At 76.6% G+C, this 111387-nt stretch carries 119 protein-coding genes, 1 tRNA gene and 1 pseudogene (2 of these 121 cut by a window edge); 77 read left to right on the forward strand and 44 right to left on the reverse strand.

Annotated elements, in window-relative coordinates:
* A protein-coding gene (locus tag D5H78_RS20515) for a hemerythrin domain-containing protein (protein ID WP_218566204.1) crosses the window boundary here: on the forward strand, positions 1 to 714 show its 3' portion. The gene continues 420 nt to the left of window position 1, outside the view; 714 of the gene's 1134 nt are visible here — the last part of the coding sequence; the start codon falls outside the window, past its left edge; its stop codon occupies positions 712 to 714.
* A gap of 44 nt (positions 715 to 758) precedes the next feature.
* Here the strand turns inward: D5H78_RS20515 and D5H78_RS04015 are convergent, their stop codons facing one another.
* Complete coding sequence (locus D5H78_RS04015) at positions 759 to 1979, reverse strand: ROK family protein (RefSeq protein WP_119949029.1); 1221 nt, start codon at positions 1977 to 1979, stop codon at positions 759 to 761.
* A gap of 89 nt (positions 1980 to 2068) precedes the next feature.
* On the opposite strand from D5H78_RS04015, the gene xylA reads away from it, so the two are divergent.
* Together xylA and D5H78_RS04025 are read left to right on the forward strand one after the other, a co-directional pair.
* Positions 2069 to 3256: a xylose isomerase gene (gene xylA, locus D5H78_RS04020; RefSeq protein WP_119949030.1), complete on the forward strand. Its 1188-nt coding sequence runs from the start codon at positions 2069 to 2071 to the stop codon at positions 3254 to 3256.
* Positions 3257 to 3372: 116 nt separating this feature from the next.
* Positions 3373 to 3771 (forward strand): PLD nuclease N-terminal domain-containing protein, encoded by a 399-nt coding sequence (locus tag D5H78_RS04025; RefSeq protein ID WP_119949031.1) that lies wholly within the window; start codon positions 3373 to 3375, stop codon positions 3769 to 3771.
* Positions 3772 to 3790: 19 nt separating this feature from the next.
* Here the strand turns inward: D5H78_RS04025 and D5H78_RS04030 are convergent, their stop codons facing one another.
* Positions 3791 to 4270, reverse strand: coding sequence for a DUF309 domain-containing protein (locus D5H78_RS04030; RefSeq protein ID WP_218566205.1), 480 nt, complete (start codon positions 4268 to 4270; stop codon positions 3791 to 3793).
* Positions 4271 to 4515: 245 nt separating this feature from the next.
* Between D5H78_RS04030 and ppgK the strand changes: the two genes are divergently transcribed.
* Positions 4516 to 5280, forward strand: coding sequence for a polyphosphate--glucose phosphotransferase (gene ppgK / locus D5H78_RS04035; RefSeq protein WP_119949033.1), 765 nt, complete (start codon positions 4516 to 4518; stop codon positions 5278 to 5280).
* A gap of 3 nt (positions 5281 to 5283) precedes the next feature.
* On the opposite strand, the gene D5H78_RS04040 is transcribed toward ppgK, so the two are convergent.
* Positions 5284 to 6069: an inositol monophosphatase family protein gene (locus tag D5H78_RS04040; protein ID WP_119949034.1), complete on the reverse strand. Its 786-nt coding sequence runs from the start codon at positions 6067 to 6069 to the stop codon at positions 5284 to 5286.
* A 49-nt stretch (positions 6070 to 6118) separates the two neighbouring features.
* On the opposite strand from D5H78_RS04040, the gene D5H78_RS04045 reads away from it, so the two are divergent.
* Together D5H78_RS04045 and D5H78_RS04050 are read left to right on the forward strand one after the other, a co-directional pair.
* Positions 6119 to 6799 (forward strand): HAD family hydrolase, encoded by a 681-nt coding sequence (locus D5H78_RS04045; RefSeq protein ID WP_119949035.1) that lies wholly within the window; start codon positions 6119 to 6121, stop codon positions 6797 to 6799.
* A gap of 48 nt (positions 6800 to 6847) precedes the next feature.
* On the forward strand, positions 6848 to 7321 hold the full coding sequence (locus D5H78_RS04050) for a DUF2231 domain-containing protein (RefSeq protein WP_119949036.1): 474 nt from the start codon (positions 6848 to 6850) through the stop codon (positions 7319 to 7321).
* A 15-nt stretch (positions 7322 to 7336) separates the two neighbouring features.
* Here D5H78_RS04050 and rsgA read toward each other — a convergent pair whose 3' ends face one another.
* Genes rsgA through D5H78_RS04065 form a run of 3 tightly spaced genes read right to left on the reverse strand, consistent with a single transcriptional unit; the run spans position 7337 to position 10276 of the window.
* Positions 7337 to 8344: a ribosome small subunit-dependent GTPase A gene (rsgA, locus tag D5H78_RS04055; protein ID WP_425472913.1), complete on the reverse strand. Its 1008-nt coding sequence runs from the start codon at positions 8342 to 8344 to the stop codon at positions 7337 to 7339.
* 32 nt (positions 8345 to 8376) lie between these two features.
* Positions 8377 to 9711, reverse strand: coding sequence for a 3-phosphoshikimate 1-carboxyvinyltransferase (gene aroA / locus D5H78_RS04060; RefSeq protein ID WP_218566207.1), 1335 nt, complete (start codon positions 9709 to 9711; stop codon positions 8377 to 8379).
* A 52-nt stretch (positions 9712 to 9763) separates the two neighbouring features.
* Entirely contained in the window at positions 9764 to 10276 is a 513-nt protein-coding gene (locus D5H78_RS04065) for a DoxX family protein (protein ID WP_119949037.1), read from the reverse strand.
* Positions 10277 to 10358: 82 nt separating this feature from the next.
* Here D5H78_RS04065 and D5H78_RS04070 point away from each other — a divergent pair, with 82 nt between their 5' ends.
* Both D5H78_RS04070 and D5H78_RS04075 read left to right on the forward strand, forming a co-directional pair.
* Positions 10359 to 11099, forward strand: coding sequence for an SOS response-associated peptidase (locus tag D5H78_RS04070; protein WP_119949038.1), 741 nt, complete (start codon positions 10359 to 10361; stop codon positions 11097 to 11099).
* An 87-nt stretch (positions 11100 to 11186) separates the two neighbouring features.
* Complete coding sequence (locus tag D5H78_RS04075) at positions 11187 to 13064, forward strand: family 43 glycosylhydrolase (protein WP_165865587.1); 1878 nt, start codon at positions 11187 to 11189, stop codon at positions 13062 to 13064.
* Between the two features lie 272 nt (positions 13065 to 13336).
* On the opposite strand, the gene D5H78_RS04080 is transcribed toward D5H78_RS04075, so the two are convergent.
* On the reverse strand, positions 13337 to 13993 hold the full coding sequence (locus D5H78_RS04080) for an alpha/beta hydrolase family protein (RefSeq protein WP_218566208.1): 657 nt from the start codon (positions 13991 to 13993) through the stop codon (positions 13337 to 13339).
* Between the two features lie 199 nt (positions 13994 to 14192).
* On the opposite strand from D5H78_RS04080, the gene D5H78_RS04085 reads away from it, so the two are divergent.
* Complete coding sequence (locus D5H78_RS04085; protein WP_119949039.1) at positions 14193 to 14813, forward strand: sigma-70 family RNA polymerase sigma factor; 621 nt, start codon at positions 14193 to 14195, stop codon at positions 14811 to 14813.
* Entirely contained in the window at positions 14810 to 15085 is a 276-nt protein-coding gene (gene rsrA, locus D5H78_RS04090) for a mycothiol system anti-sigma-R factor (RefSeq protein ID WP_119949040.1), read from the forward strand. Before D5H78_RS04085 ends, rsrA begins: the two co-directional genes overlap by 4 nt.
* A 73-nt stretch (positions 15086 to 15158) precedes the next feature.
* Here rsrA and D5H78_RS20520 read toward each other — a convergent pair whose 3' ends face one another.
* Both D5H78_RS20520 and D5H78_RS19210 read right to left on the reverse strand, forming a co-directional pair.
* A complete protein-coding gene (locus D5H78_RS20520; RefSeq protein WP_425472914.1) occupies positions 15159 to 15233 on the reverse strand; it encodes a 50S ribosomal protein bL37 in 75 nt (24 codons plus the stop codon).
* 88 nt (positions 15234 to 15321) lie between these two features.
* Positions 15322 to 15987 (reverse strand): annotated as a pseudogene (locus tag D5H78_RS19210) (DUF5317 family protein); the annotation flags it as partial.
* On the opposite strand from D5H78_RS19210, the gene D5H78_RS04100 reads away from it, so the two are divergent.
* Both D5H78_RS04100 and D5H78_RS04105 read left to right on the forward strand, forming a co-directional pair.
* Positions 15893 to 16108, forward strand: a complete 216-nt coding sequence (locus D5H78_RS04100) for a biotin/lipoyl-binding carrier protein (RefSeq protein ID WP_119949042.1) — start codon at positions 15893 to 15895, stop codon at positions 16106 to 16108. The pseudogene D5H78_RS19210 and the gene D5H78_RS04100 overlap by 95 nt on opposite strands.
* Before the next feature lie 146 nt (positions 16109 to 16254).
* A complete protein-coding gene (locus D5H78_RS04105; RefSeq protein ID WP_119949358.1) occupies positions 16255 to 17301 on the forward strand; it encodes a type IV pilus twitching motility protein PilT in 1047 nt (348 codons plus the stop codon).
* Positions 17302 to 17326: 25 nt separating this feature from the next.
* Here D5H78_RS04105 and D5H78_RS04110 read toward each other — a convergent pair whose 3' ends face one another.
* From D5H78_RS04110 to D5H78_RS04120, 3 genes are all read right to left on the reverse strand, one after another.
* Positions 17327 to 17884, reverse strand: a complete 558-nt coding sequence (locus D5H78_RS04110) for a GNAT family N-acetyltransferase (protein ID WP_119949043.1) — start codon at positions 17882 to 17884, stop codon at positions 17327 to 17329.
* An 11-nt stretch (positions 17885 to 17895) separates the two neighbouring features.
* Positions 17896 to 18894, reverse strand: coding sequence for a helix-turn-helix transcriptional regulator (locus tag D5H78_RS19560; RefSeq protein WP_218566211.1), 999 nt, complete (start codon positions 18892 to 18894; stop codon positions 17896 to 17898).
* 267 nt (positions 18895 to 19161) lie between these two features.
* Complete coding sequence (locus D5H78_RS04120) at positions 19162 to 19359, reverse strand: hypothetical protein (protein WP_119949044.1); 198 nt, start codon at positions 19357 to 19359, stop codon at positions 19162 to 19164.
* A 93-nt stretch (positions 19360 to 19452) separates the two neighbouring features.
* Between D5H78_RS04120 and D5H78_RS04125 the strand changes: the two genes are divergently transcribed.
* Both D5H78_RS04125 and D5H78_RS04130 read left to right on the forward strand, forming a co-directional pair.
* Positions 19453 to 20406, forward strand: a complete 954-nt coding sequence (locus D5H78_RS04125) for a GlxA family transcriptional regulator (RefSeq protein WP_119949045.1) — start codon at positions 19453 to 19455, stop codon at positions 20404 to 20406.
* On the forward strand, positions 20403 to 21293 hold the full coding sequence (locus D5H78_RS04130; RefSeq protein WP_218566212.1) for a YihY/virulence factor BrkB family protein: 891 nt from the start codon (positions 20403 to 20405) through the stop codon (positions 21291 to 21293). The genes D5H78_RS04125 and D5H78_RS04130 overlap by 4 nt, the downstream gene beginning before the upstream one ends.
* On the opposite strand, the gene D5H78_RS04135 is transcribed toward D5H78_RS04130, so the two are convergent.
* Both D5H78_RS04135 and sodN read right to left on the reverse strand, forming a co-directional pair.
* The gene (locus D5H78_RS04135; RefSeq protein WP_119949046.1) at positions 21290 to 21892 is read right to left on the reverse strand and encodes an isochorismatase family protein; all 603 of its coding nucleotides are present in this window, start codon (positions 21890 to 21892) and stop codon (positions 21290 to 21292) included. The genes D5H78_RS04130 and D5H78_RS04135 overlap by 4 nt on opposite strands.
* 89 nt (positions 21893 to 21981) lie before the next feature.
* A complete protein-coding gene (gene sodN, locus D5H78_RS04140) occupies positions 21982 to 22392 on the reverse strand; it encodes a superoxide dismutase, Ni (protein ID WP_119949047.1) in 411 nt (136 codons plus the stop codon).
* A 134-nt stretch (positions 22393 to 22526) separates the two neighbouring features.
* On the opposite strand from sodN, the gene sodX reads away from it, so the two are divergent.
* Positions 22527 to 22874 (forward strand): nickel-type superoxide dismutase maturation protease, encoded by a 348-nt coding sequence (sodX, locus tag D5H78_RS04145; RefSeq protein ID WP_218566214.1) that lies wholly within the window; start codon positions 22527 to 22529, stop codon positions 22872 to 22874.
* Here sodX and D5H78_RS04150 read toward each other — a convergent pair.
* The gene (locus D5H78_RS04150) at positions 22844 to 23392 is read right to left on the reverse strand and encodes a CGNR zinc finger domain-containing protein (protein WP_119949048.1); all 549 of its coding nucleotides are present in this window, start codon (positions 23390 to 23392) and stop codon (positions 22844 to 22846) included. The genes sodX and D5H78_RS04150 overlap by 31 nt on opposite strands.
* A gap of 67 nt (positions 23393 to 23459) precedes the next feature.
* On the opposite strand from D5H78_RS04150, the gene D5H78_RS04155 reads away from it, so the two are divergent.
* Positions 23460 to 24425, forward strand: coding sequence for a zinc-binding dehydrogenase (locus D5H78_RS04155; RefSeq protein ID WP_119949049.1), 966 nt, complete (start codon positions 23460 to 23462; stop codon positions 24423 to 24425).
* 301 nt (positions 24426 to 24726) lie between these two features.
* Positions 24727 to 24903 (forward strand): hypothetical protein, encoded by a 177-nt coding sequence (locus tag D5H78_RS19215; protein ID WP_165865588.1) that lies wholly within the window; start codon positions 24727 to 24729, stop codon positions 24901 to 24903.
* Between the two features lie 84 nt (positions 24904 to 24987).
* Here the strand turns inward: D5H78_RS19215 and D5H78_RS04160 are convergent, their stop codons facing one another.
* From D5H78_RS04160 to D5H78_RS19705, 6 genes are all read right to left on the reverse strand, one after another.
* Positions 24988 to 25314: a DUF202 domain-containing protein gene (locus D5H78_RS04160; RefSeq protein ID WP_119949050.1), complete on the reverse strand. Its 327-nt coding sequence runs from the start codon at positions 25312 to 25314 to the stop codon at positions 24988 to 24990.
* Positions 25311 to 25670 carry a YidH family protein gene (locus D5H78_RS04165; RefSeq protein WP_119949051.1) on the reverse strand — a complete coding sequence of 120 codons (360 nt, stop codon included), beginning with the start codon at positions 25668 to 25670 and terminating at the stop codon, positions 25311 to 25313. The genes D5H78_RS04160 and D5H78_RS04165 overlap by 4 nt, the downstream gene beginning before the upstream one ends.
* On the reverse strand, positions 25667 to 26401 hold the full coding sequence (locus D5H78_RS04170; protein ID WP_425472915.1) for an AAA family ATPase: 735 nt from the start codon (positions 26399 to 26401) through the stop codon (positions 25667 to 25669). Before D5H78_RS04170 ends, D5H78_RS04165 begins: the two co-directional genes overlap by 4 nt.
* Positions 26402 to 26405: 4 nt before the next feature.
* Positions 26406 to 26591 (reverse strand): DUF6104 family protein, encoded by a 186-nt coding sequence (locus D5H78_RS04175; protein WP_119949052.1) that lies wholly within the window; start codon positions 26589 to 26591, stop codon positions 26406 to 26408.
* A 10-nt stretch (positions 26592 to 26601) separates the two neighbouring features.
* Positions 26602 to 30405, reverse strand: a complete 3804-nt coding sequence (locus D5H78_RS04180; RefSeq protein ID WP_119949053.1) for a multifunctional oxoglutarate decarboxylase/oxoglutarate dehydrogenase thiamine pyrophosphate-binding subunit/dihydrolipoyllysine-residue succinyltransferase subunit — start codon at positions 30403 to 30405, stop codon at positions 26602 to 26604.
* A gap of 101 nt (positions 30406 to 30506) precedes the next feature.
* Positions 30507 to 31229, reverse strand: a complete 723-nt coding sequence (locus tag D5H78_RS19705; RefSeq protein WP_218566216.1) for an SDR family NAD(P)-dependent oxidoreductase — start codon at positions 31227 to 31229, stop codon at positions 30507 to 30509.
* 77 nt (positions 31230 to 31306) lie between these two features.
* Here D5H78_RS19705 and D5H78_RS19710 point away from each other — a divergent pair, with 77 nt between their 5' ends.
* The 3 genes from D5H78_RS19710 to D5H78_RS04195 all read left to right on the forward strand — a co-directional run bounded on the left by D5H78_RS19710 (position 31307) and on the right by D5H78_RS04195 (position 33603).
* Positions 31307 to 31984, forward strand: coding sequence for a hypothetical protein (locus tag D5H78_RS19710; protein WP_218566217.1), 678 nt, complete (start codon positions 31307 to 31309; stop codon positions 31982 to 31984).
* Complete coding sequence (locus tag D5H78_RS04190; protein ID WP_119949054.1) at positions 31981 to 32220, forward strand: DUF6480 family protein; 240 nt, start codon at positions 31981 to 31983, stop codon at positions 32218 to 32220. Before D5H78_RS19710 ends, D5H78_RS04190 begins: the two co-directional genes overlap by 4 nt.
* A gap of 111 nt (positions 32221 to 32331) precedes the next feature.
* Positions 32332 to 33603 (forward strand): M23 family metallopeptidase, encoded by a 1272-nt coding sequence (locus D5H78_RS04195; protein ID WP_119949055.1) that lies wholly within the window; start codon positions 32332 to 32334, stop codon positions 33601 to 33603.
* A gap of 87 nt (positions 33604 to 33690) precedes the next feature.
* Here D5H78_RS04195 and D5H78_RS04200 read toward each other — a convergent pair whose 3' ends face one another.
* The gene (locus tag D5H78_RS04200) at positions 33691 to 34677 is read right to left on the reverse strand and encodes a glucosyl-3-phosphoglycerate synthase (RefSeq protein ID WP_119949056.1); all 987 of its coding nucleotides are present in this window, start codon (positions 34675 to 34677) and stop codon (positions 33691 to 33693) included.
* Positions 34678 to 34745: 68 nt separating this feature from the next.
* Here D5H78_RS04200 and folP point away from each other — a divergent pair, with 68 nt between their 5' ends.
* Positions 34746 to 35606, forward strand: coding sequence for a dihydropteroate synthase (folP, locus tag D5H78_RS04205; protein ID WP_218566218.1), 861 nt, complete (start codon positions 34746 to 34748; stop codon positions 35604 to 35606).
* A gap of 79 nt (positions 35607 to 35685) precedes the next feature.
* Complete coding sequence (locus tag D5H78_RS04210; protein ID WP_119949057.1) at positions 35686 to 36522, forward strand: acyl-CoA thioesterase; 837 nt, start codon at positions 35686 to 35688, stop codon at positions 36520 to 36522.
* A 10-nt stretch (positions 36523 to 36532) separates the two neighbouring features.
* Here D5H78_RS04210 and D5H78_RS04215 read toward each other — a convergent pair.
* Positions 36533 to 36604, reverse strand: a tRNA-Arg gene (locus D5H78_RS04215).
* Between the two features lie 39 nt (positions 36605 to 36643).
* On the opposite strand from D5H78_RS04215, the gene D5H78_RS04220 reads away from it, so the two are divergent.
* Both D5H78_RS04220 and D5H78_RS19220 read left to right on the forward strand, forming a co-directional pair.
* Positions 36644 to 37030 carry a response regulator gene (locus D5H78_RS04220; RefSeq protein WP_119949058.1) on the forward strand — a complete coding sequence of 129 codons (387 nt, stop codon included), beginning with the start codon at positions 36644 to 36646 and terminating at the stop codon, positions 37028 to 37030.
* A gap of 97 nt (positions 37031 to 37127) precedes the next feature.
* Positions 37128 to 37280, forward strand: a complete 153-nt coding sequence (locus D5H78_RS19220) for a hypothetical protein (protein ID WP_165865589.1) — start codon at positions 37128 to 37130, stop codon at positions 37278 to 37280.
* A gap of 32 nt (positions 37281 to 37312) precedes the next feature.
* On the opposite strand, the gene D5H78_RS04225 is transcribed toward D5H78_RS19220, so the two are convergent.
* Both D5H78_RS04225 and D5H78_RS04230 read right to left on the reverse strand, forming a co-directional pair.
* On the reverse strand, positions 37313 to 38929 hold the full coding sequence (locus D5H78_RS04225; protein WP_119949059.1) for a GTPase: 1617 nt from the start codon (positions 38927 to 38929) through the stop codon (positions 37313 to 37315).
* Complete coding sequence (locus D5H78_RS04230; protein ID WP_218566219.1) at positions 38926 to 40632, reverse strand: ABC transporter; 1707 nt, start codon at positions 40630 to 40632, stop codon at positions 38926 to 38928. The genes D5H78_RS04225 and D5H78_RS04230 overlap by 4 nt, the downstream gene beginning before the upstream one ends.
* Positions 40633 to 40704: 72 nt before the next feature.
* Here D5H78_RS04230 and argS point away from each other — a divergent pair, with 72 nt between their 5' ends.
* The 13 genes from argS (at position 40705) to D5H78_RS04295 (ending at position 55743) form a co-directional block, all read left to right on the forward strand.
* Positions 40705 to 42366: an arginine--tRNA ligase gene (gene argS / locus D5H78_RS04235; protein ID WP_119949061.1), complete on the forward strand. Its 1662-nt coding sequence runs from the start codon at positions 40705 to 40707 to the stop codon at positions 42364 to 42366.
* A complete protein-coding gene (gene lysA / locus D5H78_RS04240; RefSeq protein WP_218566220.1) occupies positions 42366 to 43778 on the forward strand; it encodes a diaminopimelate decarboxylase in 1413 nt (470 codons plus the stop codon). Before argS ends, lysA begins: the two co-directional genes overlap by 1 nt.
* An 85-nt stretch (positions 43779 to 43863) precedes the next feature.
* A complete protein-coding gene (locus tag D5H78_RS04245) occupies positions 43864 to 45165 on the forward strand; it encodes a homoserine dehydrogenase (RefSeq protein WP_119949063.1) in 1302 nt (433 codons plus the stop codon).
* A complete protein-coding gene (thrC, locus tag D5H78_RS04250; RefSeq protein ID WP_218566221.1) occupies positions 45162 to 46244 on the forward strand; it encodes a threonine synthase in 1083 nt (360 codons plus the stop codon). Before D5H78_RS04245 ends, thrC begins: the two co-directional genes overlap by 4 nt.
* 10 nt (positions 46245 to 46254) lie before the next feature.
* Positions 46255 to 47160 (forward strand): homoserine kinase, encoded by a 906-nt coding sequence (gene thrB, locus D5H78_RS04255; RefSeq protein WP_119949064.1) that lies wholly within the window; start codon positions 46255 to 46257, stop codon positions 47158 to 47160.
* Between the two features lie 420 nt (positions 47161 to 47580).
* On the forward strand, positions 47581 to 49773 hold the full coding sequence (gene rho, locus D5H78_RS04260; protein WP_119949065.1) for a transcription termination factor Rho: 2193 nt from the start codon (positions 47581 to 47583) through the stop codon (positions 49771 to 49773).
* Positions 49774 to 49893: 120 nt separating this feature from the next.
* The gene (locus D5H78_RS04265; RefSeq protein ID WP_119949066.1) at positions 49894 to 50313 is read left to right on the forward strand and encodes a response regulator; all 420 of its coding nucleotides are present in this window, start codon (positions 49894 to 49896) and stop codon (positions 50311 to 50313) included.
* Positions 50310 to 50684 (forward strand): response regulator, encoded by a 375-nt coding sequence (locus D5H78_RS04270; protein WP_119949067.1) that lies wholly within the window; start codon positions 50310 to 50312, stop codon positions 50682 to 50684. The genes D5H78_RS04265 and D5H78_RS04270 overlap by 4 nt, the downstream gene beginning before the upstream one ends.
* A gap of 134 nt (positions 50685 to 50818) precedes the next feature.
* On the forward strand, positions 50819 to 52780 hold the full coding sequence (locus D5H78_RS04275) for an ATP-binding protein (RefSeq protein WP_119949068.1): 1962 nt from the start codon (positions 50819 to 50821) through the stop codon (positions 52778 to 52780).
* A 74-nt stretch (positions 52781 to 52854) separates the two neighbouring features.
* The gene (gene rpmE, locus D5H78_RS04280; RefSeq protein ID WP_119949069.1) at positions 52855 to 53061 is read left to right on the forward strand and encodes a 50S ribosomal protein L31; all 207 of its coding nucleotides are present in this window, start codon (positions 52855 to 52857) and stop codon (positions 53059 to 53061) included.
* Between the two features lie 90 nt (positions 53062 to 53151).
* A complete protein-coding gene (gene prfA, locus D5H78_RS04285; protein WP_119949070.1) occupies positions 53152 to 54240 on the forward strand; it encodes a peptide chain release factor 1 in 1089 nt (362 codons plus the stop codon).
* Positions 54237 to 55079, forward strand: a complete 843-nt coding sequence (gene prmC / locus D5H78_RS04290; protein WP_119949071.1) for a peptide chain release factor N(5)-glutamine methyltransferase — start codon at positions 54237 to 54239, stop codon at positions 55077 to 55079. The genes prfA and prmC overlap by 4 nt, the downstream gene beginning before the upstream one ends.
* 28 nt (positions 55080 to 55107) lie before the next feature.
* Complete coding sequence (locus D5H78_RS04295) at positions 55108 to 55743, forward strand: L-threonylcarbamoyladenylate synthase (RefSeq protein WP_119949366.1); 636 nt, start codon at positions 55108 to 55110, stop codon at positions 55741 to 55743.
* A gap of 18 nt (positions 55744 to 55761) precedes the next feature.
* Here D5H78_RS04295 and rpsD read toward each other — a convergent pair whose 3' ends face one another.
* On the reverse strand, positions 55762 to 56379 hold the full coding sequence (gene rpsD / locus D5H78_RS04300) for a 30S ribosomal protein S4 (RefSeq protein WP_119949072.1): 618 nt from the start codon (positions 56377 to 56379) through the stop codon (positions 55762 to 55764).
* A gap of 85 nt (positions 56380 to 56464) precedes the next feature.
* On the opposite strand from rpsD, the gene D5H78_RS04305 reads away from it, so the two are divergent.
* The 14 genes from D5H78_RS04305 (at position 56465) to D5H78_RS04370 (ending at position 68636) form a co-directional block, all read left to right on the forward strand.
* Positions 56465 to 57313, forward strand: coding sequence for a hypothetical protein (locus D5H78_RS04305; protein WP_119949073.1), 849 nt, complete (start codon positions 56465 to 56467; stop codon positions 57311 to 57313).
* A gap of 56 nt (positions 57314 to 57369) precedes the next feature.
* On the forward strand, positions 57370 to 58638 hold the full coding sequence (locus D5H78_RS04310; RefSeq protein WP_119949074.1) for a serine hydroxymethyltransferase: 1269 nt from the start codon (positions 57370 to 57372) through the stop codon (positions 58636 to 58638).
* A 48-nt stretch (positions 58639 to 58686) separates the two neighbouring features.
* A complete protein-coding gene (locus tag D5H78_RS04315) occupies positions 58687 to 59817 on the forward strand; it encodes a glycosyltransferase family 4 protein (RefSeq protein ID WP_119949075.1) in 1131 nt (376 codons plus the stop codon).
* A gap of 189 nt (positions 59818 to 60006) precedes the next feature.
* Positions 60007 to 60417: a Cg1360 family ATP-synthase-associated protein gene (locus D5H78_RS19225; protein ID WP_165865591.1), complete on the forward strand. Its 411-nt coding sequence runs from the start codon at positions 60007 to 60009 to the stop codon at positions 60415 to 60417.
* Positions 60418 to 60486: 69 nt separating this feature from the next.
* On the forward strand, positions 60487 to 60732 hold the full coding sequence (locus D5H78_RS04325; RefSeq protein WP_119949076.1) for a hypothetical protein: 246 nt from the start codon (positions 60487 to 60489) through the stop codon (positions 60730 to 60732).
* Positions 60733 to 60796: 64 nt separating this feature from the next.
* Entirely contained in the window at positions 60797 to 61582 is a 786-nt protein-coding gene (gene atpB, locus D5H78_RS04330; RefSeq protein ID WP_119949077.1) for a F0F1 ATP synthase subunit A, read from the forward strand.
* Positions 61583 to 61664: 82 nt separating this feature from the next.
* On the forward strand, positions 61665 to 61868 hold the full coding sequence (locus D5H78_RS04335) for an ATP synthase F0 subunit C (protein WP_119949078.1): 204 nt from the start codon (positions 61665 to 61667) through the stop codon (positions 61866 to 61868).
* A gap of 28 nt (positions 61869 to 61896) precedes the next feature.
* Positions 61897 to 62496, forward strand: coding sequence for a F0F1 ATP synthase subunit B (locus D5H78_RS04340; RefSeq protein ID WP_245941585.1), 600 nt, complete (start codon positions 61897 to 61899; stop codon positions 62494 to 62496).
* A 2-nt stretch (positions 62497 to 62498) separates the two neighbouring features.
* Complete coding sequence (locus D5H78_RS04345) at positions 62499 to 63326, forward strand: F0F1 ATP synthase subunit delta (protein WP_218566222.1); 828 nt, start codon at positions 62499 to 62501, stop codon at positions 63324 to 63326.
* A gap of 151 nt (positions 63327 to 63477) precedes the next feature.
* The gene (atpA, locus tag D5H78_RS04350; RefSeq protein WP_119949079.1) at positions 63478 to 65136 is read left to right on the forward strand and encodes a F0F1 ATP synthase subunit alpha; all 1659 of its coding nucleotides are present in this window, start codon (positions 63478 to 63480) and stop codon (positions 65134 to 65136) included.
* A 17-nt stretch (positions 65137 to 65153) separates the two neighbouring features.
* Complete coding sequence (locus D5H78_RS04355) at positions 65154 to 66137, forward strand: F0F1 ATP synthase subunit gamma (RefSeq protein WP_119949080.1); 984 nt, start codon at positions 65154 to 65156, stop codon at positions 66135 to 66137.
* Positions 66138 to 66141: 4 nt separating this feature from the next.
* On the forward strand, positions 66142 to 67593 hold the full coding sequence (atpD, locus tag D5H78_RS04360; RefSeq protein ID WP_119949081.1) for a F0F1 ATP synthase subunit beta: 1452 nt from the start codon (positions 66142 to 66144) through the stop codon (positions 67591 to 67593).
* A 187-nt stretch (positions 67594 to 67780) separates the two neighbouring features.
* Entirely contained in the window at positions 67781 to 68143 is a 363-nt protein-coding gene (locus D5H78_RS04365; RefSeq protein WP_119949369.1) for a F0F1 ATP synthase subunit epsilon, read from the forward strand.
* 37 nt (positions 68144 to 68180) lie between these two features.
* The gene (locus tag D5H78_RS04370) at positions 68181 to 68636 is read left to right on the forward strand and encodes a DUF2550 domain-containing protein (protein WP_218566224.1); all 456 of its coding nucleotides are present in this window, start codon (positions 68181 to 68183) and stop codon (positions 68634 to 68636) included.
* Positions 68637 to 68651: 15 nt separating this feature from the next.
* Here D5H78_RS04370 and D5H78_RS04375 read toward each other — a convergent pair whose 3' ends face one another.
* Entirely contained in the window at positions 68652 to 69230 is a 579-nt protein-coding gene (locus tag D5H78_RS04375) for a cob(I)yrinic acid a,c-diamide adenosyltransferase (protein WP_119949082.1), read from the reverse strand.
* 76 nt (positions 69231 to 69306) lie between these two features.
* On the opposite strand from D5H78_RS04375, the gene murA reads away from it, so the two are divergent.
* Positions 69307 to 70590, forward strand: a complete 1284-nt coding sequence (murA, locus tag D5H78_RS04380) for a UDP-N-acetylglucosamine 1-carboxyvinyltransferase (protein ID WP_119949083.1) — start codon at positions 69307 to 69309, stop codon at positions 70588 to 70590.
* 538 nt (positions 70591 to 71128) lie between these two features.
* Here the strand turns inward: murA and D5H78_RS04385 are convergent.
* On the reverse strand, positions 71129 to 71443 hold the full coding sequence (locus D5H78_RS04385) for a hypothetical protein (RefSeq protein WP_119949084.1): 315 nt from the start codon (positions 71441 to 71443) through the stop codon (positions 71129 to 71131).
* A gap of 212 nt (positions 71444 to 71655) precedes the next feature.
* Between D5H78_RS04385 and D5H78_RS04390 the strand changes: the two genes are divergently transcribed.
* The gene (locus D5H78_RS04390; protein ID WP_119949371.1) at positions 71656 to 72003 is read left to right on the forward strand and encodes an STAS domain-containing protein; all 348 of its coding nucleotides are present in this window, start codon (positions 71656 to 71658) and stop codon (positions 72001 to 72003) included.
* 12 nt (positions 72004 to 72015) lie between these two features.
* Here the strand turns inward: D5H78_RS04390 and D5H78_RS04395 are convergent, their stop codons facing one another.
* Together D5H78_RS04395 and D5H78_RS04400 are read right to left on the reverse strand one after the other, a co-directional pair.
* Positions 72016 to 72645 carry an NAD(P)-dependent oxidoreductase gene (locus D5H78_RS04395; RefSeq protein ID WP_165865592.1) on the reverse strand — a complete coding sequence of 210 codons (630 nt, stop codon included), beginning with the start codon at positions 72643 to 72645 and terminating at the stop codon, positions 72016 to 72018.
* On the reverse strand, positions 72642 to 73505 hold the full coding sequence (locus D5H78_RS04400) for an NmrA family NAD(P)-binding protein (protein WP_119949085.1): 864 nt from the start codon (positions 73503 to 73505) through the stop codon (positions 72642 to 72644). Before D5H78_RS04400 ends, D5H78_RS04395 begins: the two co-directional genes overlap by 4 nt.
* A gap of 17 nt (positions 73506 to 73522) precedes the next feature.
* Here D5H78_RS04400 and D5H78_RS04405 point away from each other — a divergent pair, with 17 nt between their 5' ends.
* The gene (locus D5H78_RS04405; protein ID WP_165865593.1) at positions 73523 to 73978 is read left to right on the forward strand and encodes a MarR family winged helix-turn-helix transcriptional regulator; all 456 of its coding nucleotides are present in this window, start codon (positions 73523 to 73525) and stop codon (positions 73976 to 73978) included.
* On the opposite strand, the gene D5H78_RS04410 is transcribed toward D5H78_RS04405, so the two are convergent.
* Genes D5H78_RS04410 through D5H78_RS04420 form a run of 3 tightly spaced genes read right to left on the reverse strand, consistent with a single transcriptional unit; the run spans position 73971 to position 79248 of the window.
* Positions 73971 to 75413, reverse strand: coding sequence for an ATP-binding protein (locus D5H78_RS04410; RefSeq protein WP_218566225.1), 1443 nt, complete (start codon positions 75411 to 75413; stop codon positions 73971 to 73973). The genes D5H78_RS04405 and D5H78_RS04410 overlap by 8 nt on opposite strands.
* Positions 75410 to 77101: an NAD(P)/FAD-dependent oxidoreductase gene (locus D5H78_RS04415; protein WP_218566226.1), complete on the reverse strand. Its 1692-nt coding sequence runs from the start codon at positions 77099 to 77101 to the stop codon at positions 75410 to 75412. Before D5H78_RS04415 ends, D5H78_RS04410 begins: the two co-directional genes overlap by 4 nt.
* Positions 77098 to 79248, reverse strand: coding sequence for a cation:proton antiporter domain-containing protein (locus tag D5H78_RS04420; protein WP_218566227.1), 2151 nt, complete (start codon positions 79246 to 79248; stop codon positions 77098 to 77100). Before D5H78_RS04420 ends, D5H78_RS04415 begins: the two co-directional genes overlap by 4 nt.
* Before the next feature lie 157 nt (positions 79249 to 79405).
* Between D5H78_RS04420 and D5H78_RS04425 the strand changes: the two genes are divergently transcribed.
* Complete coding sequence (locus tag D5H78_RS04425; protein ID WP_119949087.1) at positions 79406 to 79669, forward strand: UBP-type zinc finger domain-containing protein; 264 nt, start codon at positions 79406 to 79408, stop codon at positions 79667 to 79669.
* 87 nt (positions 79670 to 79756) lie between these two features.
* Here D5H78_RS04425 and D5H78_RS04430 read toward each other — a convergent pair whose 3' ends face one another.
* The 4 genes from D5H78_RS04430 to nucS all read right to left on the reverse strand — a co-directional run bounded on the left by D5H78_RS04430 (position 79757) and on the right by nucS (position 83193).
* Entirely contained in the window at positions 79757 to 80437 is a 681-nt protein-coding gene (locus D5H78_RS04430) for a YqjF family protein (RefSeq protein WP_119949376.1), read from the reverse strand.
* Positions 80438 to 80499: 62 nt separating this feature from the next.
* Entirely contained in the window at positions 80500 to 81522 is a 1023-nt protein-coding gene (locus D5H78_RS04435; protein ID WP_119949377.1) for an NADPH:quinone reductase, read from the reverse strand.
* Between the two features lie 48 nt (positions 81523 to 81570).
* Positions 81571 to 82482, reverse strand: coding sequence for an FAD-dependent oxidoreductase (locus tag D5H78_RS04440; protein WP_119949088.1), 912 nt, complete (start codon positions 82480 to 82482; stop codon positions 81571 to 81573).
* A gap of 36 nt (positions 82483 to 82518) precedes the next feature.
* Positions 82519 to 83193: an endonuclease NucS gene (nucS, locus tag D5H78_RS04445; RefSeq protein WP_119949089.1), complete on the reverse strand. Its 675-nt coding sequence runs from the start codon at positions 83191 to 83193 to the stop codon at positions 82519 to 82521.
* 140 nt (positions 83194 to 83333) lie between these two features.
* Between nucS and D5H78_RS04450 the strand changes: the two genes are divergently transcribed.
* The 4 genes from D5H78_RS04450 (at position 83334) to D5H78_RS04465 (ending at position 86650) form a co-directional block, all read left to right on the forward strand.
* Complete coding sequence (locus D5H78_RS04450; protein ID WP_218566229.1) at positions 83334 to 83630, forward strand: hypothetical protein; 297 nt, start codon at positions 83334 to 83336, stop codon at positions 83628 to 83630.
* The gene (locus tag D5H78_RS04455; protein WP_119949090.1) at positions 83627 to 84115 is read left to right on the forward strand and encodes a hypothetical protein; all 489 of its coding nucleotides are present in this window, start codon (positions 83627 to 83629) and stop codon (positions 84113 to 84115) included. The genes D5H78_RS04450 and D5H78_RS04455 overlap by 4 nt, the downstream gene beginning before the upstream one ends.
* Positions 84116 to 84231: 116 nt before the next feature.
* Complete coding sequence (locus tag D5H78_RS04460; protein ID WP_119949091.1) at positions 84232 to 85824, forward strand: M20/M25/M40 family metallo-hydrolase; 1593 nt, start codon at positions 84232 to 84234, stop codon at positions 85822 to 85824.
* A 70-nt stretch (positions 85825 to 85894) separates the two neighbouring features.
* Positions 85895 to 86650, forward strand: a complete 756-nt coding sequence (locus D5H78_RS04465) for an alpha/beta hydrolase (RefSeq protein ID WP_119949092.1) — start codon at positions 85895 to 85897, stop codon at positions 86648 to 86650.
* Positions 86651 to 86653: 3 nt separating this feature from the next.
* Here the strand turns inward: D5H78_RS04465 and D5H78_RS04470 are convergent, their stop codons facing one another.
* Positions 86654 to 87967: an AI-2E family transporter gene (locus D5H78_RS04470; protein WP_119949093.1), complete on the reverse strand. Its 1314-nt coding sequence runs from the start codon at positions 87965 to 87967 to the stop codon at positions 86654 to 86656.
* Positions 87968 to 88018: 51 nt separating this feature from the next.
* Positions 88019 to 88441, reverse strand: a complete 423-nt coding sequence (gene mce / locus D5H78_RS04475; protein ID WP_119949094.1) for a methylmalonyl-CoA epimerase — start codon at positions 88439 to 88441, stop codon at positions 88019 to 88021.
* A gap of 99 nt (positions 88442 to 88540) precedes the next feature.
* Between mce and D5H78_RS04480 the strand changes: the two genes are divergently transcribed.
* The 4 genes from D5H78_RS04480 to ligD all read left to right on the forward strand — a co-directional run bounded on the left by D5H78_RS04480 (position 88541) and on the right by ligD (position 91829).
* Positions 88541 to 89689 (forward strand): acetyl-CoA C-acetyltransferase, encoded by a 1149-nt coding sequence (locus D5H78_RS04480; protein ID WP_218566266.1) that lies wholly within the window; start codon positions 88541 to 88543, stop codon positions 89687 to 89689.
* Positions 89690 to 89701: 12 nt separating this feature from the next.
* The gene (meaB, locus tag D5H78_RS04485; RefSeq protein WP_119949096.1) at positions 89702 to 90658 is read left to right on the forward strand and encodes a methylmalonyl Co-A mutase-associated GTPase MeaB; all 957 of its coding nucleotides are present in this window, start codon (positions 89702 to 89704) and stop codon (positions 90656 to 90658) included.
* Positions 90659 to 90726: 68 nt separating this feature from the next.
* Positions 90727 to 90876 carry a hypothetical protein gene (locus D5H78_RS19230; protein WP_165865594.1) on the forward strand — a complete coding sequence of 50 codons (150 nt, stop codon included), beginning with the start codon at positions 90727 to 90729 and terminating at the stop codon, positions 90874 to 90876.
* A complete protein-coding gene (gene ligD / locus D5H78_RS04490; protein WP_119949097.1) occupies positions 90873 to 91829 on the forward strand; it encodes a non-homologous end-joining DNA ligase LigD in 957 nt (318 codons plus the stop codon). The genes D5H78_RS19230 and ligD overlap by 4 nt, the downstream gene beginning before the upstream one ends.
* On the opposite strand, the gene D5H78_RS04495 is transcribed toward ligD, so the two are convergent.
* Together D5H78_RS04495 and D5H78_RS04500 are read right to left on the reverse strand one after the other, a co-directional pair.
* Positions 91822 to 92490: a GOLPH3/VPS74 family protein gene (locus D5H78_RS04495; protein WP_119949098.1), complete on the reverse strand. Its 669-nt coding sequence runs from the start codon at positions 92488 to 92490 to the stop codon at positions 91822 to 91824. The genes ligD and D5H78_RS04495 overlap by 8 nt on opposite strands.
* Positions 92491 to 92499: 9 nt before the next feature.
* Positions 92500 to 92997: a mismatch-specific DNA-glycosylase gene (locus D5H78_RS04500; protein ID WP_119949099.1), complete on the reverse strand. Its 498-nt coding sequence runs from the start codon at positions 92995 to 92997 to the stop codon at positions 92500 to 92502.
* An 84-nt stretch (positions 92998 to 93081) separates the two neighbouring features.
* Between D5H78_RS04500 and D5H78_RS04505 the strand changes: the two genes are divergently transcribed.
* From D5H78_RS04505 to D5H78_RS04565, 14 genes are all read left to right on the forward strand, one after another.
* Positions 93082 to 93411 carry a DUF3817 domain-containing protein gene (locus D5H78_RS04505; RefSeq protein WP_119949379.1) on the forward strand — a complete coding sequence of 110 codons (330 nt, stop codon included), beginning with the start codon at positions 93082 to 93084 and terminating at the stop codon, positions 93409 to 93411.
* Between the two features lie 66 nt (positions 93412 to 93477).
* Entirely contained in the window at positions 93478 to 93660 is a 183-nt protein-coding gene (locus tag D5H78_RS19065; protein WP_133411998.1) for a hypothetical protein, read from the forward strand.
* Between the two features lies 1 nt (position 93661).
* Positions 93662 to 94333, forward strand: a complete 672-nt coding sequence (locus D5H78_RS04510; protein ID WP_119949100.1) for a PH domain-containing protein — start codon at positions 93662 to 93664, stop codon at positions 94331 to 94333.
* 122 nt (positions 94334 to 94455) lie between these two features.
* Positions 94456 to 94830, forward strand: coding sequence for a hypothetical protein (locus tag D5H78_RS04515; RefSeq protein ID WP_119949101.1), 375 nt, complete (start codon positions 94456 to 94458; stop codon positions 94828 to 94830).
* 52 nt (positions 94831 to 94882) lie between these two features.
* On the forward strand, positions 94883 to 95833 hold the full coding sequence (locus D5H78_RS04520; RefSeq protein WP_119949102.1) for a tetratricopeptide repeat protein: 951 nt from the start codon (positions 94883 to 94885) through the stop codon (positions 95831 to 95833).
* A gap of 476 nt (positions 95834 to 96309) precedes the next feature.
* Entirely contained in the window at positions 96310 to 97314 is a 1005-nt protein-coding gene (locus tag D5H78_RS04525) for a glycosyltransferase family 4 protein (protein ID WP_165865595.1), read from the forward strand.
* The gene (locus D5H78_RS04530; protein ID WP_119949104.1) at positions 97311 to 98375 is read left to right on the forward strand and encodes a glycosyltransferase; all 1065 of its coding nucleotides are present in this window, start codon (positions 97311 to 97313) and stop codon (positions 98373 to 98375) included. Before D5H78_RS04525 ends, D5H78_RS04530 begins: the two co-directional genes overlap by 4 nt.
* A complete protein-coding gene (locus D5H78_RS19235) occupies positions 98372 to 99178 on the forward strand; it encodes a hypothetical protein (protein WP_165865596.1) in 807 nt (268 codons plus the stop codon). The genes D5H78_RS04530 and D5H78_RS19235 overlap by 4 nt, the downstream gene beginning before the upstream one ends.
* 125 nt (positions 99179 to 99303) lie before the next feature.
* The gene (locus D5H78_RS04540; RefSeq protein ID WP_119949105.1) at positions 99304 to 100632 is read left to right on the forward strand and encodes an O-antigen ligase family protein; all 1329 of its coding nucleotides are present in this window, start codon (positions 99304 to 99306) and stop codon (positions 100630 to 100632) included.
* Positions 100622 to 102175 carry a lipopolysaccharide biosynthesis protein gene (locus tag D5H78_RS04545; RefSeq protein WP_119949106.1) on the forward strand — a complete coding sequence of 518 codons (1554 nt, stop codon included), beginning with the start codon at positions 100622 to 100624 and terminating at the stop codon, positions 102173 to 102175. Before D5H78_RS04540 ends, D5H78_RS04545 begins: the two co-directional genes overlap by 11 nt.
* The gene (locus D5H78_RS04550; protein ID WP_119949107.1) at positions 102172 to 103089 is read left to right on the forward strand and encodes a glycosyltransferase family 2 protein; all 918 of its coding nucleotides are present in this window, start codon (positions 102172 to 102174) and stop codon (positions 103087 to 103089) included. The genes D5H78_RS04545 and D5H78_RS04550 overlap by 4 nt, the downstream gene beginning before the upstream one ends.
* Positions 103089 to 103871, forward strand: coding sequence for a glycosyltransferase family 2 protein (locus D5H78_RS04555; RefSeq protein ID WP_119949108.1), 783 nt, complete (start codon positions 103089 to 103091; stop codon positions 103869 to 103871). The genes D5H78_RS04550 and D5H78_RS04555 overlap by 1 nt, the downstream gene beginning before the upstream one ends.
* A 151-nt stretch (positions 103872 to 104022) precedes the next feature.
* Positions 104023 to 105195 carry a hypothetical protein gene (locus D5H78_RS04560; RefSeq protein ID WP_119949109.1) on the forward strand — a complete coding sequence of 391 codons (1173 nt, stop codon included), beginning with the start codon at positions 104023 to 104025 and terminating at the stop codon, positions 105193 to 105195.
* A gap of 137 nt (positions 105196 to 105332) precedes the next feature.
* Positions 105333 to 107420, forward strand: a complete 2088-nt coding sequence (locus tag D5H78_RS04565) for a LamG domain-containing protein (RefSeq protein WP_119949110.1) — start codon at positions 105333 to 105335, stop codon at positions 107418 to 107420.
* Positions 107421 to 107444: 24 nt separating this feature from the next.
* Here the strand turns inward: D5H78_RS04565 and D5H78_RS04570 are convergent, their stop codons facing one another.
* The 3 genes from D5H78_RS04570 to glgB all read right to left on the reverse strand — a co-directional run.
* A complete protein-coding gene (locus D5H78_RS04570) occupies positions 107445 to 108968 on the reverse strand; it encodes a sugar transferase (RefSeq protein ID WP_218566231.1) in 1524 nt (507 codons plus the stop codon).
* Complete coding sequence (locus tag D5H78_RS04575; RefSeq protein WP_119949111.1) at positions 108965 to 109399, reverse strand: phosphomannose isomerase type II C-terminal cupin domain; 435 nt, start codon at positions 109397 to 109399, stop codon at positions 108965 to 108967. Before D5H78_RS04575 ends, D5H78_RS04570 begins: the two co-directional genes overlap by 4 nt.
* 247 nt (positions 109400 to 109646) lie before the next feature.
* On the reverse strand, positions 109647 to 111387 hold the 3' portion of the coding sequence (glgB, locus tag D5H78_RS04580; RefSeq protein WP_119949112.1) for a 1,4-alpha-glucan branching protein GlgB. 623 nt of this gene lie beyond the right edge of the window; 1741 of the gene's 2364 nt are visible here — the last part of the coding sequence; its start codon lies off the right edge, out of view; it ends in the stop codon at positions 109647 to 109649.

Here is a 111387-nt window from a genome sequence, read left to right on the forward strand (position 1 = left end):
CCCCGGCTGCAGCAGGTGGCGTCCGAGGACGAGCTGCGCGCGATCGGGGCGGCCTGGGAGGCGGCGCGCACGGCGTCGCCGACCCGCCCGCACCCGGGGATCCCCCGCCGCCCGCCCGGCAACGCGCTGGCCGGCGTCGCGCTGGCGGCCAGCGACCGGGTCGAGGACCTGCTCGAGGGGTCGTCCCGCCGGCAGGGCACGGGGCTGCTGGGGTCCGCGCTCGCGGGCGTCGTCGCGGGAGCGGCGGGGGTCGCGGTCATGACGCTCGGCGAGAAGGTGGAGCAGGCCCTGACCGGGCGGGCGAGCTCGGAGGTGCCGGGCAGGACGCTGTCGGCGCTGCTGGGCCGGCGGTTCCCCGAGGACGACGAGCGCCGCTTCCTCGTCAACCACGCGATGCACTGGGGGCAGGGGGCCCTGCTGGGGGCGGTGCGGGGGCTCATGGCGCGCTCCGGGCACCGCGGCGCCGGCGCGTCGGCCGTCTTCACCGTGCTGCGCCTCAGCGCGGACCAGACCCTGGAGAACGGCACCGGCGTGGGCGCGCCACCGTGGACCTGGCCCCGGGGGGAGCAGGTGGTCGACGTGCTGCACAAGGTCGTGTACGCGGTCGTCACCGGTGCCGTCGCCGACCGGCTCGTCCGCCCGCCGGCCCCCGTGCTGCGCGGGCGCCCGGTCCCGCCGCGGGTGGTGCGCGGGCGCCGTCGCGGCCCCGCGTAGGCCCGCGCGGGCGCCGTCGCGGCCCCGCGGAGCCCCCCGTGGTCTCAGGCGCTCGAGGCGGTGGAACGCGCTATCCAGGCCGCGGGGTCGTCGACGACGGAGCGCACGACCGTGCGCGCCGCGCCCACGACGGCCGCCTCGGGGCCGAGCGCGGAGGCGACGACCCGCGGGGCGGCCCACGGCGCGGCCAGCAGGCGCACCGCGAGCTCGTCGCACAGCCCGGGCGCGAGCCAGCGCGACAGCGGCGCGTAGATGCCGCCGAGGACCACCTGCGGCACGTCGAGGAGGTTGAGCGCGGCCGAGACCGCCACCCCCAGCGCGTGGCCGGCCGCGTCGAGGCCCGCCAGCAGCCCGGCGTCGCCGGCCTCGGCGAGCGCCACGAGCTCGTCGAGGGTCCGCACGCCGCCGAGCGACGTGCCGGCCGGTGCGACGAGGCCGGCCGAGGCGAGCAGGGCGTCCTGGCCCGCGTACCGCTCGAGGCAGCCGCGCGCGCCGCACCGGCAGACCGGTCCGGCCGGGTCGACGCTGACGTGGCCGAGCTCGCCCGCCCAGCCGTGCGCCCCCCGGAAGAGCCGGCCCTCGACGACGACGCCGGCGCCGATGCCCACCTCGCCGGAGACCAGCAGGAAGCTCGCGCCGGGGCCGCGCTCGGTGAGCTCGGCGACCGCGGCGAGGTCCGCCTCGTTGCCGGCGCTCAGCGCCAGCCCGGCGAAGGGCTCGAGCGCGCCGGCCAGCTCGAGCACGTCGACGTCGCGCCAGCCCAGGTTCGGGGCGAGCTGCAGGGGTCCGGACGGCCCGCGCACGAGGCCGGGCAGCGCCAGCGCCGCCCCGCTGGGCTCGAGCCCGTCGCCCGCCGCGGCCGCGACGGCCCGCCGGGCGGTGCGCGCGGCGCGGGCCAGCGCCCGGCGCGGGGGGACGCCGCGCAGGTCGACGCCCTCGACCTCGCGGTGCCGGACCCGCCCGGCGAGGTCGACGACGCAGGCGGCCACGTGGTCGACGTTGACCTCGACGCCGAGGCCGGCCGCCCCGCGGTCCGCGAGCACCAGGCCGGTGCCGGGGCGCCCGCCGCCGGCGCGGCGCAGGGGCGCCGTCTCGGCGAGCAGGCCCGCGGCCACGAGCTCGTCGACCAGGCTGGAGGCCGTCGCGCGCGTGAACCCGGTGGCGGCGGCGATGCCCGCGCGCGAGGGCGGTTCCGCGCAGGCCGCGACGTGGCGCAGCGCCGCCGCGAGGTTGGCGGCGCGCACGGCGGGACCGGGGGCGGGCACGCGTTGACACTGCCAGACCTGCCACCTATGTTCAAGACGTGAACAAACGGGGGCACGCCCCGTGGACGACACCGACGGAGGTGCGGCGCATGACGGTCCAGCCCACGCGCGAGGACAGGTTCTCGTTCGGTCTGTGGACGGTGGGGTGGCAGGGGCGCGACCCCTTCGGCGACGCCTCCCGCGGCGCCATCGACCCGGTGGAGACCGTCCACCGCCTGTCCGACCTCGGCGCGTACGGCGTCACGTACCACGACGACGACCTCGTGCCCTTCGGCGCGGACGAGGCCGAGCGCGACCGGATCGTGCAGGGCTTCAAGAAGGCCCTCGACGAGACCGGCCTCGTCGTACCCATGGCGACCACGAACACCTTCACCCACCCGGTGTTCAAGGAGGGCGCGTTCACGACGAACGACCGCTCCGTGCGGCGCTACGCGCTGCGCAAGATCATGCGGAACATCGACCTCGCCGCCGAGCTCGGCGCGAAGACGTACGTCTTCTGGGGCGGGCGCGAGGGCTCGGAGAGCGACTTCGGCAAGGACATCGGCGCGGCGCTCGAGCGCTACCGCGAGGGCATCGACCTGCTCGCGCAGTACGTCATCGACAAGGGCTACGGCATGCGCTTCGCGATCGAGCCGAAGCCGAACGAGCCCCGCGGCGACATCCTCCTGCCGACCGTCGGGCACGCGCTCGCGTGGATCTCGACGCTCGAGCACGCCGACATGGTCGGCGTGAACCCGGAGACCGGGCACGAGCAGATGGCCGGGCTCAACTACACGCACGGCATCGCGCAGGCGCTGTGGCAGGGCAAGCTCTTCCACATCGACCTCAACGGCCAGAGCGGCGTGAAGTACGACCAGGACTTCGTCTTCGGCCACGGCAACGTGCTCAACGCCTTCTCGACGGTCGACCTCATCGAGAACGGCCTGCCGGGCAGCGGCCAGAAGTACGACGGCCCGCGCCACTTCGACTACAAGCCGCTGCGCACCGAGGACCTCGACGGGGTCTGGGCCTCGGCCGAGGCGAACATGCGCACGTACCTCCTGCTCAAGGAGCGCGCCCTCGCCTTCCGCGCGGACCCGGAGGTGCAGGAGGCGCTCGCCGTCGCCGGCGTCGCCGACCTCGCCCAGCCGACCCTGTCCGAGGGCGAGTCGTACGACGACCTCCTCGCCGACCGCTCGGCGTTCGAGGACTTCGACCCGGAGGCCGCGGCGCAGCGCGGCTTCGGGATGGTGCGCCTGAACCAGCTCGCCGTCGAGCACCTGCTCGGCGCGCGCTGACGCACCGCTGCTCCGTCCGGGCGGACCGGCGCCGGCACCTGGCGCCGGTCCGCCCCGCGGGCCTACGGTGCTCCCACGTCCCGGCCGTCGGCCGGTCCAGCCCGCGGGGGAGTGCCGTGCTCCGCTACCTGCCGGTCCTCGTCGAGCTCGTGCTGCTCGTGTACTGCCTCGTCGACTGCATCCAGACCCGCCCGGACGAGGTGCGCGGCCTGCCCCGCTGGGCGTGGATCGTGCTGATCCTGCTCTTCCCGATCGTCGGCGGGATCGCCTGGCTCGTGGCCGGCCGCCCGCGCCGCCCCGCCGGGCAGGTGCCCTGGCCCGCCACCGGGACCGCCGGCTACCCGGAGCACGAGCGCCCCTCCCGCCCCCTCGCCCCCGACGACGACCCCGCCTTCCTGGACTCCCTGCGCCGCGCGGACCGCGAGCACGAGGACGTCCTGCGCCGGTGGGAGGAGGACCTCCGTCGCCGCGAGCGCGCCGCCCGGGGCGAGGACGAGGAGCCCGAGGCCCGCTGAGCCCCGTGCCGCGCCCCCGCTAGCCCCGCAGGCGGGGCGGTGGCGGCACCGGGGTGGCCGGGTCGGCGGCGACCCGCGCCGCGAGGCCCCTCGCGAAGGCGGCGAGCCCGGCGGCGTCGACGCCGTGCGGCGGGTCGGCCGCGTACGCCCCCACCCGCGCGCCCCCGCGCTCGAGGAGCGCGACCGCGCCCGCGGAGTTGCCCCGCGCCAGGTGCGTGAGGCCCACCGCGACCTGCGCCAGCCCCCGCCACAGCTCGCGCTCGGGCTCCGGCGCCGCCTTCCACGTGCCCTCGAGCACCTCGTGCGCCTGGAACGGCTCGCCGAGGTCGAGCCGGCGCTGCGCCTCGACGAGGGACTCCGCCGGCGGCAGGACCAGGTCGTCGGGCACCCGCTCCACGCCCGGCGCGCCGTGCGGCAGGGGGCGCCCGAGCCCGTCGCGCGGGCGCGCGTTGCGCGCCCGGCCCTGCTCGTCGCGGTCGCGGTCCGGAGGGGCGTCCACGGGCACGACCCTACGGCGCGCGGCGGCCGGGCCGCGGCGCCGACGAGGGCCGACGAGGGCCGCCGAGGGCCGGTGAGGGCCGACGAGGGCCGGCGAGGGCCGGCGAGGGCCGGCGAGGGCCGGCGAGGGCCGGCGAGGGCCGGCGAGGGCCGGCGAGGTCCGGCGAGGTCCGGCGAGGGGCCGACCGCCGACCCGCCGGCGGGGCAGGGTGTGGAGCCGCGCGGGGAGCGGGCAGGATGGCGCGCATGCAGGGATCGAGCGCGCAGGGCTTCGGCATCGACATCGGCGGCAGCGGCATCAAGGGCGCGCCCGTGGACCTCGCGGGCGGGGCGCTCGCGGCCGAGCGGCACCGCATCCCCACGCCGCAGCCGTCCACCCCCGAGGCGGTGGCGCAGACCGTCCGCGAGGTCGTCGAGCACTTCGGCTGGTCCGGCCCGCTCGGCTGCACCTTCCCCGCGGTCGTCACGCACGGCGTGACGCGCACCGCGGCCAACGTGGACAAGCGGTGGGTCGACGCCGACGCCGGCGCCCTGCTCGGCGAGGCGACCGGGCAGGACGTGCTCGTCGTCAACGACGCCGACGCGGCGGGCTACGCCGAGCTGCGCTTCGGTGCGGCGAAGGACCGCGAGGGGGTCGTGCTCGTCTGCACGCTCGGCACGGGCATCGGCAGCGCCCTCATCTCCGACGGGCGCCTGGTGCCCAACACCGAGCTGGGGCACCTCGAGCTCGACGGCCACGACGCGGAGACCCGCGCGTCCGACGCCGCCCGCGAGCGCGACGACCTGTCCTGGGAGAAGTGGGCCAAGCGGCTGCAGCGGTACTTCCGGCACGTCGAGGACCTGTTCTGGCCGGACCTCATCGTCGTCGGCGGCGGGGTGAGCAAGAAGGCAGAGAAGTGGCTGCCGCTGCTCGACCTGCGCACCGAGGTCGTGCCCGCCGCCCTGCGCAACGAGGCGGGGATCATCGGCGCCGCGGTGCTGGCGCAGGAGCGGGCGGCCGCGCGGGGCTGAGCCTCAGCGCGGCGCCAGCGCCGCCAGCACGTCCTCGTGCAGGTGCCCGTTGGTGCCGACGGCGCTGCCGCCCGCGGGCCCCGGCGCGCCGTCGAGGGAGGTGAAGCGCCCCCCGGCCTCCTCGACGACCACGGCGACGGCCGCGAGGTCGTGCAGCGAGACCTCGGGCTCGCAGGCCACGTCGACGGCGCCCTCGGCCACGAGCATGTACGACCAGAAGTCCCCGAACGCCCGCTGGCGCCAGACGCCGCGGTAGAGGTCGAGGAACGGCCCGAGCAGGCCGCGCTCGTCCCACCCGGTGAGGCTGGAGTACGACAGCGAGGCGTGCTGGAGGCGCCGGACGTCCGACACCCGCAGCCGGGTGGCGGCGGACAGGCTGCGCCCGCTCCACGCCCCGGTGCCGCGCGCGGCCCACCAGCGCCGCCCGAGCGCCGGTGCCGACACGACGCCGGCGACGACCTGCGGGCCGTCCATGAGCGCGATGAGGCTGGCCCACACCGGCACCCCGCGCACGTAGTTCTTCGTCCCGTCGATCGGGTCGACCACCCAGCGCCGCGGCCCGTACCCGGTGTCGGCCATCTCCTCGCCGTGCACCGCGTCGCGGGGGCGGGCCCGCTGCAGCATCGAGCGGACCGCCTCCTCGGCGGCGCGGTCGGCGTCGCTCACGGGCGTGAGGTCGGGCTTCTGCTCGACCCGCAGGTCCAGGGCGCGGAAGCGGTCCATGGTCACGCCGTCGGCCTGGTCGGCCAGCAGGTGCGCCAGGCGCAGGTCGTCGTCGTAGGCCGGCACGGGGGCGACCGTACCGAGCGGGCGGGCGGGGTGGTGGGACCATCGCCGCGTGACCTCGACCCGCCGCTCGCCCGCGTTCCTCTTCGACCTCGACGGCACGCTCGTGGACAGCGTGTACCAGCACGTCCTCAGCTGGCGCGAGGCGCTCGTCGAGCACGGCATCGACCTGTCGGTGTGGCGCATCCACCGCCGGATCGGCATGAGCGGCGGCCTCTTCGTGCAGGCGCTGCTCGCCGAGACCGGCATCGAGCTGTCCGAGGCGGACACCGAGGCGCTGCAGGCGGCGCACGCGCGGCACTACCTGCGCCACCACGAGGCCGTACGGCCCCTGCCGGGCGCCCGCGCCCTGCTCGAGCACCTCACCGCCACCGGCACGCCCTGGGCGGTCGCCACGAGCGGGCGGGCCGAGACGGCGCTGCCGACCCTGCGCGAGCTCGGGGTCCCGGAGGGCGTGCCGGTCGTCACCCGCGACCGCGTGCGCTACGCCAAGCCCGACCCGGACCTCTTCCTCGCCGCCGCCGACGAGCTGGGCGTCGACGTGCGCGACGCCCTCGTCGTCGGCGACAGCGTCTGGGACCTGCTCGCGGCGCGGCGCGCCGGCGCGCTCGGGGTCGGGCTGCAGAGCGGCGGGTACGGCCGCGACGAGCTCGAGCGGGCGGGCGCGTTCCGCGTCTACGCGGACCCCGCGGACGTGCTGCGGCGCCTGCACGAGCTCGGGGTGCGGCGGTAGCGCGCGTCCCTGCTTGAACCCGCAAGGACCGCGGGGGAGGATCGGCGGGTGTTCGACCTCGTCGCAGGCCTCCCGGTGCACGTCCTCGTCGTCCACCTCGTCGTCGTCGGCGTCCCGGCGGCCGTCCTGGTGAGCCTCGCCGCCGCCGGCGCCGTGCTCGCCCGCCCCGGGGCGTGGCGGTGGCTCGTGCCGGCCGCGCTGGCGGTCGACGCCGCCGTGCTGGTGCTCGCGTGGGTCGCCGCCGAGAGCGGCGAGGCCCTGCAGGTGCGCCTCGCGGCGCTCGGCAACACGCTGCCGGAGATCCAGGCCCACGCCGACCTCGGCGAGACGCTGCAGTGGTACGTCCTCGCCCTGCTCGCCGCCGTGGCCCTGCTGGCGGTGCTGCGCGGGAGGGCGGCGCGCCCGGCGGTGCTCGCCGCGGCCGCGCTGGTGCTCGTCGCCGGGGTCGCGTCGGGGGTGCAGGTCGTCCGGGTGGGGCACAGCGGCGCCACGGCGACCTGGAGCTACGTCGCGGAGGGCTGACGCGGCGCCCCGCCGTCAGGGCCCGGGCGGCTCGTCGGCGGCGTCGCGGTGCGGGTCCTCGCCGCCCTCCCGGCTGCGCAGCAGCCGGCGCAGCGACAGCAGCCGCGCCGGGTCGGCGTGCCCCTCGGCCACCCACGCGTCGAGCGCGCACTCCGGCTCGTCGTGCGAGCAGGAGCGCGGGCACCCCCCGGTCCCGGCCTCGAGGTCGGGGAAGGCGCCGATGACCCGCTGCGGGTCCACGTGCGCCAGGCCGAAGGAGCGCACGCCGGGCGTGTCGATGACGGTCCCCGCGCCGTCCGGGAGCTGCAGGGCCCGTACGGACGTGGAGGTGTGCCGCCCGCGCCCGGTCACCTCGTTGACGTGCCCCGTCGCGCGCAGCGCGCCGGGCACGAGGGCGTTGACGAGCGTGGACTTGCCGACGCCCGAGGAGCCGACGAGCACGGTCGTGCGCCCCGCGAGGCGCGCGCGCAGCTCGACCGGGTCCTCGTCGCGTCGGGTGACGACGTGGGGCACGTCGAGCGCGCGGTACGTCGCGAGCAGCTCCGCCGGGTCGGCGAGGTCGGCCTTGGTGAGGACGAGCAGCGGGTCGAGCCCGGCGTCGTACGCGGCCACGAGGCAGCGGTCGAGCAGGCGCGGCTGCGGCTCCGGGTCGGCGAGGGCGGTGACCACGGCGAGCTGCTCGGCGTTGGCGACGACCACCCGCTCGACGGGGTCGGTGTCGTCGGCGGTGCGGCGCAGCACCGACGCGCGCGGCTCGAGCCGCACGATGCGCGCGAGCGCGTCGGGCCCGCCGGACAGGTCGCCGACGAGGCCCACGCGGTCCCCGACGACGACCCCCTTGCGGCCGAGCTCCCGCGCGCGCATCGCGGTGACGAGGCGGTCGTCGGGCAGGCGGCAGGTCCAGCGCCCGCGGTCGACGGCGACGACGAGCGCCGGCGCGGCGTCCTCGTGCCCGGGGCGCTCCTTGGTGCGCGGGCGCGACTTGCCGCGGCCCGGGCGCACCCGGACGTCGTCCTCGTCCAGGTCGCGGCGGGACGAGCGGCGCGCGGGCGGGCTCAGCCCGGCCCCTCGGGGAGCCCGGCCCCGCGGTCCTCGACGCCCAGCATCCGGGCCCACAGGCCGGTGAAGCCCGGGAGGGTCTTGCCGGTCGTGCCGACGTCCTCCACCTCGACGCCGTCGACGAGCAGGCCCAGCACGGCGCCGGCGGTGGCCATGCGGTGGTCGGCGTACGAGCGCCAGGTGCCGCCGGAGAGCGGGCGGGGGCGCACCACGAGCCCGTCCCCGGTCTCCTCGACGTCGCCGCCGAGGCGGCCCACCTCGGCGGCGAGGGCGGCGAGCCGGTCGGTCTCGTGCCCGCGCAGGTGGGCGATGCCGCGCAGCCGGCTGGGGCCCTCGGCGAGCGCGGCGACCGCGGCGACGGTGGGGGTGAGCTCGCCGACGTCGTGCAGGTCCACGTCGACGCCGTGCACGCGCCCGGTGCCCGTCACCGTCAGCCCCTCGTCGGTGAGGGCGACGTCGGCGCCCATCGCGAGCAGCAGGCCGCGCAGGGCGTCGCCGGCCTGCGTCGTGCTGCGCGGCCAGCCGGGGACGGTGACCCGCCCGCCGGTGACGAGCGCGGCGGCGAGGAACGGCGCGGCGTTGGAGAGGTCGGGCTCGACCGCGACGGTGCCGCCGGCGAGCGGACCGGGGGCGACCCGCCAGCGGTCCGGGCCCTCGTCGTCGACGTCCGCGCCGGCGGCGCGCAGCATGTGCACGGTCATGGCGATGTGCGGCAGCGACGGGACGGGCGGGCCCTCGTGCCGCACGACGACGCCCTCGTCGTAGCGGGGGGCGGCGAGCAGCAGCGCGCTGACGAACTGGCTGGACGCGCTCGCGTCGACGACGACCTCGCCGCCCGGGAGCCGGCCGCGCCCGTGCAGGGCGAAGGGCAGGGTGCCGCGCCCGCCGTCGTCGACCTCGGCCCCGAGGTCGCGCAGCGCCCGCAGGACGGGGCCCATGGGGCGCGTGCGGGCGTGCGGGTCGCCGTCGAAGCGGACGGTGCCCTCGGCCAGCGCCGCCACGGGGGGCACGAAGCGCATCACGGTGCCGGCGAGGCCGCAGTCGACGTCCGCGGGGCCGCGCAGCCGGGCGGGCACGACCCGCCAGTCGCCGCCGCCCGCGCCCGCGTCCTCGACGCCCGCGCCGAGGGAGCGCAGGGCCGCCGCCATGAGCGCGGTGTCGCGCGCCCGCAGCGGGCGCTCGAGGACCGTGGGCGCGTCGGCCAGCGCGGCGAGCAGCAGCGCCCGGTTGGTGATCGACTTGGAGCCGGGCAGCGCCACGACCGCGTCGACCGGCCCCGCGGCGCGCGGGGCCGGCCAGAGGGGCAGCGGTGCGCGGGTCGCGGCGGTCACGCGCCCGACCCTACCGACCGGCGCCGGCCGGCCCCGCGGCGAGCGGCGCCGCTCAGGTGAGGCGGGCCCGCCCGAGCGCGGCCTCGCGGCGCGCGCTCCTCGCGGCCACCTTCGCGGCCTTGCGGGTGCCGCGCGCGGCGTGCTGGGCGCGCCACGCCAGGCCGGGGCGGCCCTCGGTGTCGACCGCGGCGAGGAGCAGGCCGCCGAACATGCCGAGGTTCTTGAGGAAGTGCGAGCGCGCCTGCACGCGCGAGCCCTCGTCCTCGGCGTCCCAGAAGGCGTGCCCGGCGAGCGTGGTCGGCACGAGGGTGGCGGCGAGCACCAGCGCCGAGACGCGGGGGAGCTTGCCGAGGGCGAGCAGCGTGCCGGCGGTGGCCATGGTCGCGCCGTTGATCTTGACGAGCACCTCGGGGTCCTGCGGCAGGCCCGGGATCCTCGCGGCGAGGGTCGGCGCCACCGGGTCGGCGCGCACCGACTTGTTCCCGGGGTTGCGGATCTGGTCGATCCCGCCGTCGATGAAGGTGGCGGCGAGCATGGGGCGCGCGAGGCGGCGTACGAGGATCATGCCCGCCTCCCTTCCCCGTCCGTGGGACGGGAACCGTCCGGCGGGGTGCCCCGCGGGCGCGCCCGGGTGTAGGACGGTGCCCGTGTGTGGCAGGTACGCCGCGAGCCGGCGCCCGGAGGACCTCGTCGAGGAGTTCGAGGTCGAGGACCCGCCCGAGGGGCCGGCGGCGGAGCTGCCGCCGCGGTGGAACGTGGCGCCCACGGACCCCGTACGGGTCGTGCTGCAGCGCCGCCCGCGCGGCGAGCCGGAGGCGCCGGCGCGCCGGCAGCTGCGCGTGGCGCGCTGGGGGCTGGTGCCCTCCTGGGCCAAGGACCCGTCCGTCGGCTCGCGCATGATCAACGCCCGGGTCGAGACCGTCGCGGAGAAGCCGGCGTTCGCGAAGGCCTTCGCGTCCCGGCGCTGCCTCGTCCCCGCCGACGGCTACTACGAGTGGTACAAGACCGAGGACCCGGCGGGGAAGCCGCGCAAGCAGCCGTTCTTCATCCACTCCCGCGACGGCCGGTCGCTCGCGATGGCCGGGCTGTACGAGTGGTGGCGCGACCCCGCGGGGGAGGGCGAGGACGCCTGGCTGCTCAGCTGCACCGTCATCACCACCACGGCGACCGACGACCTCGGGCACCTCCACGACCGCAGCCCGATGCTCGTGGACCGCGAGCGCTGGGGGCCGTGGCTCGACCCCGGCACCGGCGACGCGGAGGCCCTCCGCGGCCTGCTCGTGCCCGCCGCGCCGGGGCTGCTCGAGGCGCACCCGGTCTCGCCGGCGGTCGGGAACGTGCGCAACGACGGGCCGCAGCTCGTCGAGCCGCTGCCGGCGCCGGCGTAGGCCGTCGACGGCCCCCTTGACCGGCGCGCGTGGCGTGCGTCACCCTGCCCCGGTTTGAGCGCTCACACCGACCGAGGGGTCACGCCGATGTCACCCGCCTCCCGCCTGCGCCGCACCGGCGCGGGCCTCCTGCTCGCCCTGGGGCTCGTCCTGCCGGGCGCCGCGCCCGTCGCGGCCTCGCCCGCGCCGCCCTCGGGCGGCCCCGTCGCCGTCGACGCCGGGCCGCGCACCGCGGTCCGCCCGGTGGTCGACGCCAACGTCCCCGACCCCGACGTCCTCGAGGTCGACGGCACGTACCACGCGTACACCACGAACTCCGACGGCACGAACGTCCAGCACCTCACCTCGCGCGACCTGCGCCGCTGGACCCGCCAGCCCGACGCGCTGCCCGAGCTCGGCCCCTGGGTCGGTGCCTGCAGCTTCGCCCCCGGCGGCGCCACCGACAACTGCGTCTGGGCCCCCGAGGTCGCCGCCGTCGACGGCGGCTACGCGCTCTACTACACCGCGCGCGACACCGCGGCGCCGTTTCAGTGCATCGGCGTCGCGCTCGCCGAGACCCCGTACGGCCCCTTCGAGCCGGTCGGCGACGACCCGCTGGTGTGCCCGGACGGGGCGCGCGGGACGCAGGACCTCGGCGGCGCCATCGACGCGGGCACCTACGTCGAGGACGGCCGGCGCTACCTGCTGTGGAAGGCCGACGGCAACTGCTGCGCGGGCAAGACGGCGATCATCTACCTGCAGGAGCTCTCGGGCGACGGCACGGCGCTCGTCGGCCCGCCGGTCGAGCTCATCCGCCGGGACACGCCCTTCGAGGGCAACGTCGTCGAGGCGCCGACGCTGGTCCGGCGGGACGGCACCTACTACCTCTTCTACTCGGCGAACGACTTCGGCGGCGGCGGCTACCGGACCGCGTACGCCACCGCCCCGAGCCTCACCGGGCCGTGGACCAAGGCCGACACCGAGCTCATGACCACCGACCGGTTCGGCGGCGCGGTCCGCGGGCCGGGCGGGCAGGACGTCGTCGTGCACGACGACGGCTCGACGTCGATCGTCTACCACGGCTGGGACCCCACCTACGCGTACCGCGCGATGTACGTCAGCGACCTCGAGTGGCGCGACGGCGTGCCCCACGTCGCCGGGACGTCGTACCGCTACCAGGCCGAGGACGGCGTCGTGACCGCCGCGCGCGCCCTCGAGGACGGCACCGCCTCCGGCGGGGGCAAGGTCGGCGGGATGGACTTCCCGGACAGCTCGGTGAGCGTGCGGGTGCGCGCCGACCGCGCCGGCTGGGCCACGCTCTCGGTGCGCTTCTCCAACGGCTCCCTCGACGCGACCGGGCAGCGGGTCAGCGCCACCGACCTCGTCACGGTCGACGGCAGGCCCGCCGGCACGCTGGTGCTCCCGCACACCACCTGGGGCAACTGGCAGCTCGCCGACCTGCGGGTGCGCCTGCGCGCCGGCTGGAACACGGTGACGCTCACCCGCGGCACGTACTTCGCCGAGGTCGACGCCGTCGACGTCTCCGCCCGCACCCCGGTCCCGGCGCCCCCGGCGCCGCCCGCCGGCACGCCCGTCCGGTACGAGGCCGAGGACGGCGTCGTCGTCGGCGGCGCGGTCGGCCCCAACGCCGGCGCGTCCGGCGGCGAGAAGGTCGGCGGGCTCGACTTCGCCGACAGCTCGGTGACCCTGCAGGTGACCGCGGACCGCGCCGGCCCCGCGGTGCTCGGCATCCGCTTCGCCAACGGCTCCGAGCGCGGCGGGTGGCCGATCGAGGCGACCGACCGGGTGCTCGTGGACGGCAAGGGCTACGGCACGGTCGTGTTCCCGCACACCCGCTGGGACAACTGGCAGACCGTGCTGCACCAGGTGCGCCTGCGCAAGGGCGTCAACACGGTGACCATCGCCCGCGGCACCTGGTACACCGAGCTCGACGCCGTCGACGTCTGGACCGGCACGAGGCTCTGACCGCCCTGCCGCTGCTCCGACCCCGACGGTCACCCGGGCCCGTCCCGGTGCCCACCCGCCCGACCGCCCCGGCCGGCGGCGCCCCGTGCGCCGCCGGCCGGGGTGCGTACGGGGGGTGCCGCGGCACCCGTGAGGGGCACCCACAGGCGCGCGGATGAGGGGCACCCCCAGGCGCGCGGATGAGGGGCACCCCCAGGCCGCCGGACGAGGCGTACGGGTGCCTGACGAGGCCTGCGCGCCTCGCGGGGCACCCGTACGGGTGCCTCGCGTGGTCACCGCGGGAGGGGCTCCAGCAGCGAGGCGACCGCCTCGACGACGCCCGCGAGCACGGCGGCCTGGTCGGGGGCGGCGCCGCGGGGGACGCGGAAGGCGTGGTCCGCGGCGGGGGCGGGGCGCACGTCGTACCCGGGCGGGAACTCGGCCGGGGCGCCGAAGGGGTCGCGCTCGCCCTGCACGACGAGCAGGCGGACCCCCGCCGCGGGCGGGAGGGCGAGCTCGGGCAGGCGCGAGCGCTCGGGCCGCCCCGGCGGGTGCAGCGGGAACGCGAGCGCCGCGACGGCCGCCGCGCCGAGCTCCGCGGCCGTGCGGCAGGCGACGCGGGCGCCGGCGGAGCGCCCGCCGAGCCACAGCGGGGCCGGCGCGACGCGCTCGAGCACCTGGGGCACCGCGGCGCGCCAGGCGCGGTCGAGCACCGGGGGCGGGGCCGCCACCCGGCGCCCGGCCACCCGCCACGGCTGGTCGACGAGCACGACGCTCACGCCGCGGGAGGGCAGCGCGGCGGCGAGGGCGAGGACCTCGCGCCCGTCCGAGCGCCCGCCGGCGCCGTGCCCGAGCAGCAGCACGGCGCGGGGCTCGGGGGCCGGGTGGACCCGCGCCGCGGCCTCGCCCACGGGCGTCGGGAGCTCCCAGCGGTCCGGCGCGGGCGTCATGCTCGCGACCGTAGCGAGCAGGGGAATCCCCGCGCGGCGGGCCCGGTTGTGGCGGGTGACCGTACGGGAGGTGCGCGAGTACATGAGAGCAGCGAGTCCCACCGCTCCCCGGAGCGACCTGAACCCCCTGGCCTGGCCCGAGTGGCCCGCCGGCGGCCAGGTCGTGCGGGGCTCCAGCGGGGCACTACGCTCGGGGGCGATGACCGACAAGCGCGCTCCCGAGGGGGAGACCGACCTCGAGCGCACCCAGCGCTTCGAGCGCGACGCCCTGCAGTACCTCGACCAGCTCTACTCGGCCGCGCTGCGCATGACGCGCAACCCCGCCGACGCCGAGGACCTCGTGCAGGAGACGTTCGCCAAGGCGTACGGCTCCTTCCACCAGTTCGAGCAGGGCACCAACCTCAAGGCCTGGCTCTACCGGATCCTCACCAACACGTTCATCAACACCTACCGCAAGCGCCAGCGCGAGCCGCAGCAGAGCGCCACGGAGGAGATCGAGGACTGGCAGCTCGCCCGGGCCGAGTCGCACCAGTCGACCGGCCTGCGCTCGGCCGAGGCCGAGGCCCTCGACCACCTGCCGGACTCCGACGTCAAGGAGGCGCTGCAGCGCATCCCCGAGGACTTCCGCATCGCGGTCTACCTGGCCGACGTGGAGGGCTTCGCGTACAAGGAGATCGCGGAGATCATGGGCACGCCCATCGGCACCGTGATGAGCCGCCTGCACCGCGGGCGGCGCCAGCTGCGGGGCATGCTCGAGGACTACGCGCGCGACCGCGGCCTGTCCGCGGCCCGCGCCAGCGGTGGGGAGGGTCCCCGATGAGCTGCGGCAAGCCCCACGCCACCCCGTGCGCCGAGGTGATGGACCACCTCTACGAGCTGATCGACAACGAGCTCCCGCCGCGCGACGTCGGCCGGCTCAAGGAGCACCTCGACGAGTGCGGCCCGTGCCTCAAGGAGTACGGGCTCGAGGAGGCCGTCAAGGCCCTCGTCAAGCGCTCGTGCCGCGAGCCGGCGCCCGAGGAGCTGCGCGCCCGCGTGCTGGTGCGCATCCAGGAGGTCCGGGTCGAGATCCACGAGGTCCAGCAGCCCTGACCGCGTGAGCCCGTACGTGCCGAGGGGCCCCGACCGTCACCGGTCGGGGCCCCTCGGCGTCACGGTCGCCGTCTCAGGCGTTCGGGCGCTTGCCGTGGTTGGCCTTGCTCTTGGCGCGCGCGCGACGGCGCCGGGCCTTCTTCGCCATGGGGTGCTCCTCCCAGCCGGTTGCTCGTGGCTCGCGGGCGCGCGGGGCGCCCGTCCGCGCCCATGGTCGCACGCGCGCACAGCAGCGCCGCACCCGCGGCGACCAGGACGTCCCCCGGGCTCACGACCTCCGGGCGCAGGGGGAGGGGCACGGCGAGCACGTCCGCCAGCCAGGGCAGGCGGGTGGCGGCGGTCAGCGGCTCGTGGCGCGGGTCCGGGCCCAGCGCCAGCGCCGCCGGGTCCAGGCCGGCCCGGCGGACCGCGTCCAGCGCCACGGGCATGCTGCCGTTGGCGAGCACGACGGCCGCGTTGAGCAGCAGCCCGAGCCCGAGGGGCACGCTCGCCGCCCGGCGGTCCAGCGCCACCCCCGCCGCGGCGAGCAGCAGGGTGCCGGCGAGCGCCGCGGTGGGCAGCGGCCCCTGCGCCGGCAGGAGCACCAGGGCGGCGGCCTGCACGAGCAGCGCCCCGACGAGCACCGGCAGCCCGCGCAGCCGGTAGGCCGCCCAGCCGGCCAGGCTGCCGCCGCGCAGCAGGCCCGCGAGGGTGCCGGCGAGGGCGCAGAGCACGACGAGTCCCATCGCGCCCATCCTCGCCCAGTAGGGTCCTGGCGGGCCGGACGAGGCCCGGCGACGCGCGCGAGCGCCGAGGAGAGGAGCCGTCGTGGCCGAGGAGGTCCGGGCCGAGATGGTGGCCAACGTGTTCAAGGTGGTGGCCGCCGAGGGCGACGCCGTGGCGGCGGGCGACACGCTCGTCATCCTCGAGTCGATGAAGATGGAGATCCCGGTGGTCGCCGAGGCCGGCGGCACGGTCGCCCGGCTGGCGGTCCACGAGGGCGACGTGGTCCAGGAGGGCGACGTCCTGGCCGTGCTGGCCTGAGGCGGGCGGGCGGGCGGGCGGGCCCCGGGACCCGGCTCAAGGCCCGGGCCGTCCCTGCCGATGGGGCGGGGGTGACCCCCGAGCCGCAGGCCGCGCCCGACGCCCCCGCTGCGCCGCAGTCGGTGCAGCCGTACCTGCGCACCCTCATGGAGGTCGCGGGCGGCTCGGACCTGCACTGCAAGGTCGGCTCGCCCCCGCGGATCCGGGTCGACGGGCGCCTGCGCCGGCTCCAGGCGGCCACCCTGACGCCGGCGGACACCGAGAACATGCTCACGGAGGTCCTGCGCGAGGACCTGCGCGCGGGGTTCCGGGCCACGAACGAGGCCGACTTCGCCTACTCGGTGCCGGGGCTGGGCCGCTTCCGGGTCAACGCGTTCCGCTCGCGCGGGTCGGTGGGGCTCGTGTTCCGCCGAGTCAGCGTCGGCGCCGTGCCCCTCACCGACCTCGGCCTGCCCGCCGTCATCTCCGCGCTGGCGCTGGAGCCGCGCGGCCTCGTGCTCGTCACCGGCCCGACGGGCTCGGGCAAGACCACGACGCTCGCCGGGATGATCGACCACGTCAACGCCTCGCGCGAGGCCCACATCGTGACCATCGAGGACCCCATCGAGGTCCTGCACTTCGACAAGCTCGGCATGGTCAACCAGCGCGAGGTGCGCCTGGACACCGGCGACTTCGCGACGGCGCTGCGCGCGGCGATGCGCCAGGACCCCGACGTCATCCTCGTCGGCGAGATGCGCGACCACGAGACCGTCAAGGCCGCGCTCGCCGCCGCCGAGACCGGGCACTTCGTCATGTCGACGCTGCACACGACGAACGCGCAGGAGACCATCACGCGCATCGTCGACTTCTTCCCGCCGTACGAGCAGCAGCAGGTGCGCCTCGCGCTCGCCGGTGCCCTGCGGGGGGTCGTCTGCCAGCGGCTCGTGCCCCGCGCGGACGGCGCCGGCCGCTGCGTCGTCATGGAGGTGCTCGTGGGCACCGGCCGCGTCGCGGACGCGATCGCCGACCCCGAGAAGAGCTCGACCATCGGCCAGCTCATCGCCGAGGGCGGCTACTACGGCATGCAGACGTTCGACCAGCACCTCGTGCAGCTCTTCCGCGAGGGCGTGGTGACGCTGGACGCCGCGATGGCCGCGGCCACGAGCCCGCACGACCTGGCGGTCGAGCTGCGCCGGCAGGGCCTCGTCGCCTGACCCGGGGGCCGGGCGGTCCCGCTGCTCAGGCGCGCAGGTCGAGCCGCCACACCTCGAGCACCAGCCCCGGCACGGGGGACCAGTCGCGCTCGGGCACCCGCCGGAAGCCGCTGCGGGCGTAGAGCCGGTGCGCCGCCGCCATGCTGCGCTGGGTGCTGAGCACGAGCGCCGCGCAGCCGAGCGCCCGCGCCCGCGACGCCGCCTCGGCGACGAGGGCGCTGCCGGTCCCGGCGCCGCGCGCGGCGGGGTCGACGGCGAGCATGCGCAGCTCCGCCTCGCCGGGCCGCGCGACCTCGGCCCACGGCGAGCCGTGCACGCCGAGGGTCACGGAGCCCGCGAGCCGTCGCGGCGGCCCGGGCAGCTCCGCGACGAGCAGCTGCGCCTGCGCCGCCCGGCGCGCACCGCTCGCCAGCTCGGCGACGTACGGGCTGTCCGGCGGCGTGAAGCCCTCGTCGAGGTAGGTGCGCGTGGTGACCGCGTCGACGGCGGCGAGGTCGTCCGCGCGCGCCGGCCGGACGAGGACCGGGCCGGGGTGCGGGGCGTCCCCGTGCGGGGAGGCGGGCGGGGCGTGCTCGGCGCTCACGGCGGGCGAGCCTAGGGCCCCGGGGGGAGCACCCCGAGCTCGCGGGCCCGCAGCACCGCCTCGAGCCGGTCGCCGACCCCCAGGGCGCGGTACGCCACCTGCAGGTGCTTCTGCACCGTCCGCGGGCTCAGGCCGAGCCGGTGGGCGGCGGCCTGCGCCGTCGCGCCGCCGGCGACGAGCGCCAGCACCTGGGCCTGCCGGGCGCTGAGCCCGGCCGCGGCGGCCGCCCGGACCCGCTGCGCGTCGTCGGCGAGGACGAGGACCCGCCGCCCGTCACCGGACCCGGGCCGGGCGCGCACGTGCACGTCGCCGCGCGGCCCGTGCAGCACGCCCACCCCGCCCGTGCCGGCCGCGCCGGCGACGGCGCGGGCGTCGAGGCGGTGCCGCTCGAGGACCGCGCCGGCGGCGGCGTCGGCGTGCACGACGCGGTCACCGGCGAGCACGAGGACGCCGGCGCCGCCGGCGAGGGCGGCACCCAGGTCGGCGAGGAGCTCCTCGCGCTCGCGCTGCGCGGCCGCGAGGCGCAGGAACGGCTCGAGCGCGGCCAGCGCGGCCAGGTCGTCGTCGTCGAACTCGCGGGCCCGGTTCACGCCCCAGCCGCGGACCGTCGCCGGGTCCGGGCTGTGGGCGACGAGGAGGGCGTACGGGACGCCGAGCGGGTCGAGCAGCTCGCGGCGCATCGGGTTGCGGCCCCAGGCCCTGCCCGCGAGGTCGGCCGCGCGCACCGGGGCGAGCTCCACCCCCGGGCGCAGGACCGGCAGGACCGGGTGGCTCCCGAGGAGGGCCCGCATGTCCGGTCCGCCGTCGTCGCGCAGCAGCAGCGCGGGCGCCTCGCCCCGTACGCGCCCGGACCGGGCGCCGAGGTCGAACTCGACCTCGCCGGCGACCTCGCCCGGCACGACGCGCAGCAGCGCGTCGAGCGCGGCCCCGGTGAGCCGCGCGGGGTCGCGCTCCTCGAGCAGCTCGAGCCCGGCGGCCACGGCGGCACGGCGGCGCGCGTCAGCGCCCACGCCGCACCCCCCGGTCCCGCACGCCGGGCCCCTCCCGCTGCCGCCGGCCGGTCCGGGCGCCGCCCGTCCGGTACGTCCGGCCCATGGTGCCCGACGGCGGCTACGCAGTCCTGCGTAGTCGGGGGGCGGACAAGGCGCCGGCGCCGTTGGCTGGGTCCGCCCGCGGGGGGAGGGGCAGCGGACGCACGGGGGGTCCGCTGCCCCTCCCGTGCGGCCGCACGCGCCGCCCGGGCGGATGGGCGCTGCGGCGTCCGGCGCTCGCGCGCGTCACGCGGCGAACCGCGACGTGCGGTCGAGCGGGCGCTCCAGGGTCGAGCCGCGGGACCAGTCGTCGACCGGGCGCCGCGGGGACCGGGTGCCGTAGCCGTCACCGGCGAGGGTGCGGGCGAGGGCCCGCAGCAGGGCCGCGCTCAGGGCGAGGCCGAGGAGGAGGGTCGTGAGGGCGAGGGCGGTTCCTGTCGTCATGGCAGTGACTCTGCGCCCGTCGAGATCCCGCCACGAGTGGCAGGACTGCCGCTCTGCGTCGACTTCCTGCCAACCCTGTGGGACCCTTCCGGTGTGCTGAGGGACGTCGCCGTGATCGCGCTGCCGGGGGTGGCGCCCTTCGAGCTGGGCACGGTCTGCGAGGTGTTCGGCATCGACCGCAGCGAGCACGGCGTGCAGCGCTTCGACTTCGCGGTCTGCGCGGTCGAGCCGGGGCGGGTGCCGACGAGCATGGGGTTCGCCCTCGACGTCGCGACCGGCCTGGAGCGGGTCGCCAGCGCCGACCTCGTCGCCGTGCCCGCGTACCCGTTCGACGGGGGGCTGCCCGAGGCGGCCGCGCAGGCCCTGCGCGCGGCCGTCGACCGCGGCGCGCGCGTGCTGTCGGTCTGCTCCGGCGCCTTCGCCCTGGGCGAGGCCGGCCTGCTCGACGGGCGGCGCTGCACCACGCACTGGGCGCACGCGGACGAGCTCGCCCGGCGCTTCCCGGCCGCGGACGTCGACCCGGCGGTGCTCTACGTCGAGGACGGCCCGGTCGTCACCAGCGCCGGCACCGCGGCCGGCATCGACGCCTGCCTGCACGTGGTGCGCAGCGAGCTCGGCGCCTCGGCGGCGCGCGTCATCGCCCGGCGGATGGTCGTGCCGCCGCACCGCGACGGCGGGCAGGCGCAGTACGTCGAGACGCCCGTCGCCCCCACCGCCGCCGAGACCCTCGAGGACGTCCTGACCTTCATGGCCGAGAACCTCCACCTCGACCTGAGCGTCGACGACCTCGCCCGCCGGGCGCACATGTCCCCGCGGACCTTCGCCCGGCGCTTCCGGGCCGAGACCGGCACCACCCCGCTGCACTGGCTCGTCGGCCAGCGCCTCCTGCTCGCCCAGCGGCTCCTCGAGGACGGCGAGGACCCCGTCGAGGTGGTCGCCTCCCGCACGGGCTTCGGCACCGCCGCCGTGCTGCGGCACCACTTCGTCAAGCGGCTCGGCACGACGCCGCAGGCGTACCGCCGCACCTTCTGCCGGCGCCCCGCTTGAGGCGCCTGCACTGGGTCGGCCCGCTGCTGCGCAGCTCCTGGCGCGGCCTGCACCGCCAGGACCTCGCGCTCACCTCGGCCGGGGTCACCTTCTACGCCGGCATCGCCGTCGTCCCGAGCCTGCTCGTGGCGCTCTGGGCCGCGTCGCTCATGGTGGGCCGCGACCGGCTGCTCGAGCTGGCCGACTCGCTGGCCGCCGCGCTGCCCGGGGGGCTCGGCGCGCCGGCGGCCGCGCAGCGCCTCGTCGAGGCGGCCGTCGGGCTGCACCCGCTCACCGCCGTGGTCGCGGCGGTGCCCGCCACGCTCTACGGCGAGGGGCTGCGCCGCGCGTTCGTCACCGTCTCCGGCGTGCAGGACGCGATGACGGGCTGGCGCGGGCGGCTGCGGGTCGCGCCGCTCTTCGCGGTCACCCCGCTGCTGGCGCTCGCCGTCCTGCTCGCGACGCCGACGCTCGCCGAGCTGTTCTCCGACGACTCGCTGCTGACGGCCGCCCTCGGGGTGTACGTCGCCCTCAACGTCGACTGGGTCGTCCTCAGCCTCACCCTCACGTACGTCTACCTCGTCGTCGGGCCGCGCCGGCCGTCGCTGCGGGCGGCGCTCTGGGGCGGGTGGGTGACCGGCGCGTTCGTCTCCGGCTTCGTCCAGGGGTTCGTGCTCTTCCTCGCCCTGCCGGTCGACCTCGGGGCGCCGTTCGGCGGGCTGACCGTGGTGGGGGCCGTCGTCGCCCTGGGCTTCTGGCTGTGGCTGCTGCACGGGGTGACGCTGCTGGGCTACTCGCTGACCTGGCGGGTGCAGGAGCGCGGCGGCGTCCCGTGGGGCGTGCCCCGGCTCGAGCCGCGCCCGGCCCCCGCGCCGGGCGCCAGCGCCCTGCAGCCGCGCGGGGGCTAGGCGACCTCGTCGGACGTGCCGAGCCGGGCGCCGGCGCGCACGAGCTCGGTGAGCGCCAGGGCGGTGCTGCGGGTGGCGACACCCGCCGTGAGGTCCACGAGCACCGTGGTCGCCAGCCCGGCGCGCACCGCGTCGAGCGCGCTGGCGCGCACGCAGTGGTCCGTGGCGATGCCCACGACGTCGACCCGGTCCACCCCCGCGTCCGCGAGCACCTCGGCCACGGCGCGCCCGTCGTCCGTGGCGCCCTCGAAGAGCGAGTACGCGGGCCGCCCCTCGCCCTTGCGCACGTGGTGGGTGACGAGCGACAGGTCCAGCCCCGGCGCGTACTCGACCCCGTCGGTGCCCTGCACGCAGTGCGGCGGCCACGTCGTGGCGAAGTCCGGGGCCGCGCCCGGCGGCGGGAAGTGCCCGCCGTTGTCCGAGTGCGCCTCGTGGTGGTCCCGCGAGGCGACCACGGCGGCGTACCGGCCCTGGGTGCGGCGCACGAAGGCGCTGACCGCCTCGGCCACCGCCTCCCCGCCGGCCACGCCGAGGGACCCGCCCTCGACGAAATCGCGCTGCACGTCGACGACGAGCAGCGCGCGGCGTCCCTCCTGCACGTCCCCTCCCCGGGGTCCGCGCCCGCCGGTGGGGCAGCGGCGAGGGGCCGGCCCCGTGCGGGACCGGCCCCTCGTCGCTGCCCGCCCGCTCAGGCGGCCTGCTTGGTCTCCCAGAAGATCGTCGCGATCTCGTCGATCTTGTCGAGCAGCTTCTGCGCCTCGGCCGGGTCCACGGTGCCCTTGCCGCCGGCCGCGCCGGCGAGCTTCGTGGCCTCGTTGAACAGCTGGTGCAGGTGCGGGTACTTCTCGAAGTGCGGCGGCTTGAAGTAGTCGGTCCACAGCACCCACAGGTGGTGCTTGACCAGGTCCGAGCGCTGCTCCTTGATGATGAGGCAGCGCGTCCGGAAGACCGGGTCGTCGTTGGCCTGGTACTTCTCGCAGATGGCCTTGACCGACTCGGCCTCGAAGCGCGCCTGCGACGGGTCGTAGACGCCGCACGGCAGGTCGCAGTGGGCGTGGGCGGTCGTACGGGGTGCGAGGAGTCGCGAGAGCACGGGCATCCGTCCTTCCGGTGGCGTGCGTGGGGCGTTCGCCAGGGACACTACCCCCGCGCCCCACGACCGCAATCGCCGCGGCGACGACCCGGCGACCGCCCCGGCGACCGCCCCCGAGACCGACCGGAGGTCGACCCGCCGTGCCCCTGCCGCTGGGCCTCGCCGACGTGTCCGGCCCCTCGATGGTCCCCGCGCTGCGGCACGGGGACGTGGTGCTCGTGCGGTACGGCGCGCGGGTCCGCCCCGGCGACGTGGTCCTCGCCCGGCGCCCGGACCGCCCCGGGCTGGTGCTCGTCAAGCGGGCGGTGCGCCGCGCCGGGCCGGGCTGGTGGCTCGAGGGCGACAGCCCGGTGGCGAGCACGGACAGCCGCGACTTCGGGCCCGTGCCGGACGCGCTCGTGCTGGGGCGGGTGGTCCTGCGGCTGCGCCCGCCGGGGCGGGTGCGCCGGCGCGGCGCTCAGCCCGCCGCGCGGCGGCGGGCGCGGTAGGCGGCGACGTTGGCCCGGGTCGCGCAGCGCTCGGAGCAGTAGCGGCGCGAGCGGTTGGTCGAGGTGTCGACGAAGACGTGCCGGCAGCCGCTCGCCGCGCAGACGCCGAAGCGGTCCGGGCCGAGCTCGGTGAGCTGCACGGCCAGGCCCATCACCGCGGCCGCCGTGTACGCCTCCACCACGTCGTGCGCGCCCTCGGAGACGTGCAGGTGCCAGGGCTGGCGGTCGTGCGCGGTGACCTGCGGGCTGATCGGGGCGGCCGCGAGGAGCACGTTGAGCTCGCGCACCGCGCGCGCGGCGTTGCCGGAGGCCGCGTCCTCGACGATGCGCCGCAGCCGCTCGCGCAGCGCCCGCAGGCGCGGGAGCGCGTCGGTGCGCGGGAGCCGCCGCCACGCCGCCCGGTCGCCGAGCAGGGCCTCGAGGCCCGCCGCGTCGACGAGGGCGTCCTGCTCGGGGCGCCCCGGGTCGGCGGTGTTGACCAGCCGGACCGCGAGGTCGCCGTAGGACGCCAGGTCCACCGCAGCCGCTCCCGTCCCGGGCGTCGCCGGGCGCCCTCCGGCGAGCGTACGTGGCTAGGCTCGCGCCGTGCTCGCCGCGTACGCCGCCCGGACCGACCCCGACGACCCGCTCGCCGGGCTCGAGGTGGGGGAGCGCCCCGAGCCGGTCGCGCGCGAGGGCTGGACGACGGTGCGGCTGCGCGCGGCCTCGCTCAACCACCACGACCTGTGGAGCCTGCGCGGCGTCGGCCTACCGGCCGACCGGCTCCCGATGGTGCTCGGGTGCGACGGCGCCGGGACCACCGAGGACGGGCGCGAGGTCGTCGTGCACGCTGTGGTCGCCGACCCGGCCTGGAGCGGCGACGAGACCCTCGACCCGCGGCGCACGCTGCTCTCCGAGCGCTACGACGGCACCCTCGCCGAGGCCGTGGCCGTGCCCACCCGCAACCTCGTCGACAAGCCGGCGGAGCTGTCCTTCGAGGAGGCGGCGTGCCTGCCGACGGCGTGGTTGACGGCGTACCGGATGCTCTTCACCCAGGCGCGGGCCGTGCCGGGCCAGACCGTCCTGGTGCAGGGCGCCGGCGGCGGCGTCGCCTCCGCGCTCGTCGCGCTCGGCGCGGCGGCCGGGCTGCGCGTGTGGGTGACGAGCCGGGACGGGGCCCGCGGCGAGCGCGCGGTGGGCCTCGGCGCCGAGCGCTGGTTCCCGTCCGGGGCGCGCCTGCCCGAGCGCGTCGACGCGGTGATGGAGAGCGTCGGCGAGGCCACGTGGTCGCACTCGCTCAAGGCGCTGCGCCCCGGCGGCGCGGTCGTCGTGTGCGGCGCGACGAGCGGCGGTGCGCCCCCGGCGGACCTCGGCCGGGTGTTCTTCCTGCAGCTGCGGGTGCTCGGCTCGACCATGGGCACCCGCGCCGAGCTCGAGCGCCTGCTCCGCCTCCTCGCCGCCTCCGGCGCGCGCCCGCAGGTCGACACCGTGCTGCCGCTCGCCGAGGCCCGCGCCGGCCTGGCCCGCCTCGAGCGCGGCGAGCAGTTCGGCAAGGTCGTCCTCGTCCCCTGACGCGCGGTCCGTGTCGACCACGTGAGGCACCCGTACGGGTGCCTCACGTGGCGTGCAGGCCTCGTCCGGCACCCGTACGCCTCGTCCGGCGGCCTGAGGGTGCCCCTCATGCGTGCGTGAGGGTGCCCCTCAGCGGTACGGCGCGCGCCCCCGCGGCGTAGGGCGGGCGCCCGCGGCGCCTGAGGCCCCCGCCCCGGCCGCCTGAGGCCCCGCGCTCGCCCGGGTGCGGCGCACGCCCGATGCGGCGGTCCCGGCCTCAGGGCGAACGTCGAGGTGTCGGGAACGAGCCTCGGAGGACGAGATGCACGAGCACTTCTGGCTGGCCATCGCCGAGCAGCGCGGCGCGGACCTGCGGGCGGAGGCGGCGCTGGGGCGCCGCGTGCGCGACGCCGGGGCCGGGCGGCGCCGCGGCGCGCCCCCGGCGGCGCCGGCCGCCCGCCGGCAGCGCCCGCCGCGGCTGCGCCTGCGCGGCGCCTGAGCGGCTGCGCCTGCGCGAGGCTGAGCGACGGCGCCTGCGCGACGGCGCCTGCGCGACGGCTGCGCGCAGCGGCGGCCGGCGGGCCTACCGCTCCAGGACGTACGCGACCTCGACGAGCCCCAGCAGCACGGTGAGGGCCGCGACGGCGGCCGGCAGGCGCCCGTCGGCGAGCACGACCCGCCCGCGCATCGCGAGCCGGGCTGCGGCGTAGCGCCGGCGGGCCGCGACGAGCACCCAGACCGCGGCGGGCAGGCCGACGAGCAGGAGCACGAGCGACCAGGCGCCGAGCACGGGCAGGGTGAGGCGCAGGGCGACGACGACGGCGACGTCGAGCGCGAGGGCCGTACGGGTCCAGGCCAGCGCCGTCCGCTCGGGCTGGGCGCCGTCCGGCGGCGCCGCCGCCGCGCTCACGACGCCGCGACGCCCACGAGCACGGCGACCCCCACGACGACGAGCCCGACCGCGAGCAGCGGCGCGATCGCCGGCGCCGGCAGCGGCCGCCCGGTGCGCATCGCCCGCTCGGCGGCGGCCCAGCGCCAGTACGACACGCCGCCGCAGAGCGTGCCGAGGGCGACGACCACGACGACGAGCACCCGCCGGGCCGCCTCGTGCTCGGGGACCTCGAGCGCCTCGAGGGCGACCCCGGCGGCCAGCAGCGCGAGCGCGGTGCGGATCCAGGCCAGGAAGGTGCGCTCGTTGGCGAAGGTGAAGCGCGGGTCGGGCTCGGTGCCCTCGCCGTACACGCGGCGCGGCCAGCGGCGGGTCATGCGGCGCCCTCCGGCAGCAGGTGGCGCAGGTACGCCCGCGGGTCGGCGAGGTAGCGCCGCCAGTGGTCGACGAGGGCGAGGTCCTGCCAGGCGACCTCGGCGAAGCCGTCCTCGGACAGCTCGAGCACCCGAGCCCCCGGCAGCGCCGTGAGCAGCGGGGAGTGCGTCGCGCAGAGCACCTGCGACCCCGCCGCCGCGTGCTCGGCGAGCTGCCCGGCGAGCGCGAGGCACGAGGTGAAGGACAGCGCCGACTCCGGCTCGTCGAGGACGTAGAAGCCGCGGGTGTCCATCCGGCTGCCGAACAGCGCGAGGAACCCCTCGCCGTGGGAGAGCTCGTGGAACCGCGGGTCCCGCACCCCCGGGTTCTCCTCGAGGTAGGTGTAGAGCCCGTGCGCGGTCTCCGCGCGCACGAAGTACCCCCAGCGGGCGGCCCCCGGCTCGCGCACGAGGCGCAGCACCCGGTGCAGCGGCGACTCGCTGGGGCGGGTGGCGTGCAGCGAGCCCGACGAGCCCCCCTCGGCACCGAGCCCGTACGCCATCGCGACGGCCTCGACGAGCGTGGACTTGCCCGAGCCGTTCTCCCCGACGAGGAAGGTCACGCCCGGGCCGAGGTCGAGCCCGTCGCGCAGCAGCTGGCGCACGGGCGCGAGGGTGAACGGCCAGCCCTCCTCGACGACGTCCTGGCTGGGGCGGTGCTCGACGCGCCGGACCGGCAGCGCGCCGGGCACCACCACCTCAGTCCTCGTCGGGGTCGTCGTCGTCGAGGCGGGCCAGCCAGGTGGCGAGCCGCTCGACGGGCACCTCGAAGTCGGGGTTCAGGTCGACGAAGGTGCGCAGGCGCTCGGCGAGCCACGCGAGCGTGACCTCCTCCTCGCCCCGGCGCCCCTCGAGCTCCTCGATCCCGCGGTCGGTGAAGTACATCGGCCCCCCGTCAGCGCGCGAAGGCCTGCTCGACGAGCGCGCGCTGCTCGGCGTCGTGCGCCTTGTGCGAGCCGACGGCCGGGGAGGCCGACGCCGGGCGCGAGACCCGCCGCAGCGGCCGGCCGAGCGCCTCGGGCAGGTTCAGCGCCATGAACGGGTACGCGCCCTGGTTGGCCGGCTCCTCCTGCACCCAGACCAGCTCGGCGTCGCCGTACGGCGCGACGGCCTCAGCGATCTCGTCCGCCGGCAGCGGCGCGAGCTGCTCGACCCGCACGAGCGCCGTCGTCGCGTCGCCGCGCCGGGTCCGCTCCGCGAGCAGGTCCCAGTAGACCTTGCCGGCGCAGAGCACGACCCGCTGCACGCCGGCCGCGTCGACCTGCTCGTCGCGGATGACCGGGCGGAAGCAGCCCGAGGTGAGCTCGTCGACCGACGAGGCGGCCGCGCGCAGGCGCAGCATCGACTTCGGCGTGAAGACCACCAGCGGGCGCCGCTCGCGGCGGTGCGCCTGCCAGCGCAGCAGGTGGAAGTAGCTCGCCGGCGTCGAGGGGTGCGCGACGGTCATGTTGTCCTCGGCGCACATCTGCAGGAAGCGCTCGATGCGGCCCGAGGAGTGGTCCGGCCCCTGGCCCTCGTAGCCGTGGGGGAGCAGCAGCACGACCGACGAGCGCTGCCCCCACTTCTGCTCGGACGTGGAGATGAACTCGTCGATGATCGTCTGGCCGCCGTTGACGAAGTCGCCGAACTGCGCCTCCCACAGCACGAGCGCGTCGGGGCGGGCCACCGAGTAGCCGTACTCGAAGCCGAGCGCGGCGAACTCGGACAGCAGCGAGTCGTAGATCCAGAACCGGGCCTGGTCCTCGGTGAGGTTGCGCAGCGGGGTCCACTCCGCGCCGGTGGCCCGGTCGGTGAGCACCGCGTGGCGCTGCACGAACGTGCCGCGGCGGCTGTCCTGGCCGGCCAGGCGCACCGGGACGCCCTCGACGAGCAGCGAGCCGAACGCGTACAGCTCGCCCATCGCCCAGTCGATGCCGCCCTCGCCCGCCATGGCGGCGCGCTTCTGCAGCAGCGGCTGGAGCTTGGGGTGCACGGTGAAGCCCTCGGGCACCGACACGTGCGCGTCGCTCACCCGCTTGACGACCTCGAGCGGGACCGCGCTGGCCACGGCCGTCGGGCCGGACTCGAGCCCGCGCTGCTCGCTCGGCGGCTCCAGGCCGGTGCCGTCGCCGGCGTCGCCCTGGTCGCCGCGGGTCTCGACGAAGACCCGCTCGAGCTGGCCCTGGTAGTCGCGCAGCGCCTGCTCGGCCTCCTCGACGGTGATGTCGCCGCGGCCGATGAGGCCCTCGGTGTAGAGCTTGCGGACCGAGCGCTTGGCCTCGATGAGCGCGTACATCAGCGGCTGGGTCATCGACGGGTCGTCGCCCTCGTTGTGCCCGCGGCGGCGGTAGCACACCATGTCGATGACGACGTCCTTCTTGAACGCCTGGCGGTACTCGAACGCCAGCCGCGCGACGCGCACGCACGCCTCGGGGTCGTCGCCGTTGACGTGGAAGATCGGCGCCTGGATCATCCGGGCGACGTCGGTGGAGTAGTGCGACGAGCGCGAGGACGTCGGCGAGGTCGTGAAGCCGACCTGGTTGTTGACGACCACGTGGATCGTGCCGCCGGTGCGGTAGCCCCGCAGCTGCGAGAGGTTGAGCGTCTCGGCGACCACGCCCTGCCCGGCGAACGCGGCGTCGCCGTGGAGCAGGACCGGCAGCACGGTGTAGCCGCCGTCGCCGCCGCCCTTGTTGAGCTTGTCCTGCTTGGCGCGCACGATGCCCTCGAGCACCGGGTCGACCGCCTCGAGGTGGCTCGGGTTCGCGGCGAGGTAGACCTTGACGTCCTCGCCGGAGGGCGCGGTGAAGGTGCCCTCGGTGCCGAGGTGGTACTTCACGTCGCCGGAGCCCTGCACCGAGCGCGGGTCCTGGTTGCCCTCGAACTCGCGGAAGATCTGCCCGTACGACTTGCCGGCGATGTTCGCCAGGACGTTGAGCCGGCCGCGGTGCGGCATGCCGATGCAGGCCTCGTCGAGCCCGGCGCGCGCGGCCTCGGAGAGCACCGCGTCGAGGAGCGGGATGACGCTCTCCCCGCCCTCGAGCGAGAAGCGCTTCTGCCCGACGTACTTGGTCTGCAGGAACGTCTCGAACGCCTCGGCGGCGTTGAGCCGGCGCAGGATGCGCAGCTGCTCCTCGCGCGAGGCCTTGGCGTAGCCGACCTCGATGCGGTCCTGCACCCAGCGCCGCTCGTCCGGCTCCTGGATGTGCATGTACTCCACGCCGATGGTGCGGCAGTAGGAGTCGCGCAGGACCCCGAGGATGTCGCGCAGCTTCATGAGCGGCCTGCCGCCGAAGCCCCCGGTCGGGAACTCGCGGTCGAGGTCCCACAGCGTCAGCCCGTGCGACACGACGTCGAGGTCGGGGTGGCTGCGCTGCTGGAACTCCAGCGGGTCGGTGTCGGCCATGAGGTGCCCGCGCACGCGGTACGCGTGGATGAGCTCCTGCACGCGCGCGGTCTTGTTGACGTCGTCCTCGTGGCTGAACGAGAGGTCCTGCACCCAGCGCACCGGCTCGTAGGGGATGCGCAGCGCGTGGAACACGTCGTCGTAGAAGCCGTCCTCGCCGAGGAGCAGCTGGTGGACCCGGCGCAGGAAGTCGCCGGACTGCGCGCCCTGGATGATCCGGTGGTCGTACGTCGAGGTGAGCGTGAGGATCTTGCTCACGGCCAGCCGCGCCAGGGTCTCCGGGGAGGCGCCCTGGTACTCCGCCGGGTACTCCATCGCACCGACGCCGATGATCGTGCCCTGGCCCTTGACCAGGCGCGGCACCGAGTGGTTGGTGCCGATGGTGCCGGGGTTGGTGAGGCTGATCGTCGTGCCGGCGAAGTCGTCGGCCGTCAGCTTGCCGCCGCGGGCGCGGCGGACCACGTCCTCGTACGCCGCCCAGAACTGGGCGAAGTCCATCGTCTCGGCGGCCTTGATGCTCGGCACGAGCAGCTGGCGGGTGCCGTCGGGCTTGGCCAGGTCGATGGCCAGGCCGAAGTTGACGTGCGCGGGGCGCACGACCGCGGGCTTGCCGTCGACCTCGGTGAAGCCGTCGTTCATCTCCGGCATCGCCTGCAGCGCGCGGACGACGGCGAAGCCGATGAGGTGGGTGAAGGAGACCTTGCCGCCGCGCCCGCGCTTGAGGTGGTTGTTGATGACGACGCGGTTGTCGACGAGCAGCTTCGCCGGGACCGCGCGCACGCTCGTCGCGGTCGGGACGGAGAGGCTCGCCTCCATGTTCGTGACCACGCGCGCCGCCGGGCCGCGCAGCACGCGCGTCGTGGGCTCGGCGCCGTCCGCCGCGGGGGCGGGTGCCGGGCGGCGCGCGGGCGCGGCGGGCACCGGCGAGGTCGCGGTGGGCGCGGGCTGGGCGCCCAGGCGCGCCGCCGGCTGCTGGGCCTGCGGCTGCTGCGGGGCCTGCGGCTGCTGCGGGGCCTGCGGCTGCTGCTGGGCCTGCGGCGCGGGGGCCGGCTGCGCCTGCTGCGGCTGCTGCGGCTGCGGCGGCGCGGGCTGCGGCGGCGCGGGCTGCTGCGGCGCGGCCTGCTGCGCCTGCTGGGGGGCCTGCGGCGCGCGGCCGTTGCCCTCGCCCTGCGCCCCCGCGTAGTCCGCGAAGAAGTCCCACCAGGCGCGGTCCACGCTCTCGGGGTCCTCGAGGTACTTCTGGTAGAGGTCGTCGACCAGCCACTCGTTGGGCCCGAAGGCCGCCAACGGGTTGCTCTGGGAGGACTCGGACACGGTGGTATCGCCCTCTTCACTGCCCGCGCTGTCGGATACGGCTCCGTCCACCCTACGGGCAGCCGCCGACCGCGAGGAGGTCGGCTCGCCCGCCCCCGCCGTCACCAGGGGACGACGCGGCGGTCCTCCCACAGCAGCCCCGTGCCCTCCCCGGCGTCCGGGCGCGTCGCCAGCCACACGGCGGTCGCCGCGCCCTCGGCGGCCGAGCGCGGGGCCTCCGGCCCGCCCATGTCCGTGCGGCAGTGCCCCGGGCACGTGGCGTCGACGAGGACGCCGCGCCGGCCGAGGGCCGTCTCGTGGGCGAGGTTGCGCACGAGCGCGTTGAGGCCGGCCTTCGACACCCGGTACGGGGCGAGCCCGCCCGCCGTCCCCGGCCCGCTCATCCGCCCCAGGCAGGCGCTGAGCGCGACGACCCGCCCCCACCGCCGCTCCACCATCCCCGGCACGAAGGTCGAGACCGCCGTGAACGCGCCGTCGAGGTTGACCGCCATGACCCGCCGCCACTCCGCGTCGCTCGTGCGCAGCGTCTTCGCGGTGCGCTCGCTCATGACGCCGGCGGCCAGGACGAGCACGTCGACCGCGCCCAGCGGGCCGAGGACGCCGGGCAGGGCGCGCACGGCCGCCGGCTGGGCGACGTCGCAGGCGACGGCGGCCACCGACAGGCCCTCGCCGGTCAGCTCCTCGGCCGCGGAGCGCAGGCGCCCCGCGTCGCGGGCCACGAGCACCACCGAGGCGCCCTCGCGGCCGAGCCCGCGCGCGACCTCCAGGCCGATGCCGCGGCTCCCGCCGGTCACGAGGGCGGTCCGCCCGTCGAGCGCTCCCACGGGGCCACCCTGGCCCGGCCGGGGCCCGCGCGCGAGCGATGGGCGTACGACGCGCCGGTGCCGGGCACCGTCCGCCGGTGCCCGTGCTGCCCAACGCCCTCTACGCCGACGACCCGCTGCGCCGCGGCCGCCAGCTCGCCGGCGACGCCGCCGTCCTGGCCTGGTGCCTCGCGTGGGCGTGGGCGGGCAGCGCGCTGCACGACCTCGTCCAGCGCCTCGGGGGGCCGGGGGAGCGGGTCGAGCGGGCCGGGCGCGACCTGCAGGACCGGCTGGGGGACGCGGCCCGCACGGCCGAGGACGTCCCGCTCGTCGGGGACCGGCTGGCCGAGCCGCTGCGCGACGCCGGCGGCGCCGGGCAGCGGCTCGTCGACGCGGGGCGCGCGCAGCAGGAGGTGGTGGGCGACCTCGCGACGGCCGTCGGGCTGCTGTGCCTCGTCCCGGCGCTGCTCGTGCTCGCCGCGCACCTGCTCCTGCGGTGGCGCTGGGTGCGTGCCTCGTCGGCGGTGCGCCGGCTGGCCGCCGACGGCGACGCCGTGCCGCTGCTCGCGGCGCGGGCGGTGGCCGGGCAGCCGGTCGCCCGCCTGGCCCGGCTGCCCGCCGGGACGGTCGGCGCGTGGTCGCGGGGGGACCCGGCTGCGGCCGCCGTGCTGGCGTCGCTGGAGCTGCGGGGGCTGGGCCTCGCGGCCCGCGGGGTTGCGGGCGGCCCCCCGCGGGGCAGAGGGGGCTCCGACGACGACGAGGGAGAGCGCACGTGACCGAGCCCGACCGACCCACCAACCCGGACCCCGCGGACACGCCGGGGCTGGAGCCGGGCGGGGGCGTGCCGCCGGGCGAGACGCCGCCCATCGCGTCCAGCATGTCCGAGTCCTCCGGGCGCTCCCCGGCCCCCCGTGAGCGGCAGACCCCCACCGCGCTGGTGGTGACGATCGGGCTCGGCGTGCTCGTCGCGCTGCTCTTCCTGGCCTTCGCCTTCACCAGGCTCGACCTCTAGGCCTCCGGGCGCGGGCGCTCCGCCGCACCGGGTCAAGGCGGCGCCCGTCCCTGCCGAGGCACGGGAGGAGGCGCCGCCCGGCGCCGCCAGGCCCGGCGAGGAGGGGTGCCCGTGCGCGCACCGGACCGCAGCACCCGCGCCCGCCTCGCCGCGCCGCTCCTCGCGGCGGCGCTGCTGCCCGCGCTGCTCGCGCCGGGCGCCCCCGCCCACGCCGCGCCCACGCAGGAGCAGGTCGACGCGGCCGCGCAGGCGCTGTCGGAGTCGTCCGCGGCGATGGTGCAGGCCGTCGCCGCCCTCGGCGCCGCCGAGGCCGAGCTCGGGCCGGCCCGCGACGCCGCCACGACCGCCACCGCGGCGGCGGGGGCCGCCCGCGGGACCGCCGCGGCCGCGACGGCGGCGCACCGCGCCGCCGAGGCCGCCGTGCTGCGCGCCGCCGCCGCGCTCGACGCGGCCCGCGAGGGCGCGCGCCACGAGGACGACGAGCTGGCGCGCCTGGCGCGCGCCGCGTACATCGAGGGCCCCGCGCCCGTCGGCTGGCTGCTCGCCAGCGGCACCCCGGCCGAGCTGCGCGGGCGGGTCGAGGTCGTGCGCCGGGCGGTCGCGGCCCAGCGCGCCGCGGCCGACGCCGCGCGGGCCGACGCCGACGTGCTCGCCGCCGGTGAGGGCGACCTGGCCGCGCGGCGCGACGCGGCCGTCGCCGCCGCGGACGCGGCGCGCACGGCCCTGGCCGACCTGCAGGCGCGCGAGGCCGAGGCCGCCGCCGCGCTGGCCCGGGTCGACCGCGTCGTGCGCGAGCGGGAGGCGGCCCTGGCCGCGGCCCGGGCCGCGCAGGAGGAGGACGCCGTCCGCTGGGCCCGGCTGCAGGCCGAGGCCGAGGCGACGCGCACCCGCCTGGCGCGGGCCGCCGTGCCGGCGGGCCCCGCCGCGGTGCCGCTCGTGCAGGGCGCCGCCGACGGCGACACCTCCGCCGTGCCCGGCGCGCTGGCGCTGCCGGTCGACGCGCCGGTGACCTCGCCGTACGGCATGCGGACCCACCCGATCACCGGCGTCCACAAGCTGCACACCGGCACCGACCTCGGCGCGCCCTGCGGCACGCCGGTCGTCGTGGCCGCCCCCGGCACGGTGGTCGAGGCGGGGACCGTCGGCGGGTACGGCCAGCGCGTCGTCGTCGCCCACGCGCCCGTCGGCCCCGACGGGGTGCGGCTGTCGACGACCTACAGCCACCTGTCGCGGACCGACGTGCGCGAGGGCGACGCGCTCCCCGCGGGACGGGTGGTGGGCCTCGTCGGCAGCACCGGCTTCTCGACCGGCTGCCACCTGCACCTCGAGGTCCTCGCGGGCGACGACTACGTGGACCCGGCGCCCTGGTTCGGGCTGGGCTGACGCGCCGGGCCGGGTCGACGCGCCGGGCGGCCCTGGGCCACCCGGGGCCACCCGGGGCCAGCCGGGGCCAGCCGGGGCCACCCGGGACTACCCGGCGGCGTCCAGGGCGAGGCCGCGGGCCTGGCCGTACTCCGGCACGACCACCGCCGGCGGGCGCTCCTCGACGTCCACGTCGTGCGGGTCGGGGACGACCTGCCCGTCCCGGCGCACGAACTGCGTGAGGGTGCTCCGCGCGACGTCGGCCGCGGCGGGGGCGTGGCGCAGCGACGCGGCGTGCAGCACCTGCAGCGCCATCCGCCCGAGGCCCGCCTGGTCCTGGTGGCGGTGGTCGCGGCGGCCGAGGTCGGCCTGGGCGACCGCGTCGACGCCGTAGCGCAGCGCGGTGTCGAGCAGGACGGCGACCTCGACGCCGTACCCGCAGGGGAAGGACAGCTCCTCGAGCAGCGCCCGCCGGGCCGCCCACTCGCCCGCCAGCGGCTGCACGACGCCGCCGACCTCGGGGAACCAGTGGGCGAGGACGGGGCGGGTGAGCAGCTCGGTGACCCGCCCGCCGCCCGCCGAGCCGTCCGGCTCGCCCGGGGCGGGGCGGTCGTAGAAGCCCTTGACGAGCAGCACGTCCGGGTCGTCGAGCAGCGGGGCGAGCAGCCCGGTGACGTAGAGCGGGTCGGGGTCGACGAGGTCGGCGTCGGCGAACACGACGACGTCGCCGCTGGTCACGAACAGCGACTTCCACATCGCCTCGCCCTTGCCGCGGCGGGTGCCCGCCGAGGGCGCCACGTCCGCGGCGGCGTGCACGACGGCCCCGGCCGCGCGGGCGCGCTCGGCGGTCGCGTCGGTGGAGTCGGAGTCGAGGACGACGAGCTCGTCGACCAGGGGGACGTCGTCGGGGGACGCGGGCACGGTGAGGGGGAGCAGGGCGGCGACGACGCGGCCCACGGAGGCCTCCTCGTCGCGGGCCGGGACCACGACGCTGACCGTCGTGCCGAGGGCGCGCTTGCGCTCGGCGAGCGCGGCGTCGTCGGGGCGGGAGCGGTAGGTTCGGCGGTCGAACCAGGCGCGGGCTACGGGGTGCATGAGCCTCCTCGAGTCCGGTCGGGGCCGGTGATCGTCGCACGCTTCTGTGAACGGGGGGAGTCCTGCCGGTGCTGCAGCTGGGTCCGGCCCGCTACCCGCGCGGGCGCACCCTGGTCATGGCCATCGTCAACCGCACGCCCGACTCCTTCTTCGACGGCGGAGCGACGTACGCCGACGCGGCCGCGCTGGAGCGGGTCGACCGGGCCGTCGAGGAGGGCGCGGACCTCGTCGACGTCGGCGGCGTGAAGGCGGGGCCGGGCCAGGTGGTCGACGTCGCGGAGGAGCTGCGGCGCACCGTGCCGTTCGTCGCCGCCGTCCGCGAGCGGCACCCCGGCCTCGTCGTCAGCGTCGACACCTGGCGCCACGAGGTGGCCCGGGAGGTGGTGCCCGCCGGCGCGGACCTGCTCAACGACGCCTGGGGCGGCGCGGACCCGCGCCTGGCCGAGGTGGCCGCCGAGCTCGGCGCCGGCCTGGTCTGCACCCACACCGGCGGCGCGGCGCCGCGCACCCGCCCGCACCGGGTCGCGTACGACGACGTGGTGGCCGACGTGCTCGGGCAGGTCGTCGGGCTCGCGGAGCGGGCCGTGGCCCTCGGGGTGCCGCGCGAGCGCGTCGTCATCGACCCCGCGCACGACTTCGGCAAGAACACCTGGCAGTCGCTCGAGGTCACCCGGCGCCTCGACGAGCTCGTCGCCACCGGCTGGCCGGTCCTCGTCTCGCTGAGCAACAAGGACTTCGTCGGGGAGGTGCTCGACCTGCCGGTCGGCGAGCGGCTCACCGGCACGCTGGCGGCCACCGCGCTCTGCGCCTGGATGGGCGCGCAGGTCTTCCGCGTGCACCAGGTCCGGGAGACCCGCCAGGTGCTCGACCTGGTCGCCGCGGTCAAGGGCGACCTGCCGCCGCGGCGGGCGGTCCGCGGGCTCGCCTGAGCCGGCACCCGGCGGACCCCACCGGCCCCCGCGGGTCCGGCGGGTCCGGAGGCCTGGCGCGTCTGGGAGCATCGCGGGCGTGCCACGCTCCGTCGACGCCCTGCTCGAGGTGCTCGACCTCGAGGACCTCGAGGTCGACCTGTTCCGCGGACGCTCGCCCGAGACCAGCCTGCAGCGGGTCTTCGGCGGGCAGGTCGCCGCCCAGGCGCTCGTCGCCGCCGGGCGCACCGTCGTCCCGGAGCGGTCGGTCCACTCCCTGCACGCGTACTTCCTGCGCCTTGGCGACCCCGGGCGGCCCATCGTCTACGACGTCGACCGCATCCGCGACGGGCGCTCCTTCACCACCCGCCGGGTCGTCGCCCGCCAGCACGGCCGGCCGATCTTCCACATGTCCGCCTCGTTCCAGGCGGCGGAGGAGGGGCTCGAGCACGCCGACCCCATGCCGGTCGTGCCGCGCGCCGAGGACCTGCCCGACGCGCGGGCGGCGATGGGCCCGGGGACCGGGCCGTGGGTCGACTGGTGGCGCGACTGGCTGCCGCTCGACGTGCGCCTCGTCGCGCCGGTCGGCGAGGGGGACGAGGGCCGCACGCGGGTGTGGCTGCGCCCGCTCGGCGCCCTGCCCGACGACCCGCTGCTGCACGTCTGCGTGCTGGCGTACGCCAGCGACCTCACCCTGCTCACCTCGACCCTGGCGATGCACCCCGGGGTGCCGCGCCCGCAGGTGCAGCTCGCCTCGCTCGACCACGCGATGTGGTTCCACCGGCCGGTGCGGGCCGACGGGTGGCTGCTGTTCGACCAGCGCTCGCCGTCCGCCTCGGGCGGGCGCGGGCTGGGGACGGGCCGGGTCTTCACGGCCGACGGCACCCTGGTCGCCAACGTGGTGCAGGAGGGGCTCGTACGGCCGCCGCGCGGCTGACGTGCAGAAGTGCCCCCGGCAGGATTCGAACCTGCGCACCCGCCTCCGGAGGGCGGTGCTCTATCCCCTGAGCTACGGGGGCTCGAGGCGGGACGACAGTACCAGCGTCTAGCCTGGGCGGGTGCGCAGCCCCCTCGGCCGTGTGCTCGTCGTCGACGACACCGAGTCCATCCGCGAGCTCATCAGCGTCAACCTCGAGCTCGAGGGCTTCGAGGTGGAGCGCGCGGTCGACGGGCAGGACGCGCTGGACCGGCTCGCCGCCGCCGAGGTGCTGCCCGACGTCGTCACCCTCGACGTGGTCATGCCCCGCCTGGACGGCATCGCGGCCGCCGCCGCCCTGCGCAGCGACCCGCGCACCGCCGGGCTGCGCATCGCGATGGTGACGGCGAGCGTGCAGGAGCTCGACGCCAGCCGGGTGGCCCGCGTGGACGCCTTCCTGCCCAAGCCCTTCGACCCCTCCGAGCTCGTCGCCCTCGTGCGCCGCCTCGCCGGGGTGCCCGGGGCCTGACGGGCCCGACGGGCCCGACCGGCCCGACCGGCCCGACCGGCCCGACCGGCCCGACCGGCCCGACCGGCCCGACCGGCCCGACCGGCCGGGAGGCCGGTTGCGGCGGCCCCGCCGCGGGCAGGGGACGGCCCCGGCCGGACCGCGGCCCCGAGGGAGGGACGCCCCCGTGAAGTTCATCCTCGTCGCGCTCGTCATCGCCGCGGTCGTGCTCTTCCTGCTGCCGCGGCTGCGGGGCGGCTCCCGGCTCTGACCGCGGCCGTCCGGCGGCCCGTCGGCGGGCCGTCACCCCCCGGCGCGCTCCAGCAGGCGGCGCACCTCGCGCCACCGGGCGAGCTCGGCCCCGACGGGCTCGAGCACGTGCCGGTCCGCGACCCCGGCCACCGCGCCCTCGAGGCGCTGCACGGCGCGGCGGGACGCGCGCCGTGCCGACGCCCGCGCGGCCAGCCGCGCGCCCAGCGCCAGCAGGAGCCCTGCGACGACGCCGCCGAGGAGCAGGGCGGTGGGCCAGGGCAGGGCGCCGAGCGAGGGGGTGGACGGCTCGGGCAGCTGCAGGTACGCCATGGCGGCCAGCGCCGCGAGCCAGCCCAGCCCGGCCGCCGCCACCGCCAGCAGGAGCCACTGCAGGACCGCCACCGCGCGCCACCACCGCGGAGGGCGGGCGACGCCGAGGTCGGTCCCGGCGACCGCCCGGTCGAGCGCGTCGGCGAGGTCGCCGTCGCCCCCGGCGGCGGCCCGCCGGACCCCCCCGGCCCACGGCGGGGCGAGCGAGCCGGCGGCGGCGTCGGCGGTGCGCCGCACCGCCAGGTCCACCCGGGCGCGGGACGCGGGCGCCGGCGCGGGCAGCGACGAGCGGCCCTGGCGGTCCAGGCCGAGGCGGCGCAGGGGGTCCGGGCGCAGCCGGCGCAGCCAGCGGGTGGGCGGCCACCCGGTCGTCGCGGCGGCCCGGTGCCGCACCGCGGCGCCGACCGCGTCGGCGACCACGGGCACGCCGGCGGCGGCGGCGAGGGCCCGGACGAGGTCGTCGCGGCGCCCCGGCTCGCCCGGCTCCCCGCCCAGCGAGCCCGCCAGGGGCGGCACGACCGCGTCGAGGTCGGCGGCCACGCGCTCGACGCGGGCGGCGTGCCCCCGCACGGCCGCCGCGAGGTCCTCGCGCAGCGCGGCGACGCCGGCGCCGGTGCGCGCGCTGGCCACGAGCACCTCCGGGGCCTCGAGGCCGTCCTCGCCGAGGAGCCGGCGCAGGTCGGCGGCGCACGCCCCGGCGTCGGCGGGGGAGAGGCGGTCCGCCTGGTTGAGCACGACCCGCAGGACGGCGCCGTGCCGGGCGAGCGGGCGCAGGTAGCGCTCGTGCAGCGCCGCGTCGGCGTACTTCTGCGGGTCGACGACCCAGACGAGGAGGTCGACCTGCTCGACGAGCCGGTCCACCTGGAGCCGGTGCGCGAGCTCGGTCGAGTCGTGGTCGGGCAGGTCGAGCAGGACGAGCCCGCGCAGGCCGGCCTCCCGGTCGCCGTCCAGCGCGCTCTCGCGGGCCACCTGGTGCCGCTGCGGCACCCCGAGCCACTCCAGCAGCGGGCCGGCGCCCTCCGGGCCCCAGACGCACGCCATCGGCTCGGCCGTGGTGGGCCGGCGCACCCCGGTGCGGGCGAGGTCCAGCCCGGCGAGGGCGTTGAACAGCGACGACTTGCCGCTGCCGGTCGCCCCCGCGAGGGCGACGACGGTGTGGGCGCTGGACAGGGCCAGGCGCTCCCCGGCCCGGCGCACCAGGGCGTGCGCCGGTGCCGCGAGGGCGGGGTCGAGCCGCTCCTCGCCGAGGTCGAGGGCGCCGGCGAGCGCGTCGAGCCGGCCGGAGACGTCGGGCGGGGCGAGCCGGTCCGCGCCGCGCGCGCGGCGCAGCAGGCTCACGGGGCGCCCGTCCGCGCTGCGACGGCGTGCAGGGCCGCCCGCAGCGCCTCCGCGGACGTCGGGGGCCCCTCCTGGGCCAGCAGGGCGTCGTAGCGCTCCCGCTCCTGGCCCAGCAGCGCCGCGACGCGCTCCTCGAGGTCCTCGCGGGCGCGCGCCGCGAGCGAGCGGACGGCCTGGTCGCCGAGCAGCGCCTCGAGCAGCTTCTGCGAGAGCGCGGACGCCCCGCCGGCGACCGCCACCTCGCCCCCGGTGAGGGGCCCCACGCTGGCGAGCACGAGCACCATGACCGCGAGGGCCACGCCGTTGACGCCGTACGCCACCGCCCGGGCCGTGCGCCGCCTGTCCGCCCCCTCGCGGCGCACGAGGTCCAGCACCGCGCCCTGCCAGTCGCGCACCGCCCGCGCGGTGCGCTCGGCGAGGTCGGGCGAGGGCCGGTCGAGCCCGGGCGCGGCGGCGAGCAGCGCGCGCCCCGCGGGGTCGCGCCGCCAGGCCCCCGCCGCGCGCTCCGCGGCGGACGCCGCCTGCGCGAGCACGAGGGCCTCGACACCGGACTCCAGCGCCTCGGCGAGGCGCTCCTCCGGCGCCGGGCGCCCGGTCGCGGCGGCGGTGACCCGGTCGCGCAGGTGCCCGACCCGGCGCTGCAGGCCGCGCAGCAGGTCGCCCGTGCCGACGACGTCCTGCCAGCGCGCCAGCACCTCCCCGCGCAGCAGGCTCCCGTCGCGGACCGCGTCGTCGACGGCGCGCACCGCGTCGGCGTACGCGCCCGCGGCGGCCGCCCCCAGGTCGCGGCCGGTCGCCTCCTGCGCGGCGAGGGCCTCGACGAGGGGGGCGGCCCGCCGCCCGTACGAGCGCAGCACCCCGTCGAGGGTCGCCCGGGCGACGGCGGCCCGCGCCGGCGCGTCGGCGGCCAGGCCGTGCAGCCAGCCGCGCAGCGGCGCCACGGCGTCCTCCGGCAGGCGCCCGGACGCGAGCCCTCCCTCGGGCACGACGAAGAGCGGGGCCCGGCCCAGCCCCTCCTCGCGGAGCATCCCGGCGAGGTGGGCCCGCACCTCGGTGGCGGCCTCGGGGGGCACGCGGTCCAGGACCACGGCGACGACCGCGCTGCGGGCGGCGGCCTCGCGCAGCAGCGCCCAGGGCACCGCGTCGGCGTAGCGGGCCGCGGTGGTGAGGAACAGCCAGAGGTCCGCGGCGGCGAGCAGCTGGCCGGCGAGGCGCCGGTTCTCCGCGACGACGGAGTCGACGTCGGGGGCGTCGAGCAGGGCGAGCCCCCGCGGCGCGGCGGGGGTGGGGACCAGCTGCAGGCTGCCGGGGTCGCCCGTGGCGCCCGTGGTGCGCGCGAGGCCGGGCAGCAGCCGGCCGGGCGCGAACCACGGCGCGTCGTCGGGGTGGTGCACGAGGACGGGCTCCCGGGTCGTGGGCCGCAGGACGCCGGGGCGGGTGACGTCGGCGCGCACCAGCGCGTTGACGAGCGTCGACTTCCCCGCGCCGGTCGAGCCGCCGACGACGACGAGCAGCGGCGCGTCGAGCCGGGCCAGGCGCGGCAGCACGTAGTCGTCGAGCTGGTCGGCCAGCTCGCGGCGCAGCGCGAGGGCCGCCTCGGCGCCGGGCACCGCCAGCGGCAGGCGCACCGCGCCGAGCGCCTCCCGCAGCCCGCGCAGGGCCTGCTCGAGCGGGTCCTCCCGCACCTGACCCCCGGCCGTCACGGCGCCAGCCTGCCGCACCGGCGCCCCGCGCACGCGTCCGGTCCCGCGGTGCGCAGTCGATACCCTGGGACGGTGACCCCCGCCCAGCTCGCCGCCGCCGTCCGCTCCGCCCTGCTCGCCGCCGTCGAGGCCGGGGAGCTGCGGGTCGAGGTCCCGGCGGAGGTCCGCGTGGAGCGCCCCAAGCAGAAGGGCCACGGCGACTGGGCGACCAACGTCGCGCTGCAGCTGGCGAAGGCCGCCGGGCGCCCGCCGCGGGAGGTCGCGCAGCTGCTCGCCGCGCGGCTCGGGGCCGTGGAGGGCGTCGCCGGCGTCGAGGTCGCCGGGCCCGGCTTCCTCAACGTCACGCTGGAGGCCGGCGCCCAGGGCCTGCTGGCCCGGCAGGTCGTCGAGGCCGGCGCGGCGTACGGGCGGGGCGACCGCCTCGCCGGCACCCGGGTCGACCTCGAGTTCATCTCGGCCAACCCCACGGGGCCCCTGCACCTGGGCCACACCCGCTGGGCGGCCGTCGGCGACGCGCTCGGGCGGGTCCTGGCCGCCGCCGGCGCCGAGGTCACCCGCGAGTTCTACGTCAACGACCGCGGCGTGCAGATGGACCGGTTCGGCGCCTCGCTCATGGCGGCGGCGCACGGGCGCGAGGTGCCCGCCGACGGCTACCACGGCGACTACGTGCCCGAACTCGCCAAGCAGGTCGTCGCCGAGGTGCCCGGCATCCTCGACCTGCCCGAGGACGAGCAGCTGGTGCGCTTCCGCGAGGAGGGCTACCGCCTGCAGCTCGCGCAGCAGCAGGACGTCCTCGCCCGGTTCCGCACCTCCTTCGACGTCTGGTACTCCGAGCGCACGCTGCACGAGAGCGGCGCCGTCGAGCGCGCGTTCGCGCGGCTGCGCGAGCAGGGCCACGTCTTCGAGCAGGACGGCGCCACGTGGCTGCGCACGACGGACTCCGGCGACGACAAGGACCGCGTCCTCGTCAAGGCCGACGGCGAGCTGACGTACTTCGCCTCGGACACGGCCTACTACGTGGACAAGCGCGCGCGCGGCTTCGACGTGTGCCTCTACATGCTCGGCGCCGACCACCACGGCTACGTCGGGCGCCTCAAGGCCATCGCGGCGTGCGCGGGCGACGACCCGGAGCGGAACATCGAGGTGCTCATCGGGCAGCTCGTGAAGATCCTCAAGGACGGCGAGGAGCTGCGGCTGTCCAAGCGGGCGGGCAACATCGTCACGCTGGAGGACTTCGTCGACCTCGCGGGCGTCGACGCCGTGCGCTACTCGCTGTGCCGCTACCCGACCGACTCGCCGCTGACGCTGGACATCGACGTCATCACCCGGCAGGCGAACGAGAACCCGGTCTACTACGTGCAGTACGTCGCCGCCCGCACGGCCTCGGTGTCGCGCAACGCCCGCGACCTGGGCGTCGAGCGCGGCCCGGCGGAGGCGTTCCGCCCGGAGCTGCTGTCCCACGAGCGCGAGGGCGACCTGCTGCTGGCGCTGGCCGAGTTCCCGCGCGTCGTCGCGACGGCCGCCGAGCTGCGTGAGCCGCACCGCGTGGCGCGCTACCTCGAGGAGCTCGCGGGCACCTACCACCGCTTCTACGACGCCTGCCGGATCCTGCCCCGCGGCGACGAGGGGGCCACGGACACCACGCGGGCCCGGCTCTGGCTCAACGACGCCGCCCGCACCGTCATCGCCAACGGGCTCGACCTGCTCGGCGTCGGCGCCCCGGAGCAGATGTGATGCGCGCGCACCCCGCCGGCCCCCGGCACGCCGACCTGCTGACCGAGCACGGCCACCAGCCCGCGCCGGCCGACCTCAGCGCCCTCGACGCGCGGGTGTGGCCCCGCGGCGCCGAGCGCCGCGACGGCGTGCTGCGGGTGGGCGGGCTCGACGTCCGCGAGCTCGCCGACACGTACGGCACCCCGCTGTTCGTCCTCGACGAGGACGACTTCCGCTCCCGGTGCCGCGACTACCGCCGCGCCTTCGGCGACGAGGCCGACGTCTACTACGCCGGCAAGGCGTTCCTCTGCACCGCGGTCTGCCGCTGGGTGCAGGAGGAAGGGCTTTCCCTCGACGTGTCGACGGGTGGCGAGCTCGCGGTGGCGCTGGCGGCCGACTTCCCCGCCGAGCGCATCGTCTTCCACGGCAACAACAAGTCCACCCGCGAGCTCGAGCGCGCGGTCCGCGCCGGCGTCGGGCGGGTGGTGGTCGACTCGTACGAGGAGATCGACCGGCTCGCGCTCGTCGCCGACCGGGCGCGGGTGCGCCAGCGGGTGCTCGTGCGCGTGACCGTGGGCGTCGAGGCCCACACCCACGAGTTCATCGCCACCGCCCACGAGGACCAGAAGTTCGGCTTCTCCCTCGCCGGCGGCGCCGCGGCCGAGGCGGTGCGCCGGGTCCTCGACGCGTCCTCGCTCGAGCTCGTCGGCCTGCACTCGCACATCGGCTCGCAGATCTTCGACACCGCCGGGTTCGAGGTGGCCGCCCACCGCGTCGTCGGCCTGCTCGGGCAGGTCCGCGACGAGCACGGCGTCGAGCTGCCCGAGCTCGACCTCGGTGGCGGCCTTGGGATCGCGTACACCGACGCCGACGACCCGCTGGACGTCAAGGTCATCGCCGACGCGCTGCGCACCATCGTGGAGCGCGAGTGCCGGGCCCTCGGCCTGCCCGTGCCGCGCCTGGCCGTCGAGCCGGGACGGGCCATCGCCGGGCCGGGGACCGTGACGCTGTACGAGGTCGGCACGGTCAAGGAGGTCGCCACCGGCACCGCGGGGCTGTCCCGGCGGTACGTCTCGGTCGACGGCGGCATGAGCGACAACATCCGCACCGCGCTCTACGGCGCGGACTACTCGGTCTCGCTGGCGAACCGCGCGTCCGGCGCCGAGCCGGTGCTCTCGCGGGTCGTCGGCAAGCACTGCGAGTCCGGCGACGTCGTCGTGCGCGACGCCTGGCTGCCGGCGGACACCGCCTCGCCGGACCTGCTGGCGGTGCCGGCGACGGGGGCGTACTGCCGCTCGATGGCCAGCAACTACAACCACGTGCCGCGCCCGCCGGTGGTGGCCGTGCGCGACGGGCGGGCGCGCGTGGTCGTCCACGGGGAGACCGAGGACGACCTGCTGCGCCTCGACGCGGGGGTCCGCGGCACCGACTAGCCTGCGTCTCGCATCGCGGACGAACCGTCCACGGGATGGGCGGTGCCGCGACACTCCCTACCGAGGACTGGCAGGAGGAGGACAGATGGGCGAGCCGGCGCTGCGCGTCGCGCTGCTCGGCTGCGGCGTGGTGGGCACCGAGGTGGCGCGCCTGCTCACGACGCAGGCCGACGACCTCGCCGCCCGGGTGGGCCGGCCCCTCGAGCTGGCGGGCATCGCCGTACGGCGCCCCGGGCGCCCCCGCCCCGACCTGCCGGTCGACCCCGCCCTGTTCACCGACGACGCCACCGGGCTCGTCGAGCGCGAGGACGTCGACCTCGTCGTCGAGGTCATCGGCGGCATCGAGCCCGCCCGCTCCCTGGTGCTCGCGGCGATGGCCGGCGGCGCGTCGGTGGTCTCCGCCAACAAGGCGCTGCTCGCCGAGGACGGCGCGACGCTCTTCGCCGCGGCGGAGAAGCACGGCGTCGACCTCTACTACGAGGCGGCCGTCGCGGGGGCCATCCCCATCCTGCGGCCGATGCGCGAGTCGCTCGCCGGCGACCGCGTGCGCCGGGTCCTCGGCATCGTCAACGGCACGACCAACTACGTGCTGACGAAGATGGACGAGACGGGCGCCGGCTTCGGCGAGGCGCTGGAGGAGGCGCAGGCGCTCGGCTACGCCGAGGCCGACCCCACCGCCGACGTCGAGGGCTTCGACGCCGCCGCGAAGGCGGCGATCCTCGCCGGGCTCGCGTTCCACACGCGGGTCACCGCGATGGACGTGCACCGCGAGGGCATCACCGAGGTCAGCGCCGCCGACGTGGCGAGCGCGCGGGCCATGGGCAGCGTCGTCAAGCTCCTCGCGATCTGCGAGCTGTCCGAGGACGGGCAGTCGGTGGGCGCGCGCGTCCACCCGGCGATGATCCCGCGCAGCCACCCGCTGGCCAGCGTCCGCGACGCCTTCAACGCGGTGTTCGTCGACGCCGAGGCGGCGGGCGAGCTCATGTTCTACGGCCGCGGCGCCGGCGGCGCGCCCACGGCCAGCGCCGTGCTCGGGGACCTGGTCGCCGTGGCCCGGCACCGGGTCGGCGGCGGGCGCGGGCCGGGCGAGTCGTCGTACGCCGACCTCCTCGTGCGCCCCATGGGCGAGACGGTCACCCGCTACCACGTGAGCCTCGACGTCGCGGACCGCGCCGGCGTGCTCGCGGCGGTCGCGCAGGTGTTCGCCGAGCACGGGGTGTCGATCGACACCGTCCGCCAGCGCCCGCTCGGCGACGGGGACGACGCCGAGCTCGTCGTCGTCACGCACCGCGCGACGGACGCGGCGCTGCAGGCGACCGTCGAGGGGCTGCGCGGGCTCGACGCGGTGCAGGGCGTGACCAGCGTGATGCGGGTGGAGGGGGAGTGAGCGTGGTGCAGGCTGCGACGGGCCGGGCGTGGCGCGGCGTCATCGAGGAGTACCGCGACCGGCTGCCGGTGTCGGCGTCCACCCCGGTCGTCACGCTGCGCGAGGGCGGCACGCCGCTCGTGCCGGCGGAGCACCTCTCCGCGCTGACCGGCTGCGAGGTGCACCTGAAGGTCGAGGGCGCCAACCCGACCGGCTCGTTCAAGGACCGCGGCATGACCGTGGCGATGAGCCGGGCCGCCGAGGAGGGCGCCAAGGCCGTCATCTGCGCGTCCACCGGCAACACGAGCGCCTCCGCCGCCGCGTACGCCGTGCGCGCGGGCCTGACCTGCGTCGTCGCCATCCCCACCGGCAAGATCGCGGCGGGCAAGCTCGCCCAGGCCGTGGTGCACGGCGCGACGCTGCTGCAGGTCGAGGGCGGGTTCGACGACTGCCTCACCGTCGTGCGCGGGCTCGCCGAGCGCTACCCGGTCACCCTCGTCAACTCGGTCAACCCGGTGCGCCTGCAGGGGCAGAAGACCGCGGCGTTCGAGGTGGTCGACGCGCTCGGCGGCGCGCCCGACGTGCACTGCCTGCCGGTCGGCAACGCGGGCAACGTGTCCGCGTACTGGCTCGGCTACCAGGAGTACCTCGCCGACGGGCTCGTGGACCGCGCCCCGCGGATGTGGGGGTTCCAGGCGGCCGGGGCCGCCCCGCTGGTCAGCGGCGTGCCGGTGCCCGACCCCGAGACGGTGGCCACGGCGATCCGGGTCGGCAACCCCGCCTCGTGGGGGCTGGCGGTGAAGGCCCGCGACGAGTCGCGCGGCTGCGTCGAGGCCGTCACCGACGAGCAGATCCTCGCCGCGCAGCGCCTGCTCGCCGAGCGCGAGGGCGTCTTCGTCGAGCCGGCGTCGGCGGCCGGCGTCGCCGGGCTGCTCCAGGTGCACGCCCGCGGCGGGCTCGAGCGGGGCCTGCGGGTCGTCGTCACGGTCACCGGGCACGGCCTCAAGGACACGGCCACCGCGCTCGCGGGCCGCGAGGTCTCCACGGTGACCGTCCCCGCGACGGTGGAGGCGGCCGCGGAGGCCGTCGGCCTCGCGTGAGCGCGCGGCGGTGAGCGCCCTGACGGGGCGCCCGGTGCGCGTGCACGTGCCGGCGACCAGCGCCAACCTCGGCCCGGGCTTCGACGCGCTCGGCCTCGCGCTCGGCCTCGGCGACGACGTCGTCGTGACGCCCCGCGGCGAGGGGCTGCGCATCGACGTCGAGGGCGAGGGCGCCGCCGACGTGCCGCGCGACGAGCGGCACCTCGTGGCCCGCGTCCTCCTCGCGACCCTGGGCCGCCTCGGCGTCGCACCGGGCGGCCTGCACCTCGCCTGCACCAACCGCATCCCGCACGCGCGCGGGCTCGGCTCCTCGGCCGCTGCGATCGTCGCGGGCCTGCTCGCCGCCCGCGCGCTCGTCGACGACGGCGCGTCCCGGCTCGGCGACGCGGAGGTGCTCGACCTCGCGACCGCCGAGGAGGGGCACCCGGACAACGTCGCGGCGTGCCTGCTCGGCGGCCTCACCCTCGCGTGGGACGACGGCGGGCGCACCGGCGTCCTGCGCCACGACCCCGACCCCGGCACCGCCGCGGTCGCGTACGTCCCCCCGGGCGGCGTCTCCACCCACGAGGTCCGGCGGCTGCTGCCGGCGACCGTCCCGCACGCCGACGCCGCCGCCAACGCCGGGCGCGCGGCGCTGCTCGTGCAGGCGCTGACCCGGCGCCCGGACCTGCTGCTGCCCGCGACGCAGGACCGCCTGCACCAGGCGTACCGCGCCCCCGCGATGCCCGGCTCCGCCGCGCTCGTCGAGCGCCTGCGCGCCGACGGCGTGCCGGCCGTCGTCTCCGGGGCCGGGCCGACGGTCCTCGCCCTGGTCCCCGCCGCCGACGCCCCCGGTCTCGCGGCGGCCGCGCCGGAGGGGTTCGCCGCGCACGTGCTCGCGCTGCGCGCCGAAGGCGCCACCGCCGCCCCTGCCTGAGGGGCACCCCCGGGCTGCTGGGCACGGTCCGTGCGCGCGGGGGAGCGCTGCGTCGGCCGCAGGTCGCGGAACGGTCACGGCGCGCGGAACCTGCGCGGAGGGGAAGGACAGCGGGGGCCGTGGTGTTACGGTGGTCGTGCACCAGAGCCCTTCGGGCAGGTGCTCCGCCACGACCCCCCGGGGCCCTTCCCCCGGCGGCCGCTCCCGCAGCAGGCCGTGGCCCGCCGAACCCCCCGCCTCCGTGCGCAGGACGTCGGCGCCGGGGTCCGCCGCACAGAGCCCCCCCGTCCCGCTCCGGTAGCCCCCGCGCCCCCGGCCGTCCGCGGCCCCGGGACGGGTGAGCACGACCGGCACCCCGCCGGCAGCACGACCGGTCGGCCGCCGTCCAGGCCGTCGACCTCCCTCACGGAAGGACCCAGCGTGTCCGACACCACCGGTCTCACGGACGCCCCCGCGGCCGTCGAGCCCACCGCGACCGGTGCCGCCGGGAGCGGCGCCGGCGTCGAGGGCGCCACGAACGGCGCCCCCGCCCGCACGACCCGCCGCCGCGGCAGCGGCCTCGCCGCCATGGTGCTCCCGGAGCTGCAGGCGCTCGCCGCCCAGCTCGGCATCAGCGGCACCGGGCGCATGCGCAAGAGCCAGCTCATCGAGCTCATCAGCGAGCGCCAGGCCGGCGGCGGCGCCGCGGCCCCGAGCGCCGCGCCCAGCACGCCGGCTCCCGCCCCGAGCGCCGCCCCCGCCGCGGGGGCCGCGCCGAGCGCCCCCGCGACGGCCGAGCAGCCCGCCGCACCCACCACCACCAGCGCTGAGCAGCAGCCCGCCCCGGCGCCGCAGCCCACCCTCGACCCGGAGCTGGACCGCGCCCTCGAGCGCGCCGCCGCCCGCGCCGACCGCGGGGAGCAGGGCGACGACCTCCGCGCCGACCGGGCCGACCGCGCGGAGCGGGGCGACCGGGCCGACCGGGCCGACCGCGGCGAGCGCGACGAGCGCGACGACCAGGACGGCGACGACCGCCGCGAGCGCCGCCCCTCGCGGCGTGAGCGCCAGGCCCGCCGCGACGCCGAGCGCGACGGCCGCGAGCCGCGCGACGGCGAGCAGGACGGCCGCGACCGCCAGGACCGGGGCCGCGGCGACCGCCAGGACCGCGACCGCCAGGACGGGCGCCAGGACGGGCGCCAGGACGCCGACCGCCAGGACGGCGACCGCCAGGACGGCCGCGAGCGCACCGAGCGCCAGGACGGCCGCGGCGAGCGGCAGGACCGGGACCGCGGCGAGCGCCAGGACCGGGACCGCGGCGAGCGCCAGGACGGCCGCGACCGCCAGGACGGGCGCCAGGGCGCCGGCCCCGAGGACGACGACGACGAGTTCGGCGGGCGCCGCGGGCGCCGCGGGCGCTACCGGGACCGGGGCCGTCGCCGCGGCCGCGAGCAGGGCGACGCCGAGCCGGAGGTCGCCGAGGACGACGTGCTCGTCCCGGTGGCGGGCATCGTCGACATCCACGACAGCTACGCGTTCGTGCGCACGTCCGGCTACCTGCCGGGCCCGAACGACGTGTACGTCTCGCTGCAGCAGGTGCGCCGCCACGGCCTGCGCAAGGGCGACGCGGTGACCGGCGCGGTGCGCCAGCCGCGCGAGGGCGAGCAGCGCCGCGACAAGTTCAACGCGCTCGTGCGGCTGGACACGGTCAACGGCGCGGAGCCCGAGCGGGCCCGCCAGCGGGTCGAGTTCGGCAAGCTCACCCCGCTCTACCCGCAGGAGCGGCTGCGCCTGGAGACCGAGCCCGGCATCCACACGACGCGGATCATCGACCTCGTCGCCCCCATCGGCAAGGGGCAGCGCGGGCTCATCGTCAGCCCGCCCAAGGCCGGCAAGACGATGGTGCTGCAGTCGATCGCCAACGCGATCACCCAGAACAACCCGGAGTGCCACCTCATGGTCGTCCTCGTGGACGAGCGCCCCGAGGAGGTCACGGACATGCAGCGCACGGTCAAGGGCGAGGTCATCGCCTCGACCTTCGACCGGCCGGCGAGCGACCACACGACGGTCGCCGAGCTCGCCATCGAGCGGGCGAAGCGCCTCGTCGAGCTCGGGCACGACGTCGTCGTGCTGCTCGACTCGATCACCCGCCTCGGGCGCGCGTACAACCTCGCCGCCCCGGCGAGCGGGCGCATCCTGTCCGGCGGTGTCGACTCGAGCGCGCTCTACCCGCCGAAGCGGTTCTTCGGCGCGGCGCGCAACATCGAGCACGGCGGCTCGCTGACCATCCTCGCCACCGCGCTGGTGGACACCGGCTCGAAGATGGACGAGGTGATCTTCGAGGAGTTCAAGGGCACCGGCAACATGGAGCTGCGCTTGGACCGCAAGCTGGCGGACAAGCGCATCTTCCCGGCGGTCGACGTCGACGCCTCCGGCACGCGGCGCGAGGAGATCCTCATGTCGCGCGAGGAGCAGCAGGTCGTCTGGAAGCTCCGCCGGGTCATCGCCGCGCTCGACAGCCAGCAGGCCATCGAGCTGCTCCTGGGCAAGCTCAAGGAGACCCGCAGCAACGTGGAGTTCCTCATGCAGGTCCAGAAGACGACGCCGATGGTGCCGCAGCGCCAGGTCGAGGACTGACCGGCAGCACAGCACCAGCGACCAGCAGCACCCCGACGGGGCCGGGCCGCAGCAGCGGGCCGGCCCCGTCGGCGTACGGCCCCCGCTCAAGCCCCCGGCCCGCCGCGCCGAGGGGAGGGGGTGACCACCGACGCCGCCGCTGCCGCCCCCGCCCGGCGGGCCCTCGTCGTCGAGGACGACGCCGACGTCCGGGGCCTGCTCACCACGCACCTGCGCCGGCTCGGCTGGAGCGTCGACGGCGCCGCGACCGGCGAGGAGGCGGTGGAGCGCGCGCTCGCCGCCCCGCCGCAGCTCGTGGTCGTCGACGTCGTCCTGCCGGGGATCAGCGGCTACGACGTCGTACAGTCGTTGCGTCAGCACCCGACCACGCGCGGTTGCGAGGTCGTCATGACGTCGATGCTCGACCTCGACGACGTGCGCGGGCCCCGGCTCCAGCAGCTCGGGGTGCGCGGCGTGCTGGCCAAGCCGTTCACCCGCCGGGACGTCGTGCGCGCCGTGGCGGGGCTGGACACGCCGACGCCGCTGGGGGAGCGCCCGTGACGACCGTCCTCGTCGCCGACGACGACGCCGACATCCGCGAGCTCGTGGGCTTCAAGCTGACGCAGGCGGGCTACCACGTCGTCGCCGTCGAGGACGGCGTCGCGGCCCTCGCCGCGGCCCGCGAGCAGGCCCCGGACCTCGTCGTGCTCGACCACATGATGCCGGGCCTGACCGGCCTCGAGGTGTGCGCGGCCCTGCGCGCCGAGGACGCCACCGCCGACCTGCCGATCATCATGCTCACCGCCAAGGCGCAGGAGGCCGACGTCGCGCACGGCTTCGCGACCGGCGTGGACGACTACGTCGTCAAGCCCTTCAGCCCCCGCGAGCTCGTGGGGCGGGTGCAGTCGGTGCTGTCGCGGGTGCGGCCCTGAGCGCGCCCCCGCCCCCCGCGCCCGGCCGTCCCGCGGCGCCGGGCGCCCCCGCGCTGCGCCACGGCCTGGCGGCCGCGCTCGCGCTGCTGCTCGCCCTGCTCCTGCTCGTCGCCGGGGCGGGCGTCGCGGGCCTCGTGCTGACCGAGCGCAGCCGCGACCGGGCCGCGCGCGCCGACCTCGTCCGCGCGAGCACGACCGCCATGCTGCTGGCCGTCGTGGACATGGAGACGGGGGTGCGCGGCTACCGGCTGGCGCGCGACCGGGAGTTCCTCGAGCCGTACGAGCGGGGCCGGGAGGCCTTCGCCGCGGCGGCGCGCGACGCCCGCGGGCGCGCGGGCGACCCGTCCGAGCGCGCCCTCGTGGACGAGCAGGTGCGCCTCGAGCAGGAGTGGCGCCGCACGTACGGCGACGTCGTCGCCGCCCTGGCACCGGCGCAGGTGGACGTCGACGAGGGAGCCACCCGCCGCAACAAGGCGCTGGTCGACGCGTTCCGCGACGTGAACGGCCGGCTCGACGCGCGGCTCACCGCGACGGCCCTGGACGCGGAGGAGGCCGAGGAGGCCGTGCGGCGCCTCGCCGTCGCCCTCGTCCTCGGCGCGCTCGCCGTCGCGCTCGCGGGGATGCTCGTCGTCGCGCGGCAGGCCCGTACGGCGCTCGTGGCGCCGCTCGTGGCGCTCGCCGGCGTCGTGCAGCGGCTGGCCGCGGGCGAGGGGACGGCCCGCACGGGGCGCGCCACGGGGCCGCGCGAGGTGCGGGCGGTGGCCGGCGCCGTGGACGCGCTCGCCGAGGAGGCCGAGCGGCTGCGCGCCGAGGCCGCCGAGACCGAGCGGCTGCGCGGGGTCGCCCACGCGCTCGGGCGGCGCCTGCGCGACGAGACGGTCCCCGAGCGGGTCCTCGAGGAGGCGGTGGCGCTGCTGGGGGAGGCCCTCGGGGCCGACGCGGCGCTCGTACGGCTCCTCGACGGCGCCGCGCTGGCCCCCGCGGCGGCCGCCTGGCCCCCGGGCCCGCCGGGCCCCGGCGACCCCGTGCCCGCCCCCTGGCTGGCGCCCCTGCACGAGGACGGCGCGGCGCTGGCCGTCCCCGACGCCGCGCACCCGGACGGCGACGCCGCCCGCGCGGCGCTCGCCGCCGTGGCCGGCACCGGAGCGACGGCCCTGCTCGCGGTTCCCCTGGGCTCGGGCGAGGAGGCGCTGGGAGCGCTGCTGCTCGTCACCACCGGCGGGCCGCGCGCGTGGCACCGGCGGGAGGTCGAGGCGGCGCTGCTGGTGGCCGCCGACGTCGGCCGCGCGCTCGTGCGGGCCCGGCTCTACCGCGACCAGCAGGACCTCGTCGAGCGCCTGCAGGAGCTCGACCGCACGAAGACCGACTTCCTGTCGACCGTGTCCCACGAGCTGCGCACGCCGCTGACGAGCATCTCCGGCTACCTGGAGCTGCTGCGCGACGGCGACGCGGGCCCGCTCGGCGACGAGCAGGCGGCGATGCTCGACGTCCTCGAGCGCAACGCGCGCCGGCTGCGGCTGCTCATCGAGGACCTGCTCACGCTGTCCCGGATCGAGGCGCGGGCGTACTCCTCCGAGCGGGTCCCCGTCGCCGTCGAGGACCTCGTCGCCCATGCCGCGGCGACGGTGCGCCCCGCCGCTCAGACCGGCGGCGTCGAGCTCGAGCCGGCGGCGGTGCCGCCCGGCGCCCTCGTCCTGGGCGACGCGGGGCAGCTGGAGCGGGTGCTGCTCAACCTGCTGAGCAACGCGGTGAAGTTCACGCCCGCGGGGGGCCGCGTCGCGCTGCGCTGCGCCGTCGCGGACGGGCGGGTGCGCCTGGAGGTCGAGGACACCGGCATCGGCATCCCCGCCGCGGAGCAGGACCGCCTGTTCACCCGGTTCTTCCGGGCGAGCAACGCCACGGCCGCCGCGGTGCAGGGGACGGGGCTGGGGCTGACCATCGTGCGCAGCATCGTCGAGCAGCACGGCGGGGCCCTCGAGGTGGCCTCCGAGCAGGGCCGCGGCACCCGCGTGGTCGTGGACCTGCCGGGCGCGGGCGGAGGAACAGGCGGGGCACCCGTCGCGTTGTCGCCCACGGTCGTGCCTCTGGCACACTGACCGAGGTCCCGGTTCACGGGCGGCGCACCCGAGCGCTCCCGACCCGGCGGCCGCACCACCAGCGAGGAGCCTCCATGCGACCCGACATCCACCCGACCTACGTGGACACCCAGGTCACCTGCACCTGCGGCAACACGTTCACCACGCGCAGCACGTCCGGCAGCGGCCAGATCCGCGCCGAGGTGTGCTCCGCGTGCCACCCGTTCTACACGGGCAAGCAGAAGATCCTCGACACCGGCGGCCGCGTCGCCCGCTTCGAGAAGCGGTTCGGCAAGCGCTAGTCGCCGCCACGGCGCCGGACCCCCGCGCGGGGGTCCGGCGCCGTTCGCGTGCCAGGGGCGTACGGGGCGGGTCGAGGAGCGGGAGGCAGGGTGTTCGAGGCGGTCGCCGAGCTGGTGGGCGAGCACGCGGAGCTGGAGCGGCGGCTCGCCGACCCCGCGGTGCACGCGGACCAGCGGGCCGCGCGCACCCTCAGCCGCCGCTACGCGGAGCTGACCCCGCTCGTGGAGACGTACGCCGCGTGGCGCCGCGCCGGCGACGACGCCCAGGCCGCCCGCGAGCTGGCGGGCGAGGACCCGTCGTTCGCGGCCGAGGCCGCGGAGCAGGACGCCCGGCGCGAGGAGCTCGCCGAGCGGCTGCGCCGCCTGCTCGTGCCCCGCGACCCCGACGACGGCAAGGACGTCATCCTGGAGGTCAAGGCCGGCGAGGGCGGCGAGGAGTCCGCGCTGTTCGCCGCCGACCTCGTGCGGATGTACACCCGCTACGCCGAGCGCCGCGGCTGGCGCACCGAGCTGCTCGACGCCACCGGGTCCGACCTCGGCGGCTACAAGGACGTGGCGCTGGCGGTGAAGTCGCGCGGGGGCACCGACGAGCCCGGCGAGGGCATCTGGGCGCGGCTGAAGTTCGAGGGCGGCGTGCACCGCGTGCAGCGCGTGCCGGTCACCGAGTCGCAGGGGCGCATCCACACCAGCGCCGCCGGCGTCCTCGTGCTGCCGGAGGCCGAGGACGTCGACGTCGACATCGACCCGGGCGACCTGCGCATCGACGTCTACCGCTCCTCGGGCCCCGGGGGGCAGAGCGTCAACACCACCGACTCCGCGGTGCGCATCACGCACCTGCCGACGGGCGTCGTGGCCACCTGCCAGAACGAGAAGAGCCAGCTGCAGAACCGCGAGCAGGCGATGCGCATCCTGCGCGCCCGCCTGCTCGCCGCCGCGCAGGAGACCGCCGACGCCGAGGCCTCGGCGCTGCGCGCCTCGCAGGTGCGCACCGTCGACCGCTCCGAGCGCGTGCGCACCTACAACTTCCCGGAGAACCGGATCTCGGACCACCGGGTGGGCTACAAGGCGCACAACCTCGACCAGGTGCTCGACGGCGACCTCGACGGCGTCGTGCAGGCGCTCCTCGACGCCGACGCCGCGGCGCGGCTCGCCGCGTCCGAGGCCGGCGGCGCCGGGTGACCGGTCCGCTGGACCGGGGCGTGCGGGCCGAGCTCGAGCGCGCCGCCGCGCTCCTGGCCGGGGCCGGGGTCCCGTCGCCGCGGCACGACGCGGAGGAGCTGCTGGCCCACGCCCACGGCGTCGAGCGGCGCGACCTGTGGCGCCTCACCGCGGTGGGCGACGCGTACGGCCCCCTCGTCGAGCGCCGCCGACGGCGCGAGCCCCTGCAGCACATCACCGGCATGGCCTGGTTCCGCCACGTCGGCCTCGCGGTCGGCCCCGGCGTCTTCACCCCGCGCCCGGAGACCGAGCTCGTGGCCGGCGCGGCCGTCGAGGAGGCGCTGCGCCTCGCGGCACCCGTCGTCGTCGACCTGTGCACCGGCTCCGGCGCGATCGCGCTGAGCGTCGCGACCGAGGTGCCGGCCGCGCGGGTGCACGCCGTCGAGCTGTCCGAGCAGGCCCACGCCTGGGCCGCGCGCAACCTCGCCGGCTCCGGCGTCGACCTGCGCCTGGGCGACATGGACGGGGCGTTCCCCGAGCTCGACGGGGCGGTCGACGTCGTGGTGACCAACCCGCCGTACATCCCGGTCGGCGCCCTCGTGCGCGACCCGGAGGTCGTCGAGCACGACCCCGCCCTCGCGCTGTGGTCCGGCGACGACGGGCTCGACGCGCTGCGGGTCGTCGAGCGCACCGCCGCGCGCCTGCTGCGCCCCGGGGGGCTCCTGCTCTCCGAGCACGCCGACCTGCAGGGCGAGGCCGCGCCGGCCGTGCTGACCGCCACGGGCCGGTGGGACGACGTGGCCGACCACGACGACCTCGCCGGGCGCCCCCGCTGGGTCAGCGCCCGCCGGCGCCCCTAGGCTGCGGCGCGTGCTGCGACGCTTCGCCATGGACGACCCGGTCGAGCGCCGGCGCGGGCTCGAGCGGGCGGCCTCCGCCGTGCGCCGCGGGGACCTCGTCGTGCTGCCGACCGACACCGTGTACGGCATCGGCGCCGACGCCTTCCGCGAGGAGGCCGTCGGCGACCTGCTCGAGGCCAAGGGCCGCGGGCGCGACATGCCGGTGCCGGTCCTCGTGGGCTCGCCGAAGACGCTCGACGGCATCACGACCGACGTCAGCCAGGCGGCGCGCAAGCTCGTCGAGGCGTTCTGGCCCGGCTCGCTGACCCTCGTGCTGCGGGCGCAGCCGAGCCTGCAGTGGGACCTCGGCGACGCCGGCGGCACGGTCGCGGTGCGGATGCCGCTGCACCCGGTGGCCATCGAGCTGCTGCAGGAGACCGGCCCGATGGCGGTGAGCAGCGCCAACCGCACCGGCATGCCGCCGGCGGTGACCTGCGACGAGGCGGTCGAGCAGCTCGGAGACTCCGTCGCCGTCTACCTCGACGGCGGGCCGGCGGGGGAGCCGGTGCCCTCCACCATCGTGGACGCGACGTCGCGCCCGCCGCGGGTGCTGCGGCTGGGCGCGACGCCGCTGGAGCGGCTGCGCGAGGTCGTCCCCGACGTCGTGGACGAGGACGAGGACTAGCCCCGCGCCGGGGGCGCGTCAGCGCGCGTAGTGCTCCACCACGAGCTGCTCGTCGCACACGACGGGCACCTCGGGGCGCTCGGGGCGCCGCACGAGCCGCGCCGTGAGCGCCGGCAGGTCCACCTTGAGGTACGCCGGCGCCCCGCCCTCGCCGGCGTGCGCGCCGGCGGCCGCGACGACGAAGGGGTCCTTGGCGCGGCTGCGCTCGGCGACCTGCACGACCTGCCCCGGGCGCACCCGGTACGACGGGCGGTCCACCCGCTCCCCGTCGACCACGACGTGCCGGTGCACGACCGCCTGGCGGGCCTGGTAGATCGTGCGGGCGAAGCCCGAGCGCAGGACCAGCGCGTCCAGGCGCGTCTCGAGGTCGCTGATGAGCACCTCGCCCGTGCGCCCCGCGGCGCGGTGCGCGGCGTCGTACGCCCGCTGCAGCTGCTTCTCGCTGACGTCGTACTGCGCGCGCAGGCGCTGCTTCTCCAGCAGCCGCACGGCGTAGTCGCTCTGCCCGCGGCGCACCCGGCGCCCGTGCTGGCCGGGCGGGTACGGCCGCTCGTCGAGGTGGCGCGCGCACTTCGGGGTCAGGGCGATGCCCAGGGCCCGGCTGCGCCGGACCTTCGGGCGGGGGGCGTTGGCCACGGGGTGGTGTCCTTCCGGTCGTACTCAGGTTAGGCTCACCTTACAAGCATGTCGCCGAGGACCGACCCCACCCAGAGGAGCCGCCGTGTCCACCACCGCCGGGGAGCTGCGCACCGCCGCCGGGCCGACGCCGGGCGAGCGCGCCAGGACCGTGCTGCGCGCCGCGCCGACCCTCGTCCTGCGCCTGCTCGACGGCGGCAGCGGCCCGCACCCGCCGGAGGCCCTCGTCGCCGGGCACCGGCTCGACCCGCGCGGCGCGCCGCTGCTCGTGCTCGCCGACGACGACCCCGTGGTGGAGGCGCTGCGCGCGGCCGCCGCGCACGGGCTGCCCGACGTGGCCGCGGTCGTCGAGGGCTGGGCGCTGGTCCCGGTCCCGGTGGCGGACCGGGTGCGCGGCACCGTGCGGCTCGACGGCTGGGCCGAGGAGCTCGACGGGGCCGAGCGGGCGCGGCTCGCGCCGTCCCTGGGCCTCGGGACCGCGCCGGAGGACCTCGAGGGGTGGACCCTCGTGCGGCTCGACGTCGCCGACGTGACCCTCGCCGACGGCCGGGGGCGGGCGCGGGTCGCGGTGGAGGACTACGCGGCCGCGGTGCCCGACCCGCTCGTCGACGACGAGCCGCAGCTGCTCGAGCACGTCGCGGGCCGCCACCCGCGCGAGGTCGCGCTGCTGGCCGCGCTCGCCGGGGCCGTGGTCGGGGGACCGGTGCACGACCCGGTCGTCGTGGGCGTCGACCGCTTCGGGCTGCGGCTGCGCGTCGCACCGGGCGGCGCCCTCCCGGACGGGCGGGCGGACCGGCTGGTGGACGGACGGGCGGGCGGGCGGGTCGACGAGCGGGTCGACGTGCACCTGCCCTTCGCCGCGCCGCTGCGCCACCCCGGCGAGCTCGCCGTCGCCGTCGCCGTCCTGCTGGAGCGGGCGCGCCGCTGCTGCTGAGCGCGGGCCCTAGAGTGGGGGCGTCCCCCCGAGCACCACCCGCGAGGAGCAGGCGCATGGCCGACGACACCTTCTGGGGGCCCGACTTCGGGGCCCTGCAGGCCGAGGACCCCGAGATCGCCGGCGTCGTGCTCGACGAGCTCGAGCGCCTGCGCGGCGGCCTGCAGCTCATCGCCAGCGAGAACTTCACCTCCCCGGCCGTCCTCGCCGCGCTCGGCTCGACGCTGTCGAACAAGTACGCCGAGGGCTACCCCGGCCGGCGCTACTACGGCGGCTGCGGCGTCGTGGACCAGGCCGAGGAGATCGGCATCGCGCGGGCCAAGGAGCTCTTCGGGGCCGACCACGCCAACCTGCAGCCGCACTCCGGCGCGAGCGCCAACTTCGCCGCGTACGCCGCCCTGCTCCAGCCGGGCGACAAGGTGCTGGCCATGTCGCTGCCGCACGGCGGGCACCTGACCCACGGGTCGAAGGTGAACTTCTCCGGCACGTGGTTCGAGCCGGTGCCCTACACCGTGCGCAAGGACGACGAGCTCATCGACTACGACGAGGTCCGCGACCTCGCGCTGCAGCGCCGGCCGAAGATGATCATCGCCGGGGCGACGGCGTACCCGCGCCTCATCGACTTCGCGCGGTTCCGCGAGATCGCCGACGAGGTCGGCGCCTGGTTCATGGTCGACGCCGCCCACTTCATCGGCCTCGTCGCGGGCGGGGCGATCCCGTCCCCGGTGCCCTACGCCGACGTCGTCTGCTTCACCACGCACAAGGTCCTGCGCGGCCCGCGCGGCGGCATGGTGCTGTGCCGGGAGGAGCTCGCCAAGCGCATCGACAAGGCGGTCTTCCCGTTCGCGCAGGGCGGGCCGCTCATGCACGCGGTGGCCGCCAAGGCGGTCGCGCTGCGCGAGTGCCTGCAGCCCTCCTACCGGGAGTACGCGCACCAGGTCGTCGCCAACGCCAAGGCGCTCGCCGACGGCCTCGCCGCCGAGGGGATGCGCCCGGTCTCGGGCGGCACCGACACGCACCTGGCGCTCATCGACCTCACGGCGACCGGCGTCACCGGGGCCGACGCCGAGCGCCGCTGCGACGCCGCGCGGATCACGCTCAACAAGAACGCGATCCCGTACGACCCCCAGAAGCCGATGGTCGCCTCCGGCATCCGGGTCGGCACGCCGGCGGTCACGACCCAGGGGATGGGGGAGGGCGACATGAAGGAGGTCGCCTCGCTCATCGCCCGCGCGGTCAAGGCCGAGGACGAGGCCACGACCCGCGAGGTCGCCGGCGCCGTCGGCGCGCTCGTCGCCCGCCACCCGGCCTACCCGCGGCCCTGAGCCGGCGGCGGGGGCCGGGCACCGCCGCGGCGGCGGGGGGCTGAGGCCGTGCGCAACTACGCGCTGGTGCTCCTCGTCGCCATGGCGGTCACCTACCTCACCACGGCCCCGGTGCGCCGGCTCGCGCTGCGCTGGGGCGTCATGACGCCGGTGCGCGACCGGGACGTGCACGACACCCCGATCCCGCGCATGGGCGGGGTCGCCATCCTCGCCGGGCTCTGCGCCGGGGTGCTCGTGGCGAGCAAGCTGCCGCTGCTGCGGACCGTCTTCGAGTCGGGCCAGACCGACTGGCGGGGGCTGCTGTCCGGGGCGGTGGTGATCTGCCTGCTCGGCGCCGTCGACGACCGGTGGGGGATCGACGCGGTCACCAAGCTCGCGGGCCAGGTCCTCGCGGGCGGCGTCATGGCCCTGCAGGGGGTGCAGCTGTTCTGGCTGCCCTTCGGCTCGACCACGCAGTACCTCCCGCAGTCCCTGGGCGTGCTGCTCTCCGTCCTCGTCGTCGTCGTGACCATCAACGCCGTCAACTTCGTCGACGGGCTCGACGGGCTCGCCGCGGGCATCGTGCTCATCGCGGCCGGCTCGCTGTTCGTCTACTCCTACATCCTGTCGGTCGTCGAGCGGATCGAGTACGCCGACACCCCCACGATGATCACGGCCGTGACGGCCGGCTGCTGCCTGGGCTTCCTGCCGCACAACCTGCACCCGGCGCGGGTGTTCATGGGCGACTCCGGGTCGATGCTGCTCGGCCTGCTGCTCGCGGCCTCGACGATCACGCTCACCGGCAAGGTGGAGCCGAGCGGGGTCACCTCGCTCGGCCTCGGCCCGGCGCTGCTGCCCCTGCTGCTGCCGGTGCTCGTCATCCTCGTGCCGCTCGCGGACCTGCTGCTGGCCGTGGTGCGGCGCACCGCCGCCGGGCGCTCGCCCTTCGCCCCCGACAAGCAGCACCTGCACCACCGGCTCCTGGAGATCGGGCACTCCCACCGGCGGGCGGTCGGGCTCATGCACCTGTGGGCCGCCCTGCTGGCCCTGGGGACCCTGCTCGTCGCGATCGTCGACGGGCCCTGGCCCGAGCGCGGCGTGGCGGCGGCGGCGGTCGTGGCGCTCGCCCTCACCGCGGGTCTGGACCGGGCGGTGGCCCGCCCCGGCCGCCCGCCGCGGCGCCCCCGGCACCCGGCGTAGCGCGGCCCGGCGCGCGGGCGCGGGCGCGCCGGCCGACCCCCCCGCCCCGCACCCGCCCCGGGCCCGCCGCATGCCCTGTGACCTGCGCGACTGCCGCGCTGCACGGCGGTGCGCGCCCGCCGGGGGGCCGCGAGCGCTGTGCTAGGTTCCTCCGGAGCCCGCCGCCCCCGACCAGTGAAGGCCGAGGACATGCCCAGGCACGACGCCGCGGCGCTGCGCAGCGCAGCAGCGCCCTCCGCCGCAGCGCTCGCCGTGGTCGCCGTCGTCGCGACGGTGGCCGCCGGCGCGCCGGGCCTCGTGGGCACCCTCGCGGGCGGCGCCCTGGTCGCGGCCTTCTTCGGGGTGGACCACCTCGTCGCCGCGCGCACCGCCGGCCTCGAGCCGCGGCTCGCGATGACCATGGTCATGGCGCTCTACCCGCTCAAGCTCGGCCTGCTCGCGCTGGTGCTCCTGGGCGCCGCCGACGCGCCCGGCCTGTCCGCGCCGGCCTTCGCCGCCGCCGTCGTCCTGGGCTCGCTCGCCTGGCTCGCCGGGCACGTGCGCCTCGTCGCCCGCCGCCGCACCCTCGTGGTCGAGCCGGACGGCCTGTCGTGGCGGTGAGCGCGGCCCCCGGGGCCGCGGCCCGCCCGTCCGGGCGCACCGGCGCCGGCTGCTACGCTCCCGGCGGCGATGAGCAGCGGGGACGGCAGCGGCGCGCGGCGCGGCGGGACGGGGCACGAGCCCCCCGACGGTCCCCAGCGCGACCCGTTCCAGGTCATCGCCTACCTGCTGTCGGGGATGCTGCTCTACGGCGGCGCCGGGCTGCTGCTGGACCGCTGGCTCGGGACCTCGTTCCTCGTCGCGGTCGGCATGATCCTCGGCACCGGCCTCTCGCTGTGGCTGGTGCACCTCCGCTTCGGCCCGCCCCGACCCTGACCGCCACCGCAGGACCGCCCCGCCGCCCGCCCGGGCCGGCCGCGGCCGTCCGAGAGGAGAACCCGTGAGCCAGCTGCTCGCCGCCGACGGTGAGAGCTTCGAAGCGCCGGGGGTCGCCGACTTCTGGCAGCCGCTCGTCGGCGACGGCGCGTTCGCCATCACGCGCCCGATGGTGGTCATGGCCCTGTCCGTGGTCCTCATCGGCGGCCTCCTGCTGCTCGTCGCCCGGCGGCTGAGCACGGTGCCCGGCAAGGCCCAGTTCATCGTCGAGGGCGGCTACGGCTTCGTGCGCAACGGCATCGCGCGCGACGTCATCGGCAGCCACGACTTCCGCCGCTTCGTGCCCCTGCTGTTCACCCTGTTCGTGCTGATCCTGGTGAACAACCTGTTCGGCGTCGTGCCGTTCGTGCAGTACCCCACCTTCAGCCGCATCGGCTTCGCCGCGGCGCTCACGGCGGTGGTCCTCGTGACGTTCCACGTCGTGGGCATCCGCCGCAAGGGCGTGGGGGCGTACTTCCGCGGGCTCGTCCCCGGGGGCCTGCCCGGCTGGATCGTGCCGTTCATGTTCTTCCTCGAGCTCGTGACGGTCTTCATCACCCGTCCGCTGACGCTCGGCATGCGGCTCTTCGCGAACATGTTCGCGGGCCACCTGCTCCTGCTCGTCTTCATCCTCGGCGGCGAGTACCTCCTGCTGCACGGCGAGGGCCTCACCCGCCTGGCGAGCATCCCTGCCTTCGGCCTCGGGATCGTCATGACGTTCTTCGAGATCCTCGTGCAGTTCCTGCAGGCGTACGTCTTCGTCCTGCTCAGCGCGTTCTACATCGCCGGCGCCCTCGCCGACGAGCACTGAGCCGCACCGCCCACCGCTCCACCCCCACGACTCCGGGGGCGCGCCCCGCGCCACCGGGCCCTGAGAAGGAAGAGGAACACCTGTGGAAGGCAACCTGAACGTCCTCGGCTACGGCGTCGCGGCCATCGGCCCGGCCATCGCCGTCGGCCTCATCTTCGCCGCCTACATCAACGGCGTCGCCCGCCAGCCCGAGTCGCGCGGCCTGCTGCAGCCGATCGCCATCCTGGGCTTCGCCCTGGCCGAGGCCCTCGCGCTGTTCGGCCTCGTGCTCGCCTTCATCCTCTGAGCAGCAGCCCCACCACCGAGGAGCACTCGTGACCGGAGCAGCGCCCGTCCTCGCGGTGAGCGGGGAGGACGGCGGCTTCTGGGCCGACGCGTACCCGATCATCCCGCACCCGGCGGAGATCATCGTCGGCCTCGTCGCCTTCGCGATCCTCTACTGGATCGTGCGCAGCAAGGTGGCACCCGCCTTCGAGCGGGTGCTGGCCGAGCGGCAGGACGCCATCGAGGGCGGCATGTCGCGCGCCGAGGAGGCGCAGGCCGAGGCCCAGCGCGCCCTCGAGGAGTACCGCGCCCAGCTCGCGGCCTCGCGGGCCGAGGCCGCGAGCCAGCGCGAGGCGGCGCGCCAGGAGGGCGCCGTCATCGTCGCCCAGATGCGCGAGCAGGCGCAGGCCGAGGCGCAGCGCATCACCGCGGCCGCCCGCCAGCAGATCGAGGCGGACCGGCAGCAGGCGTTCAACGAGCTGCGCACGCAGGTCGGGCGCATGGCGACCGACCTCGCCGAGCGGATCGTGGGCGAGTCGCTGCAGGACGACGAGCGCCAGCGGCGCGTCGTCGACCGGTTCCTCGCCGACCTCGAGCAGGGCCGCACCGACGGCGCGGGCGCCGGCGCCACCGCCGCCCGGGAGGTCTGAGCATGGCCGACGGGCTGCAGGGCGCGAGCCGGGCGGCGCTGGCCGCGGCCCGCGAGCGCCTCGACGCGCTCGCGGACAGCGGGCAGGCCGACCTCGGGCGCCTCGCCGAGGAGCTCTTCGCGGTCGCGGACCTGCTCGACGGCAACGTCGGGCTGCGCCGCGCCCTCGCGGACGCCTCGCGCGGGGAGCAGGCGCGCGCCGGGCTCGCCGAGGCGGTGCTGCGCGGGCAGGTCTCCGAGCCGACCGTCGAGGTGCTCGCCGCGGCCGCGCGCTCGCGCTGGTCCGCGCCGAGCGAGCTCGTCGCGGGCGTCGAGGTGCTGGCCGGGCAGGCCAACGCCGCGGCGGCCGAGCGCGAGGGGCGCCTCGACGCGTACGAGGACGAGCTGTTCCGCTTCCAGCGCACGGTCGCCGGCGCGCCGGCGCTGCGCACGGCCCTGTCCGACGCCTCCGCGCCGGCGGACCACCGGGCGGCACTGGTGGAGGACCTCCTCGCCGCGCAGGCCGCGCCGGAGACGGTGCGCGCGGTGCGCGAGGCGGTCGTGCACCCGCGCGGGCGCCGGCTCGACGCGCTGCTCGAGCTGCACGGCCGGGTGGCGGCCGAGCGGCGCCAGCGCCTGCTGGCGCACGTCGTCGCGGCGACGCCGCTCACCGAGCAGCAGCGCGAGCGGCTGGCCGGGGCGCTCGCGCGCCAGTACGGCCGCGCGGTGCAGCTCAACGTCGACGTCGACCCGGCGGTCGTCGGCGGGCTGCGGGTGCAGGTCGGCGACGAGCTCGTCGACGGCACGGTCGCCCGCCGCTTCGACGTGGTGCGCCGCGGCCTCGCCGGCTGACCCCGGCACGGGCGGTGCACCGCCCACGCCCCGTGGCGCCGAGCGCGCCGCGGAGCACGGATACTGGACGTACGACCGGACGTCGCACCCCGACGGCGGGGAGCGGCAGGACCGTGGCCGACGAGCCACAGACGCGGGAGACAGGGACACCATGGCGGAGCTGACGATCCGGCCCGAGCAGATCCAGGACGCGCTCGACCGCTTCATCTCGTCCTACGAGCCGGAGGCAGCCGCGCGCGAGGAGGTGGGCCGCGTCGCCGAGGCCGGCGACGGCATCGCCCGCGTCGAGGGCCTGCCCTCGGTCATGACCAACGAGCTGCTCGAGTTCGAGGACGGCACGCTCGGCCTGGCCCAGAACCTCGACGTGCGCGAGATCGGCGTCGTCGTGCTCGGCGACTTCGAGGGCATCGAGGAGGGCCAGCAGGTCAAGCGGACCGGCGAGATCCTCTCGGTCCCCGTCGGCGACGGCTTCCTCGGCCGCGTCATCGACCCGCTCGGGCGCCCGATCGACGGCCTCGGCGAGATCCAGGCCGAGGGCCGGCGCGCCCTGGAGCTGCAGGCCGCCTCGGTGGTGCAGCGCCAGGAGGTCCGCGAGCCCCTGCAGACCGGCATCAAGGCGATCGACGCGATGACGGCGATCGGGCGCGGTCAGCGCCAGCTCATCATCGGCGACCGGCAGACCGGCAAGACCGCCGTGGCCATCGACGCGATCATCAACCAGCGCGAGAACTGGGCCTCGGGCGACCCGAAGAAGCGCGTGAAGTGCATCTACGTGGCGATCGGCCAGAAGGGCTCCACGATCGCGGCGATCCGCCAGTCGCTCGAGGAGTCCGGCGCGCTGGAGTACACGACGATCGTCGCCGCCCCGGCCTCGGACCCGGCCGGCTTCAAGTACCTCGCCCCCTACACCGGCTCCGCCCTCGGGCAGCACTGGATGTACCAGGGCGACCACGCGCTCATCGTCTTCGACGACCTGAGCAAGCAGGCCGACGCGTACCGCGCCGTCTCCCTCCTGCTGCGCCGCCCGCCGGGCCGCGAGGCCTACCCCGGCGACGTCTTCTACCTGCACTCCCGGCTGCTCGAGCGCTGCGCCAAGCTCTCCGACGAGCTCGGCGGCGGCAGCCTCACCGGCCTGCCGCTCATCGAGACCAAGGGCAACGACGTGTCGGCGTTCATCCCGACCAACGTCATCTCCATCACCGACGGGCAGTGCTTCCTCGAGACCGACCTGTTCAACCAGGGCGTGCGCCCGGCGATCAACGTCGGCATCTCGGTCTCCCGGGTCGGCGGCGCCGCGCAGATCAAGGCGATGAAGAAGATCGCCGGCCGCCTGCGCCTGGACCTGGCCCAGTACCGCGAGCTCGAGGCCTTCGCGGCCTTCGGCTCCGACCTGGACAAGGCCTCCAAGGCCCAGCTCGAGCGCGGCGCCCGCCTCGTCGAGCTGCTCAAGCAGCCGCAGTACACCCCGTTCCCGGTCGAGCGCGAGGTCGTCTCGATCTGGGCCGGCACCCAGGGCAAGCTCGACGACGTGCCCGTCGAGGACGTCCGCCGCTTCGAGTCCGAGTTCCTCGACTACGTCGGGCGCGAGCACCAGGGCGTGTACGACGCGATCCTGGAGACCCGCGACCTCTCCGACGACACCGTCGCGGGGATGGAGCGCGCGATCGAGGCGTTCAAGCAGCAGTTCACGACCTCCGAGGGCCAGCCGCTGCTGGGCGACGAGGAGCCGGTGGACGCCATGGACGAGGACGACGTCGAGCAGGCCACGATCACGCGCCGGCGCGGTGGCGGCGCCACCGCGGCCCAGTGACGGGAGGTCGCTGACCAGTGGGAGCCCAGCTCCGCGTCTACCGTCGGCGGATCCGGTCCGTCAACGCGACCAAGAAGATCACGCGCGCGATGGAGCTCATCTCCGCCTCGCGCATCGTCAAGGCGCAGCAGCGCGTGCAGGCGAGCCGGCCCTACGCCGAGGCCATCGTGCGCGCGCTCGAGGCGGCGTCGTCGGTGGCGTCGGTGGACCACCCGCTGCTCGCCAGCGGGCGGGAGGCGCGCCGCGCCGCGGTGCTCGTCGTGTCCTCCGACCGCGGCCTCGCGGGCGCGTACTCCTCCAACGCCATCAAGCAGGGCGAGGCGCTGACCACGCTGCTGCGCGAGGAGGGCAAGGAGGTCGTGCCCTACCTCGTGGGGCGCAAGGCGGTGTCCTTCTACCGGTTCCGCGGCCGCGAGGTGCGCGAGGACTGGACCGGGTTCACCGACAACCCGACCTTCGAGGACGCCAAGGAGATCGCCGACACGCTCATCGCGGACTTCCTGCGCCCGACGGAGGAGGGCGGCGTCGACGAGATCCACGTCGTCTACACCCACTTCCGCAACATGGGCGTGCAGGAGCCGCGGGCCGTGCGCATCCTGCCGCTCGTCGTCGAGGACTCCGAGGCCACCGGTGCCGCGGGCTTCATCAGCGACGACGGGGCGCCGGACGAGCCGGACCCCACATTCCAGCACGGGGCCGGCCCCGGCAGCCCCGACCTGCTGCCGCTCTACGAGTTCGAGCCCTCGGCCGAGCGCGTGCTCGACGCCCTGCTGCCGCGCTACGTGACGAACCTCGTCTACAACGCGCTGCTGCTGGCCGCGGCGTCCGAGCACGCCGCGCGCCGGCGCGCGATGAAGGCGGCGACCGACAACGCCGACGAGCTGGCGAAGTCGCTGACCCGGGCGGCCAACGCCGCCCGCCAGGCGGAGATCACCCAGGAGATCAGTGAGATCGTCGGCGGGGCGAACGCCCTGGCCGACGCGACCGCGGGAAGTGAGTGAGGACATGGCAGCCGTACTGACCGAGAGCCCGACCCAGGGCTCCTCCGGCGCGACCGGGCGGGTGTCGCGCGTCATCGGCCCCGTGGTCGACGTCGAGTTCTCCGTCGAGTCGATGCCCGAGATCTACAACGCCCTCAAGGTGGAGGTGGACCTCGCCGGGGAGAAGCGCACGCTCACCCTCGAGGTCGCCCAGCACCTCGGCGACAACATGGTCCGCAGCATCTCGATGCAGCCGACGGACGGGCTCGTCCGCGGCGCGGCCGTCACCGACACCGGCGAGTCGATCTCGGTGCCGGTCGGCGACGGGACCAAGGGGCACGTCTTCAACGCCATCGGCGACGTGCTCAACCTCAAGGAGGGCGAGACCCTCCAGGTCACCGAGCGCTGGCCGATCCACCGCCAGCCCCCGGCGTTCGACCAGCTCGAGGGCAAGACCGAGATTCTCGAGACCGGCATCAAGGTCATCGACCTGCTGACCCCCTACGTCCAGGGCGGCAAGATCGGCCTGTTCGGCGGCGCCGGCGTCGGCAAGACCGTCCTCATCCAGGAGATGATCTACCGCGTCGCCGAGAACTTCGGCGGTGTGTCGGTGTTCGCCGGCGTCGGCGAGCGCACCCGCGAGGGCAACGACCTCATCGGCGAGATGACCGAGTCCGGCGTCATCGACAAGACGGCGCTGGTCTTCGGGCAGATGGACGAGCCGCCGGGCACCCGCCTGCGCGTCGCGCTGTCTGCGCTGACGATGGCGGAGTACTTCCGCGACGTGCAGAACCAGGACGTGCTGCTCTTCATCGACAACATCTTCCGGTTCACCCAGGCGGGCTCGGAGGTCTCGACCCTGCTCGGGCGCATGCCCTCGGCCGTCGGCTACCAGCCGACCCTGGCCGACGAGATGGGCCAGCTGCAGGAGCGGATCACCTCCACGCGAGGCAACTCCATCACCTCGCTGCAGGCGATCTACGTCCCCGCCGACGACATCACCGACCCGGCGCCGCACACGACGTTCGCGCACCTCGACGCGACGACGGTGCTCAGCCGGCCGATCTCCGAGCTGGGCATCTACCCGGCCGTGGACCCGCTGGACTCCACCAGCCGCATCATGGACGCGCGCTACCTGGGCCAGGAGCACTACGACACCGCGCAGCGCGTGAAGAACATCCTGCAGCGCTACAAGGACCTGCAGGACATCATCGCGATCCTCGGCATCGACGAGCTCTCCGAGGAGGACAAGGTCCTCGTCGGCCGGGCCCGCCGCGTGCAGCGGTTCCTGTCGCAGAACACCTACATGGCCACCAAGTTCACCGGCATCGAGGGCTCCACGGTTCCGCTGTCGGAGACCATCGAGGCGTTCACGAAGATCTGCGACGGCGACTACGACCACCTGCCCGAGCAGGCGTTCTTCCTGTGCGGCGGCCTGGAGGACCTCGAGCGCAACGCGCGCGAGCTCGACAGCTGACGGGGCGCCCCCGCAGCTCCGCACGACGCGCACCGGGGGCGGGCCGGCACGACCGGCCCGCCCCCGGGGCGTCGGGCCCCGGCAGGGGCCACGCAGGACCAGCACCACCCGGACGACCAGCACCACCCGTACGACCAGCACCACCCGCAGCGCAGGACGAGACGAGGAGCGGCACCCCGTGGCGCAGATGCAGGTCGAGCTCGTGGCACCGGACCGCTACGTCTGGTCCGGCCCGGCGACGATGGTCGTGGCCAAGACGAGCGAGGGCGACCTCGGCGTGCTGCCCGGCCACGCCCCCCTGCTCGCCGTGCTCGTGAACGGGCGCGTGGAGATCCGCCCGGTCGACGGCGAGCCGGTCGTCGTGGCCGTGCTCGGCGGCTTCCTGTCCGTGGCCGACGACAAGGTCTCGCTGCTCGCCGAGGCCGCGGAGCTGGCCGAGGAGATCTCGGTCGCCGAGGCCGAGCAGGCCCTGCGCGAGGCGGAGGGGCAGGGCGACGCGGACGCGGCCGCCCGGGCCCGCGCCCGCCTGTCGGTGGCCGGCGGGCGCTGAGCGCCGCAGGACCGGGGCGGGGGGAGGGGAGCCGCACGTGGGCGCCGCCGAGGTCCTGCTCGTCGTCGTCCTCGCGCTGGTCCTGCTCGTCGCGGTCGTCCTCGCCGGGTACGCCGCGCGCCGCCGGCTCATCTCCTCCTGGGGCGGCACGTTCGACTGCTCGCTGCGCGCCGGCCCGCCGGGCGTGCGCCAGAGCGTCACGCACGGCTGGATGCTGGGCATCGGCCGCTACGACGGCGGCGCGCTGGAGTGGTACCGGCTCTTCTCCTTGTCCCTGCGCCCGCGCGAGCGGGTCGCGCGCCGCGCGCTGACCGTCGTCGGGCGCCGCGAGCCCGACCGCACCGAGGTCCCCGTGCTCCAGCCGGGCGCGGTCGTCGTGGAGTGCCGCGAGCTCGAGCGCGACGTCGACCTGGCCATGACCGGCTCCGCGCTGACCGGGTTCCTCGCCTGGCTCGAGGCGGCGCCGCCGGGCCAGGGCACCAACGTGGCCTGACCCGGCGCACGAGCCTCAGGACTGGCGCGCCCCCGGCTTCCAGAGCACGTCCCCGCCGCCGCGCGCCGCGTCGACCCGGGCCAGGATGAAGAGCAGGTCCGAGAGCCGGTTGAGGTACGTCGCCGTCAGCGGGTTGGTCGTCCCCGGGTGCTCGGCGATCGCGGCCCAGGTGGCGCGCTCGGCGCGGCGCACGACGGTGCGCGCCACGTGCAGCAGCGCCGCCCCGGCCGTGCCTCCGGGCAGGACGAACGAGCGCAGGGCCGGCAGGTCGGCGTTCCAGCGGTCGCAGGCGGCCTCGAGCGCGTCCACGTAGTCCTGGCGCACCCGCAGCGGGGGGTGGGGCGGGTCGGGCACGACGGGGGTCGACAGGTCCGCCCCCACGTCGAACAGGTCGTTCTGCACCTGCTGCAGCAGCGCCGCGACCTCCGGGTCGAGGTCGCCGAGGGCGAGCGCGACGCCGAGGTGCGAGTTGGCCTCGTCGACGTCGGCGTACGCCACCAGGCGCAGGTCGCCCTTCGTCGTGCGGCTCATGTCGCCGAGGGACGTCGTGCCGTCGTCGCCGGTGCGGGTGTAGATGCGGGTGAGGTTGACCACGGGCGCGAGCCTAGGGCGCGCCCGCGCTCCCGGCGCGCTGCGGGGGAGCGGCCCCCGGGGCTCGTACGATGCCGGGATGGAGAGGTTCCGGGTGGTCGGCGGCGCACGGCTCGACGGCGAGGTCCGCGTGACCGGCGCGAAGAACAGCGTCCTGAAGCTCATGGCGGCCGCGCTGCTCGCCGAGGGCACGACGACGCTCACCGAGGTCCCGCACATCCTCGACGTCGAGATCATGGGCGAGCTGCTGCGCCGGCTCGGCTGCACGGTCGACTACCGGCCCGAGGAGCGGCGCCTGGCGATCACCGTGCCGGAGCGGCCGGGGCACCAGGCCGACTACGACCTCGTACGGCGCATGCGCGCCTCCATCTGCGTGCTCGGCCCGCTCGTGGCCCGCTGCGGCGAGGCCGACGTGGCGCTGCCCGGCGGGGACAACATCGGCTCGCGCGGGCTCGACATGCACGTCGCGGGCCTCGAGCGGCTCGGCGCGGTGGTGGAGAACGAGCACGGCTACCTCGTCGCCCGCGCCCCGCAGGGCCTGCGCGGGGCGCAGATCTGGCTCGACTTCCCCAGCGTGGGCGCCACCGAGAACCTCCTCATGGCCGCGGTCCTCGCCGACGGCACGACGGTCATCGACAACGCCGCCCGCGAGCCGGAGATCGTCGACATCTGCCGCATGCTCGAGGGGATGGGCGCCAAGATCGGCGGCATCGGCTCGTCCACCCTCGAGGTGGTGGGCGTGGACCGGCTCGAGCCGGTCGTGCACGAGACCGTGCCGGACCGCATCGTCGCCGGCACCTGGGCCGCGGCGGCCGCGATCACCCGCGGCGACATCACCGTGCGCGGCGCGCGCCCGCACGACCTCGACATCGTCCTGGACAAGCTGGCGACCTCGGGCGCGCACGTCGAGGCGCTCGCCGACGGGTTCCGCGTCGCGATGGACCGCCGCCCGCGCGCGGTCGACGTCGTCACGCTGCCGTACCCCGGCTTCCCCACCGACCTGCAGCCGCAGCTCATCGTCCTCAACGCGGTCGCCGACGGCGCGGCCATGGTCACCGAGAACCTCTTCGAGGCCCGCTTCCGCTTCGTCAACGAGCTCACCCGCCTCGGCGCGGACGTGCGCACCGACGGCCACCACGCGCTCGTGCGCGGCAAGGAGCACCTCTCCGGCGCCCCCGTCGAGGCCAGCGACATCCGCGCCGGCGCCGGCCTGGTGCTCGCGGGCCTCGTGGCCGAGGGCGAGACCCTGGTGAGCCAGGTCCACCACATCGACCGCGGGTACGACGGCTTCGTCGAGTCCCTCGTCGCCCTCGGCGCCGACGTGCGCCGCGAGCCCGACCCGGACTACCCGCAGGAGGGCTGAGCCCGCGGGGCTGCCGGGGCTGCGGCTCCGGCTCCCGCTGCGGCGCCGAGCGTGCCGGCGTCGGCCCCGCGCCAGCGCGGCAGCGCCCAGCCCCGCTCGACCCACCGCGACCGGCGCCGCGCCGGCCTACGGGCACCGTCGTGCCCGCTTCGCGCACACGACGGTGCTCCGGGAACGGCGTGCCCGGCCGTACCGGCCGGGACACGCCGCCGGCTGCATGTGCGAAGGGGAGCGGGACGCGCGCCGGGCCCGCGCCAGTCGAGGGACTAGCCCCGCCTGAGCCCAGCGTCGGCGCGGGTCCCCGCCGCCGCGCACGGCGGACCGGCGGTGTCCGGTTCGCGCACACGACGGGGCTCCCAGGGCGGCGTGTCCGGCCGTTCTGGCCGGGACACGCCGGTGGCTGTGTGCGCGAACCGGACAGGCTTGCCCCCAGCGGTCGCGGCGCGCGACGCCGCACAGCCCTCGGGGTGCCGGTACGGACCCCCGACTCGCCTCACGCTCCGGCTCCTGCAGCCCCGGCCCCAGCCCCAGCCCGGTCTCAGGCCGCGAGCACCCGCCGCGCGGCCTGCTCGTCCCGCGGGAACACCATGATCCGGGGCCCGTCGGAGGTGGTGGTGAGGGTGGCGCGCAAGCCGGCGGCCTCGAGGCGGCGGCGCAGGAGCTCGCCCTCGACGTACGAGCCGGGGGCCGCGACGGCGACGAGGATGCCGTACTCGCCCTCGTGGCCCTCGCGCGGGCGCCGCTGCACGAGGGAGCTGCCGCCGCTGAACGTCCAGCGCATGAGCAGCAGGATCACGCCCAGCGCGACGACCACGACGAGCGTCCCGGCCCAGTAGCCCAGCCCTCCGGTCACCGGGCAAGGGTGCCTCCTGCACCGCCCCGGCGCCACACCGCGTCCCGCAGACCCCCGGCCCGGCGCGCGACACGCCGCCGCGCCTGCGCGACCGCGCCCCCGCGGCGACCTAGCGTTGCCGCGACACCCGAACGCCCGCAGGGGCCCGCACGGGGGAGGCCGCCCGCATGACCGTCGTCCCGCAGGCGATCGACCGCGCTCCGCGCACGACCATGACCATCACCGCGGACACCACGCCGGACGGACCGGTGCTCGTGCTGGCCGGGCGCCTCGACGTGGCCACGGTGGCCGACGTGCGCGACGCGCTGCAGCGGGCGATCGAGTCCGGCGAGGGGCCCGCGGTCGTCGACCTGGCCGGGGTCGAGGTGGCCGACGCGACCGGGCTGGGCGTCCTCGTCGGCGCGCACCGGCGCGCCGGCCGCGCCGGGCGCACCCTGGTGCTGCGCCACGTCCCGCCGCGCCTGGCCCGGCTGCTCACCGCGACCCGCCTGCACCGCATCCTGCAGGTCGAGGACGTGCTGCCGGAGAGCCTGCGCCCCGCGGTGCCCATCGCGGTCTGAGCGCCGGGCGCCCTACGCGCCCCGGGCCGTCGCGGCGAACGGCGCCTCACGCACGTGCTCCCCGGACGCCACGAGGTCCGCGAGCACCTGCGCGAGGTCCGCGCGCCGCATGGTCACCGAGCGGGTGGAGCGGTGGGGGTCGAGCTCGACGCGGCCGGTGGCCGGCCCGTCCTGCAGACGGGGCGGCCGCACGAGCGTCCAGTCCAGCGCCGTGCCCTGCCAGGCCCGCAGCTCGCCCTCCTTGTCCGCGACGGCACCGGGCGCGAGCAGGTGCATGAGCCGGGAGACGGCCCGGTCGCGGCGGCGCTTGCGGTCGCCCGGCGCGTCGACGCCGGCGCCGCTGACGCCGACGTAGCGGCGCACCCCGGCGGCGAGCATGGCCGGCGCGAGCGCCGCGACGACGGCCCGTTGCAGCCCGCGGTCGCGCCCGCGCGGCCCGAGCGCCGACACGACCGCGTCGGCGCCCTGCAGCGCGCGGGGGAGCACGTCCGGGTCCCGCGCGTCGCCGACGACCGCGCGCACGCCCTCGGGCGCCCGCGAGGGGTCGCGGACCACGGCGACCACCTCGTGCCCCCGCCGCAGCAGCACCGGGACGACCTCCCGGCCGGTGGCGCCCGTGGCGCCGAGGACGACGACCCTCACGACCCCTCCTCCCGCGCCGGCCCGGCGGCCGGCTCCCAGGCGGCGCGCTCGCGCCGCGCGAACTCCAGGAAGCTCGTGGGCGCCCGGCCGGTCACCCGGCGCACGTCGTCGGTGAGCCCGCCGGCGAGGCCGAGCCGGGCGACGGTGTGCAGGGCCGTGGTGACCGCGACGAGCGCGGGCGCCATGCCGAGGTCGCGGCGCGCGTGCCGGGCGTACCGCAGGGCGCCGGGGCGCTCGTACCGGACCCGCCGGCCGAGGACGGCGGTGAGGACGCCGGCGACCTCGTCGTACGACAGCGCCTCGCCGGTCGGGGTCCAGGCCCGGCCGGCGTGCGCCGCGGGGTCGAGCAGGGCCCGCGCCGCGACCGCGGCGACGTCGTGGGCGTCGACGAACGCCGTGCGCGCCGTGCCCGCGGGGACGACGATGCGGTGCCGCTCGCGCACGTCGGCACCGAAGGGTCCGGTGAGGTTCTGCATGAAGTACGACGGCCGGACGAACGTCCAGGCCAGGCCCGAGCCGCGCAGCCAGCGCTCGAGCGCCGCGTGCGGCAGGAACGGGGCCCGGTCCGCGCCCTGCACGCTGAGCAGGACGACGTGGCGCAGGCCCAGCTGGCGGCCGCGGGCCACCGCCGGCACGACGTCGCGCTCGACGCGGGCGGCGTCCGGCGGGCGGAGCAGGAACATCGTGCGCACGTCGCGCAGGGCCGCGTCCCACGTGCCGGGGTCGCGCAGGTCGAAGGTGACGCCGCCGGGGCCGGGGTGGGGCGAGGCGGCGCGCACGTCGGCGCCGGTCGCGTGCAGCGCAGCCACGAGGGGCCGCCCGACGGTGCCCGTCGCGCCGGTCACGAGGAGCGGAGGCATGCATGTACGGTACACCTGTGCGCCGGGGAGTGGTCGAGGTCGACGACGCGCTGCTGCGCCTGCGCCGGCTGTGGAGCGCCTCGCGCTCGCGGCTCGTCGACGACGGCGGCACGGCGGTGGAGATGTCGAGCCTGCTCGTCGTCGAGGCGTGCGCGCGGGGCGCGCAGCGCGGCGCGGAGGTGGCGGTGGTGGACGTCGCCGAGCTCGCCGACGTGGCGCCCTCGACGGCGAGCCGGCTCGTGGACCGGGCCGCGGCGGCCGGCCTGCTCGAGCGCCGCCCGTCCGCGGTCGACCCGCGGCGCACCGCGCTCGTGCTCACCGAGCGCGGGTGGGGCCTGCGCGAGCGGGCGGTGCGGGCCCGTACGGGATGGCTCCAGGACACCCTCGCCGCCTGGAGCGACGAGGACGTCGCGCGGCTGGGCGCCCTGCTCGCCCGCTTCGCCGACGAGGTGGGGCGCCCGCCGCTCAGCTGACCCGGGCGCCCTGCAGCGGCAGCGCGACGACGAACCGCGTGTCGCCCGGCACCGACTCCACCCGCAGGTCGCCGCCGTGGCGCTGCACGACGATGCGGAAGGAGATGTCGAGCCCGAGCCCGGTGCCCTCGCCGACCGGCTTGGTCGTGAAGAACGGCTCGAAGATCCGCCGCTGCAGCTCGGGCGGGACCCCGGGCCCCGTGTCGCACACCTCGACCACGACGCAGCCGCCGGCCTCGTCGAGCCGGGTGCGCAGCGTCAGCGTCCCGCGGCCCTCCATCGCCTGCACCGCGTTGTGGATGAGGTTGGTCCAGACCTGGTTGAGCTCGCCGGTGTACGCCGGCACGCGCGGCAGGTCGGGCGCGTAGTCGCGCACCACGCGGATGCCGTCCCCGCGCTTGGCCGCGAACATCGCGAGGGTGCTCTCCAGGCCCTCGACGACGTCGGTGTCCTCGTACGGCGCCCGGTCCATCTGGGAGTACTGCCGGACCGCTCCGAGCAGGGTGGAGATGCGCTCCGTCGCGTCCTCGATCTCGCGCATGAGCTGCTCGGTCTCGACCGTGTACGCCAGCCAGCGCAGGGCGGGCTCGTGCAGGCCGGGCCCGACCGCGTCGCCCACCCCGTCGACCCACGCGACGTCGAGCCCGGCGGGCGCGAAGACCGCGGCGAGGTCGTACGGCCCCATGACGCCCAGCGCCTCGAGGTGGTCGCCGACCTCGTCCTCGAGGTCGGAGAGCTCCATGGGGGACAGGCGCGCGGCCTTCGCCGCCCGCTCGACGGTGGCCTCCTGCAGGTCGACGATGCGCATGAGCGCGGCCGGGGCGATGTGCCCGTCGGCGAGCATCGCGAGCTTGTGGCGCATGCCCGCGACGCGCTCGCGCAGCGATGCGGTGGCGCGCACCGCGGCGGCCGCGGGGTTGTTGAGCTCGTGCGTCAGCCCCGCGGAGAGCTGGCCCAGGGCGAGCAGCCGCTCGCGCTGGCTGACGCGCTCCTCGGTGTTGCGGCTGCCGATGACCAGGCCCTCGAGCAGGTGCATCCCCATGGGGAACCAGGCGCGCACGAGCCCGGCGAAGTCCGCGGCGTCGAGCACGAGCAGGCGCCCGTCGGCGGTGAGCCGGCCGCTGTTCATGTAGACCTGCGGGAGCCGCTCGCCCACCCACGCCGCGGTGGCGCCGCAGTACGCGCCGCGCTGGGAGGAGCGGGTGATCTCGACCTCGCCGCTGCCGACCCGCCGGGTGAGCAGCAGCTCGCCCTCGAGCAGCACGTAGAAGCAGGTCGCGGGCTCGCCCTCGGTGTAGAGGGCGGTGCCGGCCGCGTGCTCCTCGACGCGGGCGATGCCCTGCACCGCCGCCAGCTTGGCCTCGCCCAGCTGCTCGAAGAGGAAGAGCCCGCGCAGCTCCTCGGTGCTGATGCGCTCCACGACGCCCTCCGTCACAGCCGTTCCAGGTAGCGGTGCACGAGCGTGACCGCCATCGCGCCCTCGCCGACGGCGGAGGCGACGCGCTTGACCGAGTCCGAGCGCACGTCGCCGGCGACGAAGACGCCGGGCAGGCTCGTCTCGAGGTGGTACGGGTCGCGCTCCATCGACCAGCCGGCCGGCCGCTGCCCGTCGACGAGCAGGTCCGCGCCGGTGAGCACGAACCCGCGGGGGTCGCGGGCGACCGCGCCGTCGAGCCAGTCGGTGCGCGGGGCGGCGCCGATGAAGACGAAGACGAGGCCGCAGGGGACCTCCTCGGTGGTCCCGGTGGCGGTGTCGAGCAGCATGACCCGCTCGAGCCGGTCCTCGCCCTGCACCCCGCAGACCACCGTGCCGGTGCGCACCGCGATGTTGTCGATCGCGCGCACCTGCTCGATGAGGTAGTGCGACATCGACGCCTCCAGGCCCGCGCCGCGCACCGCGATGGTGACGCTCTTGGCCTCGCGGGACAGGAACACCGCGGCCTGCCCGGCGCTGTTGGCGCCGCCCACGACGATGACGTCCTGCCCGCGGCAGGCCGGCGCCTCGACCGCGGCCGAGCCGTAGAAGAGCCCGGCCCCGCAGACGGCGTCCTCGCCGGGCACGCCGAGGCGGCGGTAGGAGACCCCGGTCGCGAGGATCACCGCGTGCGCCGCGACGGCGCTGCCGTCGTCGAGGCGCACGAGCCGGGCCGGGCCGCGGGCCTCGAGGCCGACCGCCTCGCGGGTGGTGAGGACCTCGGCGCCGAACTTCGCGGCCTGGCGGCGGGCGCGGTCGGTGAGCTGCGCGCCGCTGACGCCGTCGGGGAACCCGAGGTAGTTCTCGATGCGCGAGCTCTGCCCGGCCTGCCCGCCGGTGGCCTCGCGCTCGACGAGGACGGTGCGCAGGCCCTCGCTCGCGCCGTACACCGCCGCGCCGAGCCCGGCCGGGCCGCCGCCGACGATGACGAGGTCGTAGAAGTCCTCGGCCGGCGCGGTCGACAGCCCGACCGCCGCGGCGACGTCGCCCGGCGCCGGGCGCGCCAGCGCCCGCCCGTCGGGGGTGACGACCACGGGCACGTCGTCCGGGCCCAGCCCGGCGGCCGCGAGCAGCCGGCCGCCCTCGGGCTCGTCGGCCGCGTACCAGCGGTAGGGCACCTGGTTGCGGGCCAGGAAGTCGCGCAGCGCGTGCGAGGGGCCGCTGAGCCGGTGCCCGACGAGCTTGGTCTCGGTGACCTCGTGGTCACCGCTCGCCGCGTACGCCTCGAGCAGCGCGTCGACGACCGGGTAGAGCTTCTCCTCCGGCGGGTCCCACGGCTTGAGCAGGTAGTGGTCGACGTCGACGACGTTGATCGCGCGGATCGCGGCGTCGGTGTCGGCGTACGCGGTGAGCAGCGCGCGGCGGGCCCGCGGGAACAGGTCCATCGCCCGCTCGAGGAACTCCACGCCGGACAGGCCCGGCATGCGGTGGTCGGCGAGGATCGCCGCCACGCGCCCGCCGCGCAGCTTGAGCTCCTGCAGCGCCTCGAGCGCCTGCTCGCCGGACTCGGCGCGCACGACCCGGTGGCTGTCGCCGTACCGGCGGCGCAGGTCGCGGGCGACGGCCCGCGAGACGCCCGGGTCGTCGTCGACGGTCAGCAGCACGGGGCGCTCGGCGCGCCCCTCGGGGGTCGTACGGGCGTCGCTCACGCGCGCTCCTCCGTGCGCTCGCCGGCGCGGTCGGTGCGGTCGGTGCGGTCGGTGCGGTCGGTGCGGTCGTCGGTCACGTCCAGCGCCGCGTCCCAGGGCGAGCGGGCCGGCGCGGGGATCGTCGTGCCGTCGTAGAAGCAGTGGGCCCAGGTCTCGCCCGGCTCGACCGAGGCCATGAGCGGGTGCTCGTGCTCGCCGGCGTGGGCGCGGGCGTGCCGGCCGGGGGAGGAGTCGCAGCAGCCGACGTGCCCGCAGGACAAGCACAGCCGCAGGTGCACCCAGGTGTCGCCGTCGCGCAGGCACTCCTCGCAGCCCATGGCCGAGGGCAGCACGGGCACCGACAGCGCGGCGTGCGGGCAGGCGTCGGACGGCACGGCGTAGTGGACCAGCCGGGTCGTGTCGACCCGGGTGGCGCCGGCGGGCGGCACGGTCGTCGGGACGCCGGGGAGCTCGGCGAGCACGCTCTTGGCGAGCATGCCGTGGCTGGAGCGGTCCGGGTCGACGACCTTGTCCACGCCGGCGGCGGCGAGGTCGTCGAGCGTCGCCGGGTCGGCCCCGGCCTCGGTCGGGCGCACGACGATGCGGGCCGCGCTGGTGCCGCGCACCACGGCGGCGATCCGCGCAGCCTCCTCGGGGCGGTCCTCGGGGATGACGACGACCGACGCCCCCTGGACGCCGGCCGCGTGCAGGACCGGCAGCTTGGTCGCGTCGCCGCGGACCACCTCGTGCCCGTCGGCCTCGGCCTCGGCCGCCCCGTCCGGGTTGAGGGTGGTCACGACGACCGGGACGCCGCGCCCGCGCAGGTCCAGGGCCAGGGCCCGGGCCGCCGCGCCCCAACCCGAGACGACCACGTGGCCCGTACGGCCCTCCGGACCGCCCCCGGCGCCCTGCTGCGGCACGGCCGGCAGCACCGCGCGGCGCCGGCCCAGGCGCGCGTCGGCGAGCCGCCCGGCCGCCGAGAGCAGCGGGGTGAGGACCATGAGCAGCACCGTCGTGGCGACGAGGGCCTGCGAGCCGTCCTCGGTGAGGCCGAACGGCGAGAGCCCGTGCTCGGCGCCGACGGTGTCGAGCACGAAGGAGAACTCCCCGACCTGGGCGAGGAGCAGCGCGGTGCCGAGGGCGGTGCCGACCGGCTTGCGCAGGGCCAGCCCGGCGACCGCGGTGGCGGTCACCTTGACCGCGACGACGAGCAGCACCAGGCCGGCGAGCAGCGGGAGGTTCTCGACGACGTACCCGAGGTCGAGCAGCATCCCGACCGAGACGAAGAAGACCGCGCTGAAGAGGATCTGCAGCGGCATGATCTCGCCGAAGACGTGGGAGGCGTGCCGGCTCTCGCTGACCACCAGGCCGGCGAGGAACGCGCCGAGCGCGACCGAGACGCCCGCCAGGGCGGTGAGGTACGCGGTGCCGAGGCAGATCGCGACCACCGCGAGCAGGAACACCTCGGGGGAGCAGAGCCGGGCGACGCGCTCGAGCAGCGGCGGCATGACCCGGCGGGCCAGGACGAGCACGACCGCGATGACCGCCGCCGCGGTGCCCAGGGCGGTGAGCAGACCGAGCGGCCCGGCGCCGCCGCCCTCGCCGCCGTCGTCGCCGAGCAGCGGCACGACGAGCACCATGAGGATGACCGCGAGGTCCTGGAAGATGAGGATCGCCAGCGAGAGGCGCCCGCGGACCGTGCCGCTCTCCCCGGAGTCGCCGAGCACCTTGAGGACGATCGCCGTCGAGCTCAGCGCCACGAGGAAGCCGGTGAACAGCCCGTCGCGCCAGTCCACGCCGCCGAGGGCCAGGACGCCGGTCGTCGCGCCCGCGGTGAGGGCGACCTGCAGCCCGCCGCCGAGCAGGATGTAGCGCTTGATCTGCAGCAGCCGCTGGAGCGAGAACTCGATGCCGATGGTGAAGAGCAGGAGGATGACGCCCACCTCGGCCGCCGACTCCACCGCCTCCTGGCGTTCGACGAGCCCCAGCTGCGCGGGCCCGATGACGACGCCCGCGAGCAGGAACCCGACGATCGGCACGACGCGCATGCGCACCGAGAGGTAGCCGATCACGGCGGCCGCGAGCACCAGCGCGGCGGTGGGCGCGAGGAACGGCGGCGGGCCGGACGCCTCCGTCGCGAGCAGCAGGGCCGTGGGGTCTGCGGGCACCTGGCGTCCACCTCCGGGCTCGGGCGGCGGGCGCAGCGGCGCCCCTGGAGGGCCGCGCCGCTGCGGCTCGGCAAGAACCTACGTCGCGACGGCCCCCGCGGGACAGCCGCCGGCGGCATGCTGTGGGCGAACAGCCCGGTGACCGGAGGGACGGACCATGGCGAACTGCGCGCACCTGGACACGTCGGGCGCCGACCCGGCGCCGAGCGCCGAGGGCTGCGAGGACTGCCTGCGCGCCGGCGGCACGTGGGTGCACCTGCGGCTGTGCCTCGAGTGCGGGCACGTCGGCTGCTGCGACTCCTCCCCGGCCCGCCACGCCACCGGCCACTTCCACGCGGCCGGGCACCCGGTCGTGCGCTCGTTCGAGCCGGGAGAGACCTGGCGGTGGTGCTACGCGGACGAGGTCGGCGCGCGCGCCTGACGGTCCCGGGGGGACCGCAGAAGGTGCCCCTGTGGCGGCTAGATCGCGAGAAGGGCGCCTTCTGCGGTTCCCGCGGAACTGGCGGCCTCAGCCCAGCAGCGGCGGCCCGAAGACCGTGCGCACCCCGTCGCTGAAGAGCACCGAGTCCGGCGGGCGCGAGACGACGCCCGGCAGCCCGGCGGCGGCGACGAGGCCGTCGTCGAGGTCGAGCAGCTCGGCGCGGCGCAGGTCCCAGGTGGCGTGCTCGTTGGGGACGTACGTCGTGCGCCCCAGCCACCGGCTGTGCAGGCCCCAGCGGGCGGTGAGGAAGCGCTCGAGCGGGGTGGGCTCGGCGACCGGCGCCCCGACCCGCACGCGCACCCGGTTGCGGGCCGTGCGGTCCGGCGGCCAGCGGCGCCGGGTCGCGTACGAGACCTCGTCGCCGTCGCGCCGGAAGGCCATGGCGGCGCTGCAGTAGGGCAGGCCGTACGCGGCCCGCGCGCCGAGCACGACGGCGAGCCGGTCCGCGTCGAGCGAGCGGAAGACCACGCCGCGCCGGCCCTGCGCGTCGACGGAGTAGAGCCGCACGTTGGTCTCGAGGAACGTGCCGAGCCACGGCACCGCCGGGCCGCGCAGCAGGCCGGCGTCGACCATGCGGAACGGCACGAGGCCCACGTACGTGGCGCCGTCGTGCTCGTCGGGCCGCACGCCCGGCGGCATGAGGGGGCGGACCCGGGCGGGCTCGACGGCCCAGTGGACGAACGCGAGGTCGCGCCACCACTGCCCCATGACGACCCGGCGGACCGGGCGGGGGGTGAGGGCGGAGACGGCCTCGGGGAGCACGGCGGCGGTCAGGCCGGCTGCACGTCGACGAGGACCTTGCCCACCGCCCCCGCCTCGACGGCGTCGTGGGCCTCGGCCGTGCGCTCGAGCGGGAAGCGCAGCAGCGGCAGCCCGTGCTCCTCGCCGACCCGGAACGCCCCGGCCGTCACGGCGGCGGACACGTCCTGCACCGCCCGCAGCTTCGCCGCCCGCGGCTCGGTGTAGACGAGGACGAACTGCCACCGGGCGTTCGGCCCCATGAGCAGGCGGACCGGCAGGGCCGCCTCGTCGCCGCCGTCGTTCGCGTAGACCGCGACGACCCCGTGCGGGGCCAGCACGGCCGCGTCGAGCGCGGCGTTCTGCGCCGGCGCCACCTCGACGACGACGTCGACGCCCTCCGGGAACGCCGCGCGCACGGCCGCGGCGGCGTCCTCGCGCCGGTAGTCGATGACGTGCTGCGCCCCGGCGCGGCGCGCCAGCTCCGCCTTCTCCGGGCTGCTCACCGTGGCGGCGACCTCGGCGCCCGCCCACCGCGCGAGCTGGACGGCGGCGTTGCCGACCGCGCCCGCCCCGCCCTGCACCAGCACGCGCCGCCCGGCGAGCGCGCCGGGGGCGAGGTGGTCGGGGCCCGCCTCGTGGACGGTCAGGCAGCGGTGCGCGGTGAGCGCGGGGATGCCGAGGCTGGCGCCGAGCTCGGGGCCGGCGCCCTCGGGCAGCGGCACCGCCTGCTCGGCGGGCAGCGCGACGAGCTCCTGGGCGGTGCCGTCGGTGCGCTGCCACGCGGCCTCCCAGAGCCACACGCGCTCGCCGACCCGGGCGGGGTCGACGCCCTCGCCGACGGCGTCGACGGTGCCGGCCCCGTCCTGGTTGGGCACCGACTCGGCGGACGGCCCGGCGCCGGTGGCCCCGCTGCGGGACTTCCAGTCGGTCGGGTTGACCCCGCTCACCGCGACGCGGACCCGCACCTCGCCGGGTCCCGGGACGGGCTCGGGGCGCTCGGTCAGGCGCAGGACGTCGCTGCCGCCGGCGGTGCTGTAGGTGATGGCTCGCACCACCCCTGCGTCCCCGCGCCGCGCGCGGATCATGCGGCGCGCCGGCGCTCAGGCGAGGAGGCGCTCGACCTCGCCCGCGCAGCCCCACGCCTGGCTCCAGCCGGCCGTCCCGTGCCCGTAGCAGTGCACGACCCGCCGCCCCTGCCGGTCCTCCGCCTCGACCCGCGGGGTGCCGCGGCCCGGGCGCAGCAGCACCCGGTGCGCGACGGGCCGCTGCCCGGCCAGGCGCGGCACCACGGCGCGGGCCCGGGCGAGCAGCGCGTCCGCGGCGTCGGGGTCGGGCGCGGTGTCGTACGACCCCTCCTCGAGCGCGGAGCCGACGGCGGTGAAGGGACCGTACGGGGCGACGACGACGGGCCGGCGCGCCTCGGACCGGTCGAGCGCCCACGCGTCCAGGCCGCCGCGGTCGAGCAGGACGAGCTGCTCGCGGACCGGGACGACGCCGGGGTCGCCGCCGAGGGCCCGGGAGGCGAGCCCGGCCGCGACGACGACCGCGCCGGCCTGCGCCGGGACCGCGGGCAGCGAGGCGCGGGTGAGGGTGCCGCCGAGGTGCTCGAGCCGCCCGCGCAGCCACGGCAGGTGCACCGCGGGGTCGCCGACCGGGGCGTCCCACGACCAGCCGTCGGCGTAGCCGCCGGGGCGCTCGGCGGGCGGGACGCGCCGCGGTGACGGGGCGCACGGCGGCGCGGCGCCCACGGTGCGGCGCAGCTCGCGCCCGGGGAGCGCCCGTACGCCCGCCCCTTCCTCGAGCCCGGCCAGCCACGCGCGGGTCTCGTCGGCCCAGCGCTGCTCGCGGTCGCCGGCGTGCGGCAGCGGCGGGTGCCACAGCAGCGGCCCGTGCGCGGACGAGGTCTCCAGCGGCAGGTCGCGGGCGAGCACGTGGACGTCGTGCGACGCCTCGGCGAGGCGGACCGCGACGGTCAGCCCGACCACGCCCGCCCCGATGACGATCACCCGCACGTGAGCCTCCTGCGTCGGACGGCCGGTCTGGGCCGGTCAGAAGAGCCGCGACTCCGCGTCGTCGACCCCGCGCATCGTGTCGTAGTCCAGCGTCACGCACCGGATCCCGCGGTCCCCGGCGAGGACGCGCGCCTGCGGCTTGATCTCCTGCGCGGCGAAGACGCCGGTCACCGGGGCGAGCAGCGGGTCGCGGTTGAGCAGCTCGAGGTAGCGGGTGAGCTGCTCGACGCCGTCGATCTCGCCGCGCCGCTTGATCTCGACGGCGACGGTGGAGCCGGTGTCGTCGCGGGCGAGGATGTCGACCGGTCCGATGGCGGTGGGGAACTCGCGGCGCACGAGCCGCCAGCCGTCGCCGAGCCGCTCGATCTGGTCGGCCAGCAGCTCCTGCAGGTGGGCCTCCACCCCGTCCTTGGTGAGGCCCGGGTCGACGCCGAGCTCGTGCGAGGAGTCGTGCAGGACCTCCTCGACGCGGACGAGGAGCTGCTCGCCCGCCTTGTTCGTGACCGTCCAGGTGCCCCGGCCGTCCTCGTCGACCTCGGTGCGCAGGGTGCAGGGCGGGCTCATCCAGTTCAGCGGCTTGTACGCGCGGTCGTCGGCGTGCACCGACACCGACCCGTCGGCCTTGACGAGGACGAGGCGGGTGGCGCTCGGCAGGTGGGCGGTCAGGCGGCCGACGTAGTCGACGCTGCAGCGGGCGATGACGAGGCGCACGGGCGGTGAGGCTACCGGCCGGCGCCGCCCGCCCGTCCGCGCGCAGGGCGCCCCTGACACGCTGGGTGCGCGAGAGGGCCGCCTCCTGCGCACGGCGGGCAGGCGCGGCGACGGCACGGGCGGGCGACCGGGAGGCGGGCGTGGGGCGGCGGAACCGGCGGCAGTCGTACGAGCCCGCGCCCCCGCGCCCGTTCGGCCACCGCACGGTCGAGGACGGCCCGGGCGGCGACTGGGTGGTGCAGCGGGTCGGGGGGTCGCCGAAGGCGTACCGCTGCCCGGGGTGCGACCAGGAGGTGGCGGCGGGCGTGCCGCACGTCGTCGCGTGGCCGGCGGACGAGCTGGCCGGGCTCGGCGGCCCGGGTGACCGGCGGCACTGGCACACCCCCTGCTGGTCCGCGCGCGGGCGCCGACGGCCGACCCCCCGGCACCTGCGGTGACGGCCGCCGCGAGCCGGTCGGCCCTGGCCGCCGGCCTCCTGCTGTTGGTCGCCGTGCTGCTCGTCCGGGTCGTGCTGGCCCCGCGCTACCCGCTGCTCGACGGGACGCTGGAGGTGGCCCGGGACGGCGGCGCGACGGTGGCGACGGCCCGCTGGGCCACCGACGGGCCGGTGCCCGAGCGCCGCCGGGACTGCACCACGACGGTCCTCGTGCTGCCGCCGCCCGGCGCCCTGCAGGTGCGGGCCGAGGGGGACGCCGCGGCGCTGGAGCCCGGCGCGCGCGAGGTGGAGCGGGTCCTGGACCAGTACGGCCGCGTGCTCCCCGCGGACCTGCCCTCCCGGGTCCGCGCGTGGGCGCTGCCCGCCGGGGAGGCCGGGTCGCTCACCGCGACGTGGGACGGCGGGGGCGACCCGTCCGCGGTCCGCGCCTGGGTCGCCCCGGTATGCCCCGAGACCGTCCACGGGATCGTCGAGCTGAGCCGCTGAGGGGGTTCCCACCGTCCCCGGCGCGACGTAGGTTCCCCGGCACCCAGGGCGACGAGGGGGTCGCCCGGACCTCGGGAGGCGGCATGCGGGCAGGTCGGGCGCGACGGTGGTCGCGCGTGGTGGCGGTGGGGTCGGCGGCGGCGCTGGCGGCCTCGGTCACGGGGGGCGTCGCGGGAGCCGCGGGGGCGTCCCAGGGCAGCGGGGGCGGGCGCAGCGCGCAGCTCCAGCGGGCGGTCGACGTGGACGCGATCCTGCGCAACCTCGCGCAGTTCGAGAGCATCGCGGACCAGAGCGGCGGCACGCGCGCCTCGGGGACGCGGGGCTACGACCGCTCCGCGCGGTACGTCGCGCAGCGGCTGCGGCAGGCGGGCTACCGGGTGACGACGCAGGAGTTCGACTTCGACCTCTTCACGGTGAACGCGCCGACGGAGTTCGAGCAGCTGGCGCCGACGGCGCGCACGTTCGAGGAGGGCACGGACTACTTCACCGCGTCGTACACGGGCAACGGGGAGGGCGAGGGCGTCGTCACGGAGGTCGACGTCACCGAGCCGCCCGGGCCGGCGCCGAGCAGCAACGACTCCGGCTGCGAGCCCGAGGACTTCGAGGGCTTCCCCGAGGGCGCGGTGGCCCTGCTGCAGCGCGGCACGTGCGACTTCGGCCTCAAGGCGCAGAACGCGAGCGAGGCCGGCGCCTCCGCGGCGATCATCTACAACGAGGGCACGCCCGGCGTCGACGACCGCAACGACACGCTCAACCCGACGCTCGCGGGCTACACGGTGACGATCCCGACCGTCGGCGTCAGCTACGCGCTCGGCCGCGAGCTCGTCGGCACGACGGTGCGCATCGCCGCCGACACCACGGTGACGCCGTCCACGACGCGCAACGTCATCGCCGAGACGCGCGGCGGGCGGGCCGACGAGGTGGTCATGCTCGGCGGTCACCTCGACTCGGTCCCGGAGGGGCCGGGCATCAACGACAACGGCAGCGGCACCGCCGCGCTGCTCGAGGTCGCCGAGGAGCTCGCGAAGCGGGGGGACGGGCCGCGCAACAAGGTCCGGTTCGCCTTCTGGGGCGCGGAGGAGGCCGGCCTGCTCGGGTCCAACGAGTACGTCGCCTCGCTCACCGAGGAGCAGGCGGCGGCGATCCGGCTCTACCTCAACTTCGACATGGTCGGCTCGCCGAACTACTTCCGCGGCGTCTACGACGGCGACGCGAGCCTGCCCGACAGCGTGCAGGGGCCCGAGGGGTCGGCCCAGATCGAGCGCCTCTTCAACCGCTACTTCACGGGCCGCGGCCTGCCCTACGAGGACACCGAGTTCTCCGGGCGCAGCGACTACCAGGCGTTCATCCTGGCGGGCATCCCGTCCGGCGGCCTCTTCACCGGCGCCGAGGGCGACAAGACCGAGGAGCAGGTCGAGCGGTACGGCGGGATCGTCGCGGACTACGACCCCTGCTACCACGCGCGCTGCGACTCGCTCTCGCCGGTGACCGACGGCGCGGACCGGGCGACCTACCGCCAGCTGCGCCGGGCGTACGGCAACGAGCTGGTCGGCAACGTCAACGTGCACGCGCTCGACACCAGCGCCGACGCGATCGCCCACGCGGTGGCGACCTACGGCTGGAGCACGGCGTCGCTGCCCGACCGGGCGCCGGCCATGGCCGCGACGGCGGCGGCCGCCGGGGGCGGCGGGGCGGCGCCGCGCTCCTGAGGCTCCTGGGGCTCGTGAGGGCCCGTACGGCGGCCGGGGCCGCGTCCCGGGGGCGGGTAGCCTCCGGGGCGTGGCCCCTCGTCCGATCCGCGCGAACAGCGCGCTGCCCTCGCGGCGGGTGCCGCTGACGCTGCACACGGCCGACGGGCTCGAGCTCGTGGCGGAGCTGTCGCTGCCGGTGGACCGCGACCCGGTGGCCACGGTCATCGCGCTGCACCCGCTGCCGACGGCGGGCGGGTTCATGGACAGCCACGTGCTCAAGAAGGCCGCCGCGCGCCTGCCGGCGCTGACCGGCATCGCGGTGCTGCGGTTCAACACCCGCGGCACGACGAGCCCGCACGGCACGAGCCAGGGCGCCTTCGACGCCGCGCAGGGCGAGCGCTTCGACGTCGCCGCCGCGATCGAGTACGCCGAGTTCGCCGACGACCCGCCGCTGCCGCACCGCTGGCTCGTGGGCTGGTCGTTCGGCACCGACCTCGCGCTCATGCACGGCCTCGACCCGTCGGTGGAGGGCGCCGTCCTGCTCTCGCCGCCGCTGCGCTACAGCCAGGCGGAGCACCTCGACGCCTGGGCGGCCAGCGGCAAGCCGGTGGTGTGCCTCGTCCCGGAGCACGACGACTTCCTGCAGCCGCCGGAGGCGCGCGAGCGCTTCGCCCGCATCCCGCACGCCGAGCTGGTCCCGGTCGAGGGCGCCAAGCACCTCTGGGTGGGGGAGCCGTACGTCAAGCGGGTGCTCGACGAGGTCGTCGCCCGGGTGCTGCCGCGGCACGGCCCGCTGCCGACCGAGTGGGACGGCCCGATGGAGCAGCTCGACCCGCTGCCCTGAGCGCTAGAGCCGCTCCTGGCGCGGGATCCAGACCTCGCGCACGAGCAGCAGGACCCCCGCGGCCACCGGGATCGCCAGCAGCGCCCCGACGACGCCGAGCAGCGCGCCGCCGATGAGCGCGGCCATGACGGTCGCCGCGGCCGGCACGTCGACCGACCGGGCCATGATGCGCGGGTAGAGCACGTAGTTCTCGACCTGCTGGTAGACGAGGTAGAACACGACGCACGCCACGCCCTGCCCGACGCTCTCGCCGAACGCCACGGCGCAGACCACGAGCCCGGCGATCGTGGCGCCGACGACGGGCACGATGCCGAGCAGCCCGACGAGCAGCGACAGCGGCAGGGCGTAGTCGATGCCGATGACCGACAGGAACACCAGCGAGCTGATGCCGGCGAGGAACGCCACGGTCGCGGCACCGCCGACGTAGCTGCCGATGCGCGAGAGGATCTCGTCGCCCAGCAGCGTGACGCGCTCGCGGCGCGACGCCGGCACGAGCAGGTACGCCTGCCGCTTGATCGCCGGCAGCGAGGCGAGGAAGTAGAGCGTGAGGATGAGGACGGTGAAGGCGCTGAACACCGTGCTGAGCAGCACGCGACCGACCCCGAGGATGCCGCCGAACGCCTGCTCGCCGACGTTGCCGCTGGCGAGGTACTCCTGGGCGCGGTCGAGGACGCCGTACTGCTCGTCGAGCTCGCGGACCCGCTCGGAGCGCTGCAGGTCGCCGACCAGGTCCGGCAGCGTCTCCACCAGCGCCGTCGTCTGCTCGACCAGCGGCGGCACGACGGCGAAGCCGAACCCGACGAAGGCGGCGATGACGCCGGCGAAGACGACGAGGACCGCGCGGGCCCGGCGCATGCCCAGGTCGATGAGCCCCTCGACGGCGGGGTTGAGCCCGATCGCGAGGAACATCGACACGACGATGAGCACGATCACCGAGCGGGCGTCGGTGACGACCTGCACGAGGTAGTACGCCAGCAGCACGCCGAGCGCCGCGAGGAAGCCGAGGACGAAGGGGCTGTTGCGCGACAGCGGCCGGCCGGGGTGCCCGAACGGCTCGGGGTGCTCGGGCATCCGCTTCTCGTCGATGAGCGTCTCGAGGCGCTCGTCGACGACCGTCGCCGCCTCGGCCGCCTCGGCGGCCTGCGCCGCCTCGACCTCCGCGACCTGCGCCGCCTCGACCGAGACGTCGGCGGCGCCCTCGGCCCGCTCGGCGTGCTGCTGGGCGGCCCCGGCCGCCTGCTCGGCCCGGCGGCGCTCCTGCTCGGCGCGGGCGCGCTCCCGCTCCGCGCCCGTCCCGCCCCCCGCGTCCTGCGTCACGCCACCCCTCCCGCCCTGCGGCCGCGCCGCGCGTCCCGCCCCGGGCGGAGCCTAGGGCCGGGCCGCCTGCACGAGCTCCACCAGCACGCCGCCGGCGTCCTTGGGGTGCACGAAGTTCACCTGGGAGCCGGCCGTGCCGCGGCGCGGCTCGTCGTAGAGCAGCCGCAGCCCCTTGGCCCGCAGGTCGTCGGCGGCGGCCCGCACGTCGTCGACCGCGTACGCCACCTGCTGCACGCCCTCGCCGCTGCGCTCGAGGAACCTCGCGATGGGCGAGGCGTCGGAGACCGGCGCGAGCAGCTGCACCCGGTCGGGGCCGTCGCCGACGGCCATCATCGCCTCGCGCACGCCCTGCTCCTCGTTGACCTCCTCGTGCACCTTGCGCATGCCGAAGGTCGTCTCGTAGAAGGCGACGGCGGCGTCGAGGTCGCGCACCGCGACGCCCACGTGGTCGATCCGGGAGAGCAGCGGAGGCATAGGCTGCAGCGTACGGGCGACGGGGCCCGGTCCGGACGGTCGTGGGAGGCAGTCGTGGCAGGCAGCGGGTCCGTCATCGTCGCCGGGGCACGCACCCCCATGGGGCGGCTGCTCGGCTCCCTGAAGGACCTCTCGGCGGCCGACCTCGGCGGCGTCGCGATCGAGGGCGCGCTGCGGCGCGCGGGGGTCGCGCCCGAGCAGGTCGAGTACGTGGTGATGGGCCAGGTGATCCTCGCCGGCGCCGGCCAGATCCCGGCCCGGCAGGCGGCCGTCAAGGCCGGCATCCCCATGACCGTCCCCGCGCTCACGATCAACAAGGTCTGCCTCTCCGGCCTCGACGCGATCGCGCTGGCGGACCAGCTCATCCGCGCCGGCGAGTTCGAGGTCGTCGTCGCGGGCGGCATGGAGTCGATGACGCAGGCGCCGCACCTGCTGCCGGGCTCGCGCACCGGCACCAAGTACGGCTCCATCGAGGTGCTCGACGCGATGGCCCACGACGCGCTGTTCTGCGCGTTCGACCAGTGCGCGATGGGCGAGTCGACCGAGCGCTACAACGCGAGGCTGGGGATCAGCCGCGAGGACCAGGACGCGTTCAGCGCGCGGTCCCACCAGAACGCGGCGCGGGCGCAGAAGGACGGCCGGTTCGACGAGGAGATCGTGCCCGTCACGGTGCCGCAGCGCCGCGGCGAGCCGCTCGTGGTGGACACCGACGAGGGCGTGCGGGCCGACACGACGGCCGAGCTGCTGGCCAAGCTGCGCCCCGCCTTCGCCCCCGACGGGACCATCACCGCGGGGTCGAGCTCGCAGATCTCCGACGGCGCCTGCGCCGTGGTGGTCATGAGCCGGGCCAAGGCCGAGGAGCTCGGGCTGGAGTGGCTCGCCGAGGTCGGGGCGCACGGCGTCGTGGCCGGCCCCGACGCGAGCCTGCAGTCGCAGCCGGCGAACGCGGTGCGCCGGGCGCTGGCCAAGGAGGGCCTCGGCGTCGACGACCTCGACCTCGTGGAGATCAACGAGGCCTTCGCGTCGGTCGGCATCCAGTCCACCCGCGAGCTCGGCGTCGACCCGGAGAAGGTCAACGTCAACGGCGGCGCCATCGCCCTCGGCCACCCGGTCGGCATGTCCGGCGCGCGCATCGTCCTGTCGCTGGCGCTGGAGCTGCGCCGCCGGGGCGGCGGCACCGGCGTCGCGGCGCTGTGCGGCGGCGGCGGGCAGGGCGACGCCCTCGTCGTGCGCGTGCCCGGCGCCTGAGGCCGCCCCTTCGTGCCGCGCCCCGTCGACGTCCCGGCCCTGGTCGCCGCCGCGCAGGAGGGCAGCCCCCGGGCGGTCGCGCGGCTCGTCAGCCTCGTCGAGGACGGCGCCCCGCAGCTGCGCGAGGTGATGGCCGCGCTCGCGCCGCGCACCGGCCGGGCCCGGGTCGTGGGCCTCACCGGCCCGCCCGGCGTCGGCAAGTCGACGACGACGAGCGCGCTCGTGCGGGCGTACCGGGGCAGGGGGCTGCGCGTCGGCGTGCTCGCCGTCGACCCGTCGTCGCCCTTCACCGGCGGCGCGCTGCTCGGGGACCGGGTGCGGATGCAGGAGCACGTGCTCGACCCCGGCGTGTACGTCCGCTCCATGGCCTCGCGCGGCCACCTCGGCGGGCTGTCCCGGGCCACGCCGCAGGCCCTGCGGGTGCTCGACGCCGCGGGCTGCGACGTGGTGCTGCTCGAGACGGTGGGGGTGGGGCAGAGCGAGGTCGAGGTGGCGGGCCTCGCCGACACCACGCTCGTGCTCCTCGCGCCGGGCGCGGGCGACGCGGTGCAGGCCGCCAAGGCCGGCATCCTCGAGGTGGGCGACGTCTTCGCCGTCAACAAGGCCGACCGCGACGGGGCCGAGGAGACGGTGCGCGAGCTGCGCCAGACGCTCACCCTCGGTGCCCCGCCCGGGCCCGGCGACTGGCGCCCGCCGGTGCTGCCGCTCGTCGCGTCCCGCGGCGAGGGCCTCGACGAGCTGCTCGCGGCGCTCGACGGGCACCGCGACTGGCAGGGGTCCACCGGTGCCGGGCGCGAGCGCCGCCTGCTGCGGGCCCAGCGCGAGGTCGAGGCGCTGGCGCTGCAGGCGGTGCGCGAGCGGGTCGGGGGGGTGCGCGACGGCGCGGTCCTGCGGGCCGCGGCCGAGCGGGTGCTCGCGGGGGAGACCGACCCGTACGCCGCCGCCGACGCCCTGCTCGCCGCCGTCTGACCCCGGGCCCGGGTGAGGACCCGCCGCGCGGGTAGGCAGGCGGGCGTACCCGAGCACGAGGAGGCGACGTGTCCCAGCCGACGTACGGCGGCGACCCCGGCGAGACCGACCCGGACGACGGGGCGTACCGCGACCACGGCTCGCTGAGCCCGCAGGCCGAGGGCGGTTCCGTCGACGCGGACGCGGACCCGGCCGAGGACGGGGCGGAGCCCACCTGAGCGGCGAGGTCCGCGAGGGCGTCGAGCTCACCCACCTCGACGGCCCGCTGTCGGAGGCCACGGGCGGGACGAAGCGCGACCTCGTCGAGCACCTCGACGCGGTCGCCGACCGGATCCTGCCCGAGCTGCGCGACCGGCCGCTGTCCGTGGTGCGGGTGCGCCCCGGGCAGGCGCCGTTCATGCAGAAGAACCTCCCGCGGTACGCCCCGCCGTGGGTCGAGCGGGTGGCCCGCCGGACGCAGGCGGGCAAGGAGGTCGTCTACCCGCTGTGCCAGGACCGGCGCACGCTGCTGTGGTTCGCGAACCAGCGGGCGGTGGAGTACCACCCGGCGCTGAGCGACGGCCCGACGCAGGACCGCCTCGTCGTCGACCTCGACCCGCCGGAGGGCGCGCCGTTCGCGGTGGTCGTACGGGCGGCGCGGCTCGTCGAGCGCACGCTCACGGCGGCCGGCCTCGCCGGCGCGGTGAAGACGAGCGGGGCGAAGGGCCTGCACGTGGTGGTGCCGGTGGAGCCGCTGCCCGTGGAGGACGCGGCGGCGGCGACCCGTGCGCTGGCCGCGCGGGCGGAGCGGCTCGACCCGGTGCTCGCGACGACCGAGTTCGTCCGGGCCGAGCGCGGCGGGCGGGTGTTCCTCGACGCGACCCGCGCCGGCGGCGCGACGCTCGTGGCGGCGTACAGCCCGCGGGCGCGCCCGGGCCTGCCGGTGAGCGTGCCGGTGGCGTGGGAGGACCTGGAGCGGGTGCGCCCGGGGGAGGCGACGGCGACGACCGCGGCGGCGCTGCTCGGCGGTGCGGACCCGTGGCGCGACCTCATGCCGGCGCCGAGCCCGGTGCCCGCAGACGTCCTCGAGGAGGGCCGCGCGATCCCCGTGGCGCGGGTGCGCGCGATGCACGAGGGGAAGCGGCGCGCGGCGGAGCGGCGCCGGGCGCAGGGGGACGAGCCGGTCAGCTGAGGGTGGTGGTGACCGCGGGGACGATCACGGCCGCGGTGATGACCGCGGCCTGGACCTCCTGCACGGCCTGGCGGACCGCGGTGCCGGCGACGCCCTGCTCGCCGATCTCCTGCGCCCGGGTGCGGGCGGCGCGCCGGTGCTCCTTGGGCACGACGCCGCCGACGAGGTCGAGCGGCTCCAGCAAGCCGATGAGCAGCGCCTCCTCCTCGCTCGGCGCGCGCCCGGTGACCAGCACCTCGTGCAGCCGGGCGCGCAGCTCCCGCTCGGGCTCCGGGTCCGCCTGCGGGAAGCGGGTCGTGGGGAACAGGCCGAGGACCTTGGTCCTCTGCTCGGTCAGCACCCCGCGCTCGACGAGGCCGCGGGCCAGGCGCTCCGGCAGCGGCTTGAGGTCGCGCTGGAGGCGGTCCACCCAGCCCTTGGCGTCGTGCCGCCGGTCCGAGGTCCGCAGGGCCTGGTACGCGTCGCGCAGCACCGGGTGCTCCGGCGCCGGCCCGTCGACGGCGGTGAGCTCGCCGTCGTCGACCCGCAGCAGGTCGCGCTCGCCGAGGTCGAGCAGGAGCGCGGCGGCCAGCCCGGCGTCGCCCGCCCAGGTCATGCCCTGCGTGCCGGTCGCGTCGTCGAGGGCCAGGAGCAGCGCCTGCTCGGCCAGGAGGAGAGCCACGCGCCGAACCTACCCGCGGCCCGGGGCGGCGGCGGCGCCGACCAGGCCGGCGAGCTGGCGCCACCAGGACAGCCGGTCCGGGCGCCCGTCGTAGTCGCGCCGCCGGTTCGCCCCGCTCGAGCTCGGGAGCACGAAGACCGGGGCGCCCTCGAGGGTCCACGGCACGGGCCCCAGCGGCTGCGGGCGCCCGGCGACCGCCGCGGCCGCGCCCTTGCCCTCGAGGGCGACCCACCCCGGGCCGGTGCGCCGCACGAGGTCCCGCAGTGCCGCCACCTCCCAGCCGCCGCCGGGCGCGCGGTCGAGGTCGCAGAGGCCGAGGCCGTGCCGGGGGAGGAGGGCGTCGTCCGCCGGGCCCAGCGGCACCGGCACCAGGCCGCTGGCGTGCAGGAGCTGCCAGAACGCGTCGCCGCGCGCGGAGTGGTAGTGCCCCCGCTCGACCGAGCAGGCGCCGGCGGCCGGAACGCAGAAGAGCACCCGCGGGGCGGGGGCGACGAGGTCGGGCAGCACGCGCCCCCTGTGCCCGGCCTGTGCGCGACCTCACGCGGTGCGGCGGGGCGACGGGGCGGCCGGCGGCGCCATCCTGGAGCGGTGATGAGCAACGCCGCCACCCGCCTGCGCTACGTCTCGGTCGCCGAGGCGGTGTCGTTCCTGCTGCTGCTCGTGGCGACCCTGCTGAAGTACACGGGGCCGCAGGACGAGGTGGGCGTGAAGGTGCTCGGGCCGGTCCACGGCGCGCTGTTCGTCCTCTACGTCCTGCTCGCCCTCGACGTGTGGCGCCGCCGGCGCTGGTCCCTGGGCCGCGCCGCCGTCGTCATCGGGGCCTCGGTGCTCCCGGTCGCGCCGCTGTGGGTCGAGAGCCGGATGCTGCGCGAGGACGAGGCCGCGCTCGCGGCGCAGCGGCGGGAGCCGGTCGCGGCCTGAGGGCCCGGCGCGCCTCACCGGCAGCCGTCCTCGCCGGTGGTAGCAATGCGCCGTACCGTTGCTGCCGTGCTGCCCAGTGGAGGCGTCGTGTTCCGCAAGGCCCTGGGCTGGCTGCTGGCCGCGTTCGTCGTCTACTTCCTCGTCACCGCGCCCAACGAGTCGGCGGAGCTGGTCCGCGACGTCGGTACGACGCTGCGCGACGCGGCGGAGGCCATCCTCACGTTCTTCGACGAGCTGACGCCGGACTGACGTGGTCCTCCTCGACGCCGAGAGCTCGCGGGCCCGCCGCTTCCTGCTGCCGCACGAGCGGCTCGTCGCCGAGGTGCGCTGGCACCCCGTACGGCTGACGGTGCCCCTGCTCGTGCTCCTCGGGGTCGCCGCGCTCATGGGCTGGCTGGCGTCGGCGGTCGACGCAGGGAGCCCCGTGCTCGACGTGGCCGGGGTGGTGCTGCTCGTCACCGCCCTGTGGTTCGCCTGGCAGGTGCTCGAGTGGTGGCAGGAGCGGCTCATCATCACCGACCGGCGGATCATGCTCGGGACGGGCGTCCTGACCCGCAAGCTCGCGGTGATGCCGCTGCGCAAGGTCACGGACATGACCTACGAGCGCCCCCTCATCGGCCGGCTGTTCGCGGAGTACGGCTGGGGCACCTTCGTCATGGAGTCGGCGGGCCAGGACCAGGCGCTGCACCGGATCACCCCGCTGCCGTACCCCGACGTCCTCTACGCCCGCCTCTCCAGCGAGATCTTCGGCGACGCCGGGATGTACGGCAGCCCGCCGCCGGCGGAGGACGCGGGCGACGGCACCCCGGTCGACGAGGACGACGACGCCCCGCCCGGCGCCAGCGAGCTCGCCACCGAGCCCGGCGAGCTGACGCCCGCGGACGACCGGACCATGATCGTCCGGCGCCGCGAGGACGACTGAGCGCGCTCCCGGCCCTTGACCCGGCTCGGTGCCCGGGGCTTGCGCCTGCAACATCGCGAGCACACACTCGCGGTACGGGGGACGGGCCCCCGCATGGCTACCTCCACCCTGCGGAGGCGTTCATGGACGAGCACCACGAGCTCGTACGGGCCCTGCTGACGGCGCACGAGAACGGGAGGGTCACCGACGGCGAGGTGGACGAGTCGCTCGAGCGGGCGCTGCGCCAGCTGCCGGCCCGCTCCCGGGTGGACCTGGCGGCGCAGCGGGTCTTCGCGGGGCCGCGCAGCACGCGCGTGCCCCCGCTGGAGTCCCTGCCGCTGAAGCCCACCCCGCTGACGCGCGCCGAGGCCCAGCTGCGCTCGGCCGCGCGCCGGGCCCAGCGCTGGCGCCGGACCCGCCGCACCGGGGAGCCACCGGGACCGCCGCGGGCCCGCGTCCTGGACCTGCGCGGCCCGGCGCCGTTCGCGCCCCGGCCGCCGCAGCGCCGGGCGCAGTGAGGACGCCGGACCCGGGGGCGGTGGCGGCGGCTCGTCGGGGAGGATGGGGGGCATGACGACGCCCTCGAACTTCAACGCCTACGGCGCGGTCGACCTGAGCGCCCTCGCCGCCCGTGCCCAGGCCGCCTCGCGCCCCGCGCCGGCGGCCGCCGGCGGGGGAGCGGTCGGGGGTGCCGGCGCTGCCGGCGCGGGGGTCGTCGTCGACGTCACCGAGGCGACGTTCGAGGCCGAGGTCATCCAGCGCTCGATGACGGTCCCGGTCGTCGTCGACCTCTGGGCCGACTGGTGCGGCCCGTGCAAGCAGCTCAGCCCCATCCTCGAGCGGCTCGCGATCGCCGACGGCGGCCGCTGGGTGCTGGCGAAGGTCGACGTGGACGCCGAGCAGCGCATCGGCGCCGCCTTCCAGGTGCAGTCCATCCCCGCCGTGTACGCCGTCCTGCGCGGCCAGCCGGTGCCGCTCTTCCAGGGCGCGCTGCCCGAGCCGCAGGTGCGGCAGTACCTCGACGAGCTGCTGCGCATCGCCGCCGAGAACGGGGTGAGCGGCACCGTCGCCCCGGGCGGGGCGCCCGAGGCCCCCGCAGAGCCGCCGTCGGACCCGCGCTTCGACGCCGCGTACGACGCCGTCGAGCGCGGCGACTGGGCCGCGGCGCGGGCCGCGTACCAGCAGGTGCTGGCCCAGGCGCCGGCCGACCCGGAGGCCGCCGCCGGCCTCGCCCAGGTCGACCTCATGGAGCGCACCGAGTCCGTGGACCCGGCCGCCGTGCTCGCGGCGGCCGGCGCGGCGCCCGACGACGTCGCCGCGCAGACCCTGGCCGCGGACGTCGAGCTGCTGCAGGGCGACGTCGAGGGCGGCTTCCGCCGGCTCGTCGAGACGGTGCGTCGCAGCTCGGGCGCGGACCGGGACGCGGCGCGGGCGCACCTGCTGTCGCTGTTCAACGTGGTGGGGTCCGAGGACCCGCGGGTCGCCCGGGCGCGGACGCTGCTGGCGAACGCGCTGTTCTGAGCGTCGCGGGTCCGCCGGACGCGCTCGCGAAACGTGCCGGTTGCGTACCGGCAACCGGGTTGGTCTAGCATCGGCCCGTCACGAGGGGCATGCTCCCCGTGACCTGGCCTCGACGACGAGTCGCCGGGAACCGCCGCGGCGGAGCGTTGACCATGGTCCTCGGTCACCTGGCGCGACGCAGCGGCACCGGATGAGAAGCGCGACCTCGCGAGGAGTAGTCACTCTGCTCCTGCCTGGTGGTGCGCGTCGCGGGCCCGAGCAGGGCCCCGACGCACGACGTCGCGAGGAGCTGCGTGCACCAGAGGAATTCGTCGGACCTCCTCCTGCGACCCCGCGTCATCCACCTCGACCACGCGAGCGAGGCGGGCGGGGCCGAGCTCGCCCTGCGCCGTCTCCTCGAGGCTGGCGTCCCCTGGGACGCCCTGCTGATGGCCCCCCCTCAGAGCGACGCCTTCGCGGGAGCGGCGCTGGAGCGCATGCCGGTGCCCCTCGCTGCCGAGCACGGCGGAGGGGTGCGAGGCGGCGGGACAGCCACTGCCCTGCGCGAGGGCGCGCACCTGTTCCGTGAGGCCCTGCACCTGCTCACGTCGGCCTGGGTGCGGTCCACCGACGTCCTCGACGCCAATACAACCCGTGCCGCCCTGGTCCTCGCCCCGGTGGCGCTGGCGACGCGCAAGCCGCTGGTCGTGCACCTGCGCGACATGGTGGACCCCCAGGACCTCGGACGGGTCAACTTCGAGCTGCTCACGCGCACGGCCCTGCCGCGAGCGGCGGCCGTCGTGGCCAACAGCCGCGCCACGCTGGCCTCGGCGGAGCCGTTCCTGGGCCCGCATTGCGTCCGGACGGTGGTGCCGAGCCCGCTGGGTGAGGTACCCGCGCCCGCTCCCGTCCGGGACGGGGTGAGGCGTGTCGGCGTGGTCGGCCGCCTCGCGGCGTGGAAGGGCCAGGACGTCTTCCTGCGCGCCTTCGCCGAGGTGTTCCGCGGCCGTCCCGTCGAAGCGGTCGTCGTCGGGGGGCCGCTCTTCGGCGAGGAGGCCTTCGAGGATCGGTTGCGCGACCTGGCGCACGAGCTCGTGATCGGCGAGCAGGTGCGCTTCACCGGCCACGTGGCGGACGTCGGCCAGGTGCTGCGCTCGCTCGACGTCGCGGTGCACTGCAGCCGTCGACCCGAGCCGCTCGGTCAAACGGTCCTGCAGTACCTCGCCGCTGGCCTGCCCACGGTGGTCGCCGACGCCGGCGGGCCCGCGGAGTACGTGGTCGACGGGGAGAACGGCCTGCTCCACCCGCCCGGAGACGCTGCTGCGCTGGCCCAGTGCCTGCGCCGCCTCGCCGACGAGCCCGCGTTGCGCCGGCGGCTGGCCGACGCGGCTCCGCGCACGCGGGGGCTGGCGTCAGTTGAGCAGATAGTGAACGATCACCACCGTCTGTATCAGTCACTGGTCGGACACCGCGGAGCGGTGACGGGGGAGGACCGGCGATGAGGATCGCACTGGCTCACGACTACCTCAGCCAGCGGGGCGGCGCCGAGCGCGTCGCGCTCGCCATCGCGCGTGCCCTAGGGGTGCGGCGCATCTTCACCAGCGTGTACAACCCGGCGACCACCTACCCGGAGTTCGCCGACTTCGAGGTCGTGACGTCGGGGCTCAACCAGGTGCCGCTGTTCCGTCGTGACCCCCGCTGCGCGCTGCCGCTGCTGCCTTCGGCCGTGGAGGGGCTGCGCATCGACGACGTCGACCTCGTCGTCTGCTCGTCCTCCGGCTGGGCGCACGGGGTCACGACCGACGCCCGCAAGGTCGTCTACTGCCACAACACGGCCCGCTGGCTCTACCAGCGGGACGACTACTTCGGCCGTGGCCCCTCGCTCGCTCGCTCGGTCCTGTCCGGCGTGGAGCGTCGGCTCAAGCGGTGGGACCGCGACAAGGCCCTGAGCGCGGACACCTACCTCTGCAACTCGGCGGTGGTCGCTGACCGGGTGCGCACCCACTACGGCATCGAGGCCGAGGTGCTGCACCCGCCGCGCGGGCTGTCGGCGCACGGCCCCGCTGCGGCGGTGCCGGGGCTGGAGCCCGGTTACCTGCTCACGGTCGGCCGACCGCGCGGCTACAAGCACACCGACGTCGTGCGCGACGCCGTCGCCGGCCTGCCGCGGGAGCGCCTGGTCTCCGTCGGGGGCGGGGGCGCGCCGTACGCCAACGTCGTCGACCTGCACGGTGTCAGCGACGAGCAGCTGCGTTGGCTCTACGCGAACGCCGACGCGCTCGTCGCCTGCTCCTACGAGGACTTCGGGCTCACCCCGGTCGAGGCGTACGCCTTCGGCAAGCCGGTCCTCGCCCTCGACGCCGGTGGCTACCGGGAGACGGTCAGTCGTGACGTCTCGGGCCTGTTCATCGAGGACCTGAGCATCGAGGCGATCCGCGCGACGGTGCGTCGCTTCCGCCGTCAGGAGTGGAACGACGAGCGGATCAGGGCCCACGGTGAATCGTGGTCCGAGGAGCAGTTCGCTCAGCGGCTGCGCGAGAAGGTGGGAGCGGTGGCCGCATGAGCATCGACAGCATCGGCAGCAGGGACAGCACGGCCGAGACCTCGTTGGACCGGCATCCGGACGACGCACCCGGGGGCGAGCGCCAGCGCTCGCGCTGGGCTCGAAGCGTCGCGGCGATCGCGGCGGTCACGCTGGTGGGGGCGGTGCTCGGCGCCCTCGTCGCGGCGCGCGGCGAGCCCGCGTACGTGGCGGAGACCGAGGTCGTCGTCACCGGTCAACTGATCAGTCCCGCGGGCGTCGACGTCGGCACGACCGACTCGAGCCCTGCCCGCGTCGTCGCGACGCAGGCCGAGGTGCTGCGCAGCGAGGCGGTCCGGACCGCGGCGAGCGCCGCCCTGGGGGCGGACGCCGGCGAGCTCGAGGTGAGCTACGCGGACGACAGCAACCTCCTGAGGCTGTCGGCCACCTCCGCGACCGGGGCGGGCGCGCAGCGCGCGCTCGCTGCCTTCGTCGACGCCTACGAGCAGGTCAGCCGGGCCAGCGGGGCGCCCACTCGCCGCGTCATCGTCGACGCCCTCGTCACCCGCGTCGGCCAGGTGAGCGCGGCGCTGCCGGGGGCCACGCCGGCGCAGCGCGCGGCCCTCACGGCCGAGCTCGCGGCGCTGAACCAGGAGTTGGCCCGGGCGCGCGCCACGGCGTCGCTGCCCCGCACGGTGGTGGACGAGCTCGCCGAGACGAGCGGGTACGGCGTTCAGCAGATGGGCACGAGCCCCGCTGCCGGCGCGCTGGTGGGCGGAGCGCTGGGCCTGGCCGCGGTCCTGCTGGTCCTCGTCGTGCCCAGGCTGGTCCGGGCTTCGGCGTGACCGTGGCGCCGGAGGCGCCGGGTCGCCCGCGGGCGGTCTCCGGCGCGCCGACCCGTCGTGCCGGCGGGCCACGTCGCCGTGCCGCCCCGGGACTGGTCGTCGGGCTGCTGCTCACGGTCCTGCCCGTGGTCGCCTCGCTCGTCGGCGCGGCCGGTGCGTTCCAGCTCGCCTACCCGGTCCTCGCGGTCGCCTCGGGCGCATGGCTGCTCCTATGGGCTCGGCCCGAGGACTACCTCGAGGCGCTGGTGTGGGTGTGGGTCACCGCGGCGCTGGCTCGGCGGGTCCTGGACCACGCTGCCGGCTACACCAACCCCAGCCTGGTCGTGCTGGCCCCGTATCTGATGACGTGCGTCGGCGTGCTGGCCGCTGCGGCGCACCACCGGTCGGTCCGAGGTCCGGTCGCCGTCTTCCTCGCGGGGTACGCGTGCTTGCTCGGCGTCGGTGTGGCCGTCGGCCTCGCGTCAGGGCCGCCGGGACCGGTGGCGGCGGATGCGCTGCGGTGGCTGGCCCCGCTCTGCGCTGGTGCCTTCGCCGTGGCCGCACCCTTCGAGGCTCAGAGCCTGGCCCGGTGCACGCGGCGGGTGGTCGTGTGGCTGCTCCCCCTCGTCGGCCTCTACGGCGTCTGGCAATGGACCACCGCGCCGGCCTGGGACGCCTCCTGGCTCCGCGAGTCAGAGGAACTCGTCTCGTCCTTCGGGACGGACGAGCCGTTCGGCATGCGCGTCTGGTCGACCTTGAACTCGCCGGCCACAGCGGCCTTCTGCCTGTCCTGGCTCCTCCTGCTCGCGCTGGCCCAGCGGCTCACCGCCTGGACCGCGGTCGCGTTGGCCGCGGGCGCGGCCGCGCTGAGCCTGACCAACGTGCGAGCCGCCTGGGTCGCCCTCGCGCTCGCCGTGCTCCCGCTCCTGCTGCTCTCCCGCTCCGCGAGGCGCCAGGCGGCCCTCGTGGTGCCGGTGGCCGTCGCGGTCCTCGTCGCGGCGCAGCCGCTGCGGCAGAACCTGCTGGACCGGCTCGGGACGCTCTCCACCGGGCTGCAGGACGAGAGCGTGGCGGCGCGCATCGGTCTGCAGCTGGAGCAGGCGCCGTCGGCGCTGCGGGACCTGCTGGGCAGCGGCATCGGCAGCACGGGTACGGGCGCGCGGCTCGGTCCGGGGGGCAGCCAGGCGGTCCTCGCCAACGCCGACTCCGGCTACCTGGAGCTGCTGGTCACGTTCGGTGGTCCGCTCGGGTACGCGCTCGCGGTGGCAACGGTCGCGGTCAGCGTCGCGGCGGTGCTGCGGCTGTTCGTGGCGCGCCCGCGCGTCGAGGCGCTGGTGCCCTGGGCCTGCCTGGTCGGGACGCTGCCCGTGTCGATGCTGCTGGGCAACAGCCTCACCGGCATGCCGGGAGTGCTGCTCCTGGCCGGGCTCGGACTGCTGGCGAACAACCACCTGGAGCGCCGCGGTGCTGGCTGAGCGGGTCGTCGCGGCGCGCGAGGGCCTGAGCCGCAGCCCTCTGCTCCGGGCCGGCGGGAGCCTCGCCGTCGCCCGTCTCACCGCTACCCTCAGCGCCTTCGTCGCCACGCCGGTCCTCCTCGCGGCGCTCGGGCCCGACCGCTTCGCGGTGTACGCGATCGGCAGCGGCGCCTTCCTCTACCTGAGCGTGCTCGATCTCGGTTTCTCCGACCGGTGCCTGCTCGTGTGCTCGGCAGCCGTCAGTAGGGGCGACCGGGAGTCTGCGGCCCGCGCAGTCCGGCGGGCCGTCGCCTCGTACGCCGTAGCGGGGCTCGGGGTCGTCCTCGCGCTGGCGACGAGCTGGCAAGCGCTGTCGGGGGTGCTCAACGTCCCGGCCGACCTCCGGCGCGAGAGCCTGGTGCTGCTCTGCTTGCTCGTGCTGTCCTGGTTCGCGCAGAAGGCCACCACCTGCGCCGGCAGCCTGGCTGCACTGCGCGGGCGCTTCGGGCGCGCCCAGGTGGCGCCCGCATGGGGCGTGGCAGCTCTCCCGCTGGTCGCGGCCGCGTGCGCCGTCGTACAGCCCGACCTCGCCCTGCTGGGCGCAGGCCAGCTGGCGGTCACGGGGCTCGTGCTAGCCGCTGCCCTGCTGCTGGCTCGCCAGGACTACGCGTGGCTGAGCCGCGAGGGCGGGCAGGAGCGGCCCGACGGGGAGAGCGGTGAGGTCCGACCCGCGCCCCACCGCGGCTTCGGCCTCTACGTGCAGCTCTCGGCCCTGGCGGACATCGTCGTCTTCGCGGGCGACCGCTTCCTCGTCAGCGCCCAGCTCGGCCTGCGGGGCGTCGCGGGGCTGGAGGTGGCCAACCGGCCGGCGACGCTGGTCCGGATGGTGTCCGTCGCGCCGCTGCCCGTGCTCTTCGCCACCATGGCGCGCCGCGGTGCGGATGCGCAGGAGTCGCTCGTGCGCCGGACCAGCGCGTGGCAGGCCGCGGTCACGGCCGTGTGCGCGGCCGCGCTCGTGGGTGCCTCCGGTCCGCTGCTCGAGCTCTGGCTGCCAGGGACCATCGGTCGCGACCTCGTCCTGCTCATGCAGCTGCTGGTACCCGCCTACGCCGTGCACTCCTTGACCGGCATCTACAGCTCGGCCCTCAAGGCCCGGGGGCTGGCCGGACCGACCTGCGCCTTCTCGCTCGCCTGCGCCCTCCTCAAGACCACCCTCTTCTTCCTGCTGCTGCCCACGCAGGGGCTGCTCGCCGTCGGCTGGGCGAGCCTGGTGGGCCTCTCACTGCCGAGCGTCGCCTTCATGCTGCTGGTCGACCGTCGCATCGGGCTCACCCGCGACTGCGCGCCTCGACTGGCCGGCTTCGTGCTCGCCACGGCCGCCGGCAGCCTGGCCGGTGCCCGCGCAGCCGACCTCGCCGGCTCCTCGCCCGTCCTCGGCCTCCTCCTGGGCACCGCATCAGCCTGCACCGTGGCCGCCCTCGCCTGGCTGTTCTGGGCGCGCCTGCTCCTCGCCCTTCGGGCAGCTGCCCCGTCCACCGTCCCCGACCACGTGGAGCACCGATGAGCCTGACCTCCGTCGTGATCCCCACCTACAACGGCTGGGACTTCACCGAGCAGCTGCTGGCGCAGCTGGTCCCGCTGCCGGACGCGGCGCTCGACGTGGTCGTCGTCGACGACAAGAGCGAGCTCGACCTGTCCGGGAAGGTCGCGCGGCGGTTCCCGCACGTGCGCTTCGTGACGCGCTCGGTCAACGGCGGCTTCGCCCGTGCCGTCAACGAGGGGGTCGCGGCGACCCGGGGCGAGGTGCTCGCCGTCCTCAACAACGACCTCATCGTGTCGGCCGCGCAGCTGCGGGTGCTGGTGGACCTCGCCCGGGCCGACCACGACCTCGTCGTGAGCCCGCGCCTCGCGTACCCGGACGGACGGCCTGCGAAGGTGGCGCACCGGTTCCCGACCGCAACGAGGGACGCGCGCGACATGTTCGTCCCGACGAGGGTCCTGCGCCGGGTGGCCGCCGGCCGCGGCCCTTCGTCGGAGGAGCAGGGGCTCGTGCCGACCGACTGGGTGACCGGGGCGTGCCTGGTGTTCCACCGCAGCGTGTGGGAGCGCGTCGGACCGCTCGACGTCGACTACCGCATGTACTCCGAGGAGGTGGACTGGCAGCGCCGGGCTCGAGCGGTGGGCGTACGGTCCGCGGTGGCGGAGGCCGTGACGGTGGTCCACGACGAGTCCCAGGGGGCGGCCGCGTCGCACGAGGCCCAGCTGCGCCGGCTCGGACAGGTGTGGCGCTCGAGGGTGAGGTACCACGAGCTCCACAGCGCCCCGCGGGAACTGCGCCGGCTTCGGGCACTGAGCAAGGTCGCGCTGACCCAGGTCCCACTTCTGCGGGTGGCGGCCCTGGCGCCGCGCCTGCGCAGCGTGGCCGAGTACGAGCGCGCGCGGGTCGACGTCATTCGGCGAGCGCTGGTGCAGCGTTGATGACCCGCCCTGCGATCAGCGCCACCGTTATCACCTTGAACGAGGTCGACAAGGTGAAGGGCTGCCTCGACTCCGTGGCGTGGGCGGACGACGTGCTCGTCCTCGACAGCGGCTCCGTCGACGGCACCGTCGAGCTCGCCAGGTCCCTCGGCGCCCGCGTCGTCCACCAGGAATGGTTGGGGTACGGGCGCCAGAAGAACCGCGCTGCTGAGCTCGCAGCGAACGACTGGGTGCTGAACCTCGACGCCGACGAGCGCGTCACCCCTGCTCTGCGCGACGCCCTCCTGGGCGCCGCCTTCGACGTGCCGGGCTACTCGGTCGTGCGGCGCAGCGACTTCCTCGGCCGCTGGCACCGACCGGTGCACCGCCCGTCGGTCGAGCGGCTGGTGCGTGTGTACGACCGCAGGGTGGCAGCCTTCACCGAGGCCGCCGTGCACGAGAAGGTCGTGAGCGACGCCGGTGCGTTCGTCGACCTGGAAGGCGTGCTCGACCACTACGGCTTCCGCGGGGTGGACGACCTCGTGCTCCGGCTCAACAGGTACAGCAGCCTGCTCGCCGCGGAGCGGCCGGGCGCGCCCAGCCTGCTGCGCATGGTGTCCCGGCCCGCGGCACGCCTGGCATGGGGCTTGCTCCGGCACCGCGGTGCGTTGGACGGCCGGCGCGGCTGGGCGTACGTCGGCCTCTGGGCGGCACACGACCTGCTCGTCGAGGTCAAGCGCTTCGAACGCTCGCTCGGTCCCGCGGGGACCGCGCGCCTCCCCGAGGAGGCCGGGCATCGCTGACGCAGTGGCGACCACCTCGTCCGGCCCACGTACGGCGCGCGCCCTCCGGGGGCCGTGCCGGGCGCGGCGTGCCCGCCTAGCCCTGCCGCTGGCGGGCGCGCTGCTCGCCGCGTGCAGCACTTCCCCCGACGACGCGCCCGACCACGACGAGGTGACGGGCGAGACCGTCCGCACCACGGTCGCCGAGATCTCGGCAGGACGGGCGAGCGCGCACGACTTCACCGAGTCCGTGGGCGTGAACGTGCACCTCTTCTACTCCGACACCCCGTACGCCGACGCCGAGGCCGTGGTCGCGGCGTTGGAGGAGCTGGGGGTCCGTCATGTGCGGGACGGCCTCGCGCCGGACCGCCCGGACCAGGTGGCGGCGCTGGAGCGCCTGCGCGCCGCCGGCATCACGAGCACCCTCCTGGTGGGGGAGCCCGGGCAGGACCTCGATCCCCTCTTCGAGCTCCTCACCGGGCCGCTCGAGGGCGCGGTCAGCGCGGTCGAGGGCCCGAACGAGTACTACGCCAGCGGTGACGGCTGGGAGGACCGGGTCGTCCCGTTCCAGGAGCGCCTGCAGGACCGGGTCCTGTCCACCCCCGGGCTGGTAGGCCTCGATGTCGTGGGGCCCTCGGTGTCGGAACCGCGCCTGCGCGGGCTCAGCGAGCACGGGAACATCCACCCCTACCCGGGCGGCGGGCCCCCCGAGGCGAACATCGACGAGGAGGTCGTGGGGAGCCTCACCACCTTCGGCGACGTGCTGCCGTGGGCGACGGAGACCGGCTACCACGATGCTGTCGAGATGCCGGGCACCGACCACCAGCCCGCGGCGAGCGACGAGGAGCAAGCCGTCTACCTCCCACGGCTCCTCGCGGCCTACTTCGCCGCCGGGGTGGGGCGTACGTTCCTCTACGAGTTGTGGGACCAGTTCCCGGACCCCTCGCTGTCGGACCCGGAGGCCAACTACGGGCTCGTCGAGCACGACGGCACCCGCAAGCCCCAGTTCCTGGCCCTCGCACGGTTCCTGGACCAGGTCGCCGACGAGCCGGGGGAGCCGACCCAGGAGCCGCTGCGCTACAGGGTGCAGGGTGCGGGCGGGGACGAGGTGCACCGGCTGGCGCTGCGACGGGGCGACGGCGGCTACGACCTGCTGCTCTGGCGACCGGTCCCCGCCGGTGAGGTCGAACCGCTGCGGGTCGACGTCATCCTGCCCTGCGGGGCCCGGGTCTCGCTCGGGCAGCCGTCGCGCACCGCAGGGGTCCGGGCGCTGCCGCTCGACGAGGACTGCTCCTCCACCCTGGCGCTCGAGGACGACATCGTCGTGCTGCGCGTCGCGCCCTGAGCCACCGGCTGGAGAGCCGGGCGGGTGAGGCGCGCGGCAGGCGCGTGACGCGGGCGTGGTGCTGATCACGAGGCCGGCGGTCGTGGCCACTCGATCGCACCAACAGACAGGTCTGCGCGGACCTCGACAAACAGTGCATGGACATCAAGCGCACTGCCACCACCGCCGCGGCGGGCCTCGCGGCCATCGCCGGCCTCATCCCGGGGTTCGCCCAGCCGGCGGCGGCGGAGACGGTGAGCCCTCCCTATCCGAAGGTCACCACCTACTCCGCTCACGACGTGCTGCACGGCACCGGCGTCGTCATCCACAGCGGCTACAGCGACACGTCGTACCAGGACGGCCGCCGCACAGTCGACCTCGTCGACGGCCTCGGTGTCAGCCACGTCCGTGACGCGGTGATGCTGGGGCGACCCGACAGCTACGCCGTCCTGAAGTCCCTCGCGGCGCGCGGGATCAGGTCGAACCTCCTGCTCGGCGGCCCCGCGTACGCCGGCGACACGCGCTTCTCGACGGCCTACCTGGACGCCCTGCGCGGGCCCCTCGCGGGGACGTACGAGTCCGTGGAGCAGCCCAACGAGTACGACTGCAAGCCGGACGCCAGCTGGCTCACCACCCTGAAGGGCTACAGTGCCAACCTCGTGCGGGGGATGGATGCGGCAGCCGACCTCGCCGGGGTGCCCGTGCTGGGCCCCTCGTTCTGCCGCCCCGAGAGCGTCAGGAGCTACGGCGCCCTCCCGGCGGGCGTGGACGTCGCGAACCTGCACTCCTACCCCCAGGGCAAGGCGCCCGAGCTGGCGATCGAGGGCGTCGCGGACCGGACGCGCACCGACACCGCCCGCTCGTCGCTCGTCGTGACGGAGAGCGGTTACCACAACGCGACAGGTCAGGCGACCCGTCCGGGAGTGACCGAGGCAGCCGCCGCGGACTACCTGCCGCGCCTGCTCCTCAACAACAAGCTCAACGGCGTCAAGCGCACGTACGTCTACGAGCTGATGGACGAGAAGGTGAACGTGGCGCGGAACGACCCGGAGCAGCACTTCGGCCTCGTCCGGGTCGACGGGACGCCCAAGCCCGCGTACCACGCTGTGCGCAACCTGCTGTGGGGCATCGCCGGAGGTGACCCGAAGCAGGTCCGACCGTCGGTCGCCGAGCCGTTGACCGCCAGGATCACGGGTGGAGGACCGCTCCTGCGGTCGCTGGCGGTCGCTCGACCGGACGGCGGTCACGTGGTCGCGCTGTGGCTCGCTGACGCGCGTCACGCTGCGGGTCAGGGCAGCCCGACGGTGGAGGTGGACGTCGCGCTGCCTTCGCCCCGTCAGGTCTCGACCCTGGCCGTGTCGGCGGGGAACCGTCGGATCGACCTCGGCACGAGGTCGCGGGTCACCGTCGGCGTCACGGGCCAGGTGACCCTCCTGCAGTTGCTCCCGGCACCTGTGGTGGACGCAGTGCTCGCGCCTCCGACGCTGTCGCTCGTCCCGCGGGCCGAGCAGCTCAGTGCCGACGGCGCGACGCTCGACCGGGCGCTGGACCCCGGGCTGGGCGGCTGGACCGGCACGCCCGCCGCCGACGGGTCGGTTCCGTCCGGCGTGCGCGTCGGCGCCACCGTCACCGCACGCGACCAGGTGCTGCGCGTCAGCGTCCCTGGGAAGCCCACGCGCTGGACGGTCGAGGTGTACGCGAAGGCGAGCGCGTCCTCCGCCGACACTGCTCCCTTCTTGCAGGTGGACGGCGCGCCTGGTGCGCAGCTGCGCACGTACAAGGTCAGCGCACCCGCTCCCGTCTCCAACTTCCAGTTCAGCGCCTTCGGCCTCGGTGCGGGGACCAGCTGGGGACAGGAGATCCACGGGCAGGGCGCGGTGGGCCGGTGGCACCACCTGGCCATGGTCAACGACGGGTCGGTGCTGCGCTTCTACGTGGACGGCCTCCTCGCCGGGCAGGCGCCCTCGCGCACCTACGCCATGACGACGATCCGCGTCGGGTCGCCGGGCTCGGGCTTCCGCGGGAGCCTCGCGGACCTCACCGTCTTCCCGACCGCCCTGCCCGCTGCGACGGTGCTGGCCCACGCGACGTCCGACGACCGGCTGTCGCTCGCCAGCACGGCGTCCCCGACGGCGCCCGCCACGGCGGAGGCGGCCGGCCCGACTGTGCCGTCGGGACCGGCAGCGCGTGCCACCACCACGAGCCGCCGCGCTCCCTGGGTGCGCTACCTGCCCGTCGCCCCCTGAGCAGCGGTGCGCCGGGGCGCGGCGTCAGTAGGCGCCGCGCCCCGCGAGCACGGCGCGCCCCGTGCGCCAGAGGACGTGCGCGTCGAGCGAGAGGGACCAGTTGTCCACGTAGCGCAGGTCGAGCCGCAGGGACTCCTCCCACGACAGGTCGGAGCGGCCGGACACCTGCCACAGGCCGGTGAGGCCCGGGCGCACGAGCAGGCGGCGGTGGGCCTCCTCCGGGTACGCCGCCACCTCCACCGGCAGCGGCGGGCGCGGCCCGACGAGGGCCATGTGCCCCAGCAGCACGTTCACCAGCTGCGGCAGCTCGTCGAGGGAGTAGCGCCGGAGCACCTGCCCGACCCGCGTCACCCGCGGGTCGCGGCGCATCTTGAAGAGCACCCCGTCGCCGTCGCTCTGCGCCAGCAGCTCGGCCCGCCGGGCGTCCGCGTCGACGTACATGGAGCGGAACTTCAGCATCGTGAACTCGCGCCCGTGCGCGCCGACCCGGCGCTGGCGGTAGATCGCCGGACCCTCGCTCGTCGTCGCGACGAGCGTGCCGAGCACCAGCAGGAGCGGGGACAGCACGACGAGGGCGAGCGCGGCGAGGGCGCGGTCGATCAGCGACTTGAGCAGCAGCCGCGAGCCGGAGAGCACCGGGTGCTCCACGTGCAGCAGCGACAGGCCGGCGGCCGGGCGGATCGACAGCCGGGGGCCGGCGACCTCGACGATGCCGGGGGAGACGACGAGCTCGGTGCCGGCCGCCTCGAGCCGCCAGGCGAGCCGGCGAAGGTCCTCGCCGGCGAGCTCCGGGCTCGAGACGACGGCGACGGTGTCGGCCGCCGTCGCCGCCACCGCGTCCTCGACGCGGTCGGGGCCCGGCAGCACCGTCGAGAAGCGGCGTGCCACTGCGCCCTGATGATCGTCGTCCGTCACGACCGCACCCACGACCTGCAGGCCGTGCGAGGGCTCACGCGAGAGCTGGTCCGCCAGGTGCAGGACGTCCTCGGTCCGCCCGAGGGCCAGGACCCGCTGCACGGAACGCCCCGCGGCCCACTCGCGGTGCAGCCGGCGCCGCAGCAGCGACCGCCCCGCGAGGTCCAGCACGAGCGCCGCCGGCAGCGCGATCGCGAGGAAGCCGCGCGCGACGTCGGTCTTCGTGACGTACGCCAGCACGGCCACGAGAGCCCCGAGGTGCAGAGCGCTCGCCGCCACTCGGCGGAGCTCGTCCGGACCGGAGCCCAGGAAGCGGGGCTCGTACGCTCGGTGGGCCGCGAGCGACAGCACCCAGACCATCGGTGCGAGGGCGGCTGCCGCGGCGTAGGCGGCAGGCGCCGGGTGGGGCCCGTCGCCGAAGCGCCCGACGAGCGCCGCCACGCCGGCGAGCAGACCGGCACCTGAGTCCACCAGCAGGGCTGACGGGACGTACCAGACCCGCCAGGGGCGCGAGGGCGTCGAGGGTGCGGTCCGTCCGACGAGCCCCGCGACGCCGTCGCGCAGGTCGATGACGCCGTCCTCCTCGACCGCACCGCGCGCAGGGACGGCGTCCTGGGGGACGGTGCCGCTCACCGCTGGGCCGTCGCGTCGGGCTGGAGCCGCGCGTAGTCGTCCTCGAGCCGCTCGATGTCGCACTCGTCGAAGTCCCCGAACGCCACCTCGAGGAAACGCGCGGGGGCAGAGCCGGTGCAGCGGACCCGGTGGGTCGTCCCCCGCGGGATCCAGACGCGCTCTCCTACGGTGAGCAAGCTAGTGCGCCCGCCGACCTCAACCTCCAGGCCCGGGTCGAGCGCCGTCCACCACTCGTCGCGGCTCGTGTGGCGCTGCAAGGAGAGTCGGCACCCCGGGTCGACGGTCAGCACCTTGACGGTGCTCCGCTGGTTGAGCGTCAGCAGGTCGAAGCGGCCCCAAGGCCGCTCGTCGGTCACGACGACGGGGAGCGAAGGGGCGACCGAGCCGCCGGTCCGCGGCGCAGGGGGGGTGGTGAGGTCGACGGGCGTCATCGCGGCTCCTGGTGAGCGGACGGGTGCGGTGCTCCTCGTCGTCGAGAGCGTGGGCCCACGCTAGGGAGCGCACGTGAACTCGGGGAGAGCACCGTGTGTCCTTCTCACGCACCGCGCGCGGGTCGTGGCCCATCGTCGCACGCAGGGGCCTGCGCGGACGACACCGGTGCCGAGCACCGCACGCGGCGTCGCCGCGACGAGCCGAGGCCCCGCACCGGCCTTCCGGTGCGGGACCTCGGCGCCGGGCTCAGCTCGTGGACACCTGCTGCACGGGGGCGTCCGTGGCCGCGTCGAGCGCCTGCGCGGACGCGGGGGCCGGCGCGGGGGCCGGCGCAGGAGCCGGCGCGGGGGCCGGCGCCGCGCTGGCGGCCGCACCCTGCGCACCCTGCGCGCCCGCGGCCCGCTCCGGCGCCGGGCGGTGCAGCCACACGGTGCCCAGCGGCGGGACCCGCAGGGTGGCCGAGGCGGGCATGCCGTGCCACGGCACGTCCTCGGCCTGCACCGCGCCGAGGTTGCCGACGCCGCTGCCCGCGTAGAGCTCGGCGTCGGTGTTGACGACCTCGCGCCACTCGCCGGTCTCGGGCAGGCCGAGGCGGTAGCCCTCGTGCGGGACGCCGGCGAAGTTCGCGATGCAGGCCAGCAGCGAGCCGTCGGTGCCGCGGCGGACGAAGGAGAACGTGTTCCCGGCGGAGTCGTTCGCGTCGATCCACGAGAACCCGGCGGGGTCGGAGTCCTGGGTCCACAGCGCCGGCGTCGCGGCGTAGGTGGTGTTGAGGTCCTGCACGAGGCGCTGCACGCCGCCGTGGTCGGGGTTGTCGGTGAGCCACCAGTCGAGGTCGCGGCTCTCGGACCACTCCGACTCCTGGGCGAACTCCTGACCCATGAAGAGCAGCTGCTTGCCGGGGTGCGCCCACATGAAGGCGAGGTAGGCGCGCAGGTTCGCCAGCTGCTGCCACCGGTCGCCCGGCATCTTGCGCAGCAGGGAGCCCTTGCCGTGCACGACCTCGTCGTGGCTGATGGGCAGCACGAAGTTCTCGCTGAACGCGTACACCATGGAGAACGTCATCTGGTGGTGGTGGTACGCGCGGTGCACCGGCTCGTGGGAGACGTACTCCAGCGAGTCGTGCATCCAGCCCATGTTCCACTTGAACCCGAAGCCGAGCCCGCCCAGGTGCGTCGGGCGGGTCACGCCGGGCCAGGAGGTGGACTCCTCGGCGATGGTGACGATGCCCGGGACCCGCCGGTACGCCGTCGCGTTCATCTCCTGCAGGAACGACACCGCGTCGAGGTTCTCGCGGCCGCCGTACTGGTTGGGCAGCCACGCGCCCTCGGGGCGGGAGTAGTCGAGGTAGAGCATCGAGGCGACCGCGTCGACGCGCAGCCCGTCGACGTGGAACTCCTCGAGCCAGAACAGGGCGTTGGCGACGAGGAAGTTGCGGACCTCGCTGCGCCCGAAGTCGAAGACGTACGTGCCCCAGTCCAGCTGCTCGCCGCGGCGCGGGTCGGCGTGCTCGTAGAGCGCGGTGCCGTCGAACCGGGCCAGCGCCCAGGCGTCCTTGGGGAAGTGCGCCGGCACCCAGTCGACGATGACGCCGATGCCCTCCTGGTGGAACCGGTCCACGAGGTGGCGGAAGTCGTCGGGGGAGCCGAAGCGCGACGTGGGGGCGTAGTACGACGTGACCTGGTAGCCCCACGACCCGCCGAAGGGGTGCTCGGCGACGGGCAGCAGCTCCACGTGCGTGAAGCCCATCCACTTCACGTAGCCGACGAGGTCCTCGGCCATCTCGCGGTAGGTCTTGCCGACCCGCCACGAGCCGAGGTGGACCTCGTACACGCTCATCGGCCGCTGCACCGCGCTGCCCTCGGCGCGCGCGCGCATCCAGTCGTCGTCGCCCCAGGTGTAGTCGGACGTGAAGACCTTGGACGCGGTCGACGGCGGCGTCTCGGTGGCGAAGGCCATCGGGTCGGCCTTCTGCCGCCACTGGCTG

It is taken from the genome of Vallicoccus soli, from assembly GCF_003594885.1.
GTDB classification, from domain to species: Bacteria; Actinomycetota; Actinomycetes; order Motilibacterales; family Motilibacteraceae; genus Vallicoccus; species Vallicoccus soli.

Excerpts from the sequence above, each read along its gene's own strand:
- D5H78_RS04295 (WP_119949366.1), top strand. The coding sequence starts at position 55,108 with ATGGACGACCCGGTCGAGCGCCGGCGCGGGCTCGAGCGGGCGGCCTCC.
- D5H78_RS04390 (WP_119949371.1), top strand. The coding sequence starts at position 71,656 with ATGACCATCACCGCGGACACCACGCCGGACGGACCGGTGCTCGTGCTG.
- rsrA (WP_119949040.1), top strand. The coding sequence starts at position 14,810 with ATGAGCTGCGGCAAGCCCCACGCCACCCCGTGCGCCGAGGTGATGGAC.
- atpA (WP_119949079.1), top strand. The coding sequence starts at position 63,478 with ATGGCGGAGCTGACGATCCGGCCCGAGCAGATCCAGGACGCGCTCGAC.
- D5H78_RS04245 (WP_119949063.1), top strand. The coding sequence starts at position 43,864 with ATGGGCGAGCCGGCGCTGCGCGTCGCGCTGCTCGGCTGCGGCGTGGTG.
- lysA (WP_218566220.1), top strand. The coding sequence starts at position 42,366 with ATGCGCGCGCACCCCGCCGGCCCCCGGCACGCCGACCTGCTGACCGAG.
- D5H78_RS04550 (WP_119949107.1), top strand. The coding sequence starts at position 102,172 with ATGAGCCTGACCTCCGTCGTGATCCCCACCTACAACGGCTGGGACTTC.
- D5H78_RS04310 (WP_119949074.1), top strand. The coding sequence starts at position 57,370 with ATGGCCGACGACACCTTCTGGGGGCCCGACTTCGGGGCCCTGCAGGCC.
- D5H78_RS04480 (WP_218566266.1), top strand. The coding sequence starts at position 88,541 with ATGGGGCGGCTGCTCGGCTCCCTGAAGGACCTCTCGGCGGCCGACCTC.
- D5H78_RS19225 (WP_165865591.1), top strand. The coding sequence starts at position 60,007 with ATGCCCAGGCACGACGCCGCGGCGCTGCGCAGCGCAGCAGCGCCCTCC.
- D5H78_RS04200 (WP_119949056.1), bottom strand. The coding sequence starts at position 34,677 with ATGCACCCCGTAGCCCGCGCCTGGTTCGACCGCCGAACCTACCGCTCC.
- sodN (WP_119949047.1), bottom strand. The coding sequence starts at position 22,392 with ATGCCCGTGCTCTCGCGACTCCTCGCACCCCGTACGACCGCCCACGCC.
- D5H78_RS04520 (WP_119949102.1), top strand. The coding sequence starts at position 94,883 with ATGACGACGCCCTCGAACTTCAACGCCTACGGCGCGGTCGACCTGAGC.
- D5H78_RS04400 (WP_119949085.1), bottom strand. The coding sequence starts at position 73,505 with ATGCCTCCGCTCCTCGTGACCGGCGCGACGGGCACCGTCGGGCGGCCC.
- D5H78_RS04555 (WP_119949108.1), top strand. The coding sequence starts at position 103,089 with ATGACCCGCCCTGCGATCAGCGCCACCGTTATCACCTTGAACGAGGTC.
- D5H78_RS04065 (WP_119949037.1), bottom strand. The coding sequence starts at position 10,276 with ATGATCCTCGTACGCCGCCTCGCGCGCCCCATGCTCGCCGCCACCTTC.
- D5H78_RS04085 (WP_119949039.1), top strand. The coding sequence starts at position 14,193 with ATGACCGACAAGCGCGCTCCCGAGGGGGAGACCGACCTCGAGCGCACC.
- D5H78_RS04565 (WP_119949110.1), top strand. The coding sequence starts at position 105,333 with ATGGACATCAAGCGCACTGCCACCACCGCCGCGGCGGGCCTCGCGGCC.
- D5H78_RS04080 (WP_218566208.1), bottom strand. The coding sequence starts at position 13,993 with ATGACGCCCGCGCCGGACCGCTGGGAGCTCCCGACGCCCGTGGGCGAG.
- D5H78_RS04365 (WP_119949369.1), top strand. The coding sequence starts at position 67,781 with ATGCAGGTCGAGCTCGTGGCACCGGACCGCTACGTCTGGTCCGGCCCG.
- D5H78_RS19215 (WP_165865588.1), top strand. The coding sequence starts at position 24,727 with ATGCACGAGCACTTCTGGCTGGCCATCGCCGAGCAGCGCGGCGCGGAC.
- D5H78_RS04075 (WP_165865587.1), top strand. The coding sequence starts at position 11,187 with ATGTCACCCGCCTCCCGCCTGCGCCGCACCGGCGCGGGCCTCCTGCTC.
- D5H78_RS04575 (WP_119949111.1), bottom strand. The coding sequence starts at position 109,399 with ATGACGCCCGTCGACCTCACCACCCCCCCTGCGCCGCGGACCGGCGGC.
- D5H78_RS04525 (WP_165865595.1), top strand. The coding sequence starts at position 96,310 with ATGCCGGTGCCCCTCGCTGCCGAGCACGGCGGAGGGGTGCGAGGCGGC.
- D5H78_RS04120 (WP_119949044.1), bottom strand. The coding sequence starts at position 19,359 with ATGACGACAGGAACCGCCCTCGCCCTCACGACCCTCCTCCTCGGCCTC.
- D5H78_RS04175 (WP_119949052.1), bottom strand. The coding sequence starts at position 26,591 with ATGTACTTCACCGACCGCGGGATCGAGGAGCTCGAGGGGCGCCGGGGC.
- D5H78_RS04530 (WP_119949104.1), top strand. The coding sequence starts at position 97,311 with ATGAGGATCGCACTGGCTCACGACTACCTCAGCCAGCGGGGCGGCGCC.
- D5H78_RS04345 (WP_218566222.1), top strand. The coding sequence starts at position 62,499 with ATGGCCGACGGGCTGCAGGGCGCGAGCCGGGCGGCGCTGGCCGCGGCC.
- D5H78_RS04430 (WP_119949376.1), bottom strand. The coding sequence starts at position 80,437 with ATGGGGCAGTGGTGGCGCGACCTCGCGTTCGTCCACTGGGCCGTCGAG.
- mce (WP_119949094.1), bottom strand. The coding sequence starts at position 88,441 with ATGCCTCCGCTGCTCTCCCGGATCGACCACGTGGGCGTCGCGGTGCGC.
- D5H78_RS04105 (WP_119949358.1), top strand. The coding sequence starts at position 16,255 with ATGGAGGTCGCGGGCGGCTCGGACCTGCACTGCAAGGTCGGCTCGCCC.
- D5H78_RS04505 (WP_119949379.1), top strand. The coding sequence starts at position 93,082 with ATGAGCAACGCCGCCACCCGCCTGCGCTACGTCTCGGTCGCCGAGGCG.
- D5H78_RS04325 (WP_119949076.1), top strand. The coding sequence starts at position 60,487 with ATGAGCAGCGGGGACGGCAGCGGCGCGCGGCGCGGCGGGACGGGGCAC.
- D5H78_RS04425 (WP_119949087.1), top strand. The coding sequence starts at position 79,406 with ATGGCGAACTGCGCGCACCTGGACACGTCGGGCGCCGACCCGGCGCCG.
- D5H78_RS19235 (WP_165865596.1), top strand. The coding sequence starts at position 98,372 with ATGAGCATCGACAGCATCGGCAGCAGGGACAGCACGGCCGAGACCTCG.
- xylA (WP_119949030.1), top strand. The coding sequence starts at position 2,069 with ATGACGGTCCAGCCCACGCGCGAGGACAGGTTCTCGTTCGGTCTGTGG.
- murA (WP_119949083.1), top strand. The coding sequence starts at position 69,307 with ATGGAGAGGTTCCGGGTGGTCGGCGGCGCACGGCTCGACGGCGAGGTC.
- D5H78_RS04165 (WP_119949051.1), bottom strand. The coding sequence starts at position 25,670 with ATGACCCGCCGCTGGCCGCGCCGCGTGTACGGCGAGGGCACCGAGCCC.
- ppgK (WP_119949033.1), top strand. The coding sequence starts at position 4,516 with ATGCAGGGATCGAGCGCGCAGGGCTTCGGCATCGACATCGGCGGCAGC.
- rpmE (WP_119949069.1), top strand. The coding sequence starts at position 52,855 with ATGCGACCCGACATCCACCCGACCTACGTGGACACCCAGGTCACCTGC.
- D5H78_RS04515 (WP_119949101.1), top strand. The coding sequence starts at position 94,456 with ATGGACGAGCACCACGAGCTCGTACGGGCCCTGCTGACGGCGCACGAG.
- atpD (WP_119949081.1), top strand. The coding sequence starts at position 66,142 with ATGGCAGCCGTACTGACCGAGAGCCCGACCCAGGGCTCCTCCGGCGCG.